The 111,373-nt window shown below is 70.6% G+C and carries 102 protein-coding genes, 3 tRNA genes and 1 pseudogene; 56 read left to right on the forward strand and 50 right to left on the reverse strand.

The genetic code is table 11. From position 1 onward, the window contains the following. The coding region (locus ACYVD5_RS16155; protein WP_461001875.1) for a hypothetical protein at positions 1-333 on the forward strand (333 nt) is incomplete at its 5' end. Positions 334-671: 338 nt separating this feature from the next. Continuing rightward, on the forward strand, positions 672-1,247 hold the full coding sequence (locus ACYVD5_RS16160; protein WP_461001876.1) for an HAD-IA family hydrolase: 576 nt from the start codon (positions 672-674) through the stop codon (positions 1,245-1,247). A gap of 183 nt (positions 1,248-1,430) precedes the next feature. Here ACYVD5_RS16160 and ACYVD5_RS16165 read toward each other — a convergent pair whose 3' ends face one another. From ACYVD5_RS16165 to ACYVD5_RS16175, 3 genes are all read right to left on the reverse strand, one after another. After that, positions 1,431-1,904 (reverse strand): SixA phosphatase family protein, encoded by a 474-nt coding sequence (locus ACYVD5_RS16165; protein WP_461001877.1) that lies wholly within the window; start codon positions 1,902-1,904, stop codon positions 1,431-1,433. Positions 1,905-2,196: 292 nt separating this feature from the next. Then, a complete protein-coding gene (locus ACYVD5_RS16170; RefSeq protein WP_461001968.1) occupies positions 2,197-4,572 on the reverse strand; it encodes a sodium-translocating pyrophosphatase in 2,376 nt (791 codons plus the stop codon). 718 nt (positions 4,573-5,290) lie between these two features. Then, a complete protein-coding gene (locus ACYVD5_RS16175) occupies positions 5,291-6,184 on the reverse strand; it encodes an NmrA family NAD(P)-binding protein (protein WP_461001878.1) in 894 nt (297 codons plus the stop codon). Positions 6,185-6,255: 71 nt separating this feature from the next. Between ACYVD5_RS16175 and ACYVD5_RS16180 the strand changes: the two genes are divergently transcribed. Beyond that, positions 6,256-6,945 (forward strand): TetR/AcrR family transcriptional regulator, encoded by a 690-nt coding sequence (locus tag ACYVD5_RS16180; protein ID WP_461001879.1) that lies wholly within the window; start codon positions 6,256-6,258, stop codon positions 6,943-6,945. Here the strand turns inward: ACYVD5_RS16180 and ACYVD5_RS16185 are convergent. The 4 genes from ACYVD5_RS16185 to acs form a co-directional block, all read right to left on the reverse strand. Continuing rightward, entirely contained in the window at positions 6,942-7,607 is a 666-nt protein-coding gene (locus tag ACYVD5_RS16185; protein WP_461001880.1) for a DUF309 domain-containing protein, read from the reverse strand. The two genes, ACYVD5_RS16180 and ACYVD5_RS16185, sit on opposite strands and share 4 nt — an antisense overlap. A gap of 212 nt (positions 7,608-7,819) precedes the next feature. Next, a complete protein-coding gene (locus ACYVD5_RS16190; protein WP_461001881.1) occupies positions 7,820-8,734 on the reverse strand; it encodes an alpha/beta fold hydrolase in 915 nt (304 codons plus the stop codon). A 22-nt stretch (positions 8,735-8,756) separates the two neighbouring features. Then, positions 8,757-9,194, reverse strand: a complete 438-nt coding sequence (locus tag ACYVD5_RS16195; protein WP_461001882.1) for a phage holin family protein — start codon at positions 9,192-9,194, stop codon at positions 8,757-8,759. 270 nt (positions 9,195-9,464) lie between these two features. After that, a complete protein-coding gene (acs, locus tag ACYVD5_RS16200) occupies positions 9,465-11,441 on the reverse strand; it encodes an acetate--CoA ligase (protein ID WP_461001883.1) in 1,977 nt (658 codons plus the stop codon). Positions 11,442-11,626: 185 nt separating this feature from the next. Between acs and ACYVD5_RS16205 the strand changes: the two genes are divergently transcribed. After that, the gene (locus ACYVD5_RS16205; RefSeq protein ID WP_461001884.1) at positions 11,627-12,427 is read left to right on the forward strand and encodes a Fic family protein; all 801 of its coding nucleotides are present in this window, start codon (positions 11,627-11,629) and stop codon (positions 12,425-12,427) included. A gap of 948 nt (positions 12,428-13,375) precedes the next feature. On the opposite strand, the gene ACYVD5_RS16210 is transcribed toward ACYVD5_RS16205, so the two are convergent. Further along, positions 13,376-14,080 carry a sensor domain-containing protein gene (locus tag ACYVD5_RS16210; RefSeq protein WP_461001885.1) on the reverse strand — a complete coding sequence of 235 codons (705 nt, stop codon included), beginning with the start codon at positions 14,078-14,080 and terminating at the stop codon, positions 13,376-13,378. A 440-nt stretch (positions 14,081-14,520) separates the two neighbouring features. Here ACYVD5_RS16210 and ssd point away from each other — a divergent pair, with 440 nt between their 5' ends. The 4 genes from ssd to ACYVD5_RS16230 all read left to right on the forward strand — a co-directional run bounded on the left by ssd (position 14,521) and on the right by ACYVD5_RS16230 (position 18,790). After that, positions 14,521-15,672, forward strand: coding sequence for a septum site-determining protein Ssd (ssd, locus tag ACYVD5_RS16215; RefSeq protein WP_461001886.1), 1,152 nt, complete (start codon positions 14,521-14,523; stop codon positions 15,670-15,672). A 179-nt stretch (positions 15,673-15,851) separates the two neighbouring features. After that, complete coding sequence (locus ACYVD5_RS16220; RefSeq protein ID WP_461001887.1) at positions 15,852-17,078, forward strand: TadA family conjugal transfer-associated ATPase; 1,227 nt, start codon at positions 15,852-15,854, stop codon at positions 17,076-17,078. Further along, the gene (locus ACYVD5_RS16225; protein ID WP_461001888.1) at positions 17,075-18,013 is read left to right on the forward strand and encodes a type II secretion system F family protein; all 939 of its coding nucleotides are present in this window, start codon (positions 17,075-17,077) and stop codon (positions 18,011-18,013) included. Before ACYVD5_RS16220 ends, ACYVD5_RS16225 begins: the two co-directional genes overlap by 4 nt. 33 nt (positions 18,014-18,046) lie before the next feature. Further along, positions 18,047-18,790 (forward strand): type II secretion system F family protein, encoded by a 744-nt coding sequence (locus ACYVD5_RS16230; RefSeq protein WP_461001889.1) that lies wholly within the window; start codon positions 18,047-18,049, stop codon positions 18,788-18,790. 346 nt (positions 18,791-19,136) lie between these two features. Here ACYVD5_RS16230 and ACYVD5_RS16235 read toward each other — a convergent pair whose 3' ends face one another. The 5 genes from ACYVD5_RS16235 to ACYVD5_RS16255 all read right to left on the reverse strand — a co-directional run bounded on the left by ACYVD5_RS16235 (position 19,137) and on the right by ACYVD5_RS16255 (position 25,250). Continuing rightward, positions 19,137-20,459 carry an MFS transporter gene (locus ACYVD5_RS16235; RefSeq protein WP_461001890.1) on the reverse strand — a complete coding sequence of 441 codons (1,323 nt, stop codon included), beginning with the start codon at positions 20,457-20,459 and terminating at the stop codon, positions 19,137-19,139. Positions 20,460-21,037: 578 nt separating this feature from the next. Continuing rightward, on the reverse strand, positions 21,038-21,745 hold the full coding sequence (locus ACYVD5_RS16240) for an Rv3654c family TadE-like protein (protein ID WP_461001891.1): 708 nt from the start codon (positions 21,743-21,745) through the stop codon (positions 21,038-21,040). Further along, on the reverse strand, positions 21,729-22,151 hold the full coding sequence (locus tag ACYVD5_RS16245) for a TadE family type IV pilus minor pilin (RefSeq protein WP_461001892.1): 423 nt from the start codon (positions 22,149-22,151) through the stop codon (positions 21,729-21,731). The genes ACYVD5_RS16240 and ACYVD5_RS16245 overlap by 17 nt, the downstream gene beginning before the upstream one ends. Beyond that, complete coding sequence (locus ACYVD5_RS16250; protein ID WP_461001893.1) at positions 22,129-22,533, reverse strand: DUF4244 domain-containing protein; 405 nt, start codon at positions 22,531-22,533, stop codon at positions 22,129-22,131. Before ACYVD5_RS16250 ends, ACYVD5_RS16245 begins: the two co-directional genes overlap by 23 nt. Before the next feature lie 266 nt (positions 22,534-22,799). Beyond that, on the reverse strand, positions 22,800-25,250 hold the full coding sequence (locus tag ACYVD5_RS16255) for a DEAD/DEAH box helicase (RefSeq protein WP_461001894.1): 2,451 nt from the start codon (positions 25,248-25,250) through the stop codon (positions 22,800-22,802). A 301-nt stretch (positions 25,251-25,551) separates the two neighbouring features. Between ACYVD5_RS16255 and ACYVD5_RS16260 the strand changes: the two genes are divergently transcribed. Both ACYVD5_RS16260 and ACYVD5_RS16265 read left to right on the forward strand, forming a co-directional pair. Then, complete coding sequence (locus ACYVD5_RS16260; protein WP_131096601.1) at positions 25,552-25,899, forward strand: STAS domain-containing protein; 348 nt, start codon at positions 25,552-25,554, stop codon at positions 25,897-25,899. 18 nt (positions 25,900-25,917) lie between these two features. Beyond that, positions 25,918-26,475 (forward strand): ATP-binding protein, encoded by a 558-nt coding sequence (locus tag ACYVD5_RS16265; RefSeq protein ID WP_461001895.1) that lies wholly within the window; start codon positions 25,918-25,920, stop codon positions 26,473-26,475. A gap of 268 nt (positions 26,476-26,743) precedes the next feature. On the opposite strand, the gene ACYVD5_RS16270 is transcribed toward ACYVD5_RS16265, so the two are convergent. The 3 genes from ACYVD5_RS16270 to nth form a co-directional block, all read right to left on the reverse strand. Beyond that, complete coding sequence (locus ACYVD5_RS16270) at positions 26,744-27,934, reverse strand: MarP family serine protease (protein WP_461001896.1); 1,191 nt, start codon at positions 27,932-27,934, stop codon at positions 26,744-26,746. Positions 27,935-27,947: 13 nt separating this feature from the next. After that, positions 27,948-28,571: an NUDIX hydrolase gene (locus tag ACYVD5_RS16275; RefSeq protein WP_461001969.1), complete on the reverse strand. Its 624-nt coding sequence runs from the start codon at positions 28,569-28,571 to the stop codon at positions 27,948-27,950. Between the two features lie 222 nt (positions 28,572-28,793). Then, positions 28,794-29,471 carry an endonuclease III gene (gene nth / locus ACYVD5_RS16280; RefSeq protein ID WP_461001970.1) on the reverse strand — a complete coding sequence of 226 codons (678 nt, stop codon included), beginning with the start codon at positions 29,469-29,471 and terminating at the stop codon, positions 28,794-28,796. A 368-nt stretch (positions 29,472-29,839) separates the two neighbouring features. Here nth and ACYVD5_RS16285 point away from each other — a divergent pair, with 368 nt between their 5' ends. Next, positions 29,840-30,526 (forward strand): Crp/Fnr family transcriptional regulator, encoded by a 687-nt coding sequence (locus tag ACYVD5_RS16285; protein WP_461001897.1) that lies wholly within the window; start codon positions 29,840-29,842, stop codon positions 30,524-30,526. Positions 30,527-30,643: 117 nt separating this feature from the next. Here the strand turns inward: ACYVD5_RS16285 and ACYVD5_RS16290 are convergent, their stop codons facing one another. From ACYVD5_RS16290 to ACYVD5_RS16305, 4 genes are all read right to left on the reverse strand, one after another. Then, complete coding sequence (locus ACYVD5_RS16290) at positions 30,644-31,462, reverse strand: MBL fold metallo-hydrolase (protein WP_461001898.1); 819 nt, start codon at positions 31,460-31,462, stop codon at positions 30,644-30,646. Positions 31,463-31,590: 128 nt separating this feature from the next. Further along, positions 31,591-32,403, reverse strand: coding sequence for an NUDIX hydrolase (locus ACYVD5_RS16295; RefSeq protein WP_461001899.1), 813 nt, complete (start codon positions 32,401-32,403; stop codon positions 31,591-31,593). A gap of 57 nt (positions 32,404-32,460) precedes the next feature. Further along, positions 32,461-32,922, reverse strand: a complete 462-nt coding sequence (locus tag ACYVD5_RS16300; protein ID WP_461001900.1) for a RidA family protein — start codon at positions 32,920-32,922, stop codon at positions 32,461-32,463. Further along, positions 32,922-33,095, reverse strand: a complete 174-nt coding sequence (locus tag ACYVD5_RS16305; protein WP_156004343.1) for a DUF4177 domain-containing protein — start codon at positions 33,093-33,095, stop codon at positions 32,922-32,924. The genes ACYVD5_RS16300 and ACYVD5_RS16305 overlap by 1 nt, the downstream gene beginning before the upstream one ends. 123 nt (positions 33,096-33,218) lie before the next feature. On the opposite strand from ACYVD5_RS16305, the gene ACYVD5_RS16310 reads away from it, so the two are divergent. Continuing rightward, a complete protein-coding gene (locus ACYVD5_RS16310) occupies positions 33,219-34,256 on the forward strand; it encodes an ArsA-related P-loop ATPase (RefSeq protein WP_461001901.1) in 1,038 nt (345 codons plus the stop codon). Further along, a complete protein-coding gene (locus ACYVD5_RS16315) occupies positions 34,253-35,416 on the forward strand; it encodes an ArsA family ATPase (RefSeq protein ID WP_461001902.1) in 1,164 nt (387 codons plus the stop codon). The genes ACYVD5_RS16310 and ACYVD5_RS16315 overlap by 4 nt, the downstream gene beginning before the upstream one ends. A 320-nt stretch (positions 35,417-35,736) precedes the next feature. On the opposite strand, the gene ACYVD5_RS16320 is transcribed toward ACYVD5_RS16315, so the two are convergent. After that, a complete protein-coding gene (locus ACYVD5_RS16320; RefSeq protein WP_461001971.1) occupies positions 35,737-36,063 on the reverse strand; it encodes a WhiB family transcriptional regulator in 327 nt (108 codons plus the stop codon). Positions 36,064-36,511: 448 nt separating this feature from the next. Here ACYVD5_RS16320 and ACYVD5_RS16325 point away from each other — a divergent pair, with 448 nt between their 5' ends. Continuing rightward, a complete protein-coding gene (locus ACYVD5_RS16325; RefSeq protein ID WP_461001972.1) occupies positions 36,512-38,896 on the forward strand; it encodes a penicillin-binding protein in 2,385 nt (794 codons plus the stop codon). A gap of 99 nt (positions 38,897-38,995) precedes the next feature. Here ACYVD5_RS16325 and ACYVD5_RS16330 read toward each other — a convergent pair whose 3' ends face one another. Further along, entirely contained in the window at positions 38,996-39,478 is a 483-nt protein-coding gene (locus ACYVD5_RS16330) for a GatB/YqeY domain-containing protein (protein WP_461001903.1), read from the reverse strand. A gap of 190 nt (positions 39,479-39,668) precedes the next feature. Here ACYVD5_RS16330 and ACYVD5_RS16335 point away from each other — a divergent pair, with 190 nt between their 5' ends. Together ACYVD5_RS16335 and ACYVD5_RS16340 are read left to right on the forward strand one after the other, a co-directional pair. Further along, positions 39,669-40,586, forward strand: a complete 918-nt coding sequence (locus ACYVD5_RS16335) for a metallophosphoesterase (protein WP_461001904.1) — start codon at positions 39,669-39,671, stop codon at positions 40,584-40,586. Positions 40,587-40,669: 83 nt separating this feature from the next. Next, positions 40,670-41,350 (forward strand): helix-turn-helix domain-containing protein, encoded by a 681-nt coding sequence (locus tag ACYVD5_RS16340; protein WP_461001905.1) that lies wholly within the window; start codon positions 40,670-40,672, stop codon positions 41,348-41,350. 40 nt (positions 41,351-41,390) lie between these two features. On the opposite strand, the gene ACYVD5_RS16345 is transcribed toward ACYVD5_RS16340, so the two are convergent. After that, positions 41,391-41,780, reverse strand: a complete 390-nt coding sequence (locus ACYVD5_RS16345; RefSeq protein ID WP_461001906.1) for a VOC family protein — start codon at positions 41,778-41,780, stop codon at positions 41,391-41,393. Between the two features lie 133 nt (positions 41,781-41,913). Beyond that, positions 41,914-42,498: a hypothetical protein gene (locus tag ACYVD5_RS16350; protein WP_461001907.1), complete on the reverse strand. Its 585-nt coding sequence runs from the start codon at positions 42,496-42,498 to the stop codon at positions 41,914-41,916. Between the two features lie 157 nt (positions 42,499-42,655). On the opposite strand from ACYVD5_RS16350, the gene ACYVD5_RS16355 reads away from it, so the two are divergent. Together ACYVD5_RS16355 and ACYVD5_RS16360 are read left to right on the forward strand one after the other, a co-directional pair. Continuing rightward, positions 42,656-43,453: an SDR family NAD(P)-dependent oxidoreductase gene (locus ACYVD5_RS16355; RefSeq protein WP_461001908.1), complete on the forward strand. Its 798-nt coding sequence runs from the start codon at positions 42,656-42,658 to the stop codon at positions 43,451-43,453. A gap of 191 nt (positions 43,454-43,644) precedes the next feature. Further along, positions 43,645-44,241, forward strand: coding sequence for an HD domain-containing protein (locus ACYVD5_RS16360; RefSeq protein WP_461001909.1), 597 nt, complete (start codon positions 43,645-43,647; stop codon positions 44,239-44,241). Positions 44,242-44,548: 307 nt separating this feature from the next. On the opposite strand, the gene ACYVD5_RS16365 is transcribed toward ACYVD5_RS16360, so the two are convergent. Continuing rightward, on the reverse strand, positions 44,549-45,562 hold the full coding sequence (locus ACYVD5_RS16365; protein WP_461001910.1) for a WD40 repeat domain-containing protein: 1,014 nt from the start codon (positions 45,560-45,562) through the stop codon (positions 44,549-44,551). Positions 45,563-46,346: 784 nt separating this feature from the next. On the opposite strand from ACYVD5_RS16365, the gene ACYVD5_RS16370 reads away from it, so the two are divergent. The 8 genes from ACYVD5_RS16370 (at position 46,347) to ACYVD5_RS16405 (ending at position 52,982) form a co-directional block, all read left to right on the forward strand. Beyond that, the gene (locus ACYVD5_RS16370) at positions 46,347-47,507 is read left to right on the forward strand and encodes a hypothetical protein (protein ID WP_461001911.1); all 1,161 of its coding nucleotides are present in this window, start codon (positions 46,347-46,349) and stop codon (positions 47,505-47,507) included. Positions 47,508-47,555: 48 nt separating this feature from the next. Then, on the forward strand, positions 47,556-48,341 hold the full coding sequence (locus ACYVD5_RS16375; protein WP_461001912.1) for a helix-turn-helix domain-containing protein: 786 nt from the start codon (positions 47,556-47,558) through the stop codon (positions 48,339-48,341). An 87-nt stretch (positions 48,342-48,428) separates the two neighbouring features. Further along, entirely contained in the window at positions 48,429-48,827 is a 399-nt protein-coding gene (locus ACYVD5_RS16380) for an ATP-binding protein (protein ID WP_461001913.1), read from the forward strand. 134 nt (positions 48,828-48,961) lie between these two features. Beyond that, on the forward strand, positions 48,962-49,810 hold the full coding sequence (locus tag ACYVD5_RS16385) for a sigma-70 RNA polymerase sigma factor region 4 domain-containing protein (RefSeq protein WP_461001914.1): 849 nt from the start codon (positions 48,962-48,964) through the stop codon (positions 49,808-49,810). Continuing rightward, the gene (locus ACYVD5_RS16390) at positions 49,807-50,628 is read left to right on the forward strand and encodes an integrase (RefSeq protein WP_461001915.1); all 822 of its coding nucleotides are present in this window, start codon (positions 49,807-49,809) and stop codon (positions 50,626-50,628) included. The genes ACYVD5_RS16385 and ACYVD5_RS16390 overlap by 4 nt, the downstream gene beginning before the upstream one ends. 123 nt (positions 50,629-50,751) lie before the next feature. After that, positions 50,752-51,198 carry a plasmid replication, integration and excision activator gene (locus tag ACYVD5_RS16395; RefSeq protein WP_461001916.1) on the forward strand — a complete coding sequence of 149 codons (447 nt, stop codon included), beginning with the start codon at positions 50,752-50,754 and terminating at the stop codon, positions 51,196-51,198. Between the two features lie 105 nt (positions 51,199-51,303). Then, entirely contained in the window at positions 51,304-51,555 is a 252-nt protein-coding gene (locus ACYVD5_RS16400) for a hypothetical protein (protein WP_461001917.1), read from the forward strand. After that, entirely contained in the window at positions 51,555-52,982 is a 1,428-nt protein-coding gene (locus ACYVD5_RS16405) for an FtsK/SpoIIIE domain-containing protein (protein ID WP_461001918.1), read from the forward strand. Before ACYVD5_RS16400 ends, ACYVD5_RS16405 begins: the two co-directional genes overlap by 1 nt. Here the strand turns inward: ACYVD5_RS16405 and ACYVD5_RS16410 are convergent. Beyond that, on the reverse strand, positions 52,979-53,173 hold the full coding sequence (locus tag ACYVD5_RS16410) for a hypothetical protein (protein WP_461001919.1): 195 nt from the start codon (positions 53,171-53,173) through the stop codon (positions 52,979-52,981). The two genes, ACYVD5_RS16405 and ACYVD5_RS16410, sit on opposite strands and share 4 nt — an antisense overlap. Before the next feature lie 38 nt (positions 53,174-53,211). Here ACYVD5_RS16410 and ACYVD5_RS16415 point away from each other — a divergent pair, with 38 nt between their 5' ends. From ACYVD5_RS16415 to ACYVD5_RS16425, 3 genes are read left to right on the forward strand one after another with little or no spacing between them, the layout of a single operon-like run. Beyond that, on the forward strand, positions 53,212-54,903 hold the full coding sequence (locus ACYVD5_RS16415) for a replication initiator (RefSeq protein ID WP_461001920.1): 1,692 nt from the start codon (positions 53,212-53,214) through the stop codon (positions 54,901-54,903). Continuing rightward, positions 54,900-55,097 (forward strand): helix-turn-helix transcriptional regulator, encoded by a 198-nt coding sequence (locus ACYVD5_RS16420; RefSeq protein WP_461001921.1) that lies wholly within the window; start codon positions 54,900-54,902, stop codon positions 55,095-55,097. The genes ACYVD5_RS16415 and ACYVD5_RS16420 overlap by 4 nt, the downstream gene beginning before the upstream one ends. A gap of 28 nt (positions 55,098-55,125) precedes the next feature. Continuing rightward, positions 55,126-56,373: a tyrosine-type recombinase/integrase gene (locus ACYVD5_RS16425; protein ID WP_461001922.1), complete on the forward strand. Its 1,248-nt coding sequence runs from the start codon at positions 55,126-55,128 to the stop codon at positions 56,371-56,373. 80 nt (positions 56,374-56,453) lie between these two features. Here the strand turns inward: ACYVD5_RS16425 and ACYVD5_RS16430 are convergent. Both ACYVD5_RS16430 and ACYVD5_RS16435 read right to left on the reverse strand, forming a co-directional pair. Further along, positions 56,454-56,527 (reverse strand) — tRNA-Pro (locus ACYVD5_RS16430). Positions 56,528-57,380: 853 nt separating this feature from the next. Next, positions 57,381-58,283 (reverse strand): NADPH-dependent F420 reductase, encoded by a 903-nt coding sequence (locus ACYVD5_RS16435; protein ID WP_461001923.1) that lies wholly within the window; start codon positions 58,281-58,283, stop codon positions 57,381-57,383. Positions 58,284-58,375: 92 nt separating this feature from the next. Here ACYVD5_RS16435 and ACYVD5_RS16440 point away from each other — a divergent pair, with 92 nt between their 5' ends. Beyond that, the gene (locus ACYVD5_RS16440) at positions 58,376-59,005 is read left to right on the forward strand and encodes a TetR/AcrR family transcriptional regulator (protein WP_461001924.1); all 630 of its coding nucleotides are present in this window, start codon (positions 58,376-58,378) and stop codon (positions 59,003-59,005) included. A gap of 94 nt (positions 59,006-59,099) precedes the next feature. On the opposite strand, the gene ACYVD5_RS16445 is transcribed toward ACYVD5_RS16440, so the two are convergent. From ACYVD5_RS16445 to ACYVD5_RS16455, 3 genes are all read right to left on the reverse strand, one after another. Further along, complete coding sequence (locus ACYVD5_RS16445; RefSeq protein WP_461001925.1) at positions 59,100-62,147, reverse strand: AfsR/SARP family transcriptional regulator; 3,048 nt, start codon at positions 62,145-62,147, stop codon at positions 59,100-59,102. Between the two features lie 126 nt (positions 62,148-62,273). Next, positions 62,274-62,480: a hypothetical protein gene (locus tag ACYVD5_RS16450; RefSeq protein ID WP_461001926.1), complete on the reverse strand. Its 207-nt coding sequence runs from the start codon at positions 62,478-62,480 to the stop codon at positions 62,274-62,276. A gap of 65 nt (positions 62,481-62,545) precedes the next feature. Next, positions 62,546-62,740: a hypothetical protein gene (locus ACYVD5_RS16455; protein ID WP_461001927.1), complete on the reverse strand. Its 195-nt coding sequence runs from the start codon at positions 62,738-62,740 to the stop codon at positions 62,546-62,548. Between the two features lie 346 nt (positions 62,741-63,086). On the opposite strand from ACYVD5_RS16455, the gene ACYVD5_RS16460 reads away from it, so the two are divergent. The 3 genes from ACYVD5_RS16460 to ACYVD5_RS16470 all read left to right on the forward strand — a co-directional run bounded on the left by ACYVD5_RS16460 (position 63,087) and on the right by ACYVD5_RS16470 (position 65,632). Next, complete coding sequence (locus ACYVD5_RS16460) at positions 63,087-63,821, forward strand: hypothetical protein (protein ID WP_461001928.1); 735 nt, start codon at positions 63,087-63,089, stop codon at positions 63,819-63,821. Between the two features lie 7 nt (positions 63,822-63,828). Next, the gene (locus ACYVD5_RS16465; protein ID WP_461001929.1) at positions 63,829-64,443 is read left to right on the forward strand and encodes a DUF4352 domain-containing protein; all 615 of its coding nucleotides are present in this window, start codon (positions 63,829-63,831) and stop codon (positions 64,441-64,443) included. Between the two features lie 631 nt (positions 64,444-65,074). Then, positions 65,075-65,632 (forward strand): hypothetical protein, encoded by a 558-nt coding sequence (locus ACYVD5_RS16470; protein ID WP_461001930.1) that lies wholly within the window; start codon positions 65,075-65,077, stop codon positions 65,630-65,632. A gap of 119 nt (positions 65,633-65,751) precedes the next feature. Here the strand turns inward: ACYVD5_RS16470 and ACYVD5_RS16475 are convergent, their stop codons facing one another. After that, positions 65,752-67,068: a hypothetical protein gene (locus ACYVD5_RS16475; RefSeq protein WP_461001931.1), complete on the reverse strand. Its 1,317-nt coding sequence runs from the start codon at positions 67,066-67,068 to the stop codon at positions 65,752-65,754. A gap of 123 nt (positions 67,069-67,191) precedes the next feature. On the opposite strand from ACYVD5_RS16475, the gene ACYVD5_RS16480 reads away from it, so the two are divergent. The 4 genes from ACYVD5_RS16480 (at position 67,192) to ACYVD5_RS16495 (ending at position 70,564) form a co-directional block, all read left to right on the forward strand. Further along, positions 67,192-68,145: an NUDIX domain-containing protein gene (locus ACYVD5_RS16480; protein ID WP_461001932.1), complete on the forward strand. Its 954-nt coding sequence runs from the start codon at positions 67,192-67,194 to the stop codon at positions 68,143-68,145. 240 nt (positions 68,146-68,385) lie between these two features. Then, on the forward strand, positions 68,386-68,799 hold the full coding sequence (locus ACYVD5_RS16485; protein WP_461001933.1) for a hypothetical protein: 414 nt from the start codon (positions 68,386-68,388) through the stop codon (positions 68,797-68,799). An 81-nt stretch (positions 68,800-68,880) separates the two neighbouring features. Then, positions 68,881-69,708, forward strand: coding sequence for a DUF2786 domain-containing protein (locus tag ACYVD5_RS16490; protein WP_461001973.1), 828 nt, complete (start codon positions 68,881-68,883; stop codon positions 69,706-69,708). Positions 69,709-70,135: 427 nt separating this feature from the next. Next, positions 70,136-70,564 carry a PPOX class F420-dependent oxidoreductase gene (locus ACYVD5_RS16495; RefSeq protein WP_461001934.1) on the forward strand — a complete coding sequence of 143 codons (429 nt, stop codon included), beginning with the start codon at positions 70,136-70,138 and terminating at the stop codon, positions 70,562-70,564. Between the two features lie 64 nt (positions 70,565-70,628). Here ACYVD5_RS16495 and dnaN read toward each other — a convergent pair whose 3' ends face one another. Both dnaN and ACYVD5_RS16505 read right to left on the reverse strand, forming a co-directional pair. Beyond that, positions 70,629-71,771, reverse strand: coding sequence for a DNA polymerase III subunit beta (gene dnaN / locus ACYVD5_RS16500; RefSeq protein ID WP_461001935.1), 1,143 nt, complete (start codon positions 71,769-71,771; stop codon positions 70,629-70,631). A 245-nt stretch (positions 71,772-72,016) separates the two neighbouring features. Next, positions 72,017-72,475: a DUF4442 domain-containing protein gene (locus ACYVD5_RS16505; RefSeq protein ID WP_461001974.1), complete on the reverse strand. Its 459-nt coding sequence runs from the start codon at positions 72,473-72,475 to the stop codon at positions 72,017-72,019. 149 nt (positions 72,476-72,624) lie between these two features. Here ACYVD5_RS16505 and ACYVD5_RS16510 point away from each other — a divergent pair, with 149 nt between their 5' ends. Next, positions 72,625-74,643 carry a cation:proton antiporter domain-containing protein gene (locus ACYVD5_RS16510; protein ID WP_461001936.1) on the forward strand — a complete coding sequence of 673 codons (2,019 nt, stop codon included), beginning with the start codon at positions 72,625-72,627 and terminating at the stop codon, positions 74,641-74,643. A 76-nt stretch (positions 74,644-74,719) separates the two neighbouring features. Beyond that, a tRNA-Ser gene (locus ACYVD5_RS16515) sits at positions 74,720-74,808 on the forward strand. A gap of 57 nt (positions 74,809-74,865) precedes the next feature. On the opposite strand, the pseudogene ACYVD5_RS16520 reads toward ACYVD5_RS16515, so the two are convergent. Beyond that, positions 74,866-75,792 (reverse strand): annotated as a pseudogene (locus ACYVD5_RS16520) (MinD/ParA family ATP-binding protein); the annotation flags it as partial. Between the two features lie 2,465 nt (positions 75,793-78,257). Here ACYVD5_RS16520 and ACYVD5_RS16525 point away from each other — a divergent pair. Together ACYVD5_RS16525 and ACYVD5_RS16530 are read left to right on the forward strand one after the other, a co-directional pair. Next, positions 78,258-79,241 (forward strand): NAD(P)H-quinone oxidoreductase, encoded by a 984-nt coding sequence (locus ACYVD5_RS16525; protein ID WP_461001937.1) that lies wholly within the window; start codon positions 78,258-78,260, stop codon positions 79,239-79,241. A gap of 39 nt (positions 79,242-79,280) precedes the next feature. After that, complete coding sequence (locus ACYVD5_RS16530) at positions 79,281-79,826, forward strand: bacterial proteasome activator family protein (protein ID WP_461001938.1); 546 nt, start codon at positions 79,281-79,283, stop codon at positions 79,824-79,826. Positions 79,827-79,871: 45 nt separating this feature from the next. Here the strand turns inward: ACYVD5_RS16530 and serS are convergent, their stop codons facing one another. Further along, positions 79,872-81,137, reverse strand: a complete 1,266-nt coding sequence (gene serS / locus ACYVD5_RS16535) for a serine--tRNA ligase (RefSeq protein WP_461001939.1) — start codon at positions 81,135-81,137, stop codon at positions 79,872-79,874. 232 nt (positions 81,138-81,369) lie between these two features. Here serS and ACYVD5_RS16540 point away from each other — a divergent pair, with 232 nt between their 5' ends. Beyond that, the gene (locus ACYVD5_RS16540; RefSeq protein ID WP_461001940.1) at positions 81,370-81,720 is read left to right on the forward strand and encodes a hypothetical protein; all 351 of its coding nucleotides are present in this window, start codon (positions 81,370-81,372) and stop codon (positions 81,718-81,720) included. On the opposite strand, the gene pheA is transcribed toward ACYVD5_RS16540, so the two are convergent. The 6 genes from pheA to ACYVD5_RS16570 form a co-directional block, all read right to left on the reverse strand. Further along, entirely contained in the window at positions 81,669-82,610 is a 942-nt protein-coding gene (pheA, locus tag ACYVD5_RS16545; RefSeq protein WP_461001941.1) for a prephenate dehydratase, read from the reverse strand. The genes ACYVD5_RS16540 and pheA overlap by 52 nt on opposite strands. A 110-nt stretch (positions 82,611-82,720) precedes the next feature. Continuing rightward, complete coding sequence (locus tag ACYVD5_RS16550) at positions 82,721-83,338, reverse strand: DUF4446 family protein (RefSeq protein ID WP_461001942.1); 618 nt, start codon at positions 83,336-83,338, stop codon at positions 82,721-82,723. 161 nt (positions 83,339-83,499) lie between these two features. Then, a complete protein-coding gene (locus tag ACYVD5_RS16555; protein WP_461001943.1) occupies positions 83,500-83,856 on the reverse strand; it encodes an STAS domain-containing protein in 357 nt (118 codons plus the stop codon). Between the two features lie 160 nt (positions 83,857-84,016). Next, positions 84,017-84,604 (reverse strand): ATP-binding protein, encoded by a 588-nt coding sequence (locus ACYVD5_RS16560; protein WP_461001944.1) that lies wholly within the window; start codon positions 84,602-84,604, stop codon positions 84,017-84,019. Positions 84,605-84,866: 262 nt separating this feature from the next. Next, complete coding sequence (locus tag ACYVD5_RS16565; protein ID WP_461001945.1) at positions 84,867-86,750, reverse strand: PAS domain S-box protein; 1,884 nt, start codon at positions 86,748-86,750, stop codon at positions 84,867-84,869. A gap of 114 nt (positions 86,751-86,864) precedes the next feature. Continuing rightward, the gene (locus tag ACYVD5_RS16570; RefSeq protein WP_461001946.1) at positions 86,865-87,197 is read right to left on the reverse strand and encodes a rhodanese-like domain-containing protein; all 333 of its coding nucleotides are present in this window, start codon (positions 87,195-87,197) and stop codon (positions 86,865-86,867) included. Positions 87,198-87,431: 234 nt separating this feature from the next. On the opposite strand from ACYVD5_RS16570, the gene ACYVD5_RS16575 reads away from it, so the two are divergent. After that, entirely contained in the window at positions 87,432-87,968 is a 537-nt protein-coding gene (locus ACYVD5_RS16575) for an SSI family serine proteinase inhibitor (RefSeq protein WP_461001947.1), read from the forward strand. A 120-nt stretch (positions 87,969-88,088) separates the two neighbouring features. Here the strand turns inward: ACYVD5_RS16575 and ACYVD5_RS16580 are convergent. Then, positions 88,089-88,171 (reverse strand) — tRNA-Leu (locus ACYVD5_RS16580). A 299-nt stretch (positions 88,172-88,470) separates the two neighbouring features. On the opposite strand from ACYVD5_RS16580, the gene ACYVD5_RS16585 reads away from it, so the two are divergent. From ACYVD5_RS16585 to ACYVD5_RS16620, 8 genes are all read left to right on the forward strand, one after another. After that, complete coding sequence (locus tag ACYVD5_RS16585; RefSeq protein WP_461001948.1) at positions 88,471-89,232, forward strand: FhaA domain-containing protein; 762 nt, start codon at positions 88,471-88,473, stop codon at positions 89,230-89,232. 286 nt (positions 89,233-89,518) lie between these two features. Beyond that, positions 89,519-90,010 (forward strand): FHA domain-containing protein FhaB/FipA, encoded by a 492-nt coding sequence (locus ACYVD5_RS16590; protein WP_461001949.1) that lies wholly within the window; start codon positions 89,519-89,521, stop codon positions 90,008-90,010. Then, positions 90,007-91,428 carry a Stp1/IreP family PP2C-type Ser/Thr phosphatase gene (locus ACYVD5_RS16595; RefSeq protein ID WP_461001950.1) on the forward strand — a complete coding sequence of 474 codons (1,422 nt, stop codon included), beginning with the start codon at positions 90,007-90,009 and terminating at the stop codon, positions 91,426-91,428. Before ACYVD5_RS16590 ends, ACYVD5_RS16595 begins: the two co-directional genes overlap by 4 nt. Then, on the forward strand, positions 91,397-92,860 hold the full coding sequence (locus ACYVD5_RS16600; RefSeq protein WP_461001951.1) for an FtsW/RodA/SpoVE family cell cycle protein: 1,464 nt from the start codon (positions 91,397-91,399) through the stop codon (positions 92,858-92,860). Before ACYVD5_RS16595 ends, ACYVD5_RS16600 begins: the two co-directional genes overlap by 32 nt. Next, positions 92,857-94,293 carry a peptidoglycan D,D-transpeptidase FtsI family protein gene (locus ACYVD5_RS16605; protein WP_461001952.1) on the forward strand — a complete coding sequence of 479 codons (1,437 nt, stop codon included), beginning with the start codon at positions 92,857-92,859 and terminating at the stop codon, positions 94,291-94,293. Before ACYVD5_RS16600 ends, ACYVD5_RS16605 begins: the two co-directional genes overlap by 4 nt. Next, the gene (locus tag ACYVD5_RS16610) at positions 94,290-95,801 is read left to right on the forward strand and encodes a serine/threonine-protein kinase (RefSeq protein ID WP_461001953.1); all 1,512 of its coding nucleotides are present in this window, start codon (positions 94,290-94,292) and stop codon (positions 95,799-95,801) included. The genes ACYVD5_RS16605 and ACYVD5_RS16610 overlap by 4 nt, the downstream gene beginning before the upstream one ends. A 76-nt stretch (positions 95,802-95,877) precedes the next feature. After that, positions 95,878-97,680 (forward strand): Stk1 family PASTA domain-containing Ser/Thr kinase, encoded by a 1,803-nt coding sequence (gene pknB / locus ACYVD5_RS16615; RefSeq protein WP_461001954.1) that lies wholly within the window; start codon positions 95,878-95,880, stop codon positions 97,678-97,680. Positions 97,681-97,904: 224 nt separating this feature from the next. Continuing rightward, positions 97,905-98,159: a cell division protein CrgA gene (locus ACYVD5_RS16620; RefSeq protein ID WP_461001955.1), complete on the forward strand. Its 255-nt coding sequence runs from the start codon at positions 97,905-97,907 to the stop codon at positions 98,157-98,159. Positions 98,160-98,478: 319 nt separating this feature from the next. On the opposite strand, the gene ACYVD5_RS16625 is transcribed toward ACYVD5_RS16620, so the two are convergent. Continuing rightward, complete coding sequence (locus tag ACYVD5_RS16625; RefSeq protein WP_461001956.1) at positions 98,479-99,357, reverse strand: rhomboid family intramembrane serine protease; 879 nt, start codon at positions 99,355-99,357, stop codon at positions 98,479-98,481. Positions 99,358-99,371: 14 nt separating this feature from the next. Further along, positions 99,372-99,899, reverse strand: a complete 528-nt coding sequence (locus ACYVD5_RS16630; RefSeq protein WP_461001957.1) for a peptidylprolyl isomerase — start codon at positions 99,897-99,899, stop codon at positions 99,372-99,374. A gap of 343 nt (positions 99,900-100,242) precedes the next feature. Here ACYVD5_RS16630 and ACYVD5_RS16635 point away from each other — a divergent pair, with 343 nt between their 5' ends. Further along, on the forward strand, positions 100,243-100,845 hold the full coding sequence (locus ACYVD5_RS16635; protein WP_461001958.1) for a hypothetical protein: 603 nt from the start codon (positions 100,243-100,245) through the stop codon (positions 100,843-100,845). Between the two features lie 114 nt (positions 100,846-100,959). Here the strand turns inward: ACYVD5_RS16635 and ACYVD5_RS16640 are convergent, their stop codons facing one another. Further along, positions 100,960-101,556 carry a DUF4870 domain-containing protein gene (locus ACYVD5_RS16640; RefSeq protein WP_461001959.1) on the reverse strand — a complete coding sequence of 199 codons (597 nt, stop codon included), beginning with the start codon at positions 101,554-101,556 and terminating at the stop codon, positions 100,960-100,962. A 441-nt stretch (positions 101,557-101,997) separates the two neighbouring features. On the opposite strand from ACYVD5_RS16640, the gene ACYVD5_RS16645 reads away from it, so the two are divergent. Further along, the gene (locus ACYVD5_RS16645) at positions 101,998-102,561 is read left to right on the forward strand and encodes a GyrI-like domain-containing protein (protein WP_461001960.1); all 564 of its coding nucleotides are present in this window, start codon (positions 101,998-102,000) and stop codon (positions 102,559-102,561) included. Positions 102,562-102,583: 22 nt separating this feature from the next. Here the strand turns inward: ACYVD5_RS16645 and ACYVD5_RS16650 are convergent, their stop codons facing one another. After that, entirely contained in the window at positions 102,584-103,609 is a 1,026-nt protein-coding gene (locus ACYVD5_RS16650; RefSeq protein WP_461001961.1) for a zinc-binding dehydrogenase, read from the reverse strand. A gap of 105 nt (positions 103,610-103,714) precedes the next feature. Between ACYVD5_RS16650 and ACYVD5_RS16655 the strand changes: the two genes are divergently transcribed. Both ACYVD5_RS16655 and ACYVD5_RS16660 read left to right on the forward strand, forming a co-directional pair. Further along, positions 103,715-104,206 (forward strand): MarR family winged helix-turn-helix transcriptional regulator, encoded by a 492-nt coding sequence (locus ACYVD5_RS16655; protein WP_461001962.1) that lies wholly within the window; start codon positions 103,715-103,717, stop codon positions 104,204-104,206. Positions 104,207-104,250: 44 nt separating this feature from the next. Then, complete coding sequence (locus tag ACYVD5_RS16660) at positions 104,251-104,391, forward strand: hypothetical protein (protein ID WP_461001963.1); 141 nt, start codon at positions 104,251-104,253, stop codon at positions 104,389-104,391. A 151-nt stretch (positions 104,392-104,542) separates the two neighbouring features. Here ACYVD5_RS16660 and ACYVD5_RS16665 read toward each other — a convergent pair whose 3' ends face one another. Continuing rightward, positions 104,543-106,414, reverse strand: coding sequence for a PhoX family protein (locus tag ACYVD5_RS16665; protein WP_461001964.1), 1,872 nt, complete (start codon positions 106,412-106,414; stop codon positions 104,543-104,545). 225 nt (positions 106,415-106,639) lie between these two features. Between ACYVD5_RS16665 and ACYVD5_RS16670 the strand changes: the two genes are divergently transcribed. Then, entirely contained in the window at positions 106,640-107,578 is a 939-nt protein-coding gene (locus ACYVD5_RS16670; RefSeq protein WP_461001965.1) for an SDR family oxidoreductase, read from the forward strand. A gap of 27 nt (positions 107,579-107,605) precedes the next feature. On the opposite strand, the gene ACYVD5_RS16675 is transcribed toward ACYVD5_RS16670, so the two are convergent. Together ACYVD5_RS16675 and ACYVD5_RS16680 are read right to left on the reverse strand one after the other, a co-directional pair. Beyond that, the gene (locus ACYVD5_RS16675) at positions 107,606-109,615 is read right to left on the reverse strand and encodes an ATP-binding protein (protein WP_461001966.1); all 2,010 of its coding nucleotides are present in this window, start codon (positions 109,613-109,615) and stop codon (positions 107,606-107,608) included. Between the two features lie 23 nt (positions 109,616-109,638). Continuing rightward, positions 109,639-111,141, reverse strand: a complete 1,503-nt coding sequence (locus ACYVD5_RS16680) for a DUF2201 family putative metallopeptidase (protein ID WP_461001967.1) — start codon at positions 111,139-111,141, stop codon at positions 109,639-109,641. Between the last annotated feature and the right edge of the window lie 232 nt (positions 111,142-111,373).

Consider the following 111,373-nt stretch of genomic DNA (forward strand, 5'->3'; position numbering starts at 1 on the left):
AGTTCTCAAGAAGCAACCGTTCATCCGGTACAAGCTCCGGCCCGCCCGGTGGCGGGCCCGCTCAAGCTCTTCCCAAGAGACGGGCATTTTCCCGGCGGATTTCCGTTCGTCTTCCGTTTGGAAGGCGGCGGGCATCCGCTCTTTGTTATGTCTTCACTTTATCAGGCTCCCCGCACCCCGCCAAATCGGCGAATTTGCGAAAAGAAGTCCGATTCACCTGCAAAATTCCCGCCCGCTTTCGGCGGACAGAAATCAATCCTGCCATACCGAACGGGGTGGCTGAACCATGCGGATGCGGTCCGGGCCATGCGAGGACGGCCACCGACCGAGTGAACCGCCGCTTTGGTCCGCGGCACCCTTCGGGGCCGGACCGCAGCGACTCGACCGACTATAGCCGTCCTGGCGGCATGCGCAAACCCGCACGCGGCATAGGCCGGTCCGTGTGCGCCGCAGGGCCGATGTTTGGGGACCGGCGGCCGCGGCGAGTGGGTCTGTGACGACCCGTCAGCCCAACTTCCCGCACGATTTTGAACAGCCTGTGTCCTGGGAGAGAACCACCGGACCAGCGGAGGCGGCCGAACCGTGCCGCCCGCGCGGGGTGACCGCCGGCGGGTCGGCTGTGGTCCTGCTCACCGGTTGTCCGAGGCGGCAAGTCCCAAAGGGAGACCGACATGGCCGTGCATCCCCACCATCCCTACGCCGTGGCGTTCGACGTCCTGGAGACCCTGATCGACCTGGAGCCGCTCAGTGGGCGCTTCGCCGAGATCGGCCAACCCGCCGACCTGCTCCGCCCGTGGTTCCTGCGCACCCAGCGCGACTGCATGGCGCTGGCGCTCAGCGGCGAATTGCGGCCGTTTCCCGACGTGGCCCGGCAGGCGCTGCGCACCGCATCCGGCAACACCGCGTCCGAGGACGGCATCAGCCACGTGCTCGACGGTTTCAGCGAACTGCCCGCACATTCCGACGCCGAGCCGGCCATGCGCCGGCTCCACGGGGCCGGGGTGCGCATCGGTTGCCTGACCATGGGCGGCCCGGCCGCCACCGCCCGTTTCCTGGCGTCCTCAGGGCTGGACCGCTTTGTCGACAGGGTCGTCACCGCCGAAGAGGCCGGCGTCTGGAAACCGGCGCCCGAGGTCTACCACGCAGCCGCTGCCGCTCTGCAGACCCCGCCCGAACATCTGGCCCTGGTCGCAGTGCACGCCTGGGACTGCCACGGGGCGAAACGGGCCGGCTGCCTGGCCGGATGATGCCGCAGGCTCGAAGGGCGGTACGGCGACGTGTTCGCCGCCCCCGATGCCGCAGGCGACACCCTCGGCGACGTCGTCACGGGGCTGCTGGAGCTGACCGCCGCCTGATGCAGTGTGCCCAGTGCCCGGCGGCGCGGCCGTGCGCGGCGCCGGGCACGTCATGTCAGGTCCGGCCGGACCGGCTCAAGTCAGCAGCCGGGCGACACCGGTGCCCGGAGCGGCGTAGAGCCACTCGACTTCCAGGTCGACCACGGCAAGGCCGGCCGGGGGAAAGGAAACCAGCGGGTCGTCGGGCATGAACGCCGCGACGACCTGGGCCACGGTGGGGTTGTGTCCCACCACGAGCAGGGTTCCCACCTCCGGGTCGGTGCGCGAGATCAGCTCCAGCATCGCCGGGACGTCCGCGCCGTAGGCGTCCCGTTCGTAGTCGACGGCCGGGGAGTGCGGGAGCGCCTCGGCGACCAGCTCCATGGTCTGGCGCGTGCGCAGCGCCGTCGAGCAGATGGCCCGGTCGGGGAACAGAGCACCCTCGGCGAGGTAGACGCCCGCAGCGCGCGCCTGCTCGCGGCCCGTTGCCGTCAGCGGACGCTCGTGGTCGGAACCGTCCACGAGCGGCTCGGTCTCGGCGTGGCGGAGCACGATCAGTCGTTTCGTCATGGCGACAGCACCGTGGCCACAACCGCTATCAGCGCCATGAATCCGAGCATGGCGCCGACGACGATGGCCAGCCCTTTCATTCCCGACAACAGGTGACTTCCCTCCAGCGCGTTTCTTCGCCGCTCAGCTTATGGGGTCGCCGGCACCGAACGCGGCCCCCCTGCGCTTCCGCCCGCTGACCTGCACCGCCGACCTCCCCCGCATGCGCCGATACGCCGAGGGGTGCGGGCTCCCGGCCGGTGCGGGCCGGGCACCCGCACCCCTTGGTGGCGCGGTGCCGGTGTGCGGGGTATTACTCCTCGCCAGCGGTGTCGGCGGCGCGCGCCTCCTCCTTGCGTTCGGACTCCGCGGTGCCGGCGCTGCCGCCGGCACCGGTTGCGCCCGGCTCGCCGGAGCCGACCGCGCCGGCGGATTCCGGTTCGGGGCCGTTGCCGCGTTCCTCCACCGGCCGGTCGGCGGCGGCGATATCGCCGCCGCGGCGCTTGGACCATACGATGGCGCCGATGATCACCGCCACTGCCACCGCGGTGATCCCGGCGCGCAGGGCGTAGTCGTCGGCGAACATCACGACGCTCGGCGCGATGATCAGCGCCACCAGGTTCATCACCTTGAGCAGCGGGTTGATCGCCGGGCCGGCGGTGTCCTTGAACGGGTCGCCGACCGTGTCGCCGATTACGGTGGCCTCGTGGGCCTGGGATCCCTTGCCGCCGTGGTGGCCGTCTTCGACCAGCTTCTTGGCGTTGTCCCAGGCTCCGCCGGAGTTGGCGAGGAAGACCGCCATCAGGGCGCCGGCCGCGATCGCTCCGCCGAGGAACGCGCCCAGCGGTGCATAGCCGAGGGCGAACCCGACCGCGATGGGTGTGAGCACCGCGAGCAGCCCAGGGGTGACCAGTTCCCGCAGCGAGTCGCGGGTGCAGATGTCGACGACCCGCGCGTATTCGGGTTTCTCGGTGCCGTCCATGATGCCCGGGCGGTTGCGGAACTGCTCGCGGACCTCCATGACGACGCGTCCGGCGGCCCGGCCCACCGCCATGATCGCCAGGCCGGAGAACAGGAAGACGACCGAGGCGCCGATGATGACGCCGACCAGCACGTTGGGTTCGTCGATGGAGAGGCTGAACGTCGACGCGTCCTCCCCGACGGATGTAAGTGCCTCCTCGACCTCGGTCCGGAAGGCGCCGAACAGTGCGGTGGCGGCGAGCACCGCTGTGGCGATCGCGATGCCCTTTGTGATGGCCTTGGTGGTGTTGCCGACCGCGTCGAGGCTGGTGAGGACGTCGGCGCCCCTGCCTTCGACATCTCCGGACATCTCTGCGATGCCTTGGGCGTTGTCGGCGACCGGGCCGAAGGTGTCCATCGCGACGATGACGCCGACCGTGGTCAGCAGGCCGGTCCCGGCCAGGGCGACGGCGAAGAGGCTGAGTGTGACCGAGGCGCTGCCGACCAGGAAGGCCGCGTAGACGGCACCGGCGATCAGCACCGCGGAGTAGACGGCCGATTCCAGCCCCACCGAGATCCCGGAGAGGATGACGGTGGCCGCACCGGTCTCCGAGCTTTCGCCGATGTCCTTGACGGGGCGCCGGTCGGTTTCGGTGAAGTAGCCGGTCAGCAGTTGGATGGCCGCTGCCAGCACCAGGCCGACCAGTACCGCGCCCACGGCCACCAGGCGCGGGTCGCCGGGCAGGCCCTGGGTGTCCGCGCCGGCCCCGGTGAGGTCGGCGAAGCTGCTGGGCAGGTAGGCGAAGGCGGTGATGGCGACCAGCACGGCGGAGATGACCGCGGAGATGAAGAAGCCGCGGTTGATGGCGCTCATCGCCGTCTTGTCGCGGGCGCGCGGCGCGACGATGAAGATGCCGATGATGGCGGTGATTACACCGATCATGGGCACCAGCAGCGGGAAGACCAGCCCTTCGACGCCGAAGGCGACCCGGCCGAGGATGAGCGAGGCGACCAGCACGACGGCGTAGGACTCGAACAGGTCGGCGGCCATGCCCGCGCAGTCGCCGACGTTGTCGCCCACGTTGTCGGCGATGGTCGCGGCGTTGCGGGGGTCGTCCTCGGGGATGCCCTGTTCGACCTTGCCGACGAGGTCGGCGCCGACGTCGGCGGCCTTGGTGAAGATGCCGCCGCCGACTCGCATGAACATCGCGAGCAGTGCCGCACCGAATCCGAAGCCCTCCAGCACGTTGGGTGCGTCGCCGCCGTAGATGAGGACGACGACGGAGGCGCCCAGCAGCCCCAGGCCGACGGTGAACATGCCGGCGACCCCGCCGGTGCGGAAGGCGATCCGCATCGCAGAGTGTTCGCCGCCGTCGCGCGCCGCTGCGGCGACGCGGACGTTGCCGCGCACCGCCAGCCACATGCCGATGAATCCGGTCAGGGCGGAGAAGGCGGCGCCGAGGGCGAAGAACACCGAGCGCCCGATCAGCACCCAGATGTCGTCGGCGGGCAGCAGCAACAGCAGCAGGGGTATGAGGACGACGAATACGGCCAGGGTGCGGAACTGGCGTTTGAGATATGCCGCCGCCCCTTCCTGGACCGCGCGCGCGATGTTCTGCATACGCTCGGTGCCCTGGCCTGCGGCGAGAACTTCACGGACCAGCCATCCGGCGACGGCAAGGGCGAGAAGCGCCACTGCCAGCACCACGGCGACCAGCGTGAAATTCATGCCGTCCAAGGCCAGGGCCGGGCCGCCATCGGCGGCTTGGGTGAGCCCAGACAATCCGTCCTCCTAGAGACGGGCACGTTTTGGCCCCGCGCGTCGTGCGGCCGCCGCCTGCATGCCTGAGCAGGACCGACGGCGCGCCCGGCAGGGTCATGCGGGTGCCACCAACACGGTTTGTAGGCCGTTTCGCCGCACCGGACGAGAACGGTGTTCGGGGATTCTACGCACCGGTATCGGAAAACGTGAGTGCGGGTCGGCAAGTTCGGCATTGCGCGGGCGAATGTGATCACACGGTGATCTTAGAATGCGGATATTTTTATCATTACTTCCAATAGCCGCATTTTCCATATTTGTCGCGAAATGCCAGTTAATGCGACACAGCGCAATAAACCGCGCATAAAGGGAGGAAGTCGGCGCGCTGCGCGGGGCTTGGTTGCCTCCGGCGCGGCGGGCGGTGCGCACGCTTGCCGAACCTGTGCTCATGCGTGGGTGCGCGGCCGGGGCCGGCTCTGCGGCCCGGGCTGTGCGCGGCCCGGGCGGTGCGCCGTCCCTGCACGTACAGCAAACCGCACCGCGGGCGTGCGGCGCCACCGGTACGGCGCCGATGTGTCGCAGGGCACGCCGGGGCGGGGCCGGGGCAAGCCGCTGCGTCCCGCCCCGGCGACTCCGCGCAACTCCTACGGCGGCTCATTGCTGCGCTGCCGCACCGCGGCAGCCGGGCTCAGGCCGCCTGCACCGCGGGCCTGAGGACCTCCGCGCACCACTGCCGGAACGTGGTGGGCGCGTCGATGGCGTGCTGCGGGGTTCGGGCGATGCCGGCGTCCAGCCCGTTGTCCTTGGCGGCCATCATGTCCAGCATGGCCTGGGCCATGGCTTCGGAGGCCCCGAAGCCGGTCATCCGGTCCCTGAGCGCCTCGCCGGGGATCCGCTCGTACTGCACCGGGGTTTCGAGCACCTCGGAGGCGATGGCGGCGATCTCGTTGTAGGAGAGGTCTTCGGGGCCGAGGACGGGGACCTCCTCCTGGCCTGTCCAGGAAGCGTCGAGGAGCAGGCGGGCGGCGATGGCGGCGATGTCGCGGGTTGCCGCGGCCGGCAGCTTGCGGTCGGGGGAGATGACGTCGTAGCACCTGCCCTGTTCCTTGATCACCCGCGCCTGGCGCAGCATGTTGTCCATGAAGCCGGGCAGGGCCAGGGCGCGGTACGCCACTCCGGTGCCGGTGATGAGGTCGTCCATGGCCAGCGATCCGGTCACGAACCCGGCCTTGTCGGCGTAAGCGGTGCCGCGCCCCAGGGCGGTCACCCCTACGACCCGGTTGATGCCCTGGCTGCGCATTGCCGCGGCGGCGGGACGCGTGAAGTCCAGGTAGGACTCCTCGACACCGGCGGCCGCGAGATTGTTCGGCAGCAGCCAGAACAGGGCGTCGGCGCCGGCGAAGGCGCGGGCGGCGACCTGGGGGTCGCCGTGCGAACCTTGGATGACCTCGGCCCGGTCGCGAACGGCGGCCGGCAGCTTGGCCGGGTCGCGCACGACGACCCGGACCGGCTGGTCGCCGGCGAGGACGTGGCCGAGGACCTGGTGCCCGATGTTGCCTGTGGGAGCGGTGATGACGATCATGCGGTCTCCATGAGAACGGGGCGCCGGTTAGTAAACTCAACTGTACCGTTTACTTTTGGAGATGCAAGGCGATGACCCGAGAGCGGCAGCCGCGCAAGCGGGGTGAACAACGGCGCGGAGACGAGCTGCGGCGCCACATCCTGTTCGCGGCCAAGGAGGTGTTCCTGGAGAGCGGCTACGAACGGGCCTCCATGGACACCGTCGCGGTGCGCGCCAAAACGTCCAAGCGGTCGCTGTACGCGCACTTCGAGAGCAAGGACAAGCTGTTCCTCGCGGTCCTGGAACTGGTCCACGAACTGCACCTCGCCAAGATGCAGACTCCCGGCGCCTACTCCGCGGACCCCGCTGAGGCGGTGTCGCTGTTCTGCGGGCGGTTCCTGCAGACGATGGTGTGGGAACCCCAGGTGCGGACCTGCCGGCTAAGCATCGCCGAAGCCGAACGGCTGCCCGGCAGCGCCAACGCGTACTTCGACGCCATGTTCGGCCACAACACCGAACGACTCGGCGCCTACCTCGCCGAGCAGTACGGGCTGGACGGCGCCGAAAGCACCGCCCTCGCCCGGGAACTGCTCAGCCGGGCCGTGCTGCCGCGGCTGCTGCGCACGCTGCTCAACACCGAGCCGGTGATCAAGCGGACGCCCGAGACCGAAACCCTGGCCGAGGACGTGGACCTGGACGCGATCCGCCGCCTGGTCCAGGAGTCGCTGCCTTCGGGAAGCGGCGCCGCCGCGCGACCGGGCACCCGGCCGGACCCGGCCTAACGCGCGTCGGCGCGGCGCAGCCGCAATCCGCTGGTGTCGATGGTCAGGGTGTCGCGGGCGATGTCGGGGCCGACCGGGCTCTGCGGGTCGTCGCTGCTCTGCGCGGTCCCGCGCCCGCCGGGGCCGCCTTCTCCGGCAGGAGCCACCGATCCGGTTGCATCGCCGGGCGCGTTGGGGTTCTGCGGGGTGTCGACCCGGTCCTCGCCCTCCATGTGGTCCAACTCGTCCAGCCGGTCGGCGACGGACCGGGCAAAGGCCGCCGCGCCGACTGCGTCGACACCGTCGGGGGCCTCGGGGCCGTAGGCGACCACGCGCTCGGCGCCGCGCCGCAGCAGGCGTGCGGCCCCGACACGGTTGCCGCGCTGGGCGTGGGTGAGGCCCACCGCGACCTGGGCCAGGCCCCGCCACAGCTCGCGGTCGGGCTCGTCGGCCGCCTTCCAGACGGCTTCGAGAACCTCGTGGGCATGGAACGCGTAGCCGTCGTCGAGCAGGCGCTGCGCCTCGGTCAGGCCCTCCTCAGGGGTGAACACGGCGTCGTCGGGGACGCGGGGAACACCCGGGGAGCCGTGCGGCAGCGGGCGGCCGAAACGGTCGCGCGGACGCTGGTTCTGCGCGCTGCCCTGCGGGTTGCGGTCCCGTCCGCTCCGTGCGGAGTCGCTCATCCCGTCGCTCCTGTATCCATGCCGTCGCCCTATGCCGTGTCCGGTACAAGCCGCTGTCCGATACCAGCCGCTACGCCCATTGTGCACACCGCGTTGCGGGGCCCTCGCAACGCGGGCCGCCAACCGGCGCGCACGGCCGGGCGCGGCGGGCGCGACGAGCGGGCCGGGCCGGTCCGCGGGTCCGCGGGTCCGCGGGTCCGCGGGTCCGCCGATCAGGTCATCTCGGGTTCCGGGTCGGCCAGCCAGCCGAGCAGTGCCGGATCGAACAGGTCGGGGCGTTCCTGGTGGGGGAAGTGGCCGGCGCCCCGGATCATGCGCCACCGGTAGGGGGCCTCGACGTAGCGGCCGGATCCGCGGGCGGTCTCGGGCAGCACCACGGGGTCGAGCTCGCCGTGGATGTGCAGGGTCGGCACCGGGACGGGGCGGCGCATCCGGCGCATGTAGCGGCGGCCGTCGGGGCGCGCCTGGGAGCGGACGAGCCAGCGGTGGAACTCCAGGGCGCTGTGCGCCACACCGGGGATCTGGAAGGCGTCGCGGCAGTGGCGTTCGGTCTCGGGGTCGGGCCAGCCAGGCCGCGACCAGGCGCGGAGCATGTCGGCGACCTGCTGGGCGTCGTCGGCGGTGAGCCGGCGTTCCGGCACGATCGGCACTTGGAAGCCCAGCAGGTGGCGGCCCGCCCAGCCCTGGCCGCGGGTGGCCATGGCCGCGCGCAGCCGCCGCGGGTGCGGCATCGACAGCACGGCCAGGCGGCGCACGGTCTTGGGGAAGTAGGCGGCCATGGTCCAGCCGAGCATGCCGCCGGTGGCGTGTCCGACCACGATGGCCTCGGCCTCGCCGAGCGCGCGGACCAGGCCCGCGGAGTCGGAGGCGAGGGTGACGAGGTCGTAGCCGCGAGGAGGCTTGTCGCTGGCGCCGTAGCCGCGCAGGTCGACGGCGACGGCCCGGTAGCCGGCGTCGGCCAGCGCGGTCAGTTGGCCGTGCCAGGACCACCAGAACTGGGGGAAGCCGTGCAGGAGAAGTACCAGCGGCCCTTGGCCGGCCTCGGCGATATGGAACCGGGTGCCGGCCGCGCTCACGGTGCGGTGCTTCCATGGGCCGTCGATCAGGACGGCCGACTCCTCGGTCACGGCGTGCCGGGCCCGCGCCTGGTCAGTTGCCGGAGGACTGGTGGTTGCGGCTGAACAGCGACATCGACTCGGCGATGGTGGCGCTGGTGCGCGGGAGCCCTTGGCGGTTGCGGAACTGGCGCAGTCCGAGGAGGACGAACAGCGCGGCCAGCAGCAGGAAGACCACGGTGACGATCAGGAAGGAGAGCCAGGGCGCCACCCCCGCGGCCATGATGCCCAGGCCGGCGGTGATCGCGACCAGGATGAGGAACATGTGGCCCAGCACGGCGGCGACCATGGTGAACCCGGCGCCCTTGCCGACCTTCTGGACGTCGCGGGCCAGCTCCAGTTTCGCGAGCTGAAGCTCCAGGCGCACCAGCTGGGAGATGTTCCCGCTCGCCTCGGAGACGAGTTCGCCCAGGGAGTGTTCGGCGGCGTCGAACTCCTCAGGCTCCTGGCCACCCGATCGGGTCTCGGGCATGGAGACTGCTCCCTTCACTCGGCAGACATCTGCAGCATCCTCGCACATCCCGTGTCACACGCGTTCCTCCACGCCGCCCTGCGCCCGGGCGCGGGGCGGCGCACCCCGGCGGCCGTGCGCAACGCGGGCCGCGCTCCGGGGCCGATGCGTGCGCCCGGAGGCGTTCCGGGTGCGCGCACCGGCCCCGGTTCGGCCGGGGTTGCGGCGGCCCTGCCGCCGCACCGCCGGCCGCGGACACCATGCCATGGACACTGCCCGCCGGGTGAGCGGCTAGTCGTCGCTCTTGCCCGCTTCTTGGAACGCCTCCTTGAGCGTCTGGACAGACTGGGCGTCGGTGAGCGTGGAGACGTCGCCCAGTTCGCGGTTCTCGGCGACGTCCTTGAGCAGGCGGCGCATGATCTTGCCGGAGCGGGTCTTGGGGAGCTCCGGCACCACCAGGATCTGGCGGGGTTTGGCGATGGGGCCCAAGCGCGCGGCCACGTGGTCGCGGAGTTCCTGGACGAGGTCGGCACCGCCGTCGCCGGCCTCGCTGCGGAGGATGACGAAGGCGACGATGGCCTGGCCGGTGACCGGGTCGCTGGCGCCGGTGACGGCCGCCTCGGCGACCTTGCTGTGGGCGACCAGGGCCGATTCGACCTCGGTGGTGGAGATGTTGTGGCCCGAGACCAGCATGACGTCGTCGACGCGGCCGAGCAGCCACAGGTCGCCGTCTTCGTCGCGTTTGGCGCCGTCGCCAGGGAAGTACAGGCCCTCGAAGCGCGACCAGTAGGTCTTCTTGTAGCGCTCAGGGTCGCCCCAGATACCGCGGAGCATGGAGGGCCAGGGTTCGCGGACCACGATGAAGCCGCCGGCGCCGTTGGGCACGGATTCGCCGGATTCGTCGACGACGTCGGCGACCACGCCCGGGATGGGCTGCATGGCCGCTCCGGGCTTGCCGTGGGTGATGCCGGGCATCGGCGCGACCATGATCGCGCCGGTTTCGGTCTGCCACCAGGTGTCGACGATCGGGGTGCGGCCGCCGCCGATGTGCGTGCGGTACCACATGTAGGCCTCGGGGTTGATGGGCTCGCCGACCGAGCCGAGCACCCGCAGGCTGGAAAGGTCGAACTGGGCCGGGTACTCCTCGCCCCACTTCATGAACGTGCGGATGGCCGTGGGGGCCATGTAGGCGATGGAGACGCCGTACTTCTGCACGATCTCCCAGAAGCGGCCCTTGTGCGGGGTGTCGGGCGTGCCCTCGTACATCACCGAGGTGGCGCCGTTGGAGAGCGGGCCGTAGACGATGTAGGAGTGGCCGGTGACCCAGCCGATGTCGGCGGCGGTCCAGAAGATGTCGGTCTCGGGCTTGAGGTCGAAGACCGCCCAGTGGGTGTAGGAGACCTGGGTGAGGTAGCCGCCGGTGGTGTGCAGGATGCCCTTGGGCTTGGCCGTGGTGCCGCTGGTGTACATGATGTACAGCGGGTGTTCGGAGTCGTGGGCCTCGGCCGCGTGTTCGGTGGGCTGGCGGTCGACGATGTCGTGCCACCAGACGTCGCGGTCGCCCCATTCGACGTCCTGGCCGGTGCGGCGCACGACAAGCACGTTCTCGACGGCGGGGCGGTCGCGTACGGCGCCGTCGACGGCCGGCTTGAGGGAGCTGGGCTTGCCGCGGCGGTAACCGCCGTCGGCGGTGACGACGAGTTTGGCCTCGCTGTCGTCGAGGCGGGTGCCCAGTGCGTCGACCGAGAAGCCGCCGAAGACCACCATGTGCACGGCGCCGATGCGGGCGCAGGCGAGCATGGCGACCACGGTCTCGGGGATCATCGGCATGTAGATGGCGACGCGGTCGCCCTTGCCGACCCCGAGTTCGAGCATGGCGTTGGACGCCTGGCAGACCATGTCCTTGAGGTCGGCATAGGTGATGGTGCGGGTATCGCCGGGTTCGCCCTCCCAGTAGTAGGCGACCCGGTCGCCGTTTCCGGCGTCGACGTGCCGGTCGACGCAGTTCACCGCGGCGTTGAGGGTTCCGCCCGTGAACCACTCGGCGAATGGGGGGTTCCAGTCGAGGACACTGTTCCACGGCTGTTCCCACTGGAGCCTGCGGGCCTGGTCCTCCCAGAAGCGCAGCCGGTCGGCGGAGGCGGCGTCGTAGGCGTCGGCCTGCACGTTCGCGTCTGCGGCGAGATCCGCGGGGGGCGGGAAGCTCCGGGACTCCTGAAGAAGGTTGGACAGTGTCTCCTGACCCTGCCCCTGTGGAGTCTCTGCCACTGTTAAGTCTCCTTACTGATTAGATTCCACAGCGCAAATCCTGTGGTAGAGCCCACTTCATCAAGTGTCGGCAGCAACATACAAGAGGCTCCTGCCGGACTGTGGACGGACGGTCTCCCCTGGGAACGGGCGGTCCCTTACGGCCTGTGGACGGACATCTCCTACCGGTGAGTAGGGTTGGTGCCGTGAACGCAGCCCCGGATGAGCCCCTGCAGCAGGTTGCCAGCCTCCCCGGCGTCGACTCCGCAGTCCATGAGGCGCGCGCTGTCGTCGACCGGCTATTGGGCCACCGCATCCTGCGGCGGCGCAGCAGCGACGTCTCCATGGAGTCCGCGCTGCGCGGCGCCCGCGCCTCGGCCGTGCTCGACGGCGCCGACGCCGATCTCGAAGAGGTCCGCGCGGGCCGCAGCGGCGACCCGCGGGTCAAGGGTGCGCTGCGGGTCTCCGGCGAACTCGGCCAGCTCGCCGAGACCTGGCCGAAGGCGCCCCGCCAGGTGCTCGCCCGCCTGCACGCCCTGGTGGCCGCCGACGGGGTCGGCGAGGACCGGTTGGGCAGGCCCCGGACCGGCGGCGAACCCGCCGGCGACCCGCTCGGGCTCGGCCCTGCGCCGGCGCCCGCTGAGGTCGCGGCCCGGCTCGATGCCCTGGACTCCCTGCTGGCCGCGCGCGCCGCGGTGCCCGCCCTCGTGGTCGGCGCCATCGTGCACGGCGAACTGGCGGCGCTGCGCCCGTTCGGCTGGGGCGACGGCATGGTCGCGCGCGCCGCCGAGCGGCTCACACTGATCGCGCGGGGCCTCGATCCCAAATCGCTGGCGCCCACCGAACTGGGCTATCTCGAACTGCGCGAGGATTACGGGCCGGCCCTGCGCGGATACTTGGCCGGCACCCCGGATGGAGTGGCGGGCTGGGTGGTGCACTGCTGCCGGTCGGTCGCGGCCGGAGCCCGGGATTCCCTCGCCACCTGCGAGGCGCTGCAGCGCGGCTGAGCCGCGCCGCCGCGCGCGGTGGGGCCGGAGTGCCGGGATGGCCCGCGCACGGGAGAACGCGCTGATCGCTATCTCAATCCGATCACTTTTCACTGTTGCGAAAAGTAATGATTTGCCCGTTTTGGTAACTCCTACGCAAAAAGAGGACGGCACCCCGACCGCCCCCGCAGGGGCCCGGGCCGAGGCGCCGCCGCTGCCACGGGCCACCGGGCTATCATGCGTGCATACTCAGAGTCCGAACAGGGATTTCTCCCTGACCTGGACGAGCCTCCCGCGGCTTGGTGACGCGTGGGTACCCGGCCTCCGTGTGCGGTGGACCATCAATCCACCTTGTGCTTCCTTTGTACGCCAACTGGCGGACACTGAAAAGACCCCGGCAGGTCAAAGATCTCCACTGGGTGCCAATTCGGCATGGTAGCGTCCCGTGCTATACCTATTATTCGGGCAAGGGCGCAGCTCCCCTCAGTGTTCCCCTCCTTCGTGCGCCCCGCCCAAAGAGAGTCCGCCTTGGTCGCATCTGGTGCGATTTCCCCGTTTATGTGACGATGTGCTCGCGACCTCCGTCCGTGCACCCGAACCCGGCCGCTGCACGGCTTATCGGTCACGCGCACATCGTCCGGAGACTTATCCCGGAACGGTACCGGCTCTACCCCCCCCGGAGCCGGACCGTCCGACGGCCCCCGCTATCCCCCCGGCGGGGGCCGTCGATATTTTCCGGTCCTGTACTCCTGATAGTCCTGCACTCACCTGTACCGCCTTGCCGGTACCGCGCGCCCATCGCCGGCCCAGCGCACAGCTCATCGCCCGCGCAGGGCACCAATCAGCGCGGGCGTACGGATTCCGCCTGCCGACGCGTCCTCGGTCGGCGGAATCCATTGATACCAATGGCCAATACGGCGCGCGTGCATTGCTTGGGTGCACGCGAACGAAGCCGGGTTCGGCGAATGTTCAGCGACCGGGCGCCGCAACAGCGGACTGCCACGCACTCCCCGCACCGTTGTCGGCCGGTCCCTGCGCCATTCGGTAATGGCCGTTCCCCGCACCGCCCGCCCCCGCTCTGGGGCCCTGTCCCACACTCGCAAGGAGCAGTGCGCCGAAACGAGCCACCGCAGGAAGCGTGAACGCGGCCGCGACCCCGATGGCAACTGAGAGCAGCGTGGCCGGCAACAGGCCCTCGCCCAACCCCGCCAACTCGGCCAAGGTCCTGTTTCCGGGGATGCGCTCCAGAACAGCGCCGTAAAGCGGATAGAGCAGGCCGCCCAGCGCCAACCCCCACCAGGCGGCGGTGACGCTGAAGGCAACCACCACAACCGGCAGCCGCAGCACGGCACCCAGCGCGTCGCCCCAGCTCTGAGCACAGCGCAACGGGTGGATGAGCCGCGCCCAAGCCCCGGCATCGGCGGGGACGGGCCGATAGTAAGGGGGCTGGGTCGGGACCGCCTGGACATGGCTCAGCCAGGCCCGGTCGATCATGGCGAAACCGCGGGCGATCCGCAGGGTGACAGCGGCGATGGGAATCCCCACCGCAATCGGCAGCAGCCCGGCTCCGAGCGCAAGGCCGGTCACGACCAGGGTGAAACCGATGATGGACAGAGGGAGGGAGAGCAGCGTGTATCGGGTGTCGGCACCGAGGCGGTACAGGATCGAACTCATGACACGGATACTGGCAACCCCGGCCCGCCGGTTCACTGGCGCGCAGACGCCGAATGGGGGTGGTGCGCGCACCACCCCCCGGACAAACTGACCGCGCTCCCGGGCCGCCGCATTCCCACAAGCCCACGTCCCGGGGCCGGTGCCCGCCACGGACGCCGGGGAAGGGTGCCGCGGAGGAAAGGCGCCAAAACCCCGCTGCCAGAGAAGGTTCGGCCACCGGGGAAGGGCAACCGGCGGGAGACGGGGGCCGTTGTCCACAGGTCGGTGGATCGGGTTGGTGGTGTGGGGGCGGGATCGGCTTGACTTGAAATAAGGGGTCCCCCGGCGGCCCCCCGCATCGTCGTGCCCACTTGTCCACAGGCTCGGGATCGGACTTTCCTCCGTGGTGCCCGGCGGCCGACCTTGGAGTAAGCCACTTTGCTCCGGGAGGCCCGAGGCCCATGAACACACCTGCACCTGCGCGTCCCCTGTTCGTCACCGACGACCCCGACCTGCTCGACGATCTGCTGCGCCTGGCGGCCGCGGCCGGTGTCGAGGCCACCGTGGCCCACCACGCGGCCCAGGCGGTGCCCGAATGGCAGCGGGCTCCGCTGGTCGTCGTCGGCACCGATCTCCTTTCCGCAGCCGCCGAACTCGATCCCGCCCCCAGGCGCCACGTCGTCGCGGCAGGGCTCGGCGCCGGCGCCCGCGGCACACACGTCTGGGAATCCGCGCTGCGCGCGGGTGCCGAAGCCGTCCTGTCCCTGCCGCACGACGAATCCCGGCTCGCAGGCCTGCTCACCGAATCCGCCCACGCCCGCGCAGGACACTCGCCCGTGGTTTCGGTGGTCGGCGGGCGCGGCGGTGCGGGCGCAAGCCTGCTTGCGCTCGCACTGGCCCTCGCCGCGCAGCGGGCAGGGCTGCACAGCGCCCTCATCGACGCCGACCCCCTGGGCAGTGGCCTCGATGCCCAACTCGGTCGCGAACAGGCCCCGGGAGACCGCTGGGGCGACCTCCTCGCACGCGAAGGTCGGCTGAACTGGGCGGCTCTGCGCGCGCGGCTGCCCGCCGTGTGCGGCACCCCGCTCGTCACCTGGGAACAGGGGCCCGCTGCCGCCGTGCCGCCCGCCGCAATGCGCGCCGTGCTCACCTGCGCTGCCCGCGGATCCGACCTCGTCGTCGCCGATCTTCCGCGCGCCCCCGATCCGGCGGCCGACGAAGCGCTGCGCCGCACCTCGGCGGCCCTGCTGATCGTGCCCGCCGACCTCCCAGCCGTATTCGCCGCCGCGCGCATGGTGCCGCGGCTGCGGCGCGCGGCCGCCGAGGTCCGCCTGGTGGTCCGCGAATTCGGCACCGAAATCTCGGCACCCGACATCGCCCGGACACTGAACCTCCCGCTCAGCGGTTCCTTCCGCACCGAACGCAGACCCCTGCGCAGCCTGCGGCGCGGCGCGCCCTCCACCGGATCCCGCGCTTCCCCGCTGCACGGATTCGCCGACCGCCTGCTCAGCGACCTCCTGCGCACCGACCCGCCCGGCACCGACCACCGGCCGGCCCCGGCCGTGCAACAGCGGCACGGCGCGGCGGAACCTGCACCGGCGGCATCGCAGTAGGCGGTCGTGCCGTCGGCGCCGCAGCAAGCGGCGGCACGGCAGGCGCCGGCACCGCGCCATGGCGCGGCCGACCACCGGGAGCACCGGCGGCGGCCGGCGCGCCCGATACCCCCAGCAGCACCAGGCCGAACCCACCAGCACCGCGCAGAAAGGACCCCCGACATGGACCGGCGTCCGCTATGACCACACCGGCGCAATCCCCGGATCCGCCTCCGCACGCGGGAGTCGATCCGCGCCTGCTCGCCGCCGTGCGCACGCGCCTGGCGCGCGAGGGCGGCCACCCCACTCCCGCCCGGGTCGCCGCAGCCGTGCGCGCCGAAGGCACCGCGCTGGGCGATGCCGAAGTGCTGTCCCTCGTCCGGCTGCTGCGGGCCGACCTCTCCGGCGCCGGGCCGCTCGACCCGCTCATCAGCGACCCCCGCATCACCGACATCCTGGTCAACGGCCCCGACCAGGTGTGGATCGACGACGGCTCAGGGCTGCGCACCGCGGGCGGTATCCGGTTCGCCGACGACGCATCGCTGCGCCGCCTCGCCCAGCGGCTCGCCGCCCAAGCCGGACGCCGCCTCGACACCGCCGCTCCCTGGGTCGACGCCAAACTGCCGAGCGGCGCCCGTTTCCACGCTGTGCTACCTCCGGTCGCCCCCGAGGGTGTGTGCGTGTCGTTGCGCCTGCCGCGGCACTCCGTGTTCACGCTGCCCGAACTGGTGGCCTCGGGCACCGTGCCCCCGATCGGGGCGCGGCTGCTGCGCGCCATCGTCACTTCCCGCACGGCGTTCCTCATTTCGGGCGGCACCGCGACCGGCAAGACCACGCTGCTGTCCACCCTGCTATCGCTCAGCGCCCCAACCGAACGGCTGCTGCTGGTCGAGGACTCCGCCGAGCTCCGCCCCGACCATCCGCACGTGGTCCGGTTGCAGGCGCGTCCGCCCAACATCGAAGGCACCGGCGAGGTCGGCTTGCACGACCTGGTGCGGCAAGCGCTGCGCATGCGCCCCGACCGGCTCGTGGTCGGCGAGGTCCGGGGAACCGAAGCTGTTGTCCTACTGAACGCGTTGAACACCGGCCACGATGGCGGCTGCTGCACCGTCCATGCCAACGCCGCGGTCGACGTGCCCGCGCGTATTGAGGCACTCGCTTGCGCGGCGGGCCTCAGCCGCGAAGCAGTGCACAGCCAGTTGGCCGCCACCCGGGTGCTCATCGTGCACCTGGCGCGCACCGCGGGCGGCACCCGGCGCGTCGCCGAGGTCTGCGTGCTGCGACGCGATACGGCGGGCACTGTGCACGCGCTGCCTGCTGCAACGTTCGGCCCGGATGGCGTGCTCACCGAGCATCCGGCGCTGCCCGACCTGATGTCGCGTATCGGCCGCGATTGGCGCGGTCCCGCGCCGGAATCCGCACCATGACCGGCGCGGCGGTCGGCGGATCCGGCGAGGGTTGGGGTTCCGGCTGGATTGGCGGCGGAGCCGGGGGTGCTGCCGCCAGTGGCGGGCTGGACGGCGGCTCCGGTGGCGACGGGCCGGGGCTCCTCTTGCCGTACCTGCCCGGACAGCTCACCGATTCATTGGGGTCTGCGGCGTACCGGCTGGCCGAACACTCGTGGTGGCTGCTGGGTCTGGGGGCCGCTGGGGCGATTGCGACCAGCTTGCTGCCCAGCCCGTCGATCCTCCGGCTGCGGCGGCTGGGCAGCGCCGAACACACCCGTGCCCCGGCAAGCGCGGGCCGCCGGTACCTGCTCCTGTGGGCCGCTCGCCTGCGGTCGCGGCTCGGCTTCGCGCTAGGGCGGGTGCAGGCGCGGCGGCGGCGTGCGGTCGTCGAGCTGTGCCGGGTCCTGGCCGCCGAACTGCGTGCGGGCCGCGAACCCGGACCTGCGCTGGAATCCGCGGTGGCTGAACTCGACCCCGAGTCGGCCGGCGAGCTCGCCCCACTGTGTACGGCCGCGCGCAGCGGGCACGACATCGTGCCGCCGTTGCGCAGACTGGCCACCCAACGCGGCGCGGGCGGGCTCGCCTACCTTGCCGCCTGTTTGCGCGTAGCGGCGGGTACCGGCGCGCGGGCCGCCGACATTGTGGACCGGTTGGCGGAGTCGCTGGCGGCGGATGAGGCGCAGCGGCGCGAACTCGGCGCCCAACTCGCCGGGCCGCGTGCCACCGCTGTACTGCTCAGCGCCCTGCCCGTACTGGGTCTCGCCATGGCGAGCGCCCTGGGCGGCTCGCCGCTGGCCTTCCTGTTCACCACGCCCACCGGGCTGTTGTGCCTGGCGGGCGGTCTCACGCTCGACGCGGCGGGCCTGTTCTGGACACACCGAATGGTCCGCGGCGTGCTGTCTGAAACGGAGTGAGCGAGGGTGTCCTTTCTCGGAGCCGCGGTTGTCATGTCAGGCACCGCCGCGGTGCTGCTGCTTTGGGGTGAGTCCCCGCGCCGCCGCGCCCTGCGGCGGCTGCGGTTCCTGCGCCCCGCCGCACCCGCGCGCCCGCGCAGTGCGCCCTGGGTCCGCACGCGTTCGCGGCTGGGGCGCGCCCTGCTGCTGTGGTGTGTGCCGCTGGTACCCGCGCTGACCCTGCTGTTCATGGCCGGGCCGCCGGTGGCGGTCCTGGTCGGTCTGCCGGCCGCAGCCGCCCTGCGGTGGCGTCTGGCCCGCGGCGATCAGCACACCGGGTCGCGCGCCGACCGCGCCCGGATATTGGCGGGACTACCCGTTACGGTCGAACTGCTGGTCGCGGGCCTACGTGCCGGTGGCGCGCCGGAGGACGTGCTGGCGGCCGCCGCCGAAGCCATCGGCGGGCCGCTGGGACACTCACTCAGCACTGTCGCCGAACAGCTGCGTCTCGGCGCCGACCCGCGCACCGCATGGAGATCCGCCAACGGTCCCGAGGAGTTCGAGGCGGTCGGGCGCGCGCTCGCCCGCGCCGCCGAGACCGGCGCGCCGGTCGCCGCCATTCTCGAACGCCACGCTGCCGAGCTCCGCGACGCCGCCAGAGTCCGTGCCCTGACCCGCACCCAACGCCTCGGCGTGCTGAGCGCGGCCCCGCTGGGGCTCTGCTTCCTGCCCGCGTTCGTCCTCATCGGCGTGGTTCCGCTCGCTGCCGGCCTCGTCTCAGGGCTGACATTGCCGTGATCATTCGCCGGGTGGCGGGTTGGGGGTTGCGGGTTTTGGGGTTGAACAGCGGGTTTTGGGGTTGAACAACCGCGAGAGCGCACCCCGCTGCTTGGGAGCTCCCTGTGTGAGGCGGCCGCGTTCCGCGGTGATCAGTGCGAGGCACGGTTGGGCGGCTCAGTTGAGCGGTGTCGCTACGACCGCTGCATGGTGCCCATGGCACTGGCCGCGATCCGCGCCCTCGCCAGGGGGCACGATCCCGTGCGAATACTGGTCGCTCCCCTCCAGGGAAGCGCCACCCGAACGGCGTACTGAAGGTGTCGGGCGCGGCCCCCGGACTGCTCGGCCTGTCGGCGCTTTCCCGCCTTCAACCCGGGTGCGGTTCGTCGCCGAGCCGATGACCGGAGCCATCGGCAGCGTCCGCACCGCTGTCGCCACCGGCGGCAAGAGCGCCGCGGGGCAGCACTCGCGGCAAGGACAGCGCCACGGCGACTGTGACCAGGCATCCGCCCGCACCCGCGGCGATGAAAGTGAAAGAGGCCGAGGTGGCGTCCAGCAGCAGCCCGCCCGCCAGGTACGACAGCCCGGCGGCCACCCCCACCGTGCCGGCGAGGTTGCCGAATACACGGCCGAGCATCCTTGCCGGCACCAGGCGCTGCAGCAGCGTGTTCGCGGCCACGTCCATCGCCGCGATCCCGATCCCGCGGACGGCCTGTAGGGCGAACACGGCAGCCACCGCCCAGGCCAGACCCGTCAGCAGGTTGCCCAGGCTGCTCACCCCGAACCCGACGACCAGCAAGACCGGCAGCGCGGCGCGCGGCCCCAGCCGGGCGAGTAGCGCGTAGCCGGCGATCAGCCCCAGACCGACGGCGCCGAGCAGCAGACCCACGGCCGAGTCGCCCGCGCCAAGGGTCTCCGTGGCCAGCAGCACCAGCGCCACGTCGTCGATGCCGTTGAACGCCACTACCAGGCAGAACCCGAGCACGACGAGCCGGACCGGCCGGATCGACCAGACGTAGCCGACCCCTTCGCGGGCGTCGGCCAGCAGGGAAGCCGACTGCCGCCGGTGGTCTTCCGGAGGCAGCTCCGACAACGCGGTCAGGACGAACGCGGAGAGGACGTAGGAGGCCGCCGCACCGAGCAGTACGCCCGTGGTCCCTAGGAACGGGAACAGCACGGCCGCCAGCAGGGGGCCTGCCGCCTCGGCGCCGTTGGTGCCGAACCCTACGCAGGAGTTGGCCGATTCCAGGTCGCGGCCGCGGACCAGGGCGGGCACCGCCGCACGCGAGGCCGACAGGAACACCTGGCCCGCGGTCGCACGCACGGCCACCAAGAGCAGCAGCAGCGGCAGCGGCGGCAAGGACAGCGCGATCAGCAGCAGCAGCGCGGCCTGCGCCAGTTCGCAGGCGATCATCACCCGCCTGCGGTCCAAGCGGTCGCCGATCGCCCCGGTCAACGGCGCGAGCAGTGCCGGGACGAAATCCCCGACCAGCAGCAGGATCGAAACCGCGATTCCCCTGCCGGTGGAGTCGGCCACGAACAGCATCAGCGCGACCAGACCGACCGCCTCGCCGGTGCACGAGACAGCGCGGGCCGAGAAGAGCGCGCGGAAGGACGGATTCGTCCGAAGCAGGCGCAACCCGCTGATTCCGCGGTCGTCAGGTGCCGAACCGCTGTCCAAACCGGCCACGAGTCCTCACTCCATACGCCACCCCTGCAGGCGCGATTACGGGCGCGGCGCCCGCTCCGCACCCACTCCGCTGAACCGTCCCGGCATGGAGCGCCCCCGGTAGGCGCATCGACGGGCCCGCCCCTCACCCGGCGCCGCCCCACTGGGACCGACCTGTTTGCAGGCCTGCGTATTGCTACCGTGGCGGCCCACTGCTGTCACTCGGTTTTTCGCTCAGCCCGCTGCGCCCCGCCCCGCCCGGATCCGTGCCCGCCCCGCTGACCTCGGCGGCCTGCTGGACGGACAACCACCGACCGGCCGCACGGTCGCCGCCAACCCGCGCCACCGGGCGCCGGCCCACCTCCGGTGCTGTTAAACGCACGCCGGTACGCCGCATCGGGCAGAGCGGGCCGCGCTCGGGGCCGCCCGCGGCGGCGCGCGCCGCCGCGGGCGGGCGGGCGGGCCGGGCGGACAGCCCTGTGTCGGCTCTCGCGGTGTCCCGCTCGCCCTTCCTCTCCCCCCGGGGCCCTCCCCCCGCCCCTCCCCCTCCCGCCGCTCCCCGCTCCCCTCTTGGCCGTGGGACCTGCCGGGGTCGGTCCCTACGGCGCCGGTTCGTTGTGCTGGGTGACTTTGTGCTGGGTGACCCGGTGATGGATGGCTTGGTGGTGGACGACAGGGCCGGCCGGTGGCGTGTGTAAGGACCACGGCGAGCGGTGCGGGCCGGCGCGGGCGTGGGACGTTACGGAACCGGTCCACAGCCGCGCTTGCACACGCACGCTTACGCGCAGCGAAAGGTCGCCGGCCAGGCTGCACCGGGTCATGGCCGCGCCGTTGGCTTGGGCGACCGATCGCGCTGTGCTGCAGGACGCCTGCCGCCCTTCGGCGGCGCGCTGGGCTCCGGCGATGGCTGCGAGATCGGCTGCGGTCGATGCCCGGTGGCGGTCGACGCGCACGGCGGTCACCAGGGCGACCGCCGCCGCGGCGAACAGTACGAGGGCGCACAGGGTCAGCACCCACACGGTGGCGGAGCCGGTATCGGCGCGGCGGCGGCCGCCGGGCAGCCCGCGGCGGCCATGCCCGCGGCACCGGTGCCGGAGGCGCCGCTGCCTGCGGATCCGCGAATCCCGGGCGGGTGCGGATGGGGCTTGCCGGCCCCACCACCGGCTTGCGGCGGCCGATCTGTCCGCATCGCCCGCAAGCCGCAAGCGGTGGCGGTCGCGGCATCCTGCCGAAGGCGGACACGGAAACCGAAGTGTGCGGGTTGCTCGGCGATTTATCGGACCGCCCCCGTCAACCGGCCGGGGCATGGCCGCCACCACCTCCGTCCTGTGTGCCGCCGGGGTTCCCGGTGCCCGGCGGGCCGCCGCCCTCCAGCGGGGTGGCGGCCCGGGCTTCAGCTTCGATCGGCAGGTTTCCCAGCGGGCCGAGCGGCACCGGTGCCGTGACGGTGACTCGCGCCAATCCCCCGGTTTCGGACATTGCAATATCGGCCGGATCGGGCGCGGTTCGGACCGCAGCAGCACGGGCGGTGGGCTCGGGTTCGCCGCGGGCAAGCGCCCGCGCCCCGACACGCGCAGCGTCGACGCAGGCCACCTGCACCGCACCCGCCTGGATGGCGGTCAGGGCCACGGCGAGCACAAGTACCAGGCTCGGCAGTGCGGCGGCGGTCTCGGCCGTGACACCTCCGCGGTCAACCGTCGATCTGCAGCGCATCGGTGACGATCTGGGTCAGCGTGTCGCGTACCTCGGCACTGGTCAGAATCGCGAAGAGCACCGCGGCGAACGCGCAGGCGGTCACCGTGCCGACGGCGTACTCCGCAGTCGACATGCCGCGGTCGCCGCGGGACGCGGGATTCGGCCGGTAGGCGGAACCGGTGTTGCGCCGGGTCAACACCGCGGTGGGTGTCCGGGCGGCGGCCGCGAACACGGCGAACGCGGCCCGCAGCAGCAGCCGGTGCGGTGTCCAGCGGCGGAACGCGGCGCCCCCGCGGCTCGGGCGGCGATCGGGGTGGGGAGGCGACCGGAACCAGCGGAGGTCCTGGGGGCGGGAAAGGGGCGGACGGGGGCGAGGGGAGAGTGGGGAGCGAACGGACACTGCTGCCTCCAAACGACCGGTGCGTACCGTGAGTCAGGTGATCCTCACGGTGCGATTCCAGATTCGCCTGGAGCGAGTGCCGGACGAAAGTCGGATCCACAGCCTGTGCACAACCGGCCCCGCCCGCGGCGAGCGCTCGGCGCTCGCACCCATCGCTCATCGCCGCCCCGCAACCCCGACCCCGACCAGCGGCAAGCGGCAAGCCGCCACCGACAATCCGGCGGCATCGGCTCCGGGACACCTCCGCCGTACGGGAACGCCCTGCGCTACCCCTGCGCCTCGCCGCTCAGCAGCGCGTCGATCAGGCGCAGCGCGCCCGGTTTACTGAGCGGGTCGTTGCCGTTTCCGCACTTGGGGGACTGGATGCATGAGGGGCAGCCGTCGGTGCATTCGCAGCCGGCGATGGCCTGGCGGGTGGCGGTGAGCCACTCGCGGGCCGCCGCGTAGCCGCGTTCGGCGAATCCGGCGCCGCCCTCATGGCCGTCGTAGACGAAAACGGTCAGGCATCCGGTGTCGGCGTGCAGTGCGGTCGATACGCCACCGATGTCCCACCGGTCGCAGGTGGCGAACAGCGGAAGCAGGCCGATCGCCGCGTGTTCGGCGGCGTGAGCTGCGCCGCGTACTTCGACGTCGGCTTTGCGCAGCCGGTCGGTGGCCTCCGGCGAGAGCGTCCACCACACGGCCCGCGAGTTCAGCCGGCGCTCGGGCAGATCGAGTGCCTGCTCGCCGAGGACCGCGCCGGTCCGCACATCGCGCTTGAGGTAGGACACCACCTGCCGGGTCACTTCGACCTCGCCGAAGTGGACCGCCGAATCGGCCCCCCACTCCTGGCTGCGCAGTGTGCTGCGGACCTCGACCTCGGTGGTGTCGCGCGCCCAGGTGCTGTATTCGGGAGCCTCTCCGTGCACCAGCGCCACCGACTCTTCCAGGTCGAGTTCGTCGACGACGTAGGTGAGCCCCTGGTGCAGGTAGACCGCGCCGTCGTGGACGGCGCTGTGGGCGGCCGCCTCGTCGACGGTGCCCAGCAGCTGCCCGCTGGCGGAGTCGACGATCTGCACGGGAGGCCCACCGGATCCGCGCAGGTCGGCCAGTGCGGAGGCGCGGTCGCGGCGGGTCCAGAACCACCCGCGCGGCCGGCGGCGCAGCAGCCCTTGCCGGACCAGTCCGTCGAGCACGTCGGCGGCGCCGGGGCCGAACAGGGTGAGGTCGTCGTTGGTGAGCGGGATTTCGGAGGCGGCCGCGCACAGATGCGGCCCGAGCACGTAAGGGTTGTCCGGATCCAGCACCGTTGCCTCGACCGGGCGTCCGAAAACGGCGTCGGGGTGGTGCACCAGGTAGGTGTCGAGCGGATCGTCGCGGGCGATGAAGACGGCGAGCGCGTCCTGCCCCGAGCGGCCCGCCCGGCCCGCCTGCTGCCACAGCGACGCGAGGGTGCCGGGCCACCCGGTCACCACCACCGCGTCCAGGCCGGTGATGTCGACGCCGAGCTCCAGCGCGTTGGTCGTGGCCAGGCCCAGCAGCTCGCCGCTGCGCAGCGAGTCTTCCAGCCCGCGCCGGTCGTCCGCCAGGTAGCCGGCGCGGTAGGCGGCCACCCGTTCGGAGAGCCTGCCGGACGGTGCTCCCTCCGGGCGCCCGGCCGCCTCGGCCACCTCGGCCTCGGCCGTCTCCGCCGCCCCGCCGGCCTCGGCGGAGCCCCCCGCTGCGGTGGCCGCGGTCCCGTCGGCCCCGGCACCCGCACCATCGGCGCCATCCGTTTCGCCCGCACCGTCGCCGACCGCCCACGGGTCGGCGGCGGGCAGCCCGCGGCGGTGCGAGGAGGCGCGGGCCTCGCGTTCGCGCAGGATGCGCTGCGCGGTCAGCGCCACCACCTCCGATGCCTGCCTGGACCGCACGAATGCCAGGGTGCGCACGCCGGACTCGGCCAGGTCGGCCAGGACGTGTGCGGCCTCGGCGGTGGCGGTGCGCCGCACCGGCGCTCCGTTCTCGCCGGTCTGCTCGGTGAGTTCGGGCTCGATCAGCGCGAAGCTGAGTGCGGGCCGCGGCGATGCGTCCTCGGAGACGGCGCGCACCGGCGCACCGATCAGCCGGCGCGCGCTCTCCTCGGGTGTGCCGGTGGTGGCCGACGCCAGGATGAAGACGGGATCGCTGCGGTAGCGGGCGCAGACGCGGCGCAGCCGCCGCAGGATCTGGGCGACGTGGGAGCCGAACACGCCCCGGTAGCGGTGGGCCTCGTCGACCACGACATAGCGCAGCCGCCGCAGGAACCCCGCCCAGGCGGCGTGGTTGCCCAGGACGGCGTGGTGCAGCATGTCGGGGTTGGTCAGCACGTAGTTGGCGTGCGCGCGGATCCAGGCGCGTTCCTGGCGGGGGGTGTCGCCGTCGTAGGTGGCCGCGCGCAGGTCGTCGAGACCGAGATCGGCCAGGGTCCGCCGCTGGTCGGCGGCCAGTGCCTTGGCGGGCGAGATGTAGAGCACGGTGCCGCCCTGTTCAACGGCTTCGGCGCAGGGCAGCAGGAAGGCCAGTGATTTCCCCGACGCGGTGCCGGTGGCTATGATCACATTGCTACCGGAGCGCGCAAGATCCGCGGCGGCTGCCTGGTGGGACCACGGAGCCGTGATCCCCTGCTCAGCGAGTCGCTCACGAACCGAGGGCGGTGTCCAGTCTGGCCAGTGTTCACTTACCCCGTGGCCACGTGCCAACTGCTCCACATGTGTCACCTGCGAATTCCGGGTATGGTCTCGCCACAACCGGCGAAGCGCGGACTCCCACCGGGAGACGTCCCCGCGTGCGCGGGGAGCAGATCCGGACACCCCGACACCCTCCTCGGCGCGTAATACCTGCGATGACACTGGTCGACCCCTGTTTCAGTGTGGCATCCGCGGGAAGGGACCCGCGCTGTCGTGGTTTCTTGTGCATAAGAGGCAGATGCGAAGGGCAAGCGTGGTTGAATGCCGCACTGTGGGGTAACGCCCGGCAGAGATCACTCGCGGCTTTTCGCAGTTCGGCGCTGGAGGACTAGTGGACTTGAAGCTTGATCACCACACACAGGACGACACAGAGATCGTCGTCGTCGAGGGTGAGATCGACGTCTATACCGCGCCCCGGCTGCGTGAGCTCTTGATCGACCTGGTCAACAAGGGCAACTTCCACCTCGTGGTGAACATGGAGAAGGTGGAGTTCCTCGACTCGACCGGGCTCGGCGTGCTCGTCGGCGGCCTGAAGCGCGTGCGCGCACACGACGGCACGCTCGACCTGGTCTGCACTCAGGAGCGCATCCTGAAGATCTTCCGGATCACCGGCTTGACCAAGGTCTTCGGCATCCACGACTCCGTGCAGGAAGCCATCGACAAACGCAAGTCCAAGTAGCTGCGTTACGAGCGAACCATGGCACTCGTCCAGCTCACGATCAGCGCGCTGCCCGCCCATGTGCGCACGGCCCGGCTCATGGCCACTGCCGTGGCCAGGCGGGCGGGCATCGCCGAATCCGCCCTCGACGAGATCCGACTGGCGGTCGGCGAGGCGTGCTCCCGCGCCGTCGAGGCGCATCGCGTCCACTGTCCCAGCCGTCCGATCCAGCTCGATCTGATCGATACCGCGGGGCCTCGCGACACTGACAACCCGTCCCGCAGCGAGACCCCTGCACGCGCACCGCACAACGGCCATCCCGCCCAGCGCTTCGAGGTCGTGGTCTTCGACCGCGCCCCGGCCAAGGAGCCCGCGGCGGAGTTCGGTGACCAGGTGTTCGACGATGCCGACCTCGATTTGGGCGACTTCACGCCGCCCGGCGGGGTTACGGGTCTATCGCCCGACGTCGGTCTGGCCGTGATCGTCGGCCTTGCCGACGAGGTCAGCATCGAACCCCATGAGGACGGCACCGTCGTCCGCATGAGCTGGCCGCTGGGCAAGTCCGATCCCGAGGCCGACACCGAACTCGTCGGCTGACACGCCTTCGAGGGACCCCGTCCCTGCCACAGGACCCGCTGGACTCCAGGGGTCGGGCCCGTCCCGTGCCGGCACCTGCCGGGCGGGAGGGTCCGGCAGCGGCGGGGCCGGTCGGCGGCGAAGCTCCGCCGCCGCCGCGTGCCCGGCTGCCGCCGCCCCTACCGCAGCTCAACCAGCGTGCCTGCGCCCGCCGCCGACGCGCCCGGGCGACCACCCGACGCGCCATCAGCGGGACGCTCGCGCCCGCCTCACTGACCGGCTCAGCCGGTCAGTCGCATTCCTGAGTGGAGACCGGCGCGGTGGCCGTACTGCCCTTCTCTGCGTTGGCCGCGACCTCCTGGGCTGTGAGCACGTAGCCGGTCTCGTCATCGTTGGTCGCCGCAGCAAAGACGACACCATAGACGGTGCCGTCCGGGGAGAGCAGCGGACCACCGGAGTTGCCGGGGCGGACCAGCGCGCGGACCTGGTAGATCTCGCGGCTGACCTGCTGGGAGTGGTAGAAGTCGGGCCCCTGCGCTGTCTGCTCGGCGCGGACGCGTGCGGGCACCGCGGTGAAGCCGTTGTTGCGGGGGTAGCCGGCCACCACAGCGGTGTCGCCCTTTTCGACGTCGGTCTCGAACTCCAGCGGCTCCAGGTCCATACCCTCGACGTCGAGGACGGCGATGTCCTGCTGGGGATCGTAGAGGACCACCGTGGCGGGCAACTGCTGCCCGGAGCGGGTGACCACCCGCAGATCCCTGGTGACACCGGCCACCACGTGGGCGTTGGTCATGACGCGGCCCTGGGAGTACACGAACCCGGTGCCTTCGACGCGCCGCTGGCAGCTCGGCGCGGTGCCCAGTACCTTCACGACGCCCTGGCTTGATTCGCGCAGCCCTGCGGTATCGAGGACGTCGGGGTCGGGCGGCCGCACCTCGGCCGGCTCGCCGGTGCCCAAGCCGCTGAAGACCTGCGGGAATGCGCTTTGGTCGACGATCCTGCGGAAGGTGGAGAACCAGGTCTGGGCGACTTCGGGCATGGCGCGGTCAACCGCGTGCAGCACGCGCGACTGCTGCACCTGGGTGTTGAGCACGGGTATCGCGGAGTTGGCGACGGCGCTGCCCACCAGCCAGGCCACCAGCAGCACCGAGAGGGCGCTCACCAGCGCCCCGCCCATGGCGTCGACGACGCGTGCGGAGTCCCAGGTGACACGGTTGCGCACCACCGCGCCCAGGTAGGACGCGCCGAACTGGCCCATCGCCGCGCACAGGAACACCACCGCCACCGCCAGCAGTGCCTGGCGTCCGGGGTCGGTCACGACCCCCTGGATGAGCGGGGGAGCGCCGAGGGCGGCGAGGACTCCGCCGCCGATGAACCCGGCGAAGCTCATGATTCCGACGATGAAGCCCTGCCGGTAGCCCGATACGGCGAACAGCAGGACCAGCACGATCAGGACCGCGTCCAGGACGATGCCGTCCATCACCACCTCGCGCTCATCTCGGGCCTTTGGCTCGGTGCGGCCCGGTGCCGCCGCCTTTGGCGCCGGGCAGGGGTACGGGTTCGGCCGTCCCGCTGTCGAGCCATGCACGTTCCCACCCTCCCAGGACGAGCAGCCGGTTCAGGATCGCTGCGGTGAATCCCCAGACCAACATGTCCCGTACCCGAAACGCCGGACCGGTCGACCCGTCGGGGTGGCGGATGCGGACCCGGTTGCCAGGGTCGGCGAGCTCGCTGACGGGGACGCGCACCACCCCGGCGACTTCGCCGGGGTCGGCGGGGCCCACCTCGGAGGGCTCGCGCCACCAGGCCAGCACCGGGACGACCCGGAAGTCGCTGGGCCGGATGAACAGTTCGGGCAGCCGGCCCAGCAGTTCGATCCCGGCCGGGTCGACTCCGGTTTCCTCGACCGCTTCGCGCAACGCGCAGTCCTCGGGGCCTTCGTCATGGGGTTCGAAGGCGCCGCCGGGGAATGCGGGCTGGCCGGAGTGCCGCCGCAGCCCGTTGTTGCGCTGGATCAGCAGCACGTCGGGGCCGTGCTCGCCCTCGCCGAACAGGATCAGCACCGCGGATTCGCGTCCGCCGGACTCGGGGGGCCGCAGCATCGCGGGGACGGGCATGCGCGCCCCGGCCCGGGCGAGGCAGGCCAGCCACTCGGGGGTGGTGACGTCGGGGACGGGAGCGGGGCGGCCTGCGTCCGGAGTCCGCGCGCCGGTCGGGTCGGGCGTGCCCGGGGGTGTCTCCGGGTGATCCTGTGCGGTCATACTCTGCCCGTCCCCTTCCGGCCGTGCCTGCGCCCGCCTGCTGTGCCCTTTTCCCCGCTGGGGCCTGTTGCGAACCGCCTAGGAGAACGGCCCATTGCGGACCAGCGCCCCCGCTGTCGCCTCGTCGGTGGGTCCCTCGCCGAACGACGGGCACCAGTGGGCCAGCTCGCACGCCCCGCATGCGGGCCGGCGCGAATGGCAGATGCGGCGGCCGTGCCAGATGAGCCGGTGCGAGAGCAGGGTCCAGTCCTTGGGCGGGAACAGGTCGCCGATGGCGTGTTCGGCCTTGACCGGATCGGTCTCCTCGGTCCAGCCGAAGCGGCGCACCAGGCGCCCGAAATGGGTGTCCACGGTGAGGCCCGGGACGCCGAAGGCGTTGCCGAGCACCACGTTGGCGGTCTTGCGGCCGACCCCGGGCAGCCGCACCAGCGCGTCCAGGTCGCCGGGGACCTCGCCGCCGTGCTCGTCGCAGAGCTTCCGGCCCAGGCCGAGGATGCTGTTGGCCTTGGACCGGTAGAAGCCGGTGGAGCGGATCAGGGTCTCGAGTTCCTCGCGGTCGGCGGCGGCGTAATCGGCCGCTGAGGAGTAGCGGGCGAAGAGTTTCGGGGTTACCTGGTTGACCCGCTTGTCGGTGCATTGGGCGGAGAGGATCGTGGCGACCAGGAGCTCCAACGGGGAGGTGAAATCAAGCTCACAGTGCGCATCGGGATACAACCGGGCCAATTCCCGGTTGATCCGTCGGGCGCGTCTCACCAGGGCGAGACGCGACTCACCCGTGGGTGTCTGCGCTGCGCCGCCATTCGAGGCGGCGTTGGGCGGGGCGGTTTGAGCAGGCGTGGCAGGATCTCCGGGCACGCCTCAAAGACTACGTACCCGCGGCGGCGTCCGGAGCCGGACGTACGCACGCGGATGCGGTCCCCGCTCTCTAGCGCTGCATGTCGGCAATGTCGGGAGATCGGCGGGCCGGACCCTCTCGGGTACGGGAGAGCAACTAGGATCGAATGCGCTGACGTCGGCCGTGGCGGTTAGCACGTCACCGGGACGACAAGCCGAGGTAACGGCCTGGTTTCCCACCGGGGTGCGATATACGTCACACTGTTGACGGTCAGGCTTGCAAGGAGGAAGTGGTGGACGAGACCAACGAGGTGCTGCGCAAGGCTCCTCTATTCGAGGCACTCGACGAGGACGGTGCTGCGGCACTGCGCGCCTCGGTGAGCGAGGTAAGACTCGGCCGCGGCCAGACGCTCTTCTCCGAGGGCGACGAAGGCGACCGCCTCTACGTGATCCTCAGCGGCAAGGTCAAGCTGACCCGCGCCGCTGTCGACGGACGCGAAAACCTGCTGAGCGTGCTGGGACCCAGCGAGATGTTCGGCGAACTGTCGCTGTTCGACCCGCGCCCCCGCACCGCCAGCGCCGTCGCCGTCACCGACGCGGTGCTCGCCGGACTGGGCCACGACGACCTGCGCCCGTTCATCGCCCAACAGCCCCAGGTCAGCCTGCAGCTACTCAAGGCGCTGGCGAACCGGTTGCGCCGCACCAACGACGTCATGAGCGACCTCGTCTTCACCGACGTGCCGGGGCGGGTGGCCGGGCAGCTTCTCGACCTCGCCGACCGTTTCGGCAAGGAGGGCGAGGACGGCCTGCACGTACACCACGACCTGACCCAGGAAGAACTGGCGCAGCTCGTGGGCGCTTCGCGCGAAACCGTGAACAAGGCGCTGGCGGAGTTCGCGCTGCGCGGTTGGCTGCGTATAGAGGCCAAGGCCGTTGTGCTGCTCGACGTCGAACGCATGCGGCGCCGCGCGCGCTAACAAGCCAAACGCAGGCACCAGCCCGCCGACAGTGCCACTGCGGACACCGCTTCCGGCGATCCGCGCCACGACCACCGGGCCCGGCCGCGTGCCGGGCCCGTCGGCCGTGCGGGCCGATCAGCCGCCGCCGGGCTCCTCGCCGAGTTCCGGCGGAATGTCGCCGCGGTCGGCCAGGTACCGCAACTGCGCCCGCACCGATGACCGCGCCGCAGGAACCACCGCCTCGTCGATGCCGGCGTAGACCCGTGCCACGACCGCGTCCGCCGTCCGGTCGCCGGCCCGCACCGCGGCGGTGACCTGGGCCAGCCGCGACTCGCGGTGCTCGATGTACTCGGTGAGTTTGGTCAGCGGCTCGGTGCAGATGGGTCCGTGCCCGGGAAGCAGCGCCCGCACCCCGGCGGTGGCCACCAACTCGCGCAGCCGGTACAGCGAATCCATGTAGGCCGCGAGGCCGTCGTCGGCGACCACGGTCGTGCCGGTGCCCAGCACCGTGTCTCCGGTGAGCAGCACGTCGTCGGCGGGCAGGTGGAAGCAGACCGAGTCGGCGGTGTGGCCGGGCGTGGCCACCACGTGCAGTTCCAGCCCGTCGACCCGGATGACGTCGCCGTCGGCGAGCCCGCCGCCGCTGATACGCATGCCGGGATCGACGGCGCGAACCGGGGCACCCGTCAACTCGGTGAAGTAGCGCGCCCCCTCGCCGTGGTCGGGGTGGTGGTGGCTCAGCAGCGTTTCCGCGACCTGGGCGCCCTGCTCCTGCACGGTGCGCGCGACCCGTTCCAGGTGGCGCTCGTCGTGCGGCCCGGGGTCGACGACGATGACGCCCCGCGCCCCCGGCTCCCGCAGCACCCAGGTGTTGGTGCCGTCCAGCGTCATCAGTCCAGGATTCGGGCATAGGACGCAGTTGGCACGCAGTGTTCCGGAACCGTCGATCCTCATCGCACCTCAGTCTCTCTTGCCGGGCGGCGGCGGGTGTGGGGGGTCGCAGGGGTCGTGGGGGCCGCAGCGGCGGCGCCGGCCGGGCAGGTGGGTGGTGCCCGGCACGGCTCCGCGGTACTGGACACGGCTCAGTGCGGGGGGTAGGGCACCCAGTCGGGTACGACGATGCGGGGTTCGCCGTCGACCTCGTGCAGCTCCGGCTCGATAGGCGAGATCGTGCGCGGGGCCGCCATGGCGGCTTGGGGCGACCCGTATCCGGCCAGCTCGGCGCAGGTGGTTACGGTCGGGGGCAGCATCTCCAGCTCGCCGCGCCGCCAGGCGGCCACGGCGTTTCCGGGGGCCATCCAGGCGACGCGGTCGGCCTCGCCGCCGACGTCGCGGGCCTGCTGGCCCGGCGGCAGGGCGGCGGCGAAGAAGCGGGTGTCGAAACGCAGCCCCTCGCCGCGCGGTGTGATCCACCGCGACCATGCGCGCAGCAGGTCGCTGCGCAGCACCAGATCGCGCCTGCGCAGGAACTCGGTGAAAGGCAGGGTGTGGGAGACCAGGGCCTCGCGGTCGGCCTCCCAGTCGGGGGCGCGGGTATCGGCGACCACATTGCCGCCGGGCGGACCCGCCAGCAGCACGCCCGATTCCTCGAAGGTCTCGCGCACCGCAGCGCAGACCAGGGCCCGCGCCAGCGGTTCGGCGACCGCCAGGCGGGCGGCCCACTCCGCCGGCGGCGGGCCCGCCCACCGGATATCGCGATCGGTGTCGCGCTCGTCCACCGTGCCGCCGGGAAAGACGTGCATGCCGGGGGCGAACCGCATCGAGGCCACCCGCCGCAGCAGGTAGACCTCGAGCCCGCTGCCGCCGGCCGCGGCCAGCAGCATCACAGTGGCGGCCGGACGCGCCGCGGCTGCGCCGGCGCCCTGGGCTGCGCCGCGGAGGTGCTCTGCCGGCATGACCGTCGTCCTCCCGTGCGTCGTGGCGAACGAGCGCCTGTGTCGGTCAGCGGCCGCTCAGTCGGCCTCGACGATCATCTCCACTTCGACTGGGACGTCCAGCGGCAGCGCCGCGACGCCGACAGCGCTGCGGGCGTGCGTGCCCGCTTCGCCGAAGACCTCGCCGAGCAGCTCGCTGGCGCCGTTGACCACCTGCGGCTGGCCGGTGAACGACGGGTCGCTGGCAACGAACCCGACGACCTTGACGACCCGCCGCACCTGCGACAGCTCGCCGACCTCGGCCTTGACCGCGGCGACCGCGTTGAGCGCGCACACCGCGGCCAGCTCCTTGGCCCGCTCGGCGGTGACCTCGGCACCCACCTTGCCTGTACCGGCCGGGGTGCCGCCGACCAGCGGCACCTGCCCGGACACGTACACGTAGTCGCCGGTGCGCACGGTCGGTTGGTAGGCGGCCACGGGCGGGACCACTTCGGGCAGTGTGAGGCCCAATGTGGCCAACCGCTCCTCGGGAGTGGCCATTACTCCTTCTCCCGTTTCATGTAGGCGACCATCTGCTGGTTGCGCGGGTCCCCGTCGACCGACGGGCCGGGGATGACCGAGACGAGCTCCCAGCCGTCCTCTCCCCAGTTGTCCAGGATCTGCTTTGTCGCGTGCGACAGCAACGGCACGGTCGCGTATTCCCACTTCGTCATAGCCGTCACCTTACTTACCGGAGACCGCCCGCGGGTCGCCGCCCGCGCTTCGCCGCGGCAAAGGCGGAGATGGGGCTGTGCACGCCCGCCCGCCGCCGCGGTCGGCAACATAAACTCCGAGGAGTGAGTGCACGCGATCGCGACGGCAGCGGCGTCCGGCTCCATGTCGTCACCGGCAAAGGGGGCACCGGCAAGACCACAGTGGCCGCCTCTCTCGCGCTGTCTCTGGCCGCCGGGGGCCGCCGGGTCCTGCTGGTCGAGGTCGAGGGGCGCCAAGGCATCGCCCGGCTCTTCGGCTCCGGGCCGCTGCCCTACGAAGAACGCCCGATCGCCGCCGCGCCGGGACAGGGCCAGGTGTACGCGCTGGCCGCCGATCCCGAGTCCGCGCTGCTGGAGTACCTCGAAATGTTCTACGGCATGCGCCGCGCCGGCCACGTACTCACCCGCTTCGGCGCGGTCGACTTCGCGACCACGATCGCTCCGGGCATGCGCGATGTCCTGCTGACCGGCAAGGCCACCGAGGCCGTGCGGCGCCGGGCGGGCGAACGGCGGCGCGGCGGCCGCGGCCCCGGCACCTCCGCAGGGCCCGCCTCCCGGCCCTTCGCCTACGACTCCGTCGTGATGGACGCCCCGCCTACCGGCCGGATCGCGCAGTTCCTCAACGTCAACGCCGAGGTTGCGGGCCTGGCGCGTGTCGGCCCCGTCCGCAACCACGCCGACAAGGCCATGTCCACCATCCGCTCGGCGCAGACCGCCGTGCACTTCGTGACCATTCTTGAGGAGATGCCGGCCCAGGAGACCCTCGACGGCATCGAGCAGATCCGTGCTGCAGGGCTGCCCGTCGGTTCGGTGATCGTGAACATGGTGCAGCCGCCGTTTTTCGCCGATTCCGAACTGCGCACCGTCGCCGAGGGCACCTTCGACACCGGTGCGCTGGTGCGGGGCCTCAAGGCGGCCGGGTTGGACGGCGCCGAGGATACGGCGCGCGACCTCGCCGCCGAGGTCGGCGACCACGCACTGCGGATGGCCGGCGAATCCCGTATCCGCGCACGCTTGGCCGCCGTCGACCGGCCCCGGCTCGAACTCCCGCTGCTGGGCGGCGGGGTAGGCCCCGAGGACCTCCAAGTGCTCGCCGACCGGCTCACCGAGCAGTGCCGATGAGCGCGGGCACCGCGGGCAAAGGGACCGCTGCGGCAGCCGCACCGGCGTTCGACGTCGACACGCTGCTGGCCGACCGCCAGACCCGCATCATCGTCTGCTGCGGCGCGGGCGGTGTCGGCAAGACCACCACCGCCGCCGCGCTGGGGGTGCGCGCCGCCCGGCACGGCCGCGACTCCGTGGTGATCACGGTCGACCCTGCACGCCGGCTCGCCCAGTCCATGGGGCTGCGCGAACTCGACAACACGCCGCGGCCGGTCGAACTGCCCGCGGCCGACGGCGCAGCGGTGCCGGGCAGCCTGCACGCGATGATGCTGGACATGAAGCGCACCTTCGACGAAATCGTCGAGGCCCACGCCGACCCCGAACGTGCGCAGCAGATCCTGGCCAACCCCTTCTACCAGTCGTTGTCGTCCAGTTTCTCCGGCACCCAGGAGTACATGGCCATGGAGAAACTGGGCCAGCTGCGCGAGTCCGGCACGTGGGATCTGATCATCGTCGACACCCCGCCGAGCCGTTCGGCGCTGGACTTCCTCGACGCCCCTGAACGCCTGGGCCGGTTCCTCGACAGCAGGCTCATCAAGATCCTCGGTGCGCCGCCCGCCACGGGCGCGTTCAAGGTGCTGGGCGCCGGGGTGGGCATGGTCACCGGGGTCATCGCCAAGGTGGTGGGCGCCCAGGCGCTCAAGGACGTGCAGAGCTTCGTCTCGGCGTTCGACGCGGTCTTCGGCGGGTTCCAAGAGCGTGCCGAACGCACCTACCGGTTACTGCAGGCGCGCGGCACCGGATTCGTCGTGGTGTCCGCGCCCGAGGATGATTCGCTGCGCGAGGCCGAATACTTCATCGAGCGGCTGCGCAACGACCGCATGCCGCTCGCCGGGATCGTACTGAACCGGGTGCACCGCACCGCGGCGCAGGACCTGTCCGAGCAGGACGCCGCCGCCGCGGCCGCCGAACTGGCCCGCACCGGCGACCACGGTCTCGCGGCTGCGGCACTACGGCTGCACGCCGAGCGCGCGCGGGTGCTGGAGCGCGAACAGCGGCTCATCGCCCGGCTGGCGCAGGCGCACCCGGGGGTTCCTGCGGTCGAGATACCGGCCCGCCCCGAGGACGTGCACGATCTGACCGGCCTGGCCGAGATCGGACGGTCGCTGGGCGGGTGACCGTGCCGATCGCGTGGGTCCGCTGCCGTTACCGGGGTCTCTGGTGCGGTTTCTGTAGGGGGCTGCGTGGGTGTCGCGGGATTCTGCTGCGGTCCGGCGCGTTAGCCACCGCACCGGCGCGGGCAGCGGGCGCACTACCGCCGTGCGGTTGCGGTCGCGCACCGCACGGCGGCACCCAGCAGCGGAGCCGACCGGGCGCCGCCGCAGGCTCTGGCTCGCGGATGGCGCCTGCTTTGCGGGGGCCGACTGTTCAGCCGGGCACGTCCGCGCGTGCCCGCGGCCGACCCCCTGCGGTTACCGGTTCTGCTTCCTGCCGGCCGCTATCCGGCCTGGACTGGGCGCCGGTGCGGTTCGGCGCGGTCGCCGGATTCCTGTTCGCGGTATTCGCGGCGCGCGTTCTCCAACAGCTCCGCCCACGACCCGACATCGGGCCTGCGGCGCAGTAGAGCGCGGCGCTCGCGTTCGGTCATCCCTCCCCAGACTCCGAACTCGATACGGTTGTCCAACGCGTCGGCCAGGCACTCGGTGCGCACGGGGCATCCCCGGCAGATGAGCTTCGCCCGGTTCTGGGCGGCTCCCTGCACAAACAGCGCATCGGGGTCGGTTTCGCGGCATAGGCCGTGTGCAGCCCAGCCCGGCATCCACATGTGTCCCACTCCCATGTTCAGCATGTGTTCTCTGTGCGCGAGCCGGCGGGCGCGGTCGCCGGCTCGGAGGCAACCGAGGCAGCGGGCGGGCGGATGACGTGGCTGCCACGTTCCGGATGAGGGGATACCCGGTCGCGGAGCGCATCGGGGCCGCCGCCCTCCGTATCCTCGCGATTGCTGTGGACGAACCTACGGTCCGCACTCCGGCTCCGCCAGGCCTCATCAGGCTCATTTCGGATCTAGCCCGATCGGGTCATTGCGTAAGGTCGACCTCACCGGATCCGTAATCGCGAAGGCTCCTCGGCCGCCGGTTCCGAGTACTCGACGTTGCGTCCACAATGGAGAACGGTCCCGATGCCGCCGGTGCGCAGAACGTCCGAATCACCGGGCGCCTGCGGCTCCTCCTGTTGCGGTTCACACGTAGTCTTATGGGGTGGGTCAGGGGACAATGCTGCAGAAAATCGGTCAACTTCTCGGTGTCGGCATCGTTGCCGGTGTGCTCGTGGCGGCGCTGGCGCTGCCCGCCATCGGCGGACTCGGTATCACCGCGCGAAACGTCGCCACCGGGTTCCTGAACATGCCTAGCGAACTGGAGACTCCGCCTCCCCCCGAGCGATCGGTCATCTACGACCGCGACGGCGAGGTCATTGCCGAGATCTACGATCAGAACCGCGAAGTGGTCGAGCTCAAGGACATGGCGCCGGTCCTCCAAGAGGCCATGATCGCCATGGAGGACTCCTCCTTCTATGAGCACGGCGGCATCGACATCGCCGGCACGTTCCGCGCCGCGATCCGCACCATCAGCGGCAACGTCGAGGGCGGCTCCTCGATCACCCAGCAGTACGTGAAGAACGTGCTGATCGAGAGCGCCACCTCTCAGGCGGAACAGGAAGAGGCCCGCGAGACCACGCTGGGCCGCAAGATCCGCGAGCTGCGTTACGCGGTGGCCATCGAGCAGCGGATGTCCAAGAAGGACATCCTCGAGGGCTACCTGAACATCGCCTACTTCGGCGACGGCGCCTACGGTGCCGAATCTGCGGCCCAGCACTACTTCGGTGTCACCGCCGACAAGCTGAGCCTGCCCCAGGCGGCCACCCTCGCCGGCACGGTGCGCTATCCCCACCTCTACAACCCCCGCCTCAACCCCGAGGACGCCAAGGCCCGGCGCGATGTGGTGCTGAACCGCATGTCCGCCACCGGCGAGATCACCAAGGCCGAGGCCGAAGAGGCCAAGAAGGCCGAGCTCGAACTCGACGTCAACACCCCGAGCAACGGGTGCATGCCCAGCAAGCAGCCGTTCTTCTGCCAGTACGTGGTCCAGGAGATCGAGCAGAACAAGCGCTACGGCGAGTCCGAGACCGAGCGCGCCCGCTGGCTGCGCACCGCAGGGCTGAAGATCCACACCTCGCTGGACGCCGACATGCAGCAGGCCGCGCAGAAGGCCGTCGACAAGTGGGTGCCGCGCAAGAACAAGTCGCGCAAGGTCGCCGCCGAGGTCCTCATGGACCCGGGCACGGGCGAGATCCGCGCGATGGCCCAGAGCCGCAACTACGGCCCCGACGAGACCAACCTCGGCGAGACCTCGATCAACTTCGCCACCGACGCCAACCACGGCGGCAGCACCGGTTTCCAGGCCGGATCGACCTTCAAGCCGTTCACCCTGGCCGCGGCGCTGAAGCAGGGCAAGGAGTTCAGCACCTCCTACAGCTCCGGCAACACCACCACCATCACGGGCCAGCGCAACTGCAACGGCGGCCGGTTGGCGCCCTGGACCCTCAGCAATGCGGGCGACACCAAGGGCGGCAGCACCAACAACATGATCAGCGGCACCAAGGGGTCGGTGAACACCTACTTCGCCCACCTCCAGGCCGATGTCGGGCTGTGCAACGTCATCAAGATGGCCGAGTCCCTGGGCGTGCACCGGGCCGACGGCACGTCCTTCGACAACGAGCGGACCCAGGCGAACAACTCGTTCACCCTGGGCAGCGAGGAAGTCTCGCCGCTGACCATGGCCGGCGCCTACGCGACCTTCGCCTCGCGCGGGATCCGCTGCGACCCGAAGCCGATCACCAAGATCGTCGACGGGCACGCGGGCAAGACGATCGACATCAAGTCCGAGTGCGAGCGCGTCATCAGCAAGGACGTCGCCGATGGCGTGAGCTACCTGCTGCAGCAGACGTTCAAGGGCGGAACCACCAACGGGCTGGGAATCGGGCGTCCCGCAGCGGCCAAGACCGGTACCACCGACGGTTCGGCCAGCGCCTGGTTCGCGGGCTACACGCCCAACCTCGCCGGCACGGTGTTCGTCGGCGACCCGCGCGGCCCCCAGAACTACCCGCTGCGCGGCGTCACCATCGGCGGCAACTACTACGGCGAGGTCTTCGGCTCCACGATCCCCGGCCCCATCTGGAAGGAGACCATGGAGGGCGCCACCAGCGAGCTGCCCGCCAAGAGCTTCCCTTCGCCGCCGTCGCAGTTCGGCAGCACCTCCGGGCCGCCTTCCGGCGATGACGGCGGCGAGAACGCCAACGAGGCCGCCAACACCGGCGAGGGCGATGTCCCGGATGTGCTGGGCATGTCGGCCAACGAGGCCACCAGCGAGCTGGAGGCCGCCGGTTTCCAGCCCAACGTCTCCTCCACCCGGGTCGACTCCGGCGAGCCTGCCGACACGGTCGGGGCGGTCAACCCCGAGCCCGGCACCGGGCTGGCCGAAGGCGCCACCGTCAACGTGTTCCTGAGCAAGGGGTCGGGCGGCGGCGGCAACGGCGGTGGCAACGGCGGCGCGTCCGCAGGCGGCTGGGGCTTCGGCTCGCCGGGCCGCGGCGACGACTAGCGCGGCCACCGGTAAAAAGCGGTAACCGGCAAAAGGTGGCGGTGGGCGACCAAGTCGCCCGCCGCCACCTTTATTGCTGCAGCCGATGGCCGCCTGCCGCTAGCCCTGGTTCTGGCTCTGGCTGGACGAGGCGAGCAGCTGGCGCTTGACCTCGGCGGCGATGCGGCTGCCCTCGGCGCGGCCGGCGGCCCGCGGGGTCGCCGCCCTCATCACCTGCCCCATGGCCTTGACGTCCTGGGCACCGGTCTCGGCGATGGCCGCCGCCACGATGCCGCGCAGCTCGTCGTCGCCGAGTTGTGCGGGCAGGTAGTCGGCTAGCACCTCGCCCTCGGCCCGCTCGGCCGCCGCCTGCTCGGTGCGGCCGCGCTCTTCAAAGGCCTCGGCGGCCTCGCGGCGCTTCTTGGCCTCCCGCGCGATGAGCTTGACGACGTCCTCGTCGCCGAGCTCGCGCGCCTCCTGGCCGGAAACCTCTTCGTTGGAGATGGCGGTCAGCACACTGCGCAGGGTACGGGTACGCACGTCGTCGCGCGCCTTCATCGCGGTGGTGAGGTCGGATTGCACGCGGTCCTTGAGTTCGGCCATGCCAGTGATCATACGATCGCCCCACCGCACCGGCGAGTGGTTTCCGACCGCGCCCGCCTGCCCTGGCCCGCGCAGCCCGCCGCCGGCGGTGCGGCGGAACCGGTCCGCGCCGCTACCCGCTCGGCGCAGCGCACCGGGCGCATCCGGTCCTGAGTTCTGACACCATCGGAAGTCGGGAGGTGCGGTGACGGTGACGACATTGCGGAAGACGCTGCGGACCGCCGGCCGGGTGGCCGCGGTTACGGGTGCCGTCGGGGTGGCGGGGATCGCCTACGCGTCGGTGATCGAGCGCAACTGGTTCCGGCTGCGCCGCTACGAGGTCCCGGTGCTCGACCCGGGCAGCCCGCGGCTGCGGGTGCTGCACATCTCCGACACCCACCTGACCCCTGGGCGGCGCATGCTGCTCGACTGGCTGCGCGGGCTCGACGAGTACGATCCCGACTTCGTCGTGAACACCGGCGACTCCATCTCCCACCCCGATGCCATCGAGCCGTTCATCTCGGCACTGGGCCCGCTGCTCGACCGCCCCGGCGCATTCGTCTACGGCTCGAACGACATGTTCTCGCCGCAGTTCAAGAATCCGGCGCGCTACCTGTGGCGGAGCAGCCAAGCCGACTACAACAAGCGCAAGGTCCCCGACCTGCCCTGGCGCGAACTCGGCGCGGCGATGAGCGCCCGCGGGTGGCTGGACCTGAACAACAGCAAGGGCCGCCTCAAGGCCGACCGGCGCGACATCGCGGTTGCGGGCGTGCACGACTCCCACATCGGGCTGGACCGCTACGAGTCGGTCGCCGGCACTGCCGACACCGACGCCGACCTGCGGCTGGGCGTGCTGCACTCGCCCGAGCCCGCGAACCTCAACCGCTTCGCCGCCGACGGATACCAACTGCTGCTCGCCGGTCACACCCACGGCGGGCAACTCTGCCTGCCCTTCTACGGCACCGTGGTCACCAACTGCGGCATCGACCGGCGCCGCGCCTGGGGTCTGCACCGCTACGCCGGGACCTGGCTGCACGTCTCGAGCGGCCTGGGCACCTCCCCGACCGCACCGGTGCGGTTCTGCTGCCGCCCCGAAGCCACCCTGCTGGACCTGGTGGCCCAGGAGTAGTCCGGCGCCCGGCTCCGCGCGGCCGCAACCGCGGCTGCCCGGTCCCGGTTTCCCGCAGGCCACGGGCGCGGGACAATAGGGGCATGTACCGCGAACGGGCGTCGGTGGCCGGCGGTGTGGTGTGGGCGGGCGCGGCCGCGCAGCACCGCCGGGTGCGGGTCGTGCCCGACGGGTGCATGGACCTGATTTGGACCGGTGAGCACGTACTGGTGGCCGGGCCCGATACCGCGGCGCACTTCGCCGAGTGGGCACCGGAGCGCACGCTCGTCGGACTGCGGCTGCCGCCCGCCGTCGGACCCGCCGTGCTGGGCATCCCTGCGCACGAAGTACGCGACCTCCGCGTGGCGCTTGCGGACGTGTGGCCGGCTGCGCAGGCCCGCCGCCTCGGCGAACAGGCCGCTGCGGCCGCCGACCCAGCCGGGCCGCTGGAACGTGCGGCCGCCGTCCGGCTGGGCGAAGGCCCCGGGACCGACCCGGCCATGGCCGCCGTCGCCGCCCTGCTGGACTCGGGCGCCACCGTTGCCCGGGCCGCCGAGCAGACCGGCCTGGGCGCGCGCCGCCTGTACCGGCGGAGCCTCGCGGCCTACGGCTACGGACCCAAGACCCTGGGCCGCATCCTGCGGTTCAACCGGGCGCTGGCCGCCGCGCGGGAGGGCGTCCCCTTCGCCGAAACCGCGGCCGCCACGGGCTACGCCGACCAGGCCCACCTCGCCCGCGAGGTCAAAGGCCTGGCCGGCGCTCCACTGAGTGTGCTGGTCGGTTAGCCGGAGCCGGAGAGCGCGCCACCGGAACGTCCGCCGGAGGTCACGGCAGCGGCGCGAACAGGTCGACCCAGTTGCCGTCGGGGTCGTGCACGACCGCGTAGCGCTGGCCCCACACGGCGTCCCAGGGGGCGCACTGCCCGGTGTATCCGGCGGCGAGCAGGTCGGCGTAAAGGCCGTCCACGTGGCCGGGGCCGTCGCAGGCGAAGGCCAGTGCCATGCCGCCGCCCGGCCCGGGCTTGTAGTCGGGGGCAAAGGACCGCACCGTCTCGACGGTGTCCCACAGGATCCGCAGCCCGCCGGGAAGCTCCACTTCGACGTGCGGCTGCGTTTCGGCCCCGGCTGGGATGTCCACTCCGATGCGGCGGTAGAACGCCAGCGACGCGCCCATGTCGGCCGCGACGATTCCAACCGCGCTGAATGCTGCTGTCATGCGGTCAACAGTAGAGGCGCCGGTGCGGGCCGTCTTGAACCTTTCGGACACCGCGATGCGCCGGGGAGGCGGCGCCGCCTCCCCGGCGCATCGCGGATGCGCTGCTGGACCGCGGCGGGGCCGCGGGGCGGGCTCAGTGCCCGCCCGGTGCGGGCTGCGCGGACCCGCAGCGCGCCTTGCGGCCGACGGCGCGGCCCGCACCGGAGACAGCTTTGCGGCCGACCACACGGCCCGCCCGCAGCGCCGATTTGCGGCCGGCGGCCCTGCCCGCCCGCGAGACCGTTTTACGAACGTCGCGGGCCGCGTGCCGGGCATCGTGGACGACCTTGGGCGGACGGCGCCTAGGTTCGGTGGCCGTGAGCACCAGCCCGCCGAGCAGGCCGATGTCCTTTACCGCGGTGTCGCGCCCGGCAGCATCCGAAACCTTGCCCCGCGACGCGGCGATCAGCGACGGCACCGTCTGCAGCGCCATCACCGCGCAGGCCGCCCGGGTGCCCTTGCCGAGCAGCAGCATGGCACCGGCCCCGACACCGGCCGCGGCCTGAACCCGCACCAGCAGTACCGGGTTGTCCGGAACTTGCGGGCAGTAGGAGTGCAGCCGGGCCACCATCGGGGCGAGCGCTTCGGCTCGCGGGTGCGGATCGCGCAAGGTCTCGACCGAGTCGACGATGAACGGGGCTGCGAGCAGGCGTTGAAGCTGTTTGCGTAGGACTCCCATGCTGTCCCGTATACCCCTGTGCAGGCCGAACACCCTAGGCATCCGAGAATGCGGCGGTGCGCCGGTTGCCGGCCCGCAACCGGGGCAGTCTCCGCGGCAGGTACGTTGGCGGATTTCCGCCAGCACCGGCCGGGGCCGCGCAGCCAGCATTGCAGGTATGGAACTCAACCTTAACGACAAGGTCGCGGTCGTCAGCGGCGCGAGCAAGGGCATCGGGCTCGCCATCGTCCAGGAGCTCGCCCGGCAGGGCGCGCGCGTTGTCGCGGGCAGCCGCACCACAACACCGGAACTGGCCGAACTGCAGGCGTCGGGCGGCGTGGCGGTCGTCCACACCGACCTCGCCACGGCGGAAGGGCCCGCGGAACTCGTCGACGCGGCGGTCGGGCTGCACGGCGGCATCGACATCCTGATCAACAACATCGGGGCGGGCAAGTTCACGGACGGCTTCGTCGGTACCGGCGACGAAGAGTGGCAGTGGATCTTCGACATCAACCTGTTCTCGGTTGTGCGCACGACCCGGGCGGCCATCCCGGCGATGACCGGTCGCGACGGGGCCGCCATCGTCAACATCAGCTCGGTCAACGCCAGCATGCCGATGCCGATGAACATGCACTACAGCGCCGCGAAGGCGGCACTGACCAGCATCGGCCGCTCGCTGGCCGAGGAGCTGGCGCCCAGCGGGATCCGGGTCAACACGGTCTCGCCGGGGCCGGTGCGCACCCCGATGTGGACGGCTGAGGACGGCGGCTCCGCCAATGTGTTCGCCGAGCAGGCAGGCACCACGGTCGACGATGTGCTGGACCGGGTGCTGCCCGAGAGCATGGGGATCTCGCTGGGCCGGATCGCCGAAGCGCACGAGGTGGCCGATCTCGCACTGTTCCTGGCCTCGCCGCGTGCGGCCGCCATCACCGGGGCGGACCACCGCGTCGACGGCGGCCTGGTCAAGACCATCTGAGCCCGCGGCCGCCGAACCGGCGGCAGGGCGGGGTGGTGGGGCCGGGGCCGGGACCGGGTAGGAACGGGGATCGAGGCGCGCCCCCGTGCCGGCTCCCGGCTCCCGGCTCCCGGCCAGCGCATCCGGTGCGCGGGCCGCCGGAGCGCTGGGCACGGGCGGTTCCGGTCGATCCGGGTCGCTACGTTCGGGGCATGCGCATTTCTACGGACGCCGAGATCCGGGCCTTGCACACCGAATACGCTCCGACGCAGCATGCGTTCGACCTCGTGCACACGCACTGCACGATCGTGTGCGGGATCGCCGAGCAGCTCCTTTCCCGTAGCGCGACCGGGGCCGACCCCGAACTGGTGCGGGCGGGCAGCCTGCTGCACGACATCGGGGTGTACCGCCTCTACGGTGCCTCCGGGGTCCTCGACCACGGCCAATACGTGCGCCACGGCGTGCTTGGCCGCGACCTCCTCGCCGACCTGGGGTTCCCCGCGGCGCTGTGCCGGTTCTGCTCCTGCCATACGGGCGTGGGGATCAACCGCGCGGACGTGCGGGCCCAGCACCTGCCGATTCCGGAGGAGGACTACCTGGCGGAGACGGCAGCGGAAGAGCTCGTGATGTTCGCCGACAAGTTCCACACCAAATCCGACCCGCCGGTACTCGTCTCCGCCACCACCGCCGCCGCCCGCCTCCAGCGGTTCGGCGCGGACAAGGTGCTGCGGTTCAAGGCCCTCCTGGAAAAACTCGGCGAGCCGGACCTGCGGCCATTCCAGGACGCCTACGGGCACGCTGTGGTGTAGCGCGAGCAAGCGGCTCAGGGAGACCGCCGAGAGGCTGGAAGGCCGATACGCCAACGGTGATCACCGGTCGGATGCAGCCGGTACGGCGCGCATCCCCCACGCGCCGTACCGAGCCCGGCCCCGAATCACCCGGTATGCCAAGCCCCGGGGCCACAGCAACGATCATGCAGTCGTGCCGGGATTCGGCACCGCATCCCGGCACAACTGCATGATCACCGAGATCACCCCTGGGGATGAGGCGGCGGCCGACCTTCCCGGGACGAGGTCGTACCCGCCCCGGCCCGGTTTTCTCGGGACCGTTCCGTGGTCACAGGACGGAGAGGTCCCAGCAGCGCACGCGGCCGTCGCGCCCGGAGGTCAACGCGACCGGGCGGCCGTCCAATTCCGTAGTGCGTACCGCCGTGACCTCGCCGTCGTGGGCGGCGAACGGGTCGCCGATCCTGCGACCGGCCTCGATATCCCAGACCGCGAGGGCACCTTGCTGGTCGCCGCTCATCGCGATCGGCCGACCGCCGACCAGCGCGGTGTCCAGGGCGAAGACGCGGGTGCCGTGCCCGGCCATCGGGTCGAACAGCGGCTCACCGGGGCCGTCGTCCTGCTCGTCATCGGCGGCGCCGACCTCCCACACGTACAGCTCGCCGACCGGGTCGGTTGCCGCGACGACGACGGGGCGGCCGCCGCGCACGGTCAAGGCCGCGGCCCGAGCCTCGTCACCCGGGCTGAAGCCGGCCACCCTCTCGTCACGGTCCACGTCCCACACGCTGACCTCCGACCAGCCGCCGGCGACCAACGTCCGCCCGCCGATCCGCGCGGTAGCCAGGCACCGGTACTCCTCGGCGGAGCTGCCAAGCCGGGTCTCCGCGGCGGGGTCTTTCGCGTTTCCCCAGATCCGCAGGTCGTCGTGGTACTGCGGGGCGACGACGAATCGCGGCGGGCCCTCGCCCTCCAGCACCGCGACATTCGCGAGGTAGGACTCAGTGTGGAAGGCGTTCCGCAGCAGCTCGCCGGTCTCCATATCCCACAGCGCGGCGGCCTGCTCGCCCCCGCCGCCCGCCAGCAACACCCGGCCACCGACGACGGCCGCCGCCACCCGGTCGATCTCGTTGTCAACAAGAGAGTAGGCCGCGGCGTCCGGGTCGCCGGTGAAGGCGTAGGTCAGCGGGCGCTTGCGCCACTCGTCCCGGTGCGGCTCCCAAGTCCAAACGGATCCGGCCTTATCGGGGCAGACCAGCAGCAGGCCTTCAGGTGTATTGACCACCGCGAGGTCCATGGCACAAGAGGAGGGGACTTTACCGCTCAGCGGTTCGGGGAGGTTGAGCATACGGGGAACCCTAGTACCGCGGTCTGACAGGCACTGCCGTACCAAGCAGTCCCAAGCGTTTTCCTGAGCCGACAGGTGAGACCGACGAGATATCCGGTTCCGAGGGCCCGAACAGTGCACACGGGCCAAAAAATGTGGCCCTCCAGTAGGTTCAACTACTGAAGGGCCATACTGACCAGGAAGAACACTCCCTGATCACCTGTCGGGGTGGCGGGATTCGAACCCACGACCTCTTCGTGGAGTGGGGGGATGCTGCGGACTGCGGCGGGGCTGTGGCGCGGCTGGTCAGGCGGCGGATTGATGCCTACTGGTTCCGGGCGGTACCGGGGGTGTCCTGACGCCATGTGCACTGAATGTGTATCGGGCTGGGTGGGGGTTGGGAGTTAGCGCGGCCCTGGTCGGCTGGTCGCTGGGGCGTGCACGCCTGCGCCCACGGTACGCCGCTCACTCGGCAACCACAGGCAGCAGCAACCACGGTCCCGGTCCGAGGTGCTTGGTCGCGCTGGGGCCGGCCACCCAAGACAGACAGAGTCGCGCGACCGAGTGCCTCGGGACCCAGAACGTCATCAACCCGAGTTCCGGCAACAGGCAACGGTTTGTCGGGGTGAGGCGTCACCATAGTCATGGTGCCGCCTGGCGTGACGCGACGCGGGTCGGCGCCGCATGCACGAGAGAACTAATGGCGGCTGGGGGGCGTGCTCGGGACCGGGCGCCAGCCCGCAGCCCGAGCACGCCCCCCAGCAAGCCGCAGCGACGGCGCGCAGCGCCGTCGCCTTGATCACGTATGGCCCAATTCGGCAAAAGTGAGCAGGTAGCAGTGGGACAGTTTCTTGTCAGTTCCTCAATAGGGTTGCTCGCCATATTCGCCGCCTACCATATATTTGCCTGGCAAGTTCACAAACACAGAAAGCTATTACACTTTTCCGGAAAATCTTTTGAGCTAACACCAAATCTGCCTGACATTTTAGCTGAAAAAATTCAACTCAAACATGACGGACGCACAACCATTTTACCCATGATGTGCCTCTTGAGAATGAAAAATACGGGACGAGCACCGATAACTTCAGGCGATTTCGATGGCCCTCTATTGGTCAATTTTGGCACCCCGTCGCTTTTGCTAGGCGGCACGTTCATCATGGATCCGCCCGGAATATTGAAAATGGAAGGCAATAGTTATTCTTGGGATTCAGGAAAGTTATCGATTCCTCCATTTCTCCTAAACCCCGGAGATCAGTTGGGATTCGTGGGGATCGTGGATGGTGGCATAAACACTCCAAGCGTGGAGACCCGCATCGCTGGCGTTCGTGAGGCGATCGCCTGGCCACCCTTTAAGGACGGAATAACTGTTAAATTCCATATGCGGTCTCTTATATACGAACGCATGGCGGATTGGCCCAAAGGGCAGTCGATCGCTGCCATGAAGCGCCGGATATCCGCCCTCCCCCAGGAATCCATACCGAAAGGATCCTTTTTCTCAATTTACGATACTACCTTCAATGATCCTTATCTTCTGGTGGTGTCCCCTCTAAGCGACATCCAAGACCCTTCCTTTGACAGGCCTCTTTGCCTAGAGTTCTCCTCCCAGGCGAAGATGACTTTAGTTGGAACGGAGGATGGACTACTCGACCACCGCAAAAGAGATTTTTACTCATTTCAAAATAAGAGCACAAGGGTAGTCTTTCGGGAAATTTCTCACGACAACAAGGACCTCTATTACTACCTGCTCTTCGAGGGCGACCCGGGTAACATAGTTGTAGTTGAGAAGCCCACATGCATACAAGATGTCCAAATCGGAGAAATGGATTTTGGGGATGTACTAGATGACAACATAGAAGAGATACCATCAATTGCCATAATTCTCAATCATGGCACATTTAGAAGGATGATCCTAGCCAAAGAATCGATTGAGCATAAGATGCGTAAGGCAAGAAGCTACTTAGCATGATAGATCCGCAGCACGTTTGTTCGAATGATGGTGTAAAGAACGTTGAGTATGGACGAGATCACGCTGCGGACGGTTGGCGGGGAACTCCGTCAACTACGCAAGGAAGTCGGCTGGTCCAGCCGCGAGATCGCGCGTCGGTCCGGACTCACTCAGCCAACCGTTTCGCGGATCGAAAACGGGCACCGTGTTGATGACGTATCGACTGTCGAAAAGGTAGTCCTTGCTCTCCCACTGGATGAGGGGCGACTTCAGCCACTGCGCTCCCGGATAAGGCATGCCTACTCTGGTCTCAGCAATCGACGGGTCGATACAGGAATCTCGCTCATCAGCGATACTGCGCGGCGATGGGAGCGGAGCGCAGCCAAGCTGCGGGAGTTTCAAGCAGGGATGGTTCCGCGTGCGCTGAGGTCTGCTGAGTACGCGCGGGCGGCCGACGCTTCCCCCTCGGTGCTGGTCGATCGCCTCGGCGGTGCGGGATGTGACTTTGGGTTCGTCGTAACCGAGGGCGCACTTCGGACGTGGCCGGCGGATGGGGCCGTCATGCCGGAACAGCTCGACCGGGTGGCTCGGGCATGCGGGCTTCCGAACGTGCGCCTGGATGTCGTGCCGTGGTCGGTGCCGCTGCCGGTGATGCCTCCGCATGGGTTCACCGTCCTCGATGACGAGGCTGTGGTGATCGAGACGTTCACGGCTCAGATGACCATCACCGAACCGGGCGCCGTGGCCACCTACGTCGATACCTACGCCCAGCTCGAAGCGGTAGCGGTGACCGGGGACGAGGCGCGGGAGCTGGTCGAGCGGATCCGGCGGGACTTTGAGGAGCTGGCGCATTGATTCAGTGAACTCGTTGAATCACCGGCTGTCGGTGGCTTACTCTGCACATCACTGCGGTGTATAGCCCTCTAGACGGTGGTGGTTGCGATGGTCAGTTGGTCCCGCATGTTTCCCGGCCTGCCGGCCGAAGTCGCCCAAGCGCGGGCCTTCACCCGCGCCGTGATGGGCGGCCATCCCCTCGCCGAGACGGCGGAACTCGTTGTGAGTGAGCTGGCCACCAACGCCGTTCAGCACTCCCTTAGCGGCGAATGGTGCGGCCCCTTCATCGTCTTCGTTGATGCCGAACCCTCCTCGGCGCACGTGGCCGTGGTCGACCTCGGCGGAGGCTCCACGCCCACCACGCACCCGCTCCGGTCACTCGACATCGGCGACGATCACGGGCGCGGGCTGGCCATCGTTGCCGCGATGTCCAAGGAATGGGGCTTCGATCCGGATCCCTTCGGGCTGCGAGTGTGGGCGAAGCTGGTCGCCGACGTTCCTTCATGACCGGTCCGCGCATGCCCCGGCGGCGCCGGTTGTTCAACGCCATCAGCGCGAGATCAGGCCAGGTCATAGAGCCCGCTTTGTCTAGGGACCTAGACTCTTCCCCAGCGAACAGTGCGCACGAGGGAAGGGGGCCGATGTCCAGCGAGTATGAGCGCATCGCCGCCATTGAAGACCCGTTCGCGCTGCTGCGCGCGGCGACCGATCGGCTCAGTGAAGCCCAGCAGGAGGTCACCGACCTGTCTCGGCTGCGGCGCCGAACCATCCAAGACCTGCATGCGCAAGGCTTGTCCTATGCCCAGATCGCCACACAGGCCGGTCTGAGCCGGGGCCGTATCCATCAGATCCGCCACACCGGTCCCGCACCGGAAGGCGCGTTCTTCGGCTCCGGCACGGTCACCGTCGTCACTCCCCTACGCCCGGAACCGGACAAGCCTCGTGCGGCGGTCTCCCTCGATGACCTCAACACCGGCAAGCGGCTGGAAGACCTCGCCCGATCCTACGACTTGACGGTCCAGGACGATCATGTGGCCGTTGACGGGGCCGTGGATCTCGACCGGCCGGGCCTGGTGGTCGTGTGCGGGCCGCGCATGTCAGAACCGATGGCGCAGACCTACGCCAAAGACCCTGTGTTCGTGTGGGAGCGCGACGAGGGCGGCCCGTGGCACATCCGCGACAACCGCACCGGTGAACTTCACTACGCGGGTTCCGACGAGGCACCGCCCTCTACCAGCGACATCGGATACCTCGGCCGTCTCCCCCGGCCCGACGGTGCAGGCTCGCTGCTGGCCATCGCGGGTATTCACCCGGCGGGCTCCCTCGGCGTCGCGCACTGGTTGACCACCGACATCGCCACCCTGTGGGGGCAAGTCGGCGACCGCGACTTCTCGGTCCTCATCCGCACCGAGTACGACCCCGACACCAACGAGCCCGTGAGAACCGAGATGGCGACACCGCTCTACCGCCACGACGAGGACGAGGCGTGAGTTTCCTCCTGGCCACCGACCCCGCCAAACCCGACCGGCCCAACGAGGACTTCGCCGCAGTGGGCACCAACGCGGCCGTACTCCTCGACGGCGCCGGCACCCCGCCCGGTACCGAATCCGGGTGCGTGCACGGGGTTGCCTGGTATTCCCACACTCTCGGCGGGCTGCTGCTGGGCGCGCTGGCCTCCGGCGACAGCCTTGCCGGTGCGCTGGTTGCCAGCATCGAGCGCGTGAACCGGCTCCACGCCGACACGTGCGACCTCAAGCATTCCGATACGCCTTCCTCCACCGTCGTCGCGCTGCGGTGGGACGGTGCCGACTGCGAATACCTCGTGCTCGCGGATTCCGTGCTCGTCCTCGACCGGCCCGACGCCGCGCCCGAGGTGATCACCGACGACCGGGAAGCCGTGGTCGGCGCCGAGCTGCGCAAGCCCATGGACGCGCTGCCGACCGGCACGCCCGAACACGCCCAAGCGCTTCGCGACTACGTCGCCGCGCTGGCCGAGCACCGCAACCGTCCCGGCGGGTTCTGGGTCGCCAACACCGACCCTGCCGCTGCCGACGAGGCGATCACCGGTCGTGTCCGCCTGGACGAGGTGGCCGCCCTGGCGCTGCTGAGCGACGGCGCGAGTCGAATCGCCGACCGCTTCGGCCTGGCCACCTGGCGTGCCACCCTGGACACCCTCGCCGACGAGGGACCGGCCGCGCTGATTCACCAGGTGCGCACGGCTGAGGACAGCGACCCTGACGGGCAGCGGTGGCCGCGCGGCAAAAGCCACGATGACGCGACCGTGGTCTACGGACGCGCGGACGCGTGAGTATCCCCCTAGACAATCGCTGAACCAACGCGCTACTGTCTGTCCATACCCCTAGACAACACTCGCTGTCGTGGACACTTCGCACTGTCTAGGGGGGTACTCAAGAACGAAAGAGGCTGAGAGATGGCTATTCAGGGTGGTCTGCCGGCGGAGTTCGGGATGGTGTTCCCGCACGGTGCTTACGCGCTGGGGGTGGAGCCGATCACCGATTTCGAGACCAAGCGGCCCCAGCTCGACAAGAACACCGGGTTGCCGCTGTGGGCGGTGGAGGTGATCGATGCCGATCCGGAAGCCCGCGGCAAGGCCAAGAGCGTGAAGGTGAAGGTGGCCGCGGAGCACTGTCCGACCCTGCCCGATGAGGTGCCGGGGCTGCCGTTTCGGCCGATCGAGTTCGAGGCGATGACGGTCGTGCCCTACGTGGACGACTCCGGGCGCCGTCCCCGGGTGGCGTACTCGCTGCGGGCGCGCGGTGTGAAAACCCCCGGCGGAACCGGTGCGGCTTCACGCAAGGCTCCCGCCGCCGCTGCTGCTGGTGCTGCCGGTACCTCGGGCAGCAAAGACGCGGGCTGACCGACTCGCACATGTAAGCGGGGCGGCCTGGTGCGCCAACACCGTCGGCCGCCCCTTCACCCCCTGCGAGACCTGTGAAATCCCTGGAAGAGGTGTGTCCCCAGTATGTCCGATCAGCTTGCGCGGGTGAGCATGCGCGAGATCACCGCGTTCATGGACGCCCTACGCGCCCACCGCAACGCTGCTTTCAACTCCGGGCGGCCGTCCCCGGATGCGGCGCTGCTGGCGTGGAAGTCGTCCATCCTCGACCGCATCGCCGCCCAGACCACCGACGCCGAAACCCGCGCGGTGGCCGATCAGGCACGGGCCGACCTGGCCGCCGCCCGCGCTGATGCCGGGATCGGGGGTGAGCGGTGATGCTGCACAACTCCAAGGCGGGCGCCACCCAGGTCCAACCGACCGCCCCGGTCCCGGCCCAGACCATCCGCTTCACCACACCGGTTGTGGAGACCCCGGGGTTCTTCATCCTCACCGGGTGGCTGTGGCGCTTCCTGCGGATGCTGGTGCTGCTGCCCATCCAGTTCCCCATCACCGCGGGCGCGGTCGCTGCCTCGGCGACTACCTACGCGGCCTTCGGGTGGGTCGGTCTGGCCGTGCTCTGGACGGTGATCGATGTCGGCCTGCTGGTGTGGTGGCGCCGGTGGCCGGACTCCTTCACGACGCATGTGGCGCTGCGGGTACTGGCGACGTGGCGCCGGTTCTGGGTCTACCGGCGCCACTGGCAACCCGTGCTGGTGGTCTCCGGGCTGGCCGAGTCCTACCTTGAGCGGCAGTACCTGCCCCAGATCCGGGGCGTGACCTGCTCCGCCTGGGCCGATCGGGTGCGGGTGAAGCTGGTGGCCGGCACCGCTTCGGCCGAGTTCGAAGACCGCGTGGCGGAGCTGGCGCACGGGTTCGGTGCCCCGTCGTGCCGGGTGGAGGTGCGCGGGCCGCGGGATCTGGTGCTGGAGTTTCCCCGGCGGGACATGCTGGCCGACCCCCTCGACGCGCTACCCATCCCCGATGATGCGGACGGTGCGGACCTGTCGGCGCTGCCCGTGGGGCGGTGTGCGGACGGCCGACCGTGGTACCTGCGGCTGCACGCCACCCACGTCCTGACGGTCGGTGTCACGGGCTCGGGCAAAGGCTCGGTGCTGTGGTCGGCGATCCGCGCCATGGTCCCGGCGATTGCGGCGGGGACGGCGCAGGTGTGGGCGATCGATCCCAAGCGGATGGAGCTGTCCTACGGGCGGGCGCTGTTCGCGCGGTATGCCGATGATGGGGAATCGGCGGTGGAGCTGCTCGAAGCCGCGGTTGCGGCGATGCAGGAACGGGCGCAGCGTTACGCGGGCACGCAACGGGTGCATGTGGCTTCTGTGCGGGATCCGTTCACGGTGGTGGTTCTGGACGAGGTCGCGTTCCTGACCGCCTACCACCCCGACCGCGACGTGCGCCGCCGCGCCGAGAACGCGATCGCCACCCTCACGAGTCAGGGCCGGTCGGTGGGGTTCTGCGTGCTGGCCGCGCTGCAGGATCCCCGAAAAGAGGTCATGAACCTGCGCAACCTGTTCCCGGACAAGGTCGCACTCCGGCTGGACGAGGCATCCCAGGTGGACATGGTGCTCGGGGAGGGTGCCCGGGACCGCGGTGCCAACGCCCACCTGATTGATCCCGAGCTGCCGGGGGTGGCGTTCGTGAAGCTGGAGGGCTCCCCGGTCCCGGTGCGGGTGCGGGCCGCGTTCGTCTCCGATGCCGACATCGACGTGATGGTCGGCGCTTGCGGCAGGGAGGGCTCCGGATGCTAGTCCCTGCGGCGTGTGGACGCCCGCGTCTGTCCCGAGCGGACGATCAGGTAGGCCGGTACCAGCATGAACACCCCGATCATCGCGACAGCGGCCTCACCCCTGGTCGCGGCCAGCACGATCATCACCACGGCCAGGGCCGCCATCAGCGCGCCGGCGATGCCGCACAGCCACGCGTTCGCCCGTCTGCTCATCGCGGCAGTCTAGCCACCAGCGGGAAGGCGGTCCTGTGATGCCGACTCCCACCGGCAAAAGCACCCGGGCCGAACGCCAAGCCCAACCGCTTGCCCGCGAGGTCGCCGAGCAGATCGCCGCGGACAAAGGGGTCTGCATCCGGCCCGTTTCGCTGCGCCGTACCGACATCGGGACCGGGGCGACCGAAATCGTGGACGTGCCGTGCGGGTCCACGCTGGAATCGCGGTGCCCGGCGTGTGCCAAGCGCAAGCGCTCCATCCGGCGCAGCCAGTGCGAAGAGGGCTGGCACCTCGCAGAAGACCCGACCGTGGAACCCGATGAACCGTCCGAGGTGCAGCGGGCGTGGGTGGAACAGCGGGCCATGGTCACCGCGCAACGGGACGCTCTGGTGAGGGCCGGCGGTGCCGACCCCGATCAGGTGGCCGACCTCGACGCCGCGATAGCCGACCTGGATACCGAGATCACCGCGTCCGGCATGCGCGGATCGGTCTCCCGCGGCTCCTCCTCGTCGGCATCCTCGCGTCGGGTGCGCTCCACACGGCGGCGCCAGGACGCGCCGGACCTTCCGAAACGCCAGATGGCCAAGACCACCGTGGGTCGTGCCTATGAGGATCCGGCCACCGGCAAAACCTTCCGGCCGTCGCTGTTCGTCACGCTGACCTGCGACACCTACGGCCGCGTGAAGTCGGACGGCACCCCGGTGGATCCCTCGACGTATGACTACCCGCGGGCCGCCCGGGATGCGCTGCACTTCTCCAAGCTCATCGACCGGTTCGTGCAGAACCTGCGCCGCGTTGCGGGCTTCGATGTGCAGTACTTCGCCACCGTGGAGCCGCAACGCAGGTTGGCGCCGCACCTGCACATGGCCACCCGGGGCACCATCCCGCGTGCCGAGCTGCGCCAGATCGCGGCCGCGACGTATCACCAGGTGTGGTGGCCTGCGGCCGACGAGGCGGTCTATGCGGGGGAGAACCTTCCGGTCTGGGAGGAGTCGATCGGCGGCTATGTCGATATGGCAACCGGGGAAGTTCTGCCCACCTGGGATGAAGCCCTGGACGCGCTCGACGCCGACCCTGCGGCGGAACCGATGCACGTTGTCCGGTTCGGCCCCCAAGTGGATGCCAAAGGGGTGGTGGCCGGTAGTCCGGATGCCGATCGGTGTGTGCGCTACCTGGCGAAGTACCTGACCAAGGACATCGCCGAATGCCACGAGGTCACCACCGACGCCCAACGCCGCCACGTTGACCGGCTCGTGGAGGCACTGCGGTTCGAACCCTGCTCGCCGAAGTGCGCGAACTGGCTGCGCTACGGAATCCAACCTGACAACGCCAAAGCCGGGATGACTCCGGGCTTCTGCCGCTCTAAAGCACACCGGCGCGAACACCTCGGGTACGCCGGGCGCCGCGTCTTGGTGTCTCGGAAATGGTCCGGGAAGACCGTCGCCGACCACAAGGCGGACCGCCTGCGGTGGGTTCTCGACACCTTGGGCGTGGATCCCGACGCCGACCCCGACGAGGGCCAGGGCGACAACGCCGCTCCCGCCCTCTCCTCGGTCTCCTCCGGCAACCACGCCTGGGAGCTGGCACGCCCGACCGATCCCGACGTCCCTCCCCGCGAACACCGCCTACTCCGCGCGGTCGGCGAAGCGCTCAAACGCCGCGCCCAGCTCGACGCCGTTCGGCAACAGCGATCCGACGATCTTTCGGCAACTCCGGAAAGGGCCGCATGACGACCGCCGCGACGCAAGGCCACAGCATCCCCAAGCAGCTCTGGTCGGTGCGGGAAACCGCCGGCTTCCTGGGCGTCCCGGCGAAGACGCTCTACGAGTGGCGCTACAAGGGCGACGGCCCACCCTCGCACCGCGTCGGGCGGTACCTGCGTTACGTCCCCGCTGAAGTCCACGCCTGGGTCCGCTCGCAGTAGCGGAAGAGATAGGGAAGAGGAAAAGCGCATGGCTCGGGTGTGGATCTACGACCGCACGCGCGACAAGGGGTACCGCGACGCCGTCGACAAAGCCAAGGCGGCCAAGCGCACCCCTCCGGCCCGCTGGCAGGTCCGCTATTACGACCCCGCCGGAAAGCCCAAGAGCGGCGGCACCTACCGCAAGAAGCTCGACGCCGAGAAGCGGCAGAACGAGCTGGAATCCAGCCTCAACGCCGGTTCCTACCGCGACCCCGCCGCCTCCAAGGTCACCCTCGGCGCGATGGCCGACAAATGGCTAGGGACACGTACCGACATCAAGCGCGCTACCTGGTGGAAGTACCGGAGTCTGCTGGACAACCACGTACTCGACCGGTGGGGAGAACTTCCTCTCGACGCGATCCACAGCGAGGACATCGCCGTGTGGATCGCCGAGCTTCAGAAGCCGCGCGACGAGGGCGGCAGCAACCTGGGCGCTTCCCAGACTCAGCACGCGCACGCTGTGCTCTCCATGGTCCTCGGCTGGTGCGTCCCGCGCCGGATCCCGTTCAACCCGGCGCAAGGGCTCAAGCTCCCCAAGGCCAGCGAAGCGGAACACGTCTACCTCACCTATGACCAGGTGGAAACGCTCGCCAACGCGGCGGCGGATCTGCGCACCAAGTACCGCCAGAAGTCGGCAGCCTCGGCGGTGTACCGCGCGCTCGTGCTCCTGCTCGCCTACACCGGCCTACGGTGGAGTGAAGCGGCGGCGCTGCGCGTCCATCGCGTCGACCTTGCCAAGCGGCGCATCCGCGTCGCCGTCACCTTCTCCGAGGTCAAGGGCGAAACGACCGAAGACGTTCCTAAGACCGGCGAACGCCGGACCGTGCCCATCCCCGCGTCCCTGGTGCCCGAACTGGCGCCGCTGGTTGAGAACCGCGACCCGGACGCCTACGTCTTCACCACCAAGCGCGGTGCGCCGCTGCGCATCCACAACTGGCGCATGCGCGAGTTCAACAACGCACGCAAGAACGCGGGCCTCGATAGCATCGGCCTGACTCCGCACAAGCTCCGGCACACCGCCGCGTCGCTGGCCATCGCCGCCGGCGCGGACGTGAAGGTGGTTCAGCAGATGCTCGGCCACGCGACCGCGACCATGACGCTCGACACCTACGGCCATCTCTTCCCGGACCGCCTGGACGAGGTCGCCGACGCCATGGACGCCGGGCGGATGAAGGCCGCTGCGGCGCGCGCCCGCTCAGCGTCGGCACCGCCAACCGCCCCGGAGCATGTGCACTGAATGTGTACCGGCCGCTGAGCGCCAACAACCCCCGCACACACGAAAACGGGTGCCCACCTGGGTGGACACCCGTTTTTCTGTCGGGGTGGCGGGATTTGAACCCACGGCCTCTTCGTCCCGAACGAAGCGCGCTACCAAGCTGCGCTACACCCCGATTGCGGCGTGAACAGTCTAGCGGACGTGTGGAGGTGGTTGCACACGCGTTGGGACGGGGTTGGGGCTGGGGTGGTGGATGGGGGGTGGGGGGTGGGGTACCGGAGGTGGGGGCGGGGGAAACGTCTCTAGAGGAATCGGCCGGGTGTGGCCTTCGGGGTTGCCGCCGGTGGGGGCGGGGCGCACGTTGGGGGTATGGGAGCCCCGAACCATGCCCCTGTTTCCGACCCCCGATTCGCTGTAGCCGCCGTGCCGTGGTGGGTCCGCCTGTCGCGGTGGCTCAATGGGGCCCGCGTGTGCTCGGTTGGCGACTGCATCGAGTTCACCGAACCGGCGGAGCACCACTGCACCTCCCACATCCGCTCCTTCCGCTCACGGTTGGGGGAACACCGGTGTGCTGCGCCCCGCTGTGTGCAGGCGCGCGGGACCGGGGATCATCTCTGCCCGCACCACCGCGAGGTGGCGCTGATCGACCTTGGCGCCGCTCCCGCGGCGGTGGGGCTGTGGAACACCGCCGGCGCGGGTCCGCCTCCGGGCGGGCGCTGACCGGCGGCTGGGGAGCCTCCCCGCCTCTGCAGACGAGGCCCCTTCGCCTCTCTCTGGCAGCGGGGAGGACGGGGAGGCGTCCTCGGCCGACTTCCGGCCGTCTACCGACCGACGACCGCTCCGACCGCGGGCCAGCCGCAGGCCCACCATCGACCATCGGCGGGCCTCTGGTTTCCCGTGAAACGTGCGCCTGCACCGACCTGCGGAAACGCCCTGGTTCCCCGGCGCTCGCCTCCCCGGCACCCCCGCATCTCCCCGGCCCTGGCCTCTTCCCACCCCGACCAACGGCTCAACGACTCCGGTCGGGCTCAGGGACTCACGCGGTCAGCAGTAAGCACGGGCCATGCCTTGTCGAGCAACGCGCGGAGGCGGTGCGCAGGCAGTGGCGCACCCGGGTCGTCGAACTTCTCGTCCATCGGCGAGCGGCCGGCCGCGATCGCTGCATGGGCTTTGGCCAAGGCGGCCTTGAAGCCCGCGGAGTCGGTGAAGTACGCCTCTGCGGATGCCGTCGTCTCAGGCTCGAACCGCCAGCCTTCGGCCAGCGGGCCGACATCGACGGTGTCGAAGCCGAGGCGGTCGATCAGGTCCGCAGCCGATGCCTTGGCTTGAAGGTCATTGCCGGCGATGGGCAGGGCGGAGCGCTCGTCCGACCCCGCGGGTCGGGCCAGCGGGATGATGTGCTGGTCGCTGATGTTGCAGAACACCTTGACGAGGTTCGCGCCGGGCAGGTGCTCCTGAACCAGCTCGCTCGTGGTGATCTTGCCGGAGTCGAGTATGTCGATGTACCCCTCGCGCCACGACGGGTAGTAGTTGCTGGTGTCCAGCACGGTCTTGCCTGCCAGCGCGGCAGCCGGGAGCTGCCGGCGGACCGCGAGCGGGACGCTGAGCACCACCAGGTCACCCGCTTCGGCCGCCTCTTCGGGTGTTGCGGCCCGGGCGCGTTCGCCGAGTTCGGCGACTGTCGGAGCCAGGGTCTCGGGGCCGCGGGAGTTGGACAGTACGACGTCGATACCCGCGGTTGTTGCGAGCCGGGCGATCTTTGCGCCGATGCTGCCACTGCCGATAAAGCCGAGTGTTGTCATCGAGCTCTCTCTTCCTGCGATTGCGGACCCGGTTCCGCCTCTTTGGTAGGTCGGCTTGTGCAGAGGCTCGCCGGGCAGAACAAATCGGAGCAATTGCTCCTCTTGCAGAATAGCGCATAAGCGGAGCATCTGCTCCGGCGTTGGCAGGCGGCGGCAGCGGTGGGCCGCCGGCCCGCTGCGCAGCCCGCCGGCTCCACTCGGGCGGGGCGTAGTCTGGTGGTGTGAAAGCCGATCAGCCCAGGGTGGCGCAGGTCCCGGCCCACCGCCCTCGGCGCGCAGATGCCGAGCGCAACCGCAGCGCCATCCTCGAGGCGGCCGGCGGGGTCTTTGCCGAACAGGGCAGCGCGGTCGACGTCCGGGAAATCGCCCGCCGCAGCGGCGTCGGCATGGGCACGCTCTACCGGCATTTCCCCACGAAGGAAGACCTGTTCACCACGGTTATGGAACGGGAGTTCACGGCCTGGCTCACCGAAGGCCACCGAGTGGCCGCCGCAACCGAAGACCCGTGGCAGGCGCTGACGAGCTTCTTTGAGCACACCCTCACTCACCAGGCACGCAACCGCGCACTCGTCGAGTGCTATGTCGCCACCGGCGGCCCCACCCACGAATGCGTCCGGCAATGCGACACTTTCCTGGCTGAGTTGCACGCCCGCTGCCGCAGCGCCGGCGTCCTGCGCGCCGATGTCACCAGCGCCGATCTGGCCCTGCTCCTCACATCCCTGAGCCAGGTGGTCCTGGCGTCGGATGGCGGCCGTTCGGGCCGGTGGCGCCGCCTATTGCGGTTCTCCCTCGACGGCATGAGCAGCCGCAACACCGATCCGCTGCCGGAGATGCCGGACACGGCGGAGTGATCGGATTGATCGCCGGGGCCGCCGCCCAGCCGCCCCCGCAGCACCCGCCCGGGACGGCCGCGCGTTGGAACGGCGCCCCTCAGCCGCGCCCCGACTAGACCAGTTTCTGCAGCTCCGCCTGCGCCTCCTTGGCCTCCGGCACGCCCAGGTCCGCGAAGAGTTTGGCGGCGCCCGCCAGGTACTTGACCGCCTGGTCGGCGGGCAGCAGGTCGCGCGGGAGCTGTCCGATCCGCAGCAGCGCCCGCCCTTCCACGTGGCGCTCGTCCCTGCTGCGCGCCAATGCCAGGGCCTGCTCCTGGGCCCGCTGCGCCGCGTGGAAATCGCCGGCCTGAGCGTGGGAGTCCCCCAGGTCCGACAGGATCTCGGCGTCGGCGCTGTGCTGGCCGACCTCCTCGCCGAGTTGCAGCGCGGCCTGGTGGGATTCGATCGCCGCTGTGGTGTCGCCGTTGCGGCGCAGCGCCACCGCCATCGCGTTGCGGATGTAGATCTCGTCGCGCTGGGAACCGATGAGCTGGGCGAGGTTCAGCGCCTCGGCAAGGTAGGAGGAAGCCTGTTCCAAGTCGCCCTGCTGCGCACTCACCTCTCCCAGGACGCGCAGCACCTGGGCGGAGGACTCATACTGGCCCTCCTCGCTCTTGATTTTCAGCGCGGACTCGCAGAACTCCAGCGCCTTGTCGTTGTCGCCCAGCACCTGGTACATCGCGCCCAGGTTGGCGCGCTGCACACCCTCCAGCGATCGGTCGCCCGCCGAGACCGCGTACTCGAAGACCTTCCACACACACGACAGGGCGTCGTGGAACCTGCCGGTGCGTTCGTAGACCATGCTCAGGCTGGAGTAGACCCGGGCCTGGCCGCGCTCGTCGTCGATCGTCGCGAGGATGTCGCGGGCCTCGTTGAGCAGTTCGACGGAGTGCGCGAACCGGCCGGCCAGGCAGTGCGCGATGCCCAGGCCGATGAGGGTGGCGGCGCTGCCCCGCTCGTTGCCGTTGGCCCGACTTGCGGCCAGCGCCTTCTCCTGGGTCGACATCATCAGCTCGGTCTGGCCGTGGTTGGCGTAGTGCCGCCACAGCGAGTCGGCCAGCTGCCAGGCCTGTTCGTCCAGACCCACGGCGGCGTAGAAGTCGACCGCGGACGCGAGGTTGTCCTCGTGCCGCTCGAACCACGCGGTGGCCTGGGTGTGGTCGGCGAGCTTGGCCTGGTATCGCGACGAGTTGCCGCGGTCGATCTCGTAGTGGTGGCTGCGCGGCCCCATCATGTCGGCGGCGCGGTTGGCCATGTCCAGGTAGTGGTCGGCGAGGCGCCGCCGCGCCTCCTCGGCCGCGCCTTCGGGCAGGTCGGTGGCCGCTTTCTCGCGGGCATAGGAGCCGAGCAGGTCGTGGAACCGGTACAGGTCGACGCTGGGTTCCTCGAACAGGCACACGCTGACCAGTTCCTGGAGCAGGTCGTCGGCTTCGGGGGGATCGCAGCCGAGCAGCGCGGCGGCGCCGTGCAGGTCGACCGTGCCTCCGATCATGACGCCGAGGGTGAGGAACGCGCGCCGCTGCACCTCGTTCAGGCTCTGGTAGGAGAGCTCGAACACGGCCCCGACGCTGTGCCCTTCGATGCGGAGTTCGCGGAACATCCGGTGGTGTTCGCTGAGGCGCTGCCGGACGTGCTCGAAGGTCCACCGCGGTCGGCTGAGCATGCGCCCGGCCACGATCCGCAGGGCCAGAGGCAGCCCGCCGCACAGCCGCACGACCTCGCGTGCGGTCGCGGTTTCCTGATCTACCCGGTCGCGCCCGAGGACGGTGGCGCACAGCCGCAGCGATTCCTCCTCGCTGAGCATGCCCAGCGAGATGTACTGCGCACCGCTCAGGCCCGGCAGGTCTTGCCGCGACGTGACCAGCGTGAATGAACCCGGGGCCGCCGCCAGCAGCGGACTGATCTGCGCGAAGTTGGCCACGTTGTCCAGGACGATCAGTACCCGGCGCCCCGCCAGGCTGGCCCGCCACAGGGCCGCCCGTTCCTCGACCGACTCCGGTATGGCGTCGGGCTGGACTCCGATGGCTCGCAGCAGGCTGCCCAGTGCCGAGACGGGGGCGACCGGCTCCTGCTCGACCGTGTAGCCGTAGAGGTCGGTGAACAGCAGGCCGTCGGGAAAGCGGTCGGCGAGCCGGTGGGCGCCGTGGACGGCCAGTGTGGTCTTGCCCGCCCCGCCCAAGCCGGTGATGACGGCGATCTCGGCTCGGCCTTCGTCGCGTGTGCCCAGTGCCAGCAGGCGTTCGAGGTCCTTCTCGCGACCCGTGAAGTCGGGGATGTCGCGCGGCAGGTCGTTGCGCGAGACGAACTCGCGCGGCCGGCGCTCCTGGACGTCCTGCTCAGCGGCGGGCGGTTCGCCGGAACCGGGGGCCTCGGCGGCGCCGACGATACGCCCCACCTGCGATTCCGTGTCGCGGAGGATCTGCCCGTGCAGGTCCATGACCTCGGGGCTCGGGTCGACGCCGAGTTCCTCGGCCAGGTATTCCCGGCATTCCTGGAACACGGCCAGCGCAGAGGCCCGCTGCCCGCTGCGGTACAGCGCGGCGATCAGGAAGTACTGGAGCCGTTCGCGCAGCGGGTCCTCGCGGACCAGCGGGGTGAGGCGCGTGATGATCTCGGTGTAGCGGTGCAGCGCGAATGCGCACTGGGCCCAGGAGGTCCATGCGGTCCAGCGTTCCTCGATCATCGGCCGGGCCACCGCATGCCACAGGTGCTCGGATCCGGTGCCGGAGAACGGCTGGCCGCGCCAGCAGGCGAGGGCGTCGTCCCAGAGCACGACCTCTTCGGCGGGGTCCTCGGCCGCTCTGGCGCGGGCGACGAGGTTGCGGAAGCGGTGCAGGTCGACTTCGTGCGGCTGGACTCCTGCCAGGTAGCCGCCTGCGGTGGTCTTGATGACGTCGGGGAAGGCCCTGCGTAGGTGGGAAATCTGCACCTGGATGACGGAACGGGCGGTGCGGGGCGGATCGTCGTCCCACAGGTACTCGATCAGACGTTCGACCGTGACTTCCTTGCCCAGTTCAACCAGGAGCGCACCCAGCACACACCGCTGCCGCGGACCGCCGACGGGAACCGGGTCGCCGTCGTTCGACCATGCCGAAATGGGGCCGAGCACGCCAAAATTCACGAACAGCACTCTAGCAAGGCGGCTCGCGCGCCAGAGGAGAACGATCCCGCCGCCGGCGCTGTGCTTCCCTCCCGCAACACAGCCCCGGCGACGTGGTTCAGACCCCCGTGCAGGAGGCGGGACGGGTCAGCGGCCGTCCTCTTTGCTCTCCTTCTCGGGTGCCTCGGTCTCCTTCTCGGCGGGCGAGGGCTCGGTGGCCGGCTCGGTGCCGCGTTCGGGGTCGGGCTCGGAGAACGGGTCGAGCTTGGCGGTGAACTCAAGCTCGATACCTGCGACCAGCTGCGCGAACTCGGTGTCGGCGGCAGGCGCGTCCAGGACCGGTGCTGTCTTCATGGCTCTCCTCGGTGTCGGGGTGTAGGCAGTACTCAGGGCCGGGTCGAGTTCGGGGCCGGTTGGGGTTACGGCCACTCGATCGCCGGGTCGTCGTCGGCAGGCTGGTCGTCGTCGTCTTCGTCGAACGGTTCGAAGTCCGGTTCGGAGAACGGGTCGACCCTGGCGGTGAACTCCAGACCGGATTCCGCAACGATCCGCGCGAAACGCAGCGCATATTCGGCATCGGCGCCGCGCACGTCCGCGAGCATCGTCGAGCTCATGGGGGCTCCTCTGGCCAAGTCGTATGAACGATGTGAACGGGGGGATCCCACCGCAGAGTGCCAGAAAACGGACCGGGCGTGCCCCACCGCCCCGGCTTGCCTTTGTATCCCTGGCCCCGTAACAGTCGGGCCGGCGCCCGCAGGCCGTCCTCCTGCGGGTGCCGGTCCGGCTGAACGTGCTACCAACCTACGGAGAAAGCCTTGCGCGGCGCTTTCAGTCCGCTTACGGCCGGCCGAATCCGGGGCGTCCGCCGCCGCTCGCCCTGTGGCCCCCGGACCGGCGAATCCGTCCTAACCAGGACGCGAAAGGGCACCAAGGAGGTAGTTCCCTCTACACTTCCTGCCCGTGGCACACCACGCTCCAGACCCAGCAGACGAACCGGGCGGCTTCCTGCCCCAGAGCAACCTCTGGCGCGCCGTCATCGTGCTCGTGGCCGCCGCCGTGCTCGGCGCTGCCACGCTCGCGCTCTGGGCGACCGGCGGACTGGAGCGGGCCGATGCCGCACCGAAACAGGACCCCGGCTCGACCGTGCGCACCCGGATGTACACCATCACCCCGCACCGGGCCGAGTTCGTCACCGCCGACGACGGCCGCACCGCCCTGCAAGTGCGCGCCGAACTCGTCTCCAAACACACCGAGCCGTTCGCGGTCAGCAGCCTCGAGTCGGTGATCAAGGTTTCCTTTCCATCCGGCGACATCGATGCCCAGCGCCTGGACCTCACCTACACCCGCAACCCCGAAGGCTTCGTCTCCGAAGTGCAACCGGACATGCGCGAAGACGTCCTCATGACGTGGACACTGGGCAAGGCCGAGGCGGCGGACAAGAAAAAGCAGCAGGAGGAGAACTCCGACAACCCGCTGGCCGGCCTGGAGGGCGACCCCGCCGAGGAGGGCGGTCTCGACCTGGGCCCGCTGGCCGAGGCCCCCGAGGACGTGGCGCCGCTCGCCGAGAAGGAGGACAAGGTGACCCTCTCCTTCAGCAAGACGAAGTTCGCGCCGGGTTTCACCGACCAGAGCAAGTCGTGGCGGGCGGTCGGCGGAACCGCCGCGAAGATCAGCTTCCCGTTGGGCAAGGGGTGAGCCGCCGATGCCGTCCTCCGCCGCCCGCAGCGCGCTGACCGCCTTCGCCACCCTGGTCCTGCTGAGCCTGATCGTCACGGCGCAGTCCCTGGTTCCCCCGGAAACCCACGCAACCGAGCCCATCCCCCATTCCGGAGATGTCGGCGAGACCGTGGACGCCCGGCAGTTCACGATCACCGTCAAAAAGGTCCGCTTCGCCGAGACCGTGGCCGACGGGGGCGGCGGGATCGGCTCGTCCGCGCCGGTCGAGGCGAACGGGGTATGGGTGGTCGCCACCGCGGAGCTCACCGCCGCCTCCGCCCCGTTGGGCACGATCGACGCCGAGCTCGTTATGGGCGACGGCTACACCTACTCCTCCAGCGAGTGGTTGAGCAACGGGCTCGCCGGCGGCTTCGGCACCACGCTGAGCCCGGGGATCTCCGTCACCGGGGCGCTGGTGTTCGAGGTTCCCACTGACCGGTTGAAGGACCCGACGCTCCAGGTGAACGCGCGCGAATCGCTCGACGACCGGTTGAGCGCCCGCGCCGATATCAGCCTCGGGCTGAACGGTACGGAGCTTGCCGAGCGCGCCGACAATCCGGAGCAGAGCGTCTCCGTCCCCGCACCGACCCAGAAGTCGTAGGAGAGCGCCGCACATGGACCCTGACGACCCGCGCAGCGCAGAGCGCCCCGCAGGGCACCGGCCGCCGCCCCCGGGACCCCAGCCGCCCGCAGAGGAACAGCCGCCCCCCGCATCGGGACCACCGCCGGCGGCACCGGCATCCGGGCAGCAGCCCCCGCCGCCGCCGGTACCGCGTCCCGGGCCGCCGGGGCACGGCGCCCCGCCCGCCGGACGGCAGCCACCGTCCCGCCCCTCCCCGGCGGGCCCCCCGCCCCCGGGGTGGCAGTCGCCCCCGCCTCCCGGGCAGCACGGCCCCCAGCCCGGACAGCCCGGCGCGCAACCGCAACCGCAACCACCGCGGCCGGGCCCACCACCGGCACCGCACGGCCCCCAGGGACCCCAGGGGCCGCCCCGCGGTCCGTACCAGGGGCCGCCAGGACCGCCCGCTGCGCCACCCGGTTCTCCGTGGCCGCCGCCGGGCGGCCGTCCGGGTGCGCCGGGCGTCCCGCCCGGGCCACCGCCGCAGCCCGGCGGCCCGGCGTTCGCGCCGCCGCCACCCGCGGCACCTGAGCAGTTTCCACCCGCCGCCGACGGGCCCGCCCCCGAGGGCCAACGCGCCCGGCGGGCGGTTCCGCTGTGGAAACGCGCCCAGTTGCCTGCAATCGCCCTGCTGGCGGTCGTGCTTCCCATGGCCCTGGGCGTGCCCTGGTGGCTGGAGCGCCAGGCCATGCTGGACCAGGGGGCGCTGCCTCCCACCCCGACCGTGGTGTCGGCCGCTGACGGCACCGCCGAACTGGTGGGCAGCCGCTGGGAATTGCGGGGCACGGTCGTCGACCAGTTGGAGGGCTCCCCAGAGCCGCCCGAGGGCACGCACCTGGTCGACGCCGTGTTCAAACTGACTCCGGGAGCGGGCGAGTCCCGCGAGCGCCTTGCCGACTGCAAGTTCCGCGCGGTCGACGACCAGGGGCGCTGGTGGCAGCCCGCCTCGTCCTACTCCGCGCGGCCCAGCCTGGAAGGGACGGCCTCGGTCGCCTTCGGATGCACCGGCGACGACAGCGAGCCGCTGCCCGCCGGCGAGGAGGTCGGCGTGGTCGTCAGCTTTGTGGTGCCCGACGACGCCGTCGACTCCCTGTCCTTCGAGATCGCGGTGCCCACCGGCGACCATGCCGAGGGCCTCGCCTACTCTGCGCTGGAGTTCGAGCAGCAGTAGCCGCAGATGTCAGGCGCCGCCTGAGCCGCGGTGTGCGCGCCATCGCCACAGCAGAGGCCCCGCCACCGGCGCCGCGCCGCGAGACCCTGGCGCGGCCGCACGGGCCCGGGCGCCCGGTCTCAGGCCGAGGTCCGGCCGCCCCCGTGCACCCGGGCGCGGCGGCCGGTGCTGGAAGAGCTCAGGCTGCGCAGGGCGACCTCGAAGGTCGCCGCGAGCAGGCAGACCCGGATCAGTTCGTGCAGCGCGTCCACCAGGAAGTTGACCGGTGTCAGCCAGGGCCACCACCAGCCCAGGAAGTCGTGCGGCCCTACCGCGACGTAGACGCCGCGCTCCAGCCAGGTGAAGGCGAGGTCCACGAGCACGTAGTAGAGGCAGAACCCAAAATAGAACACGGGGCTGGCGCGCAGGATGAAGCGGAACGCGTTGATGAACGGGGTCCAGCGGTCCTGTGCGCTGCGCTGCGCCAGCTTGCCGAACTGGCGCAGCACGCCCTTGTTGGAGGAGGTCAGCGCGCCCTCGATCCTGGCGGCGCGCGTGCCCTTGCGGAAGAGCGAGTCGTGGCGGTCCATCTCGGCGCCGAAAACCACAGCGGCAATGGTCAGCCACAGCAGCGGCTCGAACAGGCCGTCGCGCAGGTTCAGGGCAAGCTTGCCGATCAGGTCCAACGCGGCGAGGTAGCCCTGTTCGACCGGCAGCGCGGTGGCGGCGCCGAGGTCGCGCATGAACCCGAGGACGCCGTGCTCGATCGCGAACCACACCTGGCGCTGGGCGATCCAGGTCTTGATGTTGCCGTAGACCTGCATGATCGAGAAGAGGCCGAAGAACATCCAGTTGGCCTCGAACAGCGCGGTGAACAGCCCGACGACCTTGTTGTCGGTGCTCGCGTAGAGGCGGTCGCACAGCACCCGCAGCAAGAACGAGACCAGCGCGATGAGCAGCGGAAGACCCAGCGCGTTCATCTCGTTGACCTCGGCGAGCCCTTCGAGGCCGCGCTGGTTGAGCAGCTGGACGCTGTACTCGCGGAACTCGTCGGCGAACCGGCCCCAGGCGTTGTAGAAGATCAGGAACGGCAGGATGGCGGTCGCCACCGCGTCCACCCAGCGGCGTTCGCGTTCGGAGACCTTTGCCGAGACCTTGGGGGAACGCCCCGAGGACGAGGGGAACAGTTCGCGGCTGACCGTGGGCAGTCCCGGGCGCAGCATGTGGAACATCACGATGGTGACGGTCAGCTGCGTCAGGACCACCAGGGTCATGCCCAGAAGGCTCACGTTGTAGTCGACGGCCGACAACCGTGCGACACCCCGCATGAGCATGTCGTGAACGAAGGTGCCGATCACGTAGACGCACAGCAGCGGCGCCCAGTACCGCCTCGCCAGGTCGAGGGTGTACAGGGGCAGCCGTGTTACCGAGGCCGTAGCCGTTGCCGTCCTGCTCATCGCGCGAATCCTAGCCGCCCCGTGCACATCGGCGGGTCTCGGCACTGGCCGGAGCCGGCCGGAGTGTGCAGGGTGGGACGGATGGAGACCGCTCCGTAGGCAGCGGAGCAGACTGGAGGTGGGATGAGCGCGGGTGACGGCGACGGCTGGGTCATGCTTTCCGACGGATCACGCCGATGGGGCCGCTTCGGCAGCGCGGGCCTGCTCCTGCACGCTGACGGCCACCGGCCGCGCGGCGCGGCGGCCGGGCCGGCGGCGCATGGCGGGCCGAGCGGGCGCGGCAAGGTGCTGATGCAGCACCGCGCGCTCAACAGCCACCAGGGCGGAATGTGGGGCGTTCCGGGCGGCGCGTGCAACAGCGACGAGACCCCGGTTCAGGCGGCGTTGCGGGAGTTCGGCGAGGAGGTGGCCGGCGAAACCGGCGAGATCGAGCTGATCGGCCTGCACCGCCAGGAGCACACCGTCTGGCGTTACGACACCCTGCTGGCCCGCACCGCGGTCGATGCGCCGCTGGAGGCGGCCAACTGGGAGAGCGACGAGGTCCGCTGGGTCGGGATGGGCGATGTCGCGGAGCTGGATCTGCTGCCGGCTTTTGGCCGGACCTGGCCACTGCTGCGCGGTGCGCTCACCTGGCGGCTGGTGCTGCACGTCGACGCGGCCGCGGTGCTGCCCGGCGCGGACGCCGAATCCCCGGAGCGGTTGGAGCTGCTGCGCGACGAACTAGCCGGGCTGGCCGCGGCCGGGGTCGCCGCCGACGCGCTGCCCGAGGCGATGCCCCGGTGCGGACTGCACCTGTGGTTCCCGCGGATCCGGCTCGCCGTCGGCTCCGACTCCCCGGCGCCGGAGGCGGTTCCGGGCGTGGACGTGGTGCGCGAGCGGCCCGGCGTGCCGGCCGCCGGTGCCGGCGGGGCGGACCCGGCCGGCGGAGTCCGGACGGTGGCCCTGCTCGTTGCGGACCGGCCCGCCGGAGCGGCTGCCGGCGAGGAGGTGCACACGGTTCCGCCCGAGTGGCTGGCGACCGCCGCGGCCGGCCCGCCGGGTCCCCGGGCCGCTGCGAGCGAGGCGCCCCAGGCGTGAACCCGGCTCTGCGGGGCAGGAGTACACCGGGCACTTCGGCAGGGGCTTACTCGTTGAGCGTGTACGAAGCCGTCCCCACTTGTGGCAAAGGCACTCGGGCGCCAAGGCGGCAGGTGCCAGATGCCCGATCAGGGGTAAGTCAGGGATGTGCCCTGATGCGCCTCTGCCATCGGGTGGGCATGCTGGCAGAGACAGGCTGGGCGACAGGGCTTCGGACCAGCCGGAACCAAAGGAGCTGACATGACGCTGGAGCGCGGAAACTCGCTTATGCCCGTGCACGCGGCGACTCTTATGTGGCCCACCGGTATCGCGACCGGGGCCGGCGTTGTGGCCGGGGGCCTGTCCTTCCTCGTGTCCCTGCCGGCCATCACCATCGCCGGGCCGCTCGGCACCGCCATCTTCTGGTTCGCCCTCGTCGGCGGCGGTGTCGCGCTGCTCGGCGGCAAGGGCGACCGCCGCGCGCGCCGCTGGGCCGGGCAGTACCCGTGGCGCTTCGCCGCCGGGCCCGCTGCCGTGGCGGGACTCGGCATCGCCATCGCCTCGATTTTCGGCGGGGGCTTCATCGGTGCGATCTTCGCCGGGCTGGGTTCGGCCGCGGTGATCTGGGTCATCCTCGGCATCATCGGTATGGTTGCAGGGAACAAGTCCGCTTGATCTGCTTGTTGCACTGGTCCATGGCAGAACACACCACCGGGAACGACCAAGCGCTCTATGCCGACTGAAGCTCGTCAGAAGATGATCGAGCGGGTCCGCGGGCTCCTTCGGATGGCGGAGGATCCCGCGGTCACCGACGCCGAGAGCCAGGCGTTCACCGCCAAAGCCGCCGAACTGATGACCCGGCACGCCATCGCCGAGGCCGAGGCCCGCGCCGAACGCGGCGAATCGCCGGAATCGGTCACTCGGCTCGACTTTCCCGTATCGGGGGTCGGCGGCCACGGCAAGGCGCGGGTCAAAGCGCTGGCCGGGATCGCCGCCGCCTATGGGTGCCAGTCGGCGGTGCGCGGCAACACCTCGTCCAACACCGAGCGCACGCTGATCATCGTCGGCACCGTCACCTCGCTGGATGCCCTGCGGGTGCTGCTGCCCTCCATCACCATGCAGATGGAGGCCTCGGCGCGGTTCACCGCTCGCGAGCACATCACCAACCTGCGTGAACTCCGCAACTACGACCGTTCCACGCTGGCCACCGAACGCAGCCGCTTCTACCGTTCGTTCATCCGCGCCTACGGCTATGCCGTGGCCGAACGGATCAAGGAGTTCCGCGCGCGGCTGGTCGAGGAACCCGACGAGGCCGGCGGGTCGGCGCAGTCGGGTTCGGCGTCCGGCGACGAGGGCGAACAGGGCGCCTCCACTCTCGGAGCCGAGGTCGTGCTGCACAGCGACGTCGACCGGGTGCGCGAGGACTTCCAGCGCCGGTTCCCCCAGCTCAAGCCCACGCGGCCCGAGCGCACGCACCACCGGGCCGGCTACCGCGCCGGCTATGCGCGCGGGCGGCGCGCACAACTCGGTATCGGTACTTCGGTCGGGCAGGGTGGCACTTCGGCTCTGTCCGAAAGGGAGTAACCGGACGCCGCGGTTCGCATCCACCGCATCCACATGGTTTCCCCATTGCCGGGCGACTTGTGGATAACTCTGTGGGTAACTCGTGGATGGCGGCCGGCTTTCCGGGAGCGGCCAAAAGTGCCTGTGGATAAACCACGGACACCCGACTTCTTCCGGCCTTTTGCCGCTTGACCGGCCGATTCCCGCCCGTGACCCGCCGTTCACTTGCGGACCTATCCGCGCCCGAAAACACGTGTCCCATTCTTATCGGCCGCCGAGTCCCAGTGGTTTGCCGAGCGGGTCGGCCGCTGCGGGCTCCGCGGTTGCCCCGTGCGCGGCGCGGGCTCCCGCCGCCGCGCCCGCCCGACCGGCAAAGGGTGACGCAGACCACTCTTTGGGGAAAGGTGAGTGTCAGACACTCATCTGCCCGACGAGGGAGCCACCTCAGATGACCGCAGCCACGCTCCTCCGCCCGTTCCACCGCTACAAGACGGCCCTGCTCCTCACCTACCGCCGCGACGGCGTCAGTGCGCAGAGCACACCGGTCAGCGTGGTGGTCGCAGACGGCCGGGTCCTGTTCCGCACCTGGGAGGAATCGGGCAAGGCCAAACGGTTGCGCCGCAACACCTACGCCGACCTGCGCCCGTGCACGTTCCGGGGCAGCCCGCGCGGCGGCGCCGTGCGGGGCGAGGTCCGCCTGCTGGAGGGCAACGAGGCCAACCGCGCCTCGCTGCTGCTGGCCCGCCGCCACCCGATGCTGCAGGGCTGGGCCGTACCGATGAGCCATCGGCTGCTGAAGTACCGCACGCAGCACTACGAGTTCGTCCCGCTGGAGCTGAACCACGACATCGAGAACATGGAGGGGTGCCCCGACTAGCCGGCCCGGCCGGGGCGCGCCATGGTCCGCCCGAGCCGCGCCAACCGCTCCGGGACCGTTCCGGTCACGAGACCCGCAGCGGCATGACCAGGTACCGGAACTCCGGCGGGTGGTCGTCGGCAGCGGGGACGTCGGAGATCACCACCGGTTTGGTGGGCTGGGTGAAGTCGATGTGGGCGCTTTCGGAGTGCACGGCGGTGAGGCCGTCGAGGAAGTACTCGGCGGTGAACGCCACCCGCACGGGCTCGCCGCTGAACTCGATACCGAGCGCTTCGGCGGCTTGGGCGTCGTCGCCGGATCCGGCTTCCAGCGCCACTTCGTGTTCGCTGAAGGACAGCCGCAGCGGCGTGTTGCGGTCGGCGACCAGGGCGACGCGTTTGACCGCCTCGATCAGCGGGGCGGTGGCGACCTTGGCGCGGCCGGTGGACTCCTGGGGGAACCGCGACTCGTATTTGATGAAGTCGCTGTCGATGAGCCGCGTGGTGGTGCGCCGCCCGCTGTTCTCGAAGCCGATCATGCCTTCGCCCTGCGCGCTGTCGGCGGCCGCCGCCGACAGCGCCAAGTCGATGTTCGTGCTGCCGGCAAGCGACCGCGCGATCTCGTGCAGGGTGCGCGCGGGCACCAGGGCGGTGGTTTCGAGGGCGGGGTCCTGCGGTTTCCACCACAGGTCGCGGACCGCGATGCGGTAGCGGTCGGTGGCGGCCAGGGTCAGTGATTCGCCGGAAAGGGCGATGTTGATCCCGGTGAGCATCGGCAGGGTGTCGTCGCGGCTGGCCGCCGGGCTGATCTGGCGCACCGCCGCGGCAAAGGAGTCGGCGCTGAGCGAGCCGCTCATCAGGGGCATGTCAGGCAGCGCGGGATAGTCCTCGATCGGCAGGGTGAGCAGGGTGAAGCGCGCGCTTCCGCAGGTGACCAGCACGCGTGCGCCGTCGGCCTGGAACTCGACGGGTGCGTCGGGCAGGTTGCGCGTGATCTCGGCGAGCAGGCGTCCGGAGACCAGGACGGAGCCGGGCTGTTCGACCTGGACCTCGACCTCGGCCCGCGCCGATACCTCGTAGTCGAAACTGGACAGGCGCAGTGCGGCGGTATCGGGCGCCAGTTCGAGCCGCATGCCGGCGAGCACCGGCATGGAGGGGCGTGCGGGCAGGGTGCGGGCGGTCCACGCCACGGCGTCGGAAAGCGAATCGCGGTCGGCTCGGAATTTCACGCTGTCCCCACTTCCGTGTACGGGCCGGGCTCGGACATGGCCGCAGGCCGGCACCGGCACACTAAAACCCGTAGTGCCCGCGCTGGAGGGCTGCGGGGCACCCGCCGACAGGGTTGCCGACGCGGTTACCGTACCCATCGGGTGCGACATTCCCAGGGGCCTTGCCCCCCGAACCCCGCAGCCGGGCACCGCCCGCGGGTCGCGCCCCGTTCGCGCTGATGCCCGTGCAGGCGGGGGCGGGCGGTTCAGTCCTTGTTCGGTTTGAGGGTCCAGGTGACGCTCATGGATCCGGTGACCGTGCCGTCGGTGGTGCGCAGTTCGATGTCGACGGCGAACTCGGGGCGTCCGCCTGCGTCGAGCTCGGCCACGATCTCGGCCCGCGGGCGGGTCAGGGTCGCCTCGGCGATGATGTCGCCCATGGCCGGCTTGCGGTAGTGGATGTCGGACTCGACGGCCAGCGGCAGCGAGCGGTCCAGGAGGTCGCCGAAGGTGCCGATGACGATGGCGCCAGAGGCGGATTCGCCCAGTGTGAACATCGCGCCGGCGTGCGGCCCGCCGAAGTGGTTGTGGTGGTCGGCGTTGTCGGGCAGCCGCATGACGACGCGGCCGAGGTCGAGTTCGAGGAACTCCACGCCCAGGGTCCGGGCGAAGGGCACGGCCGCGAGGAACCCGGATTTCACGAGTTCGGCGGACTCTGCGTTCATAGTGGCCATGGCACTGGATATTACTAGCGAGTAACCCGATGGGGCCAGCGCCCCGGCCCCGCCGTTGCGTACTCGCCTCGCACCGTGCCGCCGCCTATTCTGACCACGCCCGCAACAGGGCCGACCCGCAGCGCACGAAGGGATACCCCATGCTCCTGGCCGCCGAGGAGACACCGGCCTTCCTTTCCCCGGTGGTGCTGCTGCTGTGCGCGGCCGCGGTCATCGGCTACCTGAGCACCCGGGTGCGCGTGGTGCCGATCGTCGGATTCCTGCTGGCGGGCGTGGTGATCGGCCCGCACCAGCTCGGACTTGTCTCCAACACCGAAACCGTCGAGGCCGCCGCGGAAATCGGCGTGATCCTCCTTTTGTTCACGATCGGCATTGAGTTTTCCCTGGAGCGGCTGGCGTCGATCAAACGCCATGTGCTGCTGGGCGGCGGTATCCAGGTGCTGCTGGCCATCGGGGTAACCGCCGCGCTGGTGGCCGCTTTCGGGACTGGCTGGCCCACGGCCCTGTTCACCGGCTTTCTGGTCGCGTTGTCCTCAACCGCCATCGTGCTCAAGGTGCTGGCGGCGGCCGGGCGCACCACCGCGCCGCTGGGTCAGGCCGGAGTGGCCACGCTGATCTTCCAGGACCTGGCCGTGGTGCTGATGGTGCTGTTCGTACCGCTGCTGGGCGGCACGGGCCAGGGGCCGCTGGAGATAGCGCGGGCGCTGGGCACGGCCGCGGTCGTGCTGGCCGTGGTGCTGGTGGTCGCCCGCAAGGTCATGCCGCCGTTGCTGGAGCGTGTGGCGCGGACGTGCTCGCCCGAGGTGTTCCTGCTGACCGTGGTCGCCATCGGGCTCGGCACCGCGTACCTGACCTCGCTGGCCGGAGTCAGCGTGGCGCTGGGCGCCTTCCTCGCCGGGCTGGTCGTCAGCGAATCCCGGCACAGCGCGCACGCCCTGGGCGAGGTGCTCCCGCTGCAGATCCTCTTCAGCGCCACGTTCTTCGTCTCCATCGGCATGCTGCTGGACCTGCAGGTGCTGTTGGAGCTGTGGTGGCTGGTGCTGCTGCTGGCGGCGGCGGTCGTGCTGGTCAAGGCCGTTACCGGGGCGCTGGCGCTGTCGGTGCTGGGTGTGGGCGCCTCGACCGCGGTGGCCGGCGGGCTGCTGCTCGCCCAGATCGGCGAGTTCTCGTTCGTCCTGCAGCGTTCGGGTGCCGCGGTCGGCCTGGAGCCGGCCGGTCTGGGCGACGACGGCGAGCAGGTGCTCATCGCGGTGACGGTGCTGCTGATGACGGCCACCCCCGCGCTCGCCGCCCTCGGCGACCGCCTGGGCCGGTGGGTGGACGCCCGCCGCGGGCCGGGCTCCGCACCCGGCCCGGCGGCACCGGAACCGGCGCCCTCGGCCGCGGGCGGCGGGCCGGCACCTGCGGCACCCGTGCTGATCTCCGGCTGGGGCCCGGTGGCCGCCGAGTTGGCCGAAGCGGTGCGCGCCCGCGGCATCCCCGTCGCCGTGACAACACTGGGCCCCGACCTCGCCGCGGCCGCCGAGCAAGCGGGCCACACCGTGGTCCGCGGCGACCCGGTACACCGCAACATCCTGCGGGACGCGGGGCTGTTCTCGGCCCGCGCGTTCGTCATCGCCGAGAACACCGGCGAGGAGAGCGCCGCCATCGCCGCCGTTGTCAGCACGCTCGCCCCCGGCGTGCCGATCGTGGTGCGGCCGGTGGACTCCGCCCGACCCGATGTGCTCGCCCCCTCGGGCGCCGACCGCATCGTCGACACCAGCAGCACGGTCGCCGCCGGACTCACCGGCACCCTGCTGGACGCCCTGGACCTGCCCGCGGCCGCGCCCGGCGACCACCCCGACCCGCACACGCCCGTGGACTTCGCCGCCGACCCCGGCACGCCGTGCCCGCACACGTCCGGGATCCGCCCGGTCCTACCGAGCTCGGCCGGCTGCACCGACTGCCTGCGCTCGGGCGAGCGCGACTGGGTGCACCTGCGGGTGTGCCTGGACTGCGGGCACGTGGGCTGCTGCGACTCCTCGCCGCACCGGCACGCCTCGGTGCATGCCGCCGCGGCCGAGCACCCGCTGGTCACCTCCGCCGAACCCGAAGAGGACTGGGCCTGGTGCTACCTGGACGCCACCCAGGTGGCGCCCAGGCGGCCGTCCGGGCAATGAGGACGCCCGCGGTGGACCCCGGCCCCCGGTCCGGTGTCTGCGCTATGCTGTGTGCGGCCTGCGGGGCCACCGCTCTGGAGGGTTCGCATAGCGGCCGAGTGCAGTGCTCTTGAAAAGCACAAGATCCTTAACCGGGTCTCGTGGGTTCAAATCCCACACCCTCCGCACTACTGAAGCCCCCGCTGCTGCGCGTGCAGCAGCGGGGGCTTCAGCCGTTTCGCGTCACCGCGGCCAGGCGAACGCCTCGCCCACGGTGGCGGCCAACTGCAGGTACGAGTCGCGGGTGGGCGCGGCCAGGCGGTCCAGGTCGACCTCTGCGCCTTCCTCCAGGTGGGCATCCCACGGCACCCGAACCACAGCGCGGCACCGGCTGGCAAAGTGCTGCTCCAGCCGGTCCAGGTCGACACTGCTCTTGCTGGTCCGCACCATCGACAGCACCACGACCGCCCCGCGCACCAGCGAGCCGTACTGGTGGGCTTCCAGCCAGTCCAGGGTCGCGCTCGCGCTGCGCGCACCGTCGACCGACGCCGAACTGACCAGCACGACCTGGTCCGACAGGCCGAGCACCCCGCGCATGGCCGAGTGCAGCAGCCCGGTGCCGCAGTCGGTCAGGCAGATCGAGTAGTAGTGCTCCAGCAGCCAGCAGACCTCGCGGTAGTCGTCCTCGCTGAACGCCTCCGAAACCGCGGGGTCGCGGTCGGACGCGAGGATCTCCAGCCGGCTGAGCGCCTGGGAGGTGAACCCGCGGATGTCGGCGTAGCGGGTGATGGCCTCCTTCTCGTTCAGCAGGTCGCGAATCGTGGCGGCGGTCTCCAGCTGGACCTTGTCCGACAGAGTGCCGCGGTCGGGGTTGGCGTCGACCGCCAGCACCCGGTCGCCGCGCAGTGAGGCCAGCATCGACCCGAGCGCGACGGTCGTGGTGGTCTTGCCCACACCGCCCTTCAGGCTGAGTACCGCGACACGGTGGTGGCCGCCGCCGACGTGCGTGCGCGCGCGCTCGGTGAGCTCGCGGCGGCGCTGCTCGGCGGCCGACTCACCGACGTCGACCATCCCGAACGTTGCCGAGTGCAGCACCTTGCGCCAGCCCTTGCTGGGGCCCGACCGCTTGCCGCTGACCAGGTTATCGGCCCGCAGGTCATCGGAGGTCTCCGGCTGGCCGCCCTGGCCGGGGTGCGCCGGCTGCACACCGTCGGCGAAGTGGGCGTGGTACTGGAAACCGGGCTGGGCCCCCGATGGAGCTTGCCCGGGATACCCGGGTCGCTCACCGGGCGGCGGGTACCCGGGCGGCCCGTAGCCACCGGGCGGCCCCGGAGGCGGCGGGGGCGCGCCGGCGGGGTTGTGGCCGCCGCCGTGCCGGTAGGGGTCGTAGGGCTGCTGCCCGGCCGCCGGTTGCGGCCCGGACGCGGGCCGCTGCTGCGCCGGTCCCGGGTCGGGAACGGGAGGCGGCGCAGCGTTCCACGCCTGCGGACCGGGTTGGGGGCCGGATGGAGCCGAGCCCGGTTCCCACCCCGGGTGCTGCGGGGGGTGCGGTGGCGCCGGCGGACGGTTGCCGCCGGTGCCGTGGCCCGGCTCGGCGGGCGGCGCCCACGCCTCGCGCGGGACCTCGCCTGCTGCCGGAGGCGACCAGCTCCAGCCGCCGGTTCCCGCACTGTGTTGTCCCGGTTGCCCGGGCCCGGGCGGCGCAGCCGCGGGGTCGGCGTCCGCATAGGGCGCGGGACCGGGCGGCGGCGGCATGTCGGCGGGCGGCCCCTGGCCGGGTGCCGGCCCGCGCCGCGCAGCGTGCGGCGGCAGCGGCGGGAGCTGCTCGGGGTCGGGGATGTCCTCGCCGCCGGCCGGGGAGCCCGGAGCATCGGGCGCCTGCTGCGGGCGGGGCGGGCGGCCGGGCCCGTCGCCGACCAGCGGCGGCGATGCGGGCGGCTCCGGCAGCCGTGCCGTCCGCTCCGCATCCGGTTCCGGTTCCGGTGGCGGGGCGGGCTCCGCCGTCGTCCACTGCGGCCCGGTGCCGGCGTATCCGCCGCGCCCCGGGGCGCTGGAGCGCGGCGGCTCCTGCGGCGGGGCGGGGATACCGGGCTCCGGGGGTGCCGCCAGCGGCTCGGGGAAGTCGCCGCGGACGGGCGGGAACACCTCGGTGGACGCGTGCTCCTGCGGCCGCGGACCGGACCCGTTGGCCGCGGGGTTCGGCCGGGACTCGGGGCCCGGAGCGCGTTCGGGCGGCGCCCACTGCGCGAACCCGTTGGCGCTGCTCTCGGGCGCCGGGCCGTGGTCGCTTTCGGAAGCGGGTTCGGGGGCGCCGCGCTCGGCGGGCTCTTGCTGCTGCTCCTGCTGGTGCTCGTGCTCGGTTGCCGGGTCCGGGAACCGGCGGATGGTCTCGTCGGCGCTGCCGGCGTCGGCCGCGGGCCGCTGCGGATCGCCGTCGCCGGGGACGAGCTCCCCGGCACCGGGTCCGGGTGCGGGCGGCGGGCCCTGGCCGGATTCGGCCGGCGGCGCCCATCCCCCGCCCTGCGCCGGGTCGGCCCCGGGCGGTGCGGGCACCGGCGGCACGGCGCCGGATCCGTCGGCGGGACGGACCGGGGCCTGCCGCATGGGCTGCCCGTTGTAGGCCACGGGCGCAGCCGGGCGGTCGGCGGGCGGCGGGAACTGCTGCGGCCCCGAGGGGTGGCCGCCCTGCGGCTGCTGCGGCCCCGAAGGCTGCGCCGCCGGAGGGGGACCGGCCGGGTAGGGGCCGGATGGATGGTGCTCGGGCGCGGAGGGCTGCTGGTGCCCGGCCGGCTGCGGCGGTTCCGGCTGCTGGTGCGGCGCAGACGGGCGGCCTGCGGGCGCCGAGGGCTGCTGCGGTCCCGGCGGCGGCCCTTGGGCAGGGCCGTGCTGGTCGCGGTGCCATCCCTGCGGCGGCCCGGCAGGCTGCCCCTGCTGGGGCCGCCCGGGGTGCTCCTGTTCTCCCGGCATTCCCTGCCGCCCGGGGTATCCCGGTTGCCCGGGGTGCCCGGCGACCTGGTCGGGAGCATGCTCGGGGGGCTGCGGCCGCTGCCGGCCGGCAGGGTACTGCGGGTTCGGCTGCTCGGCCGCGTACGGGCCCGCGCCGCCTACGGCGTAGGGAGGCGGCGGAAGGGCGCCCTCGTCGATGGCGTAGGGAGGCGGCGGAGGCGATGCGTCGCCGAACCACTGGTCGGCCGGAGAAGGATCCGGCCCCCGGTCCGCAGCAGCCTCCCCCTGCCCGGCTCCGGACCGGGAGTCGCGGTCGGTGTCCCGGTCGTGCCCCCTGTCCCACGCACGCGTACCGGCATGCTCGGAACCGTCGTGATCTCGCTGTGCCAACGCGGTTCTCCTCAAGACACTTGCTCGGGTGCGCGATGTCCGATCAGCTACCGCCTGGCCGCTCCACGGGGGGATCGGGCGGACCAGACCCGGACTCACGGATATTCTCTCGTCCGCCAACAAAGATACGAACCGGAGCCAAAGGCGGGCACCACCGGGCCGGAAACGACCGGGGCAGGTGACCGCGTTAACGGGCAACGCCAGCGCGCCCGCCCCGCCCTCATCCGGGGCCCGACCCGCCGTCCACAACCCGGCTTCGGGGGCAGCGCGAGCGGCACCCCCATGGGTAGCGTTGCGGCATGCACGCGATCGTCATCAGCGAACCCGGCCCCGCCGACGTCCTGACCTGGTCCGAGGTCCCCGATCCCACTCCCGGCGAAGGCGAGGTCGTTGTCGACATCGCCGCAACCGCGGTCAACCGCGCCGACATCAACCAGCGCCAAGGCAACTATCCCCCGCCGGCCGGCGCGCCCGAGTACCCGGGCCTGGAATGCTCCGGGCACATCTCGGCCCTGGGCCACGGCACCGAAGACTCCGGATGGTCGGTGGGCGACCCCGTCTGCGCACTGCTCAGCGGCGGTGGTTACGCCGAACGCGTCGCCGTGCCCGTCGGCCAGCTACTGCCCGTGCCGGCGGGTGTCGACCTCGCCTCGGCGGCCGCGCTGCCCGAGGTCGCCTGCACGGTGTGGTCCAACGTGTTCATGACCGCCGGGCTCAGCGCCGCCGAAACCTTTCTGGTCCACGGCGGAGGCAGCGGTATCGGCACCTTCGCCATCCAGCTCGCCCATGCGCGCGGCGCACGGGTCATCACCACGGCCGGCAGCGCCGACAAGCTCGAGAAATGCCGCGAACTCGGCGCCGATGTCACGATCAACTACCGCGAGGAAGACTTCCCCACCCGCGTGAAAGAGGCCACGGGCGGCGCCGGCGCCGATGTCATCCTCGACATCATGGGCGGCTCCTACCTGGACCAGAACGTGCGGTCGCTGAACGTGGGCGGGCGGCTGGCCATCATCGGGCTGATGGGCGGGCGCACTGCCGAACTCGATCTCGGCCGCATGCTGGTCAAACGGTTGTCCGTGCAGGCCACTTCGCTGCGGTCCCGATCCGTCGGCGAGAAAGCCCGCATCGCGGCCGGCGTGGCCGAGCACGTGTGGCCGCTGGTCGCCGACCGGTCCATCCGGCCTATCGTGGATCACACACTGCCGTTGCCGCGCGCCGCCGAAGCACACAGCATCATGGAATCGAGCACGCACGTCGGCAAGATCGTGCTCACCCGTTGACCACATTGGGAAGTACACATGCCGCTAGGTGAGACATTCATGAGCGACCCATCCGACGACGACAAGCAGCCGCACGTGCTGGTCATGGGCTCCGGCGGTGCGGGACAACCCGGCGAACCCCAAACCTCCGACGACGACACCGACCAGTCCGGGCAGCGGCCGCTGAGCGAGATGGTCGAGCAGCCCGCCAAGGTCATGCGGATCGGCAGCATGATCCGCCAACTGCTCGACGAGGTGAAGGCCGCCCCGCTCGACGAAGCCAGCCGCGCGCGGCTGCGCGAGGTCCACACGAACTCCATAAAGGAGCTCGAGGACGGCCTCGCCCCGGAACTGGTCGAGGAGCTGGAGCGCCTCACGCTGCCCTTCACCGACGACAGCACTCCCAGCGACGCCGAACTCCGCATCGCCCAGGCACAGCTGGTCGGCTGGCTCGAGGGCCTGTTCCACGGCATCCAGACCACCCTGTTCGCGCAGCAGATGGCCGCCCGCGCCCAGCTTGAGAACATGCGTAAAGCGTTGCCCGCGGGCATGGGCGGCCCCGGCGATTCCGAGGCCGCCGGCCCGGGGTCGGGCCCCTACCTGTGACCTGCTGACCAGCGGCGGCCGGGTGTTACTCGGCCGCCGCCCGGATCAGCGTTTGGCGGGTTCGAGCACGTCGCGGCCGACGAACGGGCGCAGCGCCTCGGGCACCACGACCGAGCCGTCGGCGCGCTGGTGGTTCTCCAGGATGGCCACGATCCAGCGGGTGGTGGCCAGCGTGCCGTTCAGGGTCGCGGCGGGGCGCGGTTTGCCGGAATCGTCGCGGAACCGGATGTTCAGCCGCCGCGCCTGGAAGTCGGTGCAGTTGGAGGTCGAGGTCAGTTCGCGGTAGCGGCCCTGGGTGGGCAGCCAGGCTTCGCAGTCGAACTTGCGGGCCGCGCTGGTGCCGAGGTCGCCGCCCGCGATGTCGACGACGCGGTAGGGAAGCTCCAGCTTGTCGAGCATCTGGCGCTCCCAGCCCAGCAGCTTCTCGTGTTCCTCGCGCGCGTTGTCGGGATGGGTGTAGACGAACATCTCGACCTTGTTGAACTGGTGCACGCGGATGATGCCGCGGGTGTCCTTGCCGTAGGAGCCGGCCTCGCGCCGGAAACACGACGACCAGCCGACGTAGCGGTTGGGCAGTGTGTCGGCAGGCAGGATCTCATCGGCGTGGTAGCCGGCCAGCGGAACCTCGGAGGTGCCGACCAGGTACAGGTCGTCGGCCTCCAGGCGGTACACCTCGTCGGCATGTTCGCCGAGGAAACCGGTGCCCTCCATGGTCTCGGGCCGCACCAGCACCGGCGGGATCATCGGGGTGAACCCGTTGGACACCGCCTGCTGCATGGCCATGTTCAGCAGGCCGAGCTCCAGCAGGGCTCCCACGCCGGTGAGGAAGTAGAAACGCGCACCCGCGACCTTGGCGCCGCGGTCGGTGTCGATGGCGCCGAGCAGTTCGCCGAGCTCCAGGTGGTCGCGCGGGGCGAAGTCGAACTCCGGCGGGGTACCGACGTGGTCCAGCACCCGGAAGTCGTCGACACCGCCCTCGGGGGTGTCCTCGTCGACGATGTTGGGGATCTCACGCAGCAGCCGGTCGACCTCGGCGGAGAGTTCGCCGGCCGCGGCCTCGGCCTCCTTGACTTCGACCGCCAGCCCTTTCGCCTTTGCGAGCAGGTTCTCGCGTTCTTCGGGCGCCGCAGTAGAGACCGCCTTGCCAACGCTCTTCTGTTCGGCGCGCAGCCCCTCGAAGCGGGTGAGGGCGGTGCGGTGCCGGGAGTCGAGGTCGAGCACGCGGTCGACGACGGTTTCGTCCTCGCCGCGGGCCCGCTGCGAGGCGCGCAGGCGGTCGGGGGAGTCTCTAATGGCGCGAAGGTCGATCACGACTGCAGGCTACCGGTGATCCCGCGGGCCGACACATCGTTTCCCCCGGCGGCGCAGCCCGGCGCAGCGAAAGCGGGACCGCCCCGCGCGACCGATTGATACTCTCAGTAGTCAATCGACGCCGGAGTGCGATTGGATTGTGCGGGGACGCGTCATAACCCGGCAGCGCCGCCGTGTCATGGGTGCGGGCACCGCCGCGAGGGCGGCGCCGGCGGCAACGGGAAGGATCGCCATGAAGATGGAGCAGGCGTGGGCGATGAAGCCGCTCAGTATGCTGACCGCGGACGAGGCCGCAGCAGCGCTCGAACTGCTGGCCGGCCGGCCCGAGGAGGACATCGCGCTGGAGAAAGCGCTGCGCAGCCAATTGGCGCGCACCCTCGACCGCGAGCGCCGCCGGATCGCGTTGTCGGTGCAGGAGGTCGTCAACCGCCCGGACTCACCGGCGCACTCGGCCGCCGCACCGGTGAACGGCCCCGACGCTCCGGCGAGCTCCCCGGCCGCACCGGTGAACCGGCAGCTTCCACCGCTGCCTCAGCGGATATCGCCGGCCCGGATGCGGGCCAGCCACTCCTGGGCTTCGTAGAAGTCGGCGCTGGTGGTGCCGCGCGACGGCATGAAAGGGGTCAGCTCGGTATCGGCATCGGCCCGCGGAAAACTGCCGAGGAACCTGACCTCTTTGCACAGCCGCCGCAGCCCCATCAATGCCTCGCCCACGGCGGGGTCGGCGACGTGGCCGTCGGCGTCCAGGTAGAAGCAGTACCGGCCCAGGCCATCGCCCGTGGGACGGGACTCCAACCGGGTCAGGTTCACTCCGCGGACCGCGAACTGGTTGAGCAGCTCGACCAGCGCGCCCGAATGGTCGGCTGCAAGGAACGCCACGAGCGAGGTGCGGTCGGCGCCGGTGGGGTCGGGCAGCGGCTGCGGCCGCACGAGGTGGATGAAACGGGTGGCGGCGTCGTCGCGGTCGCCTATCCGTTCGGCCAGCGCCCGCAGCCCGTGGCGCTCGCCGGCGATGCGCGCGCAGATGGCCGCGTCGTAGGCACTGCCGGGTTCGGCCACGCTCTGGGCGGCCGCCGCCGTGGAGGAGACCGTGAACACCTCGGCGTCGGGCAGGTGGCGCGCCAGCCAGCCGCGGCACTGCGCCAGCGCATGCGGGTGGGTGGCGACGCGCTTGACATCGGCGACCGCCGCGCCCTCGCGCCCGAACAGGGTGAACTCGACGGGCAGCGCCACCTCCGCCGCGATGAGCAGCGGGTCGCCGTTGATCAGCTCCGCCATCGTGGCGGTGACCCCGCCTTCGACGGAGTTCTCCAGCGGCACCGTTCCGCCGTCGACGTCGCCGCGGCGGATCGCGGCGAACACGGAGTCGACGCCGGTATAGGGGACGCGGGCCGGTTCCGGCGCCTCGGGTTTGAGGGCGCGGAGGGCGGCCTCGGTGAAGGTTCCCTCGGGGCCGAGATAGGCGTAGCGCATACCCCGAGGCTATAACCCGCGGGGTCCGACCCGCGCGTATTCGGGTGTCTGCGCCCGCCCTGGTCAGCCGATTGGTGCCACCTGGCGGCCGGGCCGCCGCGGGACGCCGGTTATTCGGCCGTGCCGGGCGCGCCGCTTGCCGGCGACCGTGTGGTGGCGGTTCCCAGCGGGCGGACCGCAGAGGTGCCGGGATCGGCTGCGGGGGCGGATTCGCCTGCCGGGCCGCCATCGGCGGCCGCGGCGGCGGAATCGGCCTCCGGCCGGAGGTCGCCGGCTGCCGAGCGCGGTGCTGGTGCCGGTGCGGAAGCGCCCTCGCCGAATTTGTCGGTCAGCCCTTGGCCGAGCCGCGCGGCGCGGATGGAGCGGTATTCCTCGGGCGAGAGGGCCTCGGTGGCCCGGCCCTGCCTGATGGTCTTGGCGTAGGTGCGGGATTCGGTGCGCCCGTTGATCGCGGTCACGACGACCCCGTCGCCCCCGGAGTTGAGCAGGGCGAGGGAAAACGAGCGCGCGCCCGACATCTCCTCAAGGGCGTCGTAGCGCACGACGGCGATGTCGCGCACCGCTCGGGCGTCCAGCCCGCTGCCGTCGGGCAGCAGCCGATGGACGAGGTCGCGGCAGTCGCTCACGACGGAACGGGTGCGCACCAGCGCCCAGGCCCCGAGGGCGAGTCCGGCGAGACCTGCCAGCGCCGCGAAAACGGCCAGAGACGTAGTCAAGGTAGTCACCACGGTGAAAGTCTAGGTGCTACTCACGGTTATTGAAAGGACACGCACCGCGTTTTCGTTGCGAAGGCGACCGATCGCGCGCTCTGGACGCCATTGGCGGGAGTGTGCGCCCGTCCGGCCATATGCCGGATGCCTGTGCCGGGTGCCGCGCCGGATCCGGGCGCCTACGCGGAGGGGCTCGACCCGGCGGGCAGCGGTAGGGCGTCGGTGGAGTCCTCGACGGTGAACACGGTGTCCAGGCCGGTGACCTCCAGGACCTTGCGCACCGCGGGCTTGGGCGCCACAAGTTCGAGGTCGCCCCCGTTCTCGCGGGCGCGTTTCATGCCCGACAGCAGGACGCTCATTCCGGTCGAGTCGCAAAACTCCACCCGCGACATGTCGACCATGAGTCGCCGCGCACCGTCGTCCAGCGCACCAGCGAGCCCGCTGTGCAGCTGCGGTGCCGTGTAAAGGTCGATCTCGCCACGCACAGTAACCACTGCGCAATCGCCCTGAGACCGACTTGAGATCTTCAACTCCACAGTCGAGACTGTAGCGCCCACGGAGGGCGCTAGCCACATCGGCGGCGGCGTTTCGACAACATCGGTCACGTTCTGCGAGGAGAGTCCGGCCTTTCGGGGATCACCCGGGGTACTCGGGCCGCTGCCGCCGGCGCACCGGCCCGCAGGCCGCCCTTCCGGATCAAGCGGTGGCGGCCTGCTGCCAGGCCGAAACCTGGGCTCCCGGGTCGCCGGAGGCTCCTGCGCCCGGACCGGCTCCGGCGCTCCGGCCGGTCGGCGCGCCCGGGCCCGGACCGGGTGCGCGGGTCTGCGGCCAGGGGGCGGATTCGAGCCCTTCCGGTTCCGGTTCGGCGACCTCAAGAACCGCCCACACGGTGGTGACCCGGTCGTCGACCTCGGTGCCCCACTTGGCCGCGATGTGCTCGACGATGCCGAGCCCCCGGCCGCCCAGCGCCGACAGCGACGGGCGGGCCAGGCGCGGCAGGGTCTGCGCCCCGCCGTCGCGGACCGCGACTTCGAGCCAGCCGTCCTGCGGGCCGGCCGCGGGGCCGCCGCCGAGTTCCCAGTTCACCTGCACACACCCGGGCGGGAAGGGTTCCGGCAGCGGAGCGGCGTGGCGCAGGGCGTTGCTCAGCAGTTCGCTGAGGACGATGGCGGCGTTGTCGACCCTGGTGTGGTCGACCCCGCAGGCGCGCAGATCAGAGCAGAGCCGCCGGCGCGCGCTCGTCACACTCGACGCCGCATGCGGCAGCAGTACAACCCTTGACACGTCCTTCTCCCGTTCCTCGGCGCGCTCGATCCCGCGCTTTCGGCCTCATTCAGCAACCTGCGGGAGCACGAGCCTGCCGCCCACGTCCCGACCCCGATGCAGCCCTTATTCATTTGGTCGGTTCGCGGCAAAGTCCTGGCATGCGACCCTGCCAGGGCCGAAATGCCCCGTTCGCCTGCTCCGGAAACACATCATCGGCGCTCGTCTGGGCCGCTCCGCGCACGGGCGGGTGGCCGATGAGCGCCCTTATTGCGCAAATCGGCTATGGGTCCGCGATGCCGACGGTCCCGCCGCCGGCGGCCTGGACCGAATGTAAGGTGAATCTCATCTGCGTGCCACGGGTGTCCCTGGCGTGTGCGGTGACCTCACCGCCCTGCGCGCGGGCCAGCCGGCGGGCGATGTACAGCCCGAGCCCGATACCGCCGAACCTGCGGCGGTCGCCGGCCTCGCCCTGCACGAACCTGCCGAAGATCCGTTCTTCGTCGCCCGGCGAAATACCGATCCCTTCGTCCTCCACGCACACCGCGACGCTGGTGTCGTCGGCGGCGGCGCGCAGCACGATGCGCCCGCCCTCGGGCGAGTACTTGAACGCGTTCTCCAGCAGTTGGCCGACGATCACGTCGGTGGCGGTGGGATCGCCCAACGCCATGGGGAGGTGGTCGGGAACCTCCAGCTCCAGCGTGTGCCGCGCGGAGAAGGGTTCGAAGGCGGTCGCACTGTCGCGCAGCAACCGCTCCAGGTCGAAGGGGTGTTCGCCCGTTTTCAGCTCGCCCTCGCGGGCATCAGACCCCAGCAGCAGGTTCTCGACCAGGTGGGCGAGGGTGCCTGAGCGCTCGGCGATGGTGCCGACGGCGCTGCGGCGGGCGGGCTCGTCGAGCTGGTCCCAGCGCCGCACCAGGGTGCTCGCGAAACCCTGCACAACGGTGATGGGCGTGCGCAGCTCGTGGCCCGCCGTTGCCAGGAAGAGGTCCTTCTCCTCCTCCAGCGCCTTGGCCTCGGTGATGTCGCGGAAATCCACGACCCGTTCGGCGGTCTCGGGAATGTCGGTGATGAGGATCTCCAGCCACCGCCCGTTGTCCAGGCGGTGGCGGATGTTCTCGCCTTGGCGGGCCGGCAGCGGGAACGGCGGGTGCCGGCCCACCGCGTCGGCCATGGCGTAGCCGGTCAGCTCGGCAGCCGAGCGGTTCCACTTGCGCACCAGCCCGCTGGCGCCCAGCACCGCGATGCCGTCGGCGCTGGAGTCGACCACGGCGTGCTCGTGGGCCCGCTGGCGCACGATCTCGCGGTAGGCCATGGCGTTGCCGAGCGCGACACCGGCGTGCGCCGCCAGCAACTCCAGCAGTTCGAGCTCGACGTGGCCGACCCTGCGCCTGCTGTAGAGCGCGTACAGCGCGCCGTAGGGGCGCCCCTGCACATTGGACACCCCTAGCGCGATGGTGTGCAGGCCTTCAAGGTCGGCCCAGATGAGGTCGTCCAGGCTGCGGGTGTCGTCGGTGGCCAGCAGCACCGTCTTGCCGCTGCGCAGCAGCTCGCCGAACAGGCTGGAGGCAAGCGGCGCCTGGTAGCCGCGCAGGTGGTCCGAAAGCTGGGTCAGGCTCACCAGCCGCAGCTGGTCGTCCTCGATCAGTGCGAACCCGCCCGCGTCGGCACCGGTGAGCTCGGTGAGGCTGTGGGCGATGCGGTCCAGCACCGCATCGAGGTCGAGGTCGGCATTGATGTCGGCGACCACGTCGGTCAGCCGGCGCACAAGCCGGGCGCGCTCGGTCATGTGGCTCTGGACGGCATCGATCTCCTCATAGGTGTGGAAGACGCCGATCCAGCCGGTGAGCCGGCCCTGGCCGTCCCACAGCGAACTGGTGTCCACACGCACGTCGACCACCGTGCCGTCGCGGCGCAGCCGGCGGCTGATGATCGAGAGCGGTTCGCCGGCGCGGACCCGCTCCAGGACCGCGTGGTGCTCGGCCATCAGCTCATCGGGCACGATCGGCAAGGGGCGGCCGGCGACCTCGGCGAACGTCCAGCCGAACATGCGCTCGGCGGCCGGGTTCCACAGCATCACCCGCAGGTCGGTGTCCACGGCCACAATCGCATCAGCGGCGTACGCCAAGACGGCGTCGGCGCTCAGTGCGAAGTGATCGGGGGCCACCTCGACATAGTGCCACCCGCAACCGTCCGCGCGGTTCGCCTTTCCCCAAAAGCAGACATCCGGCCACCGGCCCGCCCCAAACGGCACCCGATCACCAGCGAACCGGCGCGCAGGTCAGGCCACATTCGGCCGATCGCCGGTCTCGCTGACCATCTCGCGCCCGGACAGCGCCCAGGCCTGCATCCCGCCCGCGACGTTGGCCGTTTGCCAACCGGCCTCGTTGAGCGCCCGGACGGCCTGCGCCGAACGACCGCCGACCCGGCACACCACATAGACCTGCCGGTCCCGCGGAACCTCGGCGGCGCGCTCGGACAGCGAACCGAGCGGGATGTGCAATGCGTCGGGCGCGTGGCCCTGAGCCCACTCGTCGTCCTCGCGGACGTCCACCACGAAGCCGTCGGGCGGCACCGAGCCGACTTCCACCACGGGCACACTGTCAGCGAACACCGAATCCCCTTACTTGCGTCTGCGTGCCTGCGCGGGCTCGCGGCCGGACACCGCCTCGGGCGGCGCCGGAGTCCTCCCGCAGCCGGTCCTGCTCAAGGGAGCAACGCGGAGCGGGCCCGCGGACAGGCGAGGCTCATTGCCTGTGACGAGTCGCCTGTGGCGAATGCGTGTGACGTTGCGTGGTTCGCGTGTCACCGGCGGAACCGTCCGGCGCCCCATCACGTCGAACAGGGTATGCGCACGCCAACCCCAGCGGCCGCGTCGGTGCCGGCCGCCCTGCTCGCCATACTCGGCCTGGCCGTGGCGGGCTGCGGTGCGTCGCAGGTCCGCACTCCGCCGGAGCCGCCTCCGGCCGGTGCGAGCGCCTCGTCCTCCGGCACCGGCTCCACCGCCGAAACCGTACTGACCATCCACATCACCGCAGCCGGCGCCGATCAGCAGAGCGGCGCCGCCGAACCCACTCCTTCTCCTTCGGCTCCCGCCCCGAGCACGTCGCCGGTGCAGCCCCGGCATTGGCAGCTGACCTGCCGGCCGGCGGGCGGCGACCACCCCGACCCCGAGGCCGCCTGCGCCGATCTCGCCGCAGCCGGGGGCGCCGCGGCCTTCGAGGAGGTCCCCGCGGACCGCCCGTGCACTTTCATCTACGGCGGACCGCAGGTGGCCCGGGTCAAGGGCCATGTCGGCGACACCCCTATCGACACCGAGTTCACCAAGTCCGGCGGCTGCGAGATGCAGCGCTACGAAGACCTGGGCGCGGTCTTGGCGCCCTGAGGCCCCTGATTCCCACCGGCGGCGAATGTCGCGATGGCAACAGAAAACGGGCCCTGCCGCAAGCGACAGGGCCCGTGCTCGATTTTCCGGGGAAACCGGGGTGAACCCGATCCCGCAGTGTGGGCGAGGAGGGATTTGAACCCTCACATCCTTTCGGACACACGGACCTGAACCGTGCGCGTCTACCGTTCCGCCACCCGCCCGAGTGACACTTATATGGTTGCACACCTATACAGTGGGTTTGCCAGGTGTTCGCAGATGCGGGATGAACCCCGTGTTTGCCTCCGCCTGGCGACACAGACCAGGCTAGCACGGTCTGCGCATGGGTCGTGCACGCTTTTCCACTCCGCCAAAGGTGCCCGCAGGCGGGCTCCGCTCCGCAAGGGCGCACCGGACTACAGCCCTTGCCCGATCGCGTGCGGGAGGGCGCGTGTGAGTCCAAGGGGGCGATGACCCGGTTACGATCGTCATTACATCCGGAGTGGAGTAAGGGAGGTACCTCGTGGGAGTGCTCCAACGCTTCGAGCGCAGGCTTGGAGGCATGATCGAAGGCACCTTCGCTCGGGCCTTCAAGTCGAAACTCGAGCCGGTCGAGATCGCCAGCGCTGTTCAACGGGAGATGGACGAGCGCGCAGCCATCGTCGCCCAGGGCCGCACCCTGGTGCCGAACGACTTCGTCGTGGAGCTCTCCGGCGAGGACGCCGAACAGATGGAAGCCCTGGCCGACACCATCGGCCAAGAACTCGCCAAACTGGCGCGCGACTACGCCACGGAGCAGGGCTACTCCTTCGTCGGCCCGGTGCGCGTGCACTTCAAGGCCGAAGCCGACCTGCAGATCGGACGCTTCCGCATCCGCTCCGGTGTCATCCGGGGCTCCACGGTCGAAAGCGGCGAGATCCGGCAACCGGTCAGCGACCAGCCCCGCAACGCCGCCGAGGTCCAAGGCCAGCCGCGCCTGCTGATCTCCCCGGGCGGAGCCACCGCCGAGGGATCGGTCGCCAGCCAGGGAATGCAGCAGTCGTTCGTGCTGAACACGCAGGTGACACTGCTGGGCCGGGGCACCGACTGCCACCTGCGGCTGGTCGACAACGGTGTATCCCGCCACCACGCCGAGATCCGGGTCGAAGACGACGAAGCCGTCCTCGTCGACCTCGGCTCGACCAACGGCACCTACGTCAACGGCGAGCAGGCAAAGCGCGCACGCCTGGTCGACGGCACCCGCATCAGCCTGGGCCGCACAACAATGACCTTCCGCCGCGACTGAACCGCCTGGGCCGTCCCGGGTTCCCCCGCCCGAGGCGCTTCCACCGCAACCAAACCCGCTCTCGCCGCGTCACAAGCAGACGGGGGAGACACTTCCACCAACCAAGCCGCCGCGACCGCAAGGCGCCGGGGCGGCCGAATCGCCGGCAGAGGCCCTAGAGTCCCCGTCCATTGAGTTCGTACGGCTTTTCCGCCACGATCTCTAGGGTCCAACGCCGACTAGACGCGGTGGCGGCTCCGATGATCGCCACCACGCCGGAGCACGACAGGGGCTGAAGAGCAGTTCAATGTCCGACTTGACCCTCATGCTGATCAGGATCACGTTCCTCTGCGTGCTATGGCTGTTCGTGATCATGGCGGTCGGCGTCATCCGCACCGATCTCCTCGGCCCCGCCAAGAGCAAGTCCAAGCGCAGCAAACGCACCGAGGAACGCGGCTCTTCCCCCGCACCGCAGCGGCCCGCCCGCGCCCCCCGCGGACGCCGCAACGAGCCGCGCACGCTCGTCGTCACCAAGGGCCCGCTCGCCGGCACCACACTCAATCTGACTTCGCAACCGATCACCATCGGCCGGGCCAACGACGCCACGCTGGTCATCAACGATGACTACGCCTCGGGTCGCCACGCCCGCATCTTCTCCGACGAGGGCCGCTGGATCGTCGAGGACCTCGGGTCGACGAACGGCACCTACCTTGGCCAGGAGCGCCTGACCAGCCCCCAGCCCATTTCGGTCGGACAACCCGTCCGCATCGGCAAAACCGTCCTGGAACTGCGCAAATGACAATCGCTCTCCGATACGCGGCGTACTCCGACGTAGGATGCCTCCGCGAAGGCAACGAAGACTCCGCCTACGCCGGCCCGTACCTCCTCGCGGTCGCCGACGGAATGGGCGGTCATGCCGGCGGCGAAATCGCCAGCGCCATCGCCGTCTCCACCCTCAAGGCGCTGGACGAGGACGTACCAACCACCGACGAGATGGTCGACTCCCTCCAGCAGGCCGTCGAGAACGCCAATTCCACGCTTGCCCAGCGGGTGAAGGACGAACCCCGGCTGGAGAACATGGGAACCACCCTAACGGCCATGCTCTGGTCCGGGGCTCGGGTCGCCATGATCCACGTAGGCGACTCCCGCGCCTACCTCCTGCGGGGCGAAGAGTTCGGCCAGATCACCCACGACCACACCCTGGTGCAGACCCTCGTCGACGAAGGCAAGATCACCGAGGAGGAGGTCGCCACCCACCCCCAGCGGTCCCTGCTGCTGCGCGCGCTCGACGGCCGCAGCCAGGTCGACCCCGACGTCTCCATCAGCGAGGCCAGGGTGGGCGACCGCTACCTGCTGTGCTCCGACGGCCTGTCCGGCGTGGTCAGCACCGACACCATCGGCGAGACCCTGGCGTCCGAACCGCACCCCGACGCCGTCGCCCGCAGGCTGATCGACCTCGCCAACCGGGGCGGCGGGCCCGACAACATCACCGCCGTGGTCGCCGACGTGATCGACACCGCCACCGACCCCAACGGGCCCACACAGGTGCCGTCGGTCGTCGGCGCGGCCGACCAGCGCCGCGAACCGGTCATGACCCCCGATACCCCGGCCGGCCGCGCCCAAGGGCTGAACCGCTCTTCGGGCGACACCGCCGAAATGGCGCGCATCCCGGCCGACGACGCGCGCAGCGCCCCGGCGGGGGCCGGCCCCGACCCCGAACCCGAACCGGGTACCCGCCGCTGGTGGCCGATGGTGCTGACCTTCGTGGTCATCGTGGCCGCCATCGCCGCGGCGGGTTTCTACTTCGGCTCGCAGTACCTGAGCAACCAGTACTTCATCGCCCCCTCCGAGGACGGCTCCACGGTCGCCGTCTACCAGGGACTGAGCACCGACGTCGCAGGCTACGACCTGGCCGAGCAGATCCAGAACACCGACATCCCCCTCGACGGCCTGCCCGAGACCCAGCGCAAGGCCGTCAACGACACCATCCCCCTCGACAACCGCGGCGACGCCGACGGCCGCATCACCGAGCTCCGCGAGATGGCCGACTCCTGCGCCGCCGACCCCCAGTCCTGCGGGCTCGAATCGGACGGCTCCGGCCAGTCCGGCCAGGGCCAATCCGGCCAGCAGGGCCAAGGGCAGAACGGCGAGGCCACCCAGCCGAGCGGGGACCAGGGTGGCGGCAATGCCGCCGAGAACCCGACAGGAGGGGAGTGAGGTGACCGAGGCCTCCACGCAGCTGCCGCCGGTCAAGCGGCGCAATGCCGAACTCGTCATGACGCTGTTCGCGGTCGGGATCACGCTCTTCGGGATGATCGAGGCCGGCCTCACCCGCAACGGTGAGATGCCGCCCAGCCTGTTCGTCTACGGTTTCCTGTTCGGCGGACTCGCCGTACTCGCGCACTTCTTCATCCGGTTCTTCGCGCCGTGGTCCGACCCGCTGCTGCTGCCGCTGGCCACGCTGCTCAACGGCATGGGCATCGCCATGCTGTGGCGCCTTTACGAGGCCACGGGCGATACCGAGACCGGCAGCGCGATGAACCAGCTCATACTCACCGCGGCCAGCATGGCGGTCTTTGCGGGCATCGTCTTCTTCCTCAAGGAACCGCGCATCCTGCAGCGCTACCCCTACATCATGGCGCTGGGCGCGGTGGTGCTGCTGCTGCTTCCGCTGATCCCGGGACTGGGCCGGACGATCAACGGCGCCCGGCAGTGGATCTACATCGGGACCAGCCTGCAGCCCTCGGAGTTCGCCAAGATCGCGCTGGTCATCTTCCTGGCCGGCTACATGGTCACCAAGCGCGACGTGCTCGCGCTGGCATCGCGCCAGATCAAGATCGGTCCGCTGAAGGTGCTGGACTTGCCCCGCGCGCGCGACCTCGCCCCTATGGCCGCGATGTGGGGCTTCTGCATCGTCGTGCTGGTCATCCTGATGAACGACCTGGGCACCGCGCTGATGCTGTTCGGCACCTTCCTGGCGATGATCTATGTCGCCACCGCCCGCGGCAACTGGATCGTGATCGGCCTCACCGCGTTCTTCGGCGCCTGCTTGGCCATCTACCCGTTCGTCTCGCACTTCCGGGTGCGCCTGGTCACCTGGCTCGACGCCTTCCGCCCGGACGTGTACTGCACCGACGAGGCGATGGCCAACCCCGATTCCTTCTGCAATACCGCGGGCAACAGCCAGCAGCTCGTCCAGGGCCTGTTCGCGCTGGCCGAGGGCGGCATGACCGGAACCGGCCTGGGCGGCGGCAAGCCGGGCTTCGTCCCCGAGGTGCAGAACGACTTCATCTTCATGGCCTTCGGTGAGGAGCTGGGGCTGGCCGGCTGCATGGTCATGCTGCTGGCGCTGGCCCTGCTGGTGCAGCGCGGCATGCGTATCGCGCTGGCCTCCAAGGAACTCTTCATCAAGATGTTCGCCTCGGGGGTCTCCTTCCTGCTGGCGTTCCAGACTTTCGTCGTCATCGGCGGGGTCACCCGGGTGATCCCGATGACCGGTGCGACCATCCCCTTCGTCGCCAAGGGCGGTTCGGCCCTGCTTTCGAGCTGGGTCATGCTCGCGCTGCTCATGCGGATGAGCAATAACGCACGCAAGCCTGCGCCGCAGGCAATCCAAGACGAAGGCGCGACCCAGGTGATTTCCCGATGAACAAGCCAATCCGCCGCCTCGCACTGTTCGCGCTGGCCCTGTTCGGGGTGCTGCTGCTCAACATTTCCTGGCTCCAGACGTTCCAGGCCGAGAGTCTGCGCGAGCACCCTTACAACAGCCGCCAGTTCTTGGAGAGCCTCAATCAGCACCGCGGCTCCATCCTCGTAGGCAGCGAGGAGGTCGCCTACTCCGAGCCGGTGGGCGGCGACAGCGAGCAGTTCCAGCGCAAGTACGAGAACGGCCGGCTGTACGCACCCGTCATGGGCGCGTTTCGCGCGGGTTCGGCGACCGGCATCGAACGGGCGCGCAACTCGTACCTGGACGGCTCCAACGAGCTGCTGGCGGTGAACAACTTCCGCGACATGCTCACCGGCGCGGAGCCCAAGGGCGCCGATGTGTACCTCACGCTGAACTCGGGCGCGCAGCAGGCGGCCATGGACGGGCTGGAGGCCCTGGGCAAGAACGGCGCGGCCGTTGCCCTCAACCCCAAGACCGGCGCCGTGCTGGCCTCCTACTCCAACCCCACCTACGACCCCAGCAGTGTCGCCAGTGTCACCGAGACCACCGAGGCCGCCGAGAACTGGACGGACCTGGAGGCCGACGAACAGCAGCCGCTGCTCAACCGCGGGCTCAACCAGGTCTACCCGCCCGGCTCGACATTCAAGGTCATCACTGCGGCCACCGCGATCGAGGACGGCGCCACCCCGGAGTCCACGATGGAGGCGCCGGCAAAGCTCGACCTGGGTCAGCCGCTTTGGAACTACTCGCATACCCCGTGCAGCGGCGGCCAGGCCACGCTGGCCCACTCGATCGAGATGTCCTGCAACACCTCGATGGCCAACTGGGCGATCGAACTCGGCGGCCAGAAGCTGCAGGAGCAGGCCGAAGCGTTCGGCTTCAACCAGGGCGAGATGGAGATCCCGCTCTCGGTCACGGAAAGTTCGGTACCGCTGGAGAGCGATCCCAATATCCTGGGCCGTAACGGAATCGGCCAGGGCACCATCGAGGCAACCCCGCTGCAGATGGCCATGGTCGCCGCCGGCGTGGCCAACGATGGCGACGTCATGAAGCCCTACCTGATCGACTCCGTGCAGAACTCCAACCTTGAGGAAGTCCAGGCCGCCCAGCCGGAGGTCTACTCCAATGCGATCAGTTCCAGCACCGCCGAGGACCTGACCGAGATGATGATCGGTGTCACCGAGGGCGACCAAGCCTCCGGACCCGGTGGCGCCATCCCCGGTATGCACGTCGCCGGCAAGACCGGCACCGCCGAGACCGCCAGCGGTCCCACCCACAACTGGTTCATCTCCTTCGCACCTGCGGAGGACCCCCAAGTCGCCGTCGCGGTCGTCGTCGAGCACGGCGGCGGAAGCGGCGGCACACTTGCGGCCCCCATCGCGAAGGACATGATGGAAGCTGTGATCAACGAGTGAGCGAGAACGACGCGGGCGCCCCCGGGGCCTCCGGCTCTGAGGACGTCCTGGCGGGCACGGTCCTCAGCGGTCGCTATGAGCTCAAGGAGCAGATCGGCTCCGGGGGTATGGGCAGCGTCTGGCGCGCCGACGACACCCTGCTCAACCGCGAGGTCGCCGTCAAACTGCTGCACCCCGCGCAGATGGCCGAGCCCACCTCGCGCGAGCGGTTCCGCACCGAAGGCCGCATCACTGCGGGGCTGTCGCACCCCGGCATCGCCCAGGTCTACGACTACGGCGAGCAGGGCGGCCGCGCGTTCCTCATCATGGAACTCGTGCCGGGCGAGCCGCTGTCGTCGATTTTGCGCCGCAACGACGGCCTGGAGCCCAGTGTCACGCTCGACATCGCCGGCCAGGCCGCGGCCGCGCTGGCGGCGGCGCACGCCCGCGGTGTCGTGCACCGCGACATCAAGCCGGGAAACCTGCTGGTCACCGATGACGGCACGGTCAAGCTGACCGACTTCGGGATCGCCCGCGGCAACGAGTCGGTGACCCTCACCCAGACCGGCATGGTCATGGGCACGGCCCAGTACATTTCGCCGGAGCAGGCTTCGGGCCGCCCGGCGACCTTTGCCTCCGACATCTACGCGCTGGGCGTGGTGGCCTACGAGTGCCTGGCCGGCCAGCCGCCGTTCACCGCCGACACACCGCTTGCCCTGGCCCTGGCCCACACGCGCGAGCCGCCACCGCCGCTGCCCGGTTCCGTTCCGCAGCAGACCGCCGCGCTGGTTGAACAGTTGCTGGAGAAAGCGCCCGGCGACCGCCCCGGCTCGGCCGGCGAGGTCGCGGCGCTCGCCCAGCGGTTGCGCAACGATATGGGCGCTGCGGTGGGCGGCGCCACCACCGCCATGGACCTGCCCGACCCGGCGCGCACCATGGTCGCCGGCGCCACGGCCGTTTCCGCCTCGCCCGATGAGTTCACGCCCGTCGCGGGCGGAGCCCCGACCGGCGCGCAGCCGCAGCGGAACGGCGCAGGCGGGTCCGATAGTCTTGGCGCGGCCACCGGGCCGAGGCGCCGGACCACCCTGCCGCTCGTACTTGCTGCAGTGGCGGCAACGGTCATCCTGGTGTTCGGGGTGGTCTGGGCCGGGCGGGAGTTCGGTACGCCCGAGTCCGAAGGCAACAACGTGGGCAACATGGAGCCGACCCCGTCGCAGAGCGGCTCAGCCGAGCCGCCACCGTCCCCGTCGCCGTCGGAGACCGGCGATACCGACACCGATACCGACACCGACGACTACGTTCCGACTGAGAACGACCTCCCCGAATACGAGTCCGCACCCAGCGGTTCGACCGAATCTCCCCCGCCGAGCGCGCCCGCCGATGGAGGTTCGTCAATGGATCCCCCGGACACCGGAGAGTCTCCCCCCGATGGCGGCGGAAACGTCCCGCCTCCCGAAGAAACCGGAGGCCCCGAGGACGATGGCGGGGGCGCCGGAGACAGCACCGGCACGGATCCGGAGGCCGGCTAACCGCAGACGACCCGACCATCCGATACGCTCCCGGCGACGCGGAGTACCGCGCAGATAACGAGGAACAGTTCACGACATGTCACAGCCACGGCTACTCGGCGGCCGCTACGAGCTCGATCAGGTCATCGGGCGAGGCGGTATGGCCGAGGTCTACCGCGCCCGTGATCTGCGGCTGGACCGGATGGTGGCAGTCAAGACACTCCGCCACGATCTCGCCCGCGACCACACGTTCCAGGAGAGGTTCCGGCGCGAGGCCCAGTCGGCGGCATCGCTGAACCATTCCTCGATCATCGCCGTGTTCGACACCGGCGAGGACATGGTCGACGGCCTGGCGATCCCGTTCATCATCATGGAGTACGTCGACGGCCGCACGCTTAAGGAGCTGCTCGACGACGACCGGCGGTTGCTGCCGGAGCGCTGCGCCGAGGTCACCGAGGGCATTCTGCGCGCGCTGGAGTACAGCCACCAGAACGGCATTGTGCACCGCGACATCAAGCCGGCCAACGTCATGCTGACCCGTGCGGCCGAGGTCAAGGTGATGGACTTCGGCATCGCCCGCGCGATGAACGACAACCAGGCCACCATGACCCAGGCCTCCCAGGTCATCGGTACCGCCCAGTACCTCTCTCCGGAGCAGGCACGCGGCGAGCGGGTCGACGCGCGAAGCGACATCTACTCCACCGGCTGTGTCCTCTACGAGCTGCTCACCGGCGGCCCGCCGTTCACCGGCGACTCCCCGGTCTCCATCGCCTACCAGCACGTGCGCGAAGACCCGGTGCCGCCCTCGCAGGTCGACCCCGAGGTCCCCGCCTGGGTGGAGCAGGTCGTGCTGCGTGCGATGACCAAGGACCGCGAGGACCGCTACCAGACCGCCGAGGAGATGCGCCAGGACATCCAGCGCGGTCTGCAGGGCATGCCCACTGAGGCGAGCACCATGGCCATGGCCCCCGCCCCCGCGGGATCGACGACCGCGCTGCCTCCGGTCGACAACCGCGGCCGCGACGACTATGACGACGACGATTACTACGACGACCGCGACCAAGGCAAGGGGCGGCGCACCGCCCTGTGGATCGTGCTGGCCGTCGCCGTACTGGCGGCACTGGGCTTTGCCGTGTGGCTGTTCAACCAGCCCACCGCCGAAAGCATCTCCATTCCCAAGGTCCAGGGGATGGAACAGTCCGAGGCCCAGAACACGCTGTCCGAGCAAGGGTTCACCAACGTGTCGGTCGAGGAGGAGAACCACGACGACATCGCGGAAGGAAACGCGATCGGCACCGATCCGCCGGCCGGCCAGGAGCGCAGCCCCGGCAGCGACATCACGCTGCGGGTCTCGAGCGGTCCCGGGGCCCAGCAGATTCCCGATGTCGTCGGCCAGGACCGCGAAACCGCGACCCAGATGCTGCAGGACGAAGGGTTCGAAGTCGGCGACACGAGCGAAGAGGCCTCGGCGTCCTATGACGAGGGCCAGGTGATCCGCACGAGTCCGCCCGGCGGGCAGTCCGCCGACCCCGGCAGCCGGATCGACCTGGTCATTTCCACCGGTCCCGAACAGGTCGCCGTGCCCGACCTGAGCAACCAGACCCAGGACGAGGCCGAGAGCACACTGAGCGACCTCGGTCTCACGCCCAGCTTCCAGGAGGAGGCCAGCGAGGACGTCGAGCCGGGGCGGGTGGTGCGCCAGGACCCCGGCGCCGGCACGGAGGTCGATCCGGGCAGTTCGGTCACCGTGTTCATCGCCACGGAGCCCGAGGAACCCGAGACCCCGCCGACCACCGATCTTCCGGAAACCCCCGAAGACGGCAACACCGGTGACCAGCCTCCTCCGGGGTGGCCCACCGAACTGCCGTGGAACCCCGGTAACGGCAACGGCGAGGAGTAGCGCCTCGGCGCACCTGGCGGTCTGCCAATCCGCACTTTCGGCCGGGGACCGGTCGGCAAGTCCGTCCCGTCCCCGGTCAGCGGGGCTTTTGCGCAGGTCGGCAAGTCGGTAGTGCAGGACTCGGCCGCTTCGGGCGTCCCGGATGCACACTGTTGGGGCTAGACTGGGAGCGCAGGCACCCGTTCATCGTCAGTTCCGGCCGATTCGTTTTTGGAGCAGCGACCGTGCCCAAGTCCCGCAACGATCGCAAGAAGAAGGCCGTTTACACGCCTCCGCCCTCCTCGGCCAAGCCGAAGGTCAGTCCGCGTTGGGTGCTGCCGACACTGGTCACTCTCATGGTGCTCGGCGTCTTGTGGATTGCGGTGTACTACATCGCCGGCTCGATGATCCCGTACATGAGTGATCTGGGGAACTGGAACCTGGCCATCGGGTTCGGCGGCATCATCATGGCCCTCATCCTGGGTACGCGCTGGCACTGACGCCCCGGCGCGTCCTCGCAGGCCACGGCCTGTTTTTACTGAACACTCCACAAGCGGCGCGACCGCTGTCCACAGAGTTATCCACAAGCTGTGGGTAGCTGGATTCCGCATGCCCGCGGCCAGGGCCCGCTGCGTTCGGCGGCAACGGCAACGGCAGGTTGTACGGGTTATACGGCCTGATGGCTTGCCGGACGACGGCCGGTCTGCAGCAAAAGGCCGCGCCAAGGGTGGCGGGCGGCCCGGGCGAGCGGGCGCGCGCTGCTCCATCGATCCCGCGGAATGCGCCGAATGATACGCCGGATGGCGCCGTACCGCCGATTCAGCTCGGGAAGAGCAGCACAGCGCCCGCTGCCGCCACGACCGCCAGCAGCACCGCCACACCGGCGGTGGCCGACCAGTGCACAAGCGTGCGGCTCCGCTGGCCGGCCGCGCCCGCAGCCGTCGAACCCGGCGGCAGGTAGGCGTATACGGCGGCCAGCAGCAGCCCGGTGGCCAACCCGCCGATGTGCCCGGTCCAGGAAATGTTGGGCACCACGAACGTGATCAGCAGGTTGACCGCCAGCAGGCCGACCACGAACCGGGTGTCGAGCTGCAGCCTGCGGCCGATCACGAAGACCGCGCCGAACAGCCCGAAAATGGCGCCCGACGCGCCGACCGACAGCTCCTCGCGCGCCAGCAGCAGGCTCAGCACCGACCCGCCGAGGGCGCTGAGCACCCACAGCGCCACATAGCGCGCGTGGCCCAGCACGGTTTCGACCTGCTGGCCAAGGATGTACAGCGCCAAAGCGTTGAAGAGCAGGTGCATCACGCCGCCGTGCAGGAACGCGGCGGTGATCAGCCGGTACCACTGCCCGGCGTACGCGGCCATTTCGCCCGACATGCCAAAGGCACCCGCCAGCCGCGGATCGGCGAGTTGGGCCACGAACCCCGCCCCCATCGCCGCCAGCAGAACCCAGGTGACGACGGGCCGCGCGGCGACCCGACCGCCGAAGACGGTGCGCGAAGCCCGCATGGTCCGGTTGCCCTCGGAGACGCACTGCGGGCAGTGCTGGCCAACGGGGGCCTCGCGGATGCAGTCAGGGCAGATCGAGCGGTCGCACCGGGAACACCGCAGGTAGGTCTCGCGGTCGCGGTGCCGGTAGCACGTGGGAACTGCCGCAGCGCCGGATTCGGCGCCTTCGGCGGGGGAGGAGTCCATGGGAGCGGGGCCGCCTAGGAACGCTCGATCTCGACGGAGGAGATGGTGATGTCCTTCGCCGGGCGGTCCTGCTCGTTCGTGTCGACCTTGGAGATCTGGTCGACGACCTCGGTGCCCGAGACGACCTCACCGAAGATGGTGTGCTTGCCGGTCAGCCAGGAAGGGCTGCCCACCGTGATGAAGAACTGGGAACCGTTGGTGTCGGGACCCGCGTTGGCCATCGCCAGCAGGTAGGGGCGGTCGAACTTCAAGGAAGGGTGGAACTCGTCGCGGAACTTGTACCCGGGACCGCCGCGGCCGTTGCCCAGCGGGTCGCCGCCCTGGAGCATGAACCCGTCGATGACCCGGTGGAAGATCGTGCCGTTGTACAGCGGCTCGTTGCTCGGTTTGCCGGTGGTGGGGTCGATCCACTGCTTCGATCCCTCGGCGAGGCCGATGAAGTTCTCGACCGTCTCAGGGGCCAGCTCGGCAAAGAGCTTGACGACGATCGTCCCCTGTGTGGTGTTCAGCCGCGCGTGGGGCTGACCGTTGACCTCGGACACCTGGGTGTGCCTTTCCGTTGTGTTCGCTTGCCCCGCCCACGTTACCCGCAGCGGCCCGGCTGCGTCCCCGCGCACAGGCCCGATCGCGCGTATCCGTGGGCCGATCGCCGCACGGCGGCACCCGGCGGCGCGCACAACAGGTGGATGCCGGGACCACCTCCGGCCGATGCGTGTCGAATCGGAGGACGCCGGGCGAATGCCGAGTATGTTGGTGATAACACGTGGATAACGCCGAAAACGCCCAGCGGCGGCCCGGTTGGCGGCCGGTGTGGCCGATGGCACCCGCATACGTCGCTGCCCAGCGGGCAGGGGCACCAGGAACGTAAAAGCAAAGGAGGTCACCGTGCCCAGAACGCTGAAGCGCCACGAGGGCGGCTTCGAGGCTGAGGCGGCATTGGCCCGACTGCAGGAACTCGCACGCGGACAGTCCGCACGATTCGGTCCCTACGCCGACCAAGCGCGGATGCTCGCCGCCCAGCGCCTGCTTGAGGCGCGCGGGTGGACCGCTCCCCGGTTGGAGACCGCGGCGCACCGCGTCGAGGACACCGTTGCGCCGCGCGTGGCCGGCCTCCTCAGCGACGCGGCCCAGCGCGTGGAGCCCTACAAGAAGCCCAAGCGCCGCGGGATCCTGGGGCGCGGGTCCGGCCGCAGTGTCCCCCGCGGCCTCGTCTTCGCCGGAGTCGCCGTTGCCGGCGCGGCCGCGGTCTACGGCGTCATCAGACTGCGCCGGGCCGCCCAGGACGCCGAATGGCAGCAGAACCTCGACCAAGCCCGCGACCAGGTCCGCGAGACCCGCGATCAGCTCGCCGCCAAGGCCAAGGACGCCGCAGAGCGGGTGACCGGCACCGGTGCGCAGCTCAAGGACGACGCCGAAGAGGCCAAGGACACCGCTGCCGCGGGAGCCAAGCAGGCCGCCAGCGACCTCAACGGCCGCGTGACCCAGTAACCGAACGGGGCGAGCCCCGACACGCACGGCCTCCGGCCCCGCCGCGGCACCGGCGGGGCCGGTGCCGTCCGGCACCGCCTGCCGGCTATTGGCGACCGCCTGCTTGCCGGTTGCCTACTTGCCGCCGCCGCGGGACTTGCCGGGCGCCTGCTGGTCGCCGACCTGTTCCGCGCGCACCGGCCGCCAGGTCAGCGGATAGCGCATGTTGCCGCCCAACAGCGCGGTGAGCCCGGCCACCGCGGGCAGGAACAGCCAGCCGAGCATCATGAAACCCCAGGCGATGAGCGGCAGGATCAGAAAGCTCAGCCCCATCGCCGCGATCGTGCCCACCGCCACGGTGACCTGGAAGTTCAGTGCCTCGGTGATGTGCCGGCGCACGAACGGCGACGCCTGCCTGCTGGCCAGCAGCAGCACCAGGGGGCCGACAAATGAGGAGACGTACCCGGAAGCATGACCGATCCCGGCCAGGAGCCGGTCGGCTCCCGGCGCGTTCTCGGAAGCGGCCGGGGTGGCGCCGGTAACGCGCGGGCCGGAATCGGGAGCGCTCTGGCCGGCGCGCACCAGATCGGTGAGCAGCGGCTCCAGTTCGGAGGGGAACTTGGCGTTGATGGCGAGCCCGAGCCGCTCGTCGAACTCGCTCTCGTCCAGCTGCCCCGAGGCGTAGGCCTCGCGCAAGGTTTCGGCCGCGGCGTCGCGGTCGGCATGGGTCAACCGGAGTTCGCCACCGCCGGTACGGCGGCGTTCCGGGACTGGCCCCGACCCTCCGCCTGCGGGCGGTGGAGACGGCGGTTCGTACACGGCCACCCTCAACTCCTCGACGCTGGGCCGCCGCCGTGGGCGGCCGCGGGTTCTTCCCATCCCCCATCATGGGCGGCCCGCAAGCCGCACGGTATGGGGGAAGCCCCTGAAGCTTCCCTGGTTCGGGGTACCAGCAGAACTTCGGTCCGTTTTCCAGACTATGCGCCGGTTCGCACCCACGCCTGTGATCCGGGCAACCGCTTTTCCCGACCGCCGGATCCCGGCCAGGCAGCGGCCGGTCGGCCCGCCACGCCGTGCGCCTACGGGCGATCGGCACGGCGAACAGGGAGAGTTGGCAGCGCAGAACGGTGCAGGCAGCCGCGGTCGCCGGCGAGTGGAACTCTGGAGGAGTCAATGGCCAGCGGACCCAAACAAGAGGTGCGCGCGGAACAACCCTACGTCGCCATCCCGGCCAAGGTGACTCCGCGGGAGTGGAGCAAGGCGGCCGCGCTGGTCACCGAGGTGCGGGACTGGCTGCGCAGCAAGGACCTCGCTGCGTCCGGCCCGCCGTTTTTCCGCTACTGGGTGATCGGCGGCGGCGATCGCGAACACATCATCGAGGTGGGCGCCCCGGTCGGCACCGCGGTGGCGGGCGAGGGCCGTGTGGTTGCCGGGTCGGTGCCCGCCGGCGCCTACGCGACCCTGGTGCACACGGGCGATCCCGAGCGCATCGACGGCGCCCACACCCGGTTGCAGGGCTGGGCGGCCGAACACGGGCTGGCGTGGGTGGACCGCGGCGAGGGCGACAACCGGGTGTGGGGCGGCCGGTTCGAGTTCTACCTGAGCGACCCGGTGCAAACCCCCAAGGACGAGTGCTCGGTCGAGCTCGCCTACCTGGTCTGCACCGCCGAGCCGGCGGCTGCGCCCGACCTCCGTCCGGACGGCCGCAGCCGGCCGGTCGGCGGCGGGCGCCGGTAGCCGTGCAGGCTGCGCCGGGGTTTTAGGGCAGCAGCAGCGTCTTGCCGACCACGGCGCGCTCCTCGACGGCGCGGTGGGCTGCGGCGGCGTCGCCCAGCGCGAACACCTGCCCGATAGTGGGCGCGATCCGGTCGGCGGAAGCCTCGGCCAGCGCAGCGGCGGCAAGCCGCGTCTCGTCTCCGGGGACCATCGGCATGTCCGGCAGTCCCATGACGGTGACCTGCTGCCGCTGTGCATCCTGGCCGTCGATCCGGGTGAACCCGCCACCGGCGGCGCCGAACGCAACGAAGCGGGCGCCGTGTGCGGCGGCACCGAATGAGGCGGCGCCGATCGGCCCGCCGACCCCGTCCAGTACGACGTCGGCACCGGCGCCGCCGGTCGCCGCGCGGACCTGTTCGGTCCAGTCGCCGGCCGAGTAGTCGAAGGCGCGGTCGGCGCCGAGTCGGCGGGCGAGGTCCAGCTTGTGCCGACCGCGGGCCGCGGCGATCACGGTGGCGCCCGCGGCGCGGGCGCACTGGACGAGCAGGCTGCCCAGTCCGCCGCCGGCCGGCGCCACCAATACGGTTTCCCCAGGTTGGGGACGGGTCGCCCGCGAGAGCAGCATGGCGGTCATTCCGTCGTTGACCAGGGCCGCCGCCGCGCGCAAGGTCAGGTTGGCGGGTACATCCAGCAGGTTCTCGGCGGGGGTGACGACACGCTCGGCGTAGCCGCCGGTCGGCGGCGCGCTCCGGGCGGCCTCAGCGACGCTGCCGAACCCGGCGCCGGCGACGGCGCGGCCGGGCTTGGCTGCAACTCGCCGGCCGAGCAGGCCGGGGTCGACTTCTGGCCCCACCGAAACCACGTGTCCGGCTACGCCCCTGCCCGGAATGTAGGGCGGCCGCACGTGCCACGGTCCGGGCGCTCCGCTCCGCACGAGGGCGTCGAGCGTGAGGACGTCGGCTGCGGCCGACTCGACCACCACTTCACCCGCTCCTGCCACGGGTTCCGGCACATCGCAGACCTTCAGGACCTCGGGGCCGCCGAAGCGTGTGGCCTGTACCGCCTGCATGGCTTCCTCCGATTCGTCGGACTTCGCCGGTATCCGAAGGAAACTATAACAGTAATACTGATAATCAGCAGAAGGTCTAATCGGCACCGCTGCTACGGTTGCGCCATGACCGGCGAGTTCCCTCCCTCACTGCTCAACAGGTTCAGCTTCCTCCTCGGGAAGCTCTACTTGCGGGCCCTCGACCACGAGGCGGGCGAACTGGAGCCTCTCGGCATCAACGTCAAGCATCAGGCCGCACTCGCCCTACTCGCAGCGGAAGGCCCGATGACCCAACAGGAAATGGGGCAGCGCCTGGGCATCGACCGGACCACCATCGTCGGCCTGGTCGACGCCCTCGACCAGCACGGCCTGGTCGAACGGCGGCGCAGTCCCGACGATCGGCGCGCCTACCTGCTCACCCTGACCCCGGACGGCCGCGAGACCGCACAGCAGGGCGGGCACCGGGTCGCTGCAGCCGAGGACCGGCTCCTCGCCGAGCTGGACGAAACCGATCGGACCCGGCTGCGCGAACTCCTGGCCCAAGCGCTCGGCGACCGGCCGGATCCGGCCGCCCGGAAAGGGGAACACGGCCAGCGCACAGGCGGCGGATCCGAGTAGCCGTACTCAGGTTTTTGTCGGTGCCACCGGCGATAATCAGCAGCATGACGAACGCACCGCACCACTGCTGCCCGTGCCGGATGTGCTCGCGCGCCTCCCTGCGCCCCCGCCCGCGGATCCACGCCGAACCTCCCCGCTCCGGCATCCGCACCCGCCCCGTCCCGGCGACCCCGCGCGCCAAGTAACCCGCCGGCCGGCACCGGTCACGCCTCGATGACCGGTGCCGGTGCAGGCGACGGCAATGCGCAAGCCCCGGAGCCGCACCGCCGCCACCCGATCGGGCGGCGCCGCACGGCTCCGGGGCGCGGCGTTCGGGGCCGCAGCGCAATCAGCGCATCAGGGGCCCCCGACCACGCCGCCGTCCTCCCTGGTGATGACGATGGTCGCCGACCTGGGGCGGCCGGTCTCGCTGTGGTCGGGCCAACTGGAACTCTTGCGCGGGCTCTCCGGCGTACCGGAGTCGCCCGGGTGCTGGATGTTCACGAACAGCGACCTGCCGTCCGGGGTCGAGGTGATCCCGGTGATCTCGCAGTCCGGCGGGCCGACCAGGAACCGGCGGATGTCACCCCTGCGGGTGTCGGCCGCCAGCATCTGGTTGTTCTGGTCGGCGCCGTCGACCTGCGGCTGGGTGCCGTCGGTCTGGATCCACAGCCGCCCGTCGCCGTCGAACCACAGCCCGTCCGGCGATCCGAACGCCTGGTCCGGTTGCACGGTGGCGCCGCTGGCCTCGTCGCCGGCGAGCAGGAAGACATCCCAGTCGAACTTCTCCGCACTGGGGTTGCGGTGTTCGTCGATCTTCATGATGTGCCCGTAGCGGTTCTCCAGCCGCGGGTTCGCGGGGTTCACCGTCTCGGTGCGGGCCGTGTTGTTCGTGCAGGTGAAGAACACCGCCCCTGTGTGCGGCTGCACGGTGCACCACTCGGGCCGGTCCATCGGCGTGGCTCCCACCGCGTCGGCCGCCAGGCGCGTATGGATGAGCACCTCGGCCTGGTCGGCAAAGCCGTCCGCCTCGGTCAGGCCCGGCTCGCCGTGGACCAGCGGCAGCCACTTGCCTGCGCCGTCCTCCTCGAACTTGGCGACGTACAGCGTCCCCTCGTCGAGCGGGCTGCGCCCCTGCCTGCGCGCCTTGTGGATCGGCTCCGCGCCCACGAACTTGTAGAAGTGGTCGAACTGGCTGTCGTCTCCCATGTAGACCACGGCCTCGCCGTGCCTGCCGCGAACGACGACCGCGTTCTCGTGCTCCATCCGGCCCAGGGCCGTCCGCTTCTTCGGCGTTGATTCCGGGTCGAAGGGGTCGACTTCGACCACCCAGCCGAACCGGTTGAACTCGTTCGGCTCCACCGTCATGTCGAACCGGTCCTCGGTGGTGTACCACGGGTACGGACTCTCCGAGCCGATGCCGTAGCGCTCCGCGGCCGAGCCGGCCTCCGGCGGCTGCTCGCCGGGGTAGAAGTACTTGTTGGTGGTCTCTTCGCAGGTCAGGTAGGTGTCCCACGTCGTGGGGCCGCTGGCGCAGTTGTTCAGCGTGCCCAGCACGCGCACGCCGTCGGGGTCGGCGTTGGTGCGCATCAGCTCGTGGCCGGCCGCCGGGCCGGTGATCTCGGCCGGGGTGGTCATGGTCAACCGGCGGGCGAACCGCGACTCGACCAGGTGCCACCGGCCGTCGCGCTCCTGCTCGACCTCGATGACCGAGACGCCGTGCGCGGCCATCGACTTCGCGGTCTTCTCCGGCGACCAGTCGGCCTCGCCGTCGGTGTGCAGCAGCCGCTCGGTCGTGGCCTCGTGGTTGATGCAAAGCAGCCCGTGGTGGTGGCCCCGGATCGGGAAGAACCACATGCCGTCGTGGTGGTCGCCCGCCTGCTGGGCCTGGTCGGCGGCGCTGTTGCCGGCGTCCTCGGCGAACGCGGGGCCGGAGGGCACGATCGGGTGGCCCCAGGGGTAAAGCACCTGGTATTTGTATCCCGGCGGCACCGCGACCTCGTCGGCGACACCGGGTTCGACCGCGGGGAATCCCAGCAGCCGCTTGCCTCGGCCATGGCCTCCCGCGTGGTCCGGCCTGCCGTGGCCATCGGCCGCCGCCGGCGCCGCGGTGCCGAAGAACGCCGCGGTGGCGGTGGCGAGGCCGCCCGCCATCGCGGTCCGGCGCGACAGCCGGCGCTCGGCAAGCTCGGAAAGCGGCGGCGATTCAATCCTGTCCGGGTACTGCACGAGTGGACTCCAGCCGTGGGGGTGCGCAGACCGCGCAGGTCAGCGCGGCCGAGGGGCGTGCGCAACGCTAGGGAGCCGAAGTGGCCGGGCCGCCACACGGACATGAACACCGGTCATCCGGACCGACCCGTCCGGAATGGCCGTCGCTGAATTCCTGCCAGAGAACGCCAGGAACGGCGCGTACAACAGGCACGGCGGCAACAAGTCCGACGAGCACGGAGAGACATGAAAACGATGGGTGAGACGAACGGCGAGGCGCTGCGCGGCAAGGTGGCCCTGGTGGCCGGGGCCACCCGCGGAGCGGGTCGCGCGATCGCGGTGGAACTGGGCCGCGCCGGGGCAACCGTCTATGCCACCGGCCGTACCACCCGCGCCGCCCGCTCGGAGATGGACCGGCCCGAGACGATCGAGGAGACCACCGAGCTCGTGCGGGCCGCCGGCGGCACCGCCATCGCGATACCGGTCGACCACCTCGATCCCGACCAGGTGCGGCTCCTGATCGAGCGCATCGACACTGAGCAGGGCCGCCTGGACATCCTGATCAACGACATCTGGGGCGGCGACATCTACACCGTGTTCGGCAAACGGCTGTGGGAGCACTCCCTGGAGCAGGGCCTGCGGCAACTGCGGCTGGGTGTCGACACCCACCTCATCACGAGCCACTACGCACTGCCCCTGCTCAACCGTGCGCCCGGCGGCCTGGTTGTGGAGATGACCGACGGCACCGCCGAGGCCAACGCCGCGTACCGCTCCTCCGTCGGCTGCTTCTATGACTTGGCGAAGGTCTCGGTGCAGCGCATGGCACTGGCCCAAGCCGAGGAGATGGCGCCCACCGAGGGCACCGCCATCGCGCTGACACCCGGGTGGCTGCGCTCGGAGATGATGCTGGACGCCTTCGGGGTCACCGAGGCCACCTGGCGCGACGCGATCAAGGACCAGCCGCACTTCTGCATCTCCGAGAGCCCCGCCTACGTCGGACGGGCGGTGGCCGCCCTGGCCGCCGATCCCGGCCGCGCCCGCTGGGCGGGCCAGACGGTCTCCAGCGGCGGCTTGGCCGGAATCTACGGTTTCACCGACACCGACGGATCACGCCCCGACGCCTGGCGCTACATCGCCGAAGTCGAGTGGGCGGGCAAACCGGCCGACTGCGCGGGGTATCGCTGAGCTACTCGGTGGCCTGGCAACAGAACGCTACCGGTGCTGCCCGGACCCGGCCGGTTCGGCCGGGTCAGCCGACGGGGCCGTTTCCGCCGGTTGGTCTGGTTGGTCCGGTTGGTCTGGTTGGTCCGGTTGCGCCAGTTCGGCCATGCGGGCCAGCGCGGTCAGCCAGAAGTTCTGCCGCTCCGCGGTCTGGCCGACCAGGTAGGTGGCTCGCAGCTTGGGCGGCAGGTGCGGCAGCAGCCGCGCCACCACGTCGAGATGCCGCTCCAGCTGCGAGACCTCGGCGTTGGAGAGCACCTGGTGGACCAGGTCGGTGTCGTTGGTGCCCTCCTCGGATGTCTCGGTCGCGGCGGCCAGCCGCGCCTCCCATGCGGCGCGGTTCGCGGCAAGCTCGGTCAGGCCGATCGTGGGCCGCTCCGCCAGCCGGGCCTCCAGTTCGGAGAGCGGGACCGGGGCGTACTCGCCGTCACCCAGGTACATCAGCGCCGACTGCAGCGGCACGTCGCCCTGCTCATGCAACTTGATCAGCCGCTCCAGGGTGCGTTTGGTGACCCAATCGCGCCCTTCGTCGTCGATGTCGTTCTTCCACCACTCCAGGATCGTTTCGGCGGTCTCGCCGTAGGTGGAGATCAGCCACTCGTTGGCCGGGATGTCCTCGGGGTGTACCTCGTAGCTGATCGTGAACCGGCTGGCCTGGGCCACGTTGTTGGCGGCGACCAGCAGTTTGCGGCCCAGGTGGTACGGCGGGTTCTGCAGCGCCACCTGCGCCCGCAGGTTGGGGATCGACCGCCCGGCGAGCGTCCACTCCTGGGTGACCTCCATCAGTTTGGCAAAGGTCGACTTGTCCTTCGGCCGGTTGTACTCGTCCCACACCAGCACCTTGGGTTCGGGGGCGAGCAGCGACTCGGCCAGCATGGCGTCGAGCGCCCCTTCGGCGGTGGGAACGGGGACGCACAGGTCTTCGACACTGGTGACCGGCAGGGAGAAGTAGACGGGTTCGCGGCCGGTCTCCTCGCGGGCGAGCTGCTTGGTGATCTCGGTCTTGCCGCATCCGGGAGGCCCCTGCAGCAGCACCGCCCAACGGTGCTTCATCGCGGCCCGGAGGATGCGCCGGACCGGGTCGGCCACGGTGGCGGGGTTGCCGGTACCGACCTCCGCGGCGAGGCCGTCGAGCACATCGGCGGTGCGGTCGCGGCCCGGTTTCCCGTCCGCGCCCTCCTCGACCAGTGCCATCCGGCTGCCGTTCAGCAGCGGAAGCCCCCAGGCCAGGGGGAACCCCGCGCGAGCGCAGTCGAGGACGTGCTGCAGGGTGCGCGGCGAGAGCAGGTAGCGCAGCTGCGGGCTGAGCGCGGCCCACAACCGGAACACGCCGCCGAGATCCCAATCGGGGAACCGTGCGGCCAGCGCCCAACGCCACGCGGTGTCGTTGACGCCGAGCCGGATGGTCACCATCCGGTCCAGGATCGCCGGGTCGGACCTGCGCACCCCGGTTTCGGCCAGCGACTCGTTGTCGGCGAGGAACACCCCGATGCACCCCAGTTCACGCAGGTCGTGCCCGCCCAGGGTCCAGTTGCAGGCGATCTGCATGAGCTGCGACTGCACCGTGCTGCCGGCCTGCAGCGAATCGTCGATGAGCAGGACGAACGGTCTGCCGGGCACGAGCTGGCGCATGATGAGCTGGCGGAGCATGAGCTCGCCGGTGTGTTCGTCCCGCACCGGGGCGTTGACCAGCAGGTCATCGGGGGCGAGGTTGGCCGCAGGCAGGGTGACCAGGGTGGTGCCGGGGAACCGCGCGGGCACGTAGGACACGAACGTCGACGTCTTGCCGATGCCGTGCTCGCCGAAGATCTGCCCGGTCTGGCCGGTGGCGACCATCGCGTCGATGAACCGCTCCAGCTTCGCGCCGGGGCCCTCCGCCGGCGGGTCCGGGTAGGTGGCGGTCGGTTTCCACTGCCGGCCCCCGCCTGCCGGGGATGGGGGCCGGGTCTCTGCCCCGGGGGCGGTCTCCTGGTTCGCTGCGGGCGCTTCCCCAACGGACACGGGGGTCCTCTCTTCGGTTGCGGTCATCGTCCGGGTGCGACCCGATGGCAGGCCATCGGGGGATGGTGCCGTTCCGGCCAGTCGTCGCCGTTGTCGGTGATCAGCCAGATCCAGCGGTCGGGCTCAGCCGGGGTGACGGCGGGCGCGTGCCCGTCGGTGACCATGATGATCGCGTCGGGATCGGCCGCGAGCAGCCGGCCGTTCACCTCAAGCCGCCCCTCGGCGTAGTCGACCACGTTCTGGAAGTCGGTTCCGCCGCCGCCGACCACCCCGTCCCCCGGCACGAACGGCGCCACCTCGCCGTCGAAGGCGAGCCAGTGGGTCTCGACCCCGTCGGTCCGCCCCACCAGCGTGGTCAGCCACTCGACCACGGAGTCGGGCATCGATCCCGAGGTGTCGAACGCGATGAGCACCACCTTTGTCCGCTCCGGTCCGCACCGGGACAGCATCGGGTCATGGCCCAGCGCCAGCATGATCGCGCCGTGTTTCTTCGGGTAGACCAGCCGTTCGCTTTCGTCCAGCTTCGAGGCGAGCACGTCGGCCAACCAGCGCTGCCACCAGTCGACGCGGCGGGTCTTCGGGGTGGTTCCGCGCAGCCGGTCCAGCCCGAGGGTGCCCCACATCCGGGCGAGCCGTTCGCCGCCGTCGGTTGTGCGATCGGCAAGGTCCAGCAGTTCACCGCGGGCCGTGGGGTTGCCGCGCAGCGCGGCCTGTACCGACTCGCGCAAGACCTCGCCGCCCAGCCACTCCACGGTTTCCGAGTCCAGCGGGACGCCGTCGCCGGCGCCGCTCCCGGAACCGTCCTCCAGGTGCACGCAGTAGCCGGGCACCGCCTCATTGGCCGGGGCCGCCATGCGGCGGAGTTCGCTGTACACGGTGAGGTCGGTGCGGCTGAACTCGTCGTACGGCAGCGGGGACAGCCCTTGGTGCGCCAGATCCTTCCGGTACTTCTTGTACACCAGGCCCGGGTCGACGCCGACCGGCTCGTCGCCAACAGTGGGCAGGCCGGAGCGTTTCAACCGGCGCAGGGCGACATGGTTGATGGCGACCTCGGCTGCCAGCGCGAAGAGCGGATCGGACCGCAGGTGCTCATCCGCGTGGAGATGCCGGTGCATCAGGTGCCGGGCCTCGTGGAAGAGCACGAACCGGACGCCGCCGGGGTCCAGCTCCACCAGGAAGTACGGGTTGTACAGCAGGGCGCAGGAACCGTCGCCGGTGGCCACCACCGCGGCGGTGGGCACCGCAGTGGTCGGGATGTGGTGGTAGCACTTGGCGTACAACCACGACGCCACCGCGCTCTGGCCGACCCCGAAGTCCTGCAGCGCGGTCTCCTTGCGCCGGCGGGCCTCAGCGACCACCTCCGCGGCGGCGGGCTCCTCCGTGCGCAGGCGGCGCAGGTCCCACAGGCGCGGCCCGCTCCAGCTGCGCCCCTCGGCGCTGGGGTGTGCCGCAGTGCCCGGATGCGGCCGGGCCCCGGTCGCATGGTGGTCCGCGATATCGCGGGCTCCGGTGCTGCCGGGGCTCAACGGAGCCCCCGTCCGGCCGCGGAGAGCCCGAGCCCCCGATGTGCGGGAACACCCGGCGGCCGAACCGCCGCGCCGCCGCTGAACCCGGCGAATGCGTCGGTCATGGCTGCCTGCTCCTCATCCGCGGTGGGGGCCGCTGGTTCCGCGTCCCGTGCCTTGCCCGTGCACGCTAACCTCGGGCTTTCACGGCGGGCGTGACCGCAGACCCCTCTGGACATGCGAAAGGTGCTTC

The organism is Streptomonospora sediminis (assembly GCF_054778995.1).

Excerpts from the sequence above, each read along its gene's own strand:
- ACYVD5_RS16300 (WP_461001900.1), bottom strand. The coding sequence starts at position 32,922 with ATGGCCACTCCCGAGGAGCGGTTGGCCACATTGGGCCTCACACTGCCC.
- ACYVD5_RS16400 (WP_461001917.1), top strand. The coding sequence starts at position 51,304 with ATGTCCGATCAGCTTGCGCGGGTGAGCATGCGCGAGATCACCGCGTTC.
- ACYVD5_RS16600 (WP_461001951.1), top strand. The coding sequence starts at position 91,397 with ATGCCGCCGAGAACCCGACAGGAGGGGAGTGAGGTGACCGAGGCCTCC.
- ACYVD5_RS16450 (WP_461001926.1), bottom strand. The coding sequence starts at position 62,480 with ATGAAGACAGCACCGGTCCTGGACGCGCCTGCCGCCGACACCGAGTTC.
- ACYVD5_RS16170 (WP_461001968.1), bottom strand. The coding sequence starts at position 4,572 with ATGAATTTCACGCTGGTCGCCGTGGTGCTGGCAGTGGCGCTTCTCGCC.
- ACYVD5_RS16485 (WP_461001933.1), top strand. The coding sequence starts at position 68,386 with ATGACGCTGGAGCGCGGAAACTCGCTTATGCCCGTGCACGCGGCGACT.
- ACYVD5_RS16540 (WP_461001940.1), top strand. The coding sequence starts at position 81,370 with ATGAAGATGGAGCAGGCGTGGGCGATGAAGCCGCTCAGTATGCTGACC.
- ACYVD5_RS16185 (WP_461001880.1), bottom strand. The coding sequence starts at position 7,607 with ATGAGCGACTCCGCACGGAGCGGACGGGACCGCAACCCGCAGGGCAGC.
- pheA (WP_461001941.1), bottom strand. The coding sequence starts at position 82,610 with ATGCGCTACGCCTATCTCGGCCCCGAGGGAACCTTCACCGAGGCCGCC.
- ACYVD5_RS16165 (WP_461001877.1), bottom strand. The coding sequence starts at position 1,904 with ATGACGAAACGACTGATCGTGCTCCGCCACGCCGAGACCGAGCCGCTC.
- ACYVD5_RS16180 (WP_461001879.1), top strand. The coding sequence starts at position 6,256 with ATGACCCGAGAGCGGCAGCCGCGCAAGCGGGGTGAACAACGGCGCGGA.
- ACYVD5_RS16670 (WP_461001965.1), top strand. The coding sequence starts at position 106,640 with ATGAAAACGATGGGTGAGACGAACGGCGAGGCGCTGCGCGGCAAGGTG.
- ACYVD5_RS16415 (WP_461001920.1), top strand. The coding sequence starts at position 53,212 with ATGCCGACTCCCACCGGCAAAAGCACCCGGGCCGAACGCCAAGCCCAA.
- ACYVD5_RS16370 (WP_461001911.1), top strand. The coding sequence starts at position 46,347 with ATGGCCCAATTCGGCAAAAGTGAGCAGGTAGCAGTGGGACAGTTTCTT.
- ACYVD5_RS16375 (WP_461001912.1), top strand. The coding sequence starts at position 47,556 with ATGGACGAGATCACGCTGCGGACGGTTGGCGGGGAACTCCGTCAACTA.
- ACYVD5_RS16195 (WP_461001882.1), bottom strand. The coding sequence starts at position 9,194 with ATGCCCGAGACCCGATCGGGTGGCCAGGAGCCTGAGGAGTTCGACGCC.
- ACYVD5_RS16325 (WP_461001972.1), top strand. The coding sequence starts at position 36,512 with ATGCTGCAGAAAATCGGTCAACTTCTCGGTGTCGGCATCGTTGCCGGT.
- ACYVD5_RS16265 (WP_461001895.1), top strand. The coding sequence starts at position 25,918 with ATGGCACTCGTCCAGCTCACGATCAGCGCGCTGCCCGCCCATGTGCGC.
- ACYVD5_RS16590 (WP_461001949.1), top strand. The coding sequence starts at position 89,519 with ATGTCCGACTTGACCCTCATGCTGATCAGGATCACGTTCCTCTGCGTG.
- ACYVD5_RS16290 (WP_461001898.1), bottom strand. The coding sequence starts at position 31,462 with ATGAGGATCGACGGTTCCGGAACACTGCGTGCCAACTGCGTCCTATGC.
- ACYVD5_RS16655 (WP_461001962.1), top strand. The coding sequence starts at position 103,715 with ATGACCGGCGAGTTCCCTCCCTCACTGCTCAACAGGTTCAGCTTCCTC.
- ACYVD5_RS16350 (WP_461001907.1), bottom strand. The coding sequence starts at position 42,498 with ATGGGAGTCCTACGCAAACAGCTTCAACGCCTGCTCGCAGCCCCGTTC.
- ACYVD5_RS16395 (WP_461001916.1), top strand. The coding sequence starts at position 50,752 with ATGGCTATTCAGGGTGGTCTGCCGGCGGAGTTCGGGATGGTGTTCCCG.
- ACYVD5_RS16270 (WP_461001896.1), bottom strand. The coding sequence starts at position 27,934 with ATGGACGGCATCGTCCTGGACGCGGTCCTGATCGTGCTGGTCCTGCTG.
- ACYVD5_RS16645 (WP_461001960.1), top strand. The coding sequence starts at position 101,998 with ATGGCCAGCGGACCCAAACAAGAGGTGCGCGCGGAACAACCCTACGTC.
- ACYVD5_RS16575 (WP_461001947.1), top strand. The coding sequence starts at position 87,432 with ATGCGCACGCCAACCCCAGCGGCCGCGTCGGTGCCGGCCGCCCTGCTC.
- ACYVD5_RS16275 (WP_461001969.1), bottom strand. The coding sequence starts at position 28,571 with ATGCCCGTCCCCGCGATGCTGCGGCCCCCCGAGTCCGGCGGACGCGAA.
- ACYVD5_RS16380 (WP_461001913.1), top strand. The coding sequence starts at position 48,429 with ATGGTCAGTTGGTCCCGCATGTTTCCCGGCCTGCCGGCCGAAGTCGCC.
- ACYVD5_RS16385 (WP_461001914.1), top strand. The coding sequence starts at position 48,962 with ATGTCCAGCGAGTATGAGCGCATCGCCGCCATTGAAGACCCGTTCGCG.
- ACYVD5_RS16405 (WP_461001918.1), top strand. The coding sequence starts at position 51,555 with ATGCTGCACAACTCCAAGGCGGGCGCCACCCAGGTCCAACCGACCGCC.
- ACYVD5_RS16240 (WP_461001891.1), bottom strand. The coding sequence starts at position 21,745 with ATGCCCCGGCCGGTTGACGGGGGCGGTCCGATAAATCGCCGAGCAACC.
- ACYVD5_RS16330 (WP_461001903.1), bottom strand. The coding sequence starts at position 39,478 with ATGGCCGAACTCAAGGACCGCGTGCAATCCGACCTCACCACCGCGATG.
- ACYVD5_RS16210 (WP_461001885.1), bottom strand. The coding sequence starts at position 14,080 with ATGAGTTCGATCCTGTACCGCCTCGGTGCCGACACCCGATACACGCTG.
- ACYVD5_RS16425 (WP_461001922.1), top strand. The coding sequence starts at position 55,126 with ATGGCTCGGGTGTGGATCTACGACCGCACGCGCGACAAGGGGTACCGC.
- ACYVD5_RS16595 (WP_461001950.1), top strand. The coding sequence starts at position 90,007 with ATGACAATCGCTCTCCGATACGCGGCGTACTCCGACGTAGGATGCCTC.
- ACYVD5_RS16295 (WP_461001899.1), bottom strand. The coding sequence starts at position 32,403 with ATGCCGGCAGAGCACCTCCGCGGCGCAGCCCAGGGCGCCGGCGCAGCC.
- ACYVD5_RS16360 (WP_461001909.1), top strand. The coding sequence starts at position 43,645 with ATGCGCATTTCTACGGACGCCGAGATCCGGGCCTTGCACACCGAATAC.
- ACYVD5_RS16160 (WP_461001876.1), top strand. The coding sequence starts at position 672 with ATGGCCGTGCATCCCCACCATCCCTACGCCGTGGCGTTCGACGTCCTG.
- ACYVD5_RS16225 (WP_461001888.1), top strand. The coding sequence starts at position 17,075 with ATGACCGGCGCGGCGGTCGGCGGATCCGGCGAGGGTTGGGGTTCCGGC.
- ACYVD5_RS16525 (WP_461001937.1), top strand. The coding sequence starts at position 78,258 with ATGCACGCGATCGTCATCAGCGAACCCGGCCCCGCCGACGTCCTGACC.
- ACYVD5_RS16455 (WP_461001927.1), bottom strand. The coding sequence starts at position 62,740 with ATGAGCTCGACGATGCTCGCGGACGTGCGCGGCGCCGATGCCGAATAT.
- ACYVD5_RS16420 (WP_461001921.1), top strand. The coding sequence starts at position 54,900 with ATGACGACCGCCGCGACGCAAGGCCACAGCATCCCCAAGCAGCTCTGG.
- pknB (WP_461001954.1), top strand. The coding sequence starts at position 95,878 with ATGTCACAGCCACGGCTACTCGGCGGCCGCTACGAGCTCGATCAGGTC.
- ACYVD5_RS16220 (WP_461001887.1), top strand. The coding sequence starts at position 15,852 with ATGACCACACCGGCGCAATCCCCGGATCCGCCTCCGCACGCGGGAGTC.
- ACYVD5_RS16245 (WP_461001892.1), bottom strand. The coding sequence starts at position 22,151 with ATGCGCTGCAGATCGACGGTTGACCGCGGAGGTGTCACGGCCGAGACC.
- ACYVD5_RS16365 (WP_461001910.1), bottom strand. The coding sequence starts at position 45,562 with ATGCTCAACCTCCCCGAACCGCTGAGCGGTAAAGTCCCCTCCTCTTGT.
- ACYVD5_RS16480 (WP_461001932.1), top strand. The coding sequence starts at position 67,192 with ATGAGCGCGGGTGACGGCGACGGCTGGGTCATGCTTTCCGACGGATCA.
- ACYVD5_RS16660 (WP_461001963.1), top strand. The coding sequence starts at position 104,251 with ATGACGAACGCACCGCACCACTGCTGCCCGTGCCGGATGTGCTCGCGC.
- ACYVD5_RS16315 (WP_461001902.1), top strand. The coding sequence starts at position 34,253 with ATGAGCGCGGGCACCGCGGGCAAAGGGACCGCTGCGGCAGCCGCACCG.
- ACYVD5_RS16490 (WP_461001973.1), top strand. The coding sequence starts at position 68,881 with ATGATCGAGCGGGTCCGCGGGCTCCTTCGGATGGCGGAGGATCCCGCG.
- ACYVD5_RS16530 (WP_461001938.1), top strand. The coding sequence starts at position 79,281 with ATGAGCGACCCATCCGACGACGACAAGCAGCCGCACGTGCTGGTCATG.
- ACYVD5_RS16410 (WP_461001919.1), bottom strand. The coding sequence starts at position 53,173 with ATGAGCAGACGGGCGAACGCGTGGCTGTGCGGCATCGCCGGCGCGCTG.
- ACYVD5_RS16175 (WP_461001878.1), bottom strand. The coding sequence starts at position 6,184 with ATGATCGTCATCACCGCTCCCACAGGCAACATCGGGCACCAGGTCCTC.
- ACYVD5_RS16435 (WP_461001923.1), bottom strand. The coding sequence starts at position 58,283 with ATGCTCCGCTTATGCGCTATTCTGCAAGAGGAGCAATTGCTCCGATTT.
- ACYVD5_RS16505 (WP_461001974.1), bottom strand. The coding sequence starts at position 72,475 with ATGAACGCAGAGTCCGCCGAACTCGTGAAATCCGGGTTCCTCGCGGCC.
- ACYVD5_RS16475 (WP_461001931.1), bottom strand. The coding sequence starts at position 67,068 with ATGAGCAGGACGGCAACGGCTACGGCCTCGGTAACACGGCTGCCCCTG.
- ACYVD5_RS16355 (WP_461001908.1), top strand. The coding sequence starts at position 42,656 with ATGGAACTCAACCTTAACGACAAGGTCGCGGTCGTCAGCGGCGCGAGC.
- ACYVD5_RS16650 (WP_461001961.1), bottom strand. The coding sequence starts at position 103,609 with ATGCAGGCGGTACAGGCCACACGCTTCGGCGGCCCCGAGGTCCTGAAG.
- ACYVD5_RS16625 (WP_461001956.1), bottom strand. The coding sequence starts at position 99,357 with ATGGACTCCTCCCCCGCCGAAGGCGCCGAATCCGGCGCTGCGGCAGTT.
- ACYVD5_RS16605 (WP_461001952.1), top strand. The coding sequence starts at position 92,857 with ATGAACAAGCCAATCCGCCGCCTCGCACTGTTCGCGCTGGCCCTGTTC.
- ACYVD5_RS16345 (WP_461001906.1), bottom strand. The coding sequence starts at position 41,780 with ATGACAGCAGCATTCAGCGCGGTTGGAATCGTCGCGGCCGACATGGGC.
- ACYVD5_RS16230 (WP_461001889.1), top strand. The coding sequence starts at position 18,047 with ATGTCAGGCACCGCCGCGGTGCTGCTGCTTTGGGGTGAGTCCCCGCGC.
- ACYVD5_RS16320 (WP_461001971.1), bottom strand. The coding sequence starts at position 36,063 with ATGTGGATGCCGGGCTGGGCTGCACACGGCCTATGCCGCGAAACCGAC.
- ssd (WP_461001886.1), top strand. The coding sequence starts at position 14,521 with ATGAACACACCTGCACCTGCGCGTCCCCTGTTCGTCACCGACGACCCC.
- ACYVD5_RS16340 (WP_461001905.1), top strand. The coding sequence starts at position 40,670 with ATGTACCGCGAACGGGCGTCGGTGGCCGGCGGTGTGGTGTGGGCGGGC.
- ACYVD5_RS16465 (WP_461001929.1), top strand. The coding sequence starts at position 63,829 with ATGCCGTCCTCCGCCGCCCGCAGCGCGCTGACCGCCTTCGCCACCCTG.
- ACYVD5_RS16495 (WP_461001934.1), top strand. The coding sequence starts at position 70,136 with ATGACCGCAGCCACGCTCCTCCGCCCGTTCCACCGCTACAAGACGGCC.
- ACYVD5_RS16510 (WP_461001936.1), top strand. The coding sequence starts at position 72,625 with ATGCTCCTGGCCGCCGAGGAGACACCGGCCTTCCTTTCCCCGGTGGTG.
- ACYVD5_RS16305 (WP_156004343.1), bottom strand. The coding sequence starts at position 33,095 with ATGACGAAGTGGGAATACGCGACCGTGCCGTTGCTGTCGCACGCGACA.